This window comes from Halobellus captivus (genome assembly GCF_003697845.1).
In the GTDB taxonomy this organism is placed as follows: domain Archaea; phylum Halobacteriota; class Halobacteria; order Halobacteriales; family Haloferacaceae; genus Halorubrum; species Halorubrum glutamatedens.
Window position 1 is genome coordinate 57,137 of the sequence record NZ_RDQE01000004.1, and the last position, 109,444, is coordinate 166,580.

A 109,444-nucleotide genomic window follows, 5' to 3' on the forward strand; every position below is an offset into this window, starting at 1 on the left:
ACCGGAACGGGTCGACGTACGCGGTCGACGCCCGCGAGCTGGTCGGCCACGAACTGACCGAGGAGGTGCCCGACCGCGACCTGCAGTCGAGCCTGGGAGCGTTCGGCGGGTAGGTGAGCAGGTGTGGCAGGGGTGTGGTACGGTCCGAATCTCGAACGTCGCTCCGGCCGGCACCGCGCCTCATTCCTCCCCAGCCTCGGCGGACGCGCCGGCGCGGGCACGGCCGCGCCGGCCCGCCACCTCCCTCGCGGGCTCCTCGCGCCCCGTCGGGGCGCTCGGAGGCGCGCCGACCGTGCGAGATGCGCTCGAAGCGGGCACCTTGGCGAGCGAGCGACGACATCGAGAGCGACGACGTGACCGTCACGTCCCGATCCCGTTGACGGTTATGAACCGCCGGACGGCAAGGTACGCGACGGCGGCGAGGGCGGCGTAGACGACGACCGTCAGCGTCGTCGCCGGGTCGGCGCTGTCGATCGCGAGCCGCGCGACCGCGTTCGTCGGGCCGCCCGCCACCGCGGTCGCGCCGCCGAAGAGCACGAGGACGGCGACCGAGTAGAGGAACTGCGCGGCCCGACGGTCGGGCGCGGCGGCCGCGATCGCCGCGGCGACCCCGACGACCAGCGTCGTCAGCGCGGTCATCAACGCGAGGATCGTCGGGACGTTGGCGACGGGCGTTCCGTTGAGTTCGAGCAGTACCAGCCAGAGCAGGGCCTGTCCGGGCGCGATCGCGACCGCCGCGAGCGCCTTGCCGTCGACGATCTCGCCGATCGTCACGGGCGCGACCCGCAGGAGCTCGAGCGTCCCCCGATCGACCTCCTCCGTTATCGAGTCGACGACGAGCGACCCCGAGATGAACACGGGCAGGAACACCAACACCGGGATCAACACCGTGTACGTGAACGTGAAGTACGGGCTGGTGCCGGTCGAGTCGGGCAGGGGAAGCGGGGACCGGGTCAGCGAGTCTGCACGCTCGACGCGCTCGGTTCGCTCGTAGGCCCGGAGGAGATTCCGTAGCTGGACGACGATCACCGTGGTCTCGACGGTGGCGTCGGGCGCGGTCACAGCCACCGATATCCCGCCCCCGTCGTCGCGCGTCGCCATCGCGACGGCGTCGGCGGCGTTGCGGTCGAAGGCGGCCCGGGCCGCGGACGGGTCCTCGTAGCGCGTCACCGACGCGCCGGGCACCTCCGCGGCCGCACGTTCGAGCCCCTCGACCGCGTCGCCGGCGGCCGCCACCTCGATCTCCGCGCCGTCGAGCGCGCCGGGGTCGTACATCGAGACGAGCCCGACGACGAGAAAGGAGGAGAACGCCGCGATGAACAGCTGGATCGCGATCGCGAGCAGGATCGTCTTCTCCGCGCGGAGCCCCGCGATCTCCCGCCGTGCCACGGTGAGTCGGCTACCCATGGAGGCTCACCACCCCGAAGTTGTACGCGGCGTGAAGCAGCGTCGCGGCCGCGAGCGCGAGGACGTACTTCGTCCGATCCCGGCTCGCGCCGACCGCCGACAGCGACGCGGTGACCCCGTGGAGCGCGAGCGGTGCGAGGAAGAGCCCGACGAGGACGGGCGGCGGGAGGTCGGAGAGGCCGGCGACGGAGCCGAAGGCGGCCCGGCCGACGTACAGCTCCGTGAGCCCGACCGCCTGGACGACGGCGGTCGCCTTCTCCGCGAGGAAGAAGCCGGTCCCGGAGGCGAGCCCGACGGCGACGGCGACCCGGTCGGTCCGGGCGAACACGCCCCGCTCGAACCCGGCGTAGAGGTGGACGCTCTTGGCGACCTCCTCGACGAACGCGATGACGACGAGCAGGACGGGGATCGAGACGGTGACGGGCAGCGCGAAGAGGACCGCGACCGCGAGCAGCTCCGCGACGAAGACGAAGGGGATCGTACACGCGGCCAGGAACGCGACCGCGACGAGCCCCCGAACCCGCCCCGGGATCCGGGCCGCGATCCCCGTCGGCGGCGACTCGCGGACGCCATCGCCGACCGCCGAGAGCCGGACCGCGAGGGCGTCGAGGAACTTGCGGGTCACCGGCTTCTGGGTGAACAGGTCCTCCTCGCGGTACACGCCGAGCCCGAGCCCGAAGCAGAGAGCCGCGGTGGCCGCGGTCGGTCCCGTCGCGAACAGGAACTCGCCGACGGACACCGACTCGTTCTGGAGGTCGAAGACGACGAGCGTGAGCGGCGAGATCAACGCGACGGGCGTCACGTTCGTGAATATCGCCGGGACGAACGCGTAGGAGGTGAGGAGGACGCTCACCGCGACCGTGACGAAGGTGAGCTCCTTGAACGACCGCGCGAACACCGCGCCGACGAAGGTGGCGCCGAGGAACGTCGCCGCGATGGGCAACACCGCGAGCACGGAGATCGCTCCGCCGCCGACGACGAGCGCGATCAGGGAGGTGACCGCGACCGCGACCGCGACGTACGGGAGCGTCTTGCCCGCGACGATCTCCGTCGGCGACAGCGGCGTGACGAGGAGCGGCTCGCCCCGCCGGTTGGTCCGCTCGTCGAGGACCGAGGAGCCGTACGCCTGCGTGAGGAAGTTCATCGGCACGAGGAACGCGAACGCCAACACGAGCGACGCGAACGGGAAGGGCGGCGTGATCGACCCGGGAGACCCGGTCAAGTCCGCGCCGAACGCGCCGCCGCCGATCGAGGGGACGGCGAGTCCGCCCGACCCGTCATCGGTGCCGAAGGGCCACCAGCCGTCGTTGCCATCGTCGTCGGTGTTACCGCCGCTGTCACCGCTGTCAGCGTTGCCATCGCCGGCGACGTCACCGCCGCCGTCATCCCCATCACTCCCGCCATCACCGGATCCGCTTCCGTCCACGGTATCGGCGTCCGAGGAACCACCGCCGCCGTCATCGCCTCCGTCGGATCCGGTGTCGTCGGTTCCGCCGCCGTCTCCACCGTCGTCAGTCCCCGAGGTCCCGCCGAACGCTTCCCCGTCGTCGAGCGTCGAGCCGCGGCTCACGTACCGGAGCGTGACGGTCACCGGGAAGGCCGCGGTCCCGTTCGGCTCCGCCGCCATCAGCCGCTCGTTGTGGGCCTCGACCGCCTCCTCGAACGACGCGGCGGCCGCCTCCCCCTTCCGTGTGTCGACCGCGCGAACGACCACGCCGACCGGTTCGCTCCCGCCGTCGGCTCGGACCTCCCGAACGAGTAGGTCCGCCGTCGATCCGAGCGTCGCCTCCTCGGCCGGCACGGCGGTCAGGGCGGGTTCGGCCTCGACCGCGTCCGCGTACGGCGAGCCCGGATCGACGCCCACCCGATAGACGTCCCGGTCCACGTCGAGTCCGACGGCACCGGTGGCCGCGCCCACGCCGAGGACGCCGCCCGCGACGACCAGGAGCGCGAGCGCGGTCAGAAGCGTGCGTCGGTCGACGCCGCCCGTCGCCCGCGATGCCTCCCACCTGGCGACCCGAAGAACGCGTCGGGATCGACGGGTGACCTCCCGGGCCCGACGGCTCGTACGGTCGATCACTCGGCTCCCTCGCTCGTCGCCGTCTCCGCCCGTTTCTCACGGTCTCCGTCGCGATTCCAGCCTTCGGACGTGTCTCCGTCCGCGTCGGGACCGGACCCGCCTCCCCGCCGACGCCCCGGCATCGGTCGCCCCACGAGGTCGAGGAACACGTCCTCGAGGCTCGGTTCCCGGGTGCGGATGTCGACGACGGTTCCGCCGGCGTCGGACGCCGCCGTCCGCACCCGATCGACCGCGTCCATCGACGGGACGACCGTGCGGTAGCGGTCGCCGACCTCCTCGGCGGTTCCGATGTCGGCTGCCTCGGCGTCACCGACGTCGATTTCGGCTTCGTTCGCGCCGGCCTCCGGTTCCACGTCGGTGTACACGTGGTACGTCGTCTCGCCGTGTCGCTCGCGGATCTCGTCGACGGTGCCGCGGGCGACGATCCGTCCCTCGTTCATGATGACGACGCGGTCACAGACCGATTCGACGTGATACAGGTTGTGCGCGGAGAACACGACGGTCTTGCCCGCCGCCCGCAACTCGCGAGTGAACTCCAGGACGGAGTTCGTCGTCACCGGGTCGAGCCCGGAGGCGGGCTCGTCGTACACCAACACGTCGGGGTCGTTCACCAGCGAGCGCGCGATGGCGACCTTCCGTTTCATCCCCTTCGAGACGTCCCCGAGCCGGCGGTCGCGGTGGTCGAGGTCCAGTCGGTCGAGCGCTCGATCGATCCGCTCGTCGGCGACGGATCGAGGGACTTCGTAGAGGTCGGCGAAGAAGCGGAGGTAGGAGGTCGCCGTCATCTCCTCGTACAGCGGCGACTCCTCGGGGAGAAAGCCGAGGTGGTGCCGCATCGCCGGCTCGGTGGAGTCGTATCCCGCGACGCGCGCCTCGCCGGCGGTGGGCTCGATCAGCCCAGCGAGGGTCTTCAGCGTCGTCGTCTTGCCCGCGCCGTTCGGACCCACGATCCCGAACACCTCGCCCTCCTCGACCGCGAAGGTGCTGTCGACGACGGCCGAGAAGTCGCCGTACGTCTTCTCGAGGCCCGCGACCTCTATCATGGGCTCGGGTCCGGCGGGGGCCGGGTTAAACCCACGCCCGCGGGTATCAACCGCGAGAACGTCCCGGCAGCTCTCCGACCGGGTACTGCTCTCGGTCGTCCGATCAGTCGTCCGCCCAGGCGTCGCCGTGTGCCCGGTAGCCGTCGAACTCGCCGCGGTCGATCTCCCGTTCGATCTCGCGTTTCGTCTCGCGGTCCAACTCTAGGAGGTGACACAGCGGGTGACCCGGTGCGGCGACCGGGTTCTCGAGCGCGCCGAGGATCAGTCCGTCGAAGGGCGCGCGAACGACGCGCTCCTCGGTCTTGAAGTGGTTCGTCACGGTACAGATCGGGTCGTCCTCGTGGACGAGCGGGTACGGCCCCCACTCCATGTCGACGAGACCGCCCGTGTCCGCCCGGATCCAGCGTTTGGTGGTGTCGGCGGCCGTCGACTCGTACCACCCCGGCCAGTGGACCGGCTCGTTCGGGAGCACGCCGTACTCGGCGAGCACGCTCTCGACGCCCTCCAGCGCCTTCTCGATCAGGACCGGCTGGAACCGGTGGGCGCGTCCCATCTCGACGGTGACGGTCGGGATGCCGTCCGCGGTCGCGACCGACCGGAGCGACCCCGCGTCGCCCGTGCCGTAGAGGACCACGTTGGTCGCGAACGCGCGGGCGAGTCGCTCGACGCCCGGGTCCTCGAGGTCGGCGCGGGCGTGATAGATCGTCGTTCGATTCCGGGTCGACGTGTGGAAATCGAGCCCGAGGTCACACGGGGCGACGAACCGGCGGTAGATCTCGTTGGCCATCCGTTCCGTCGTGTTCGATCCCGCCCGGCCGGGGAACGACCGGTTCATGTCCTGGTCGTAGATCGGCGTGTATCGCTGTTGGGCCTCGAACGCGGGGACGTTACACGCGTGGAGACAGACCAGCGTTCCGTGAAGCTCGCTCGGGTCGTACCGGTCGGCGACCTCCTGAACGACCTTGACGCCGTTGAGCTCGTCGCCGTGGATCCCGGCGCTGAAGAAGACGTTCGGGCCGCCCCCTTCCCCGTTGATCACGGTGATCGGCACCCGGATCGGGTCGCCGAGGTAGCTCTCGCCGACCTCGTAGCGAACGTGTCGTTTCTCCCCGGGCGCGACCTCGGCGTCGTAGCGGAACGGCTCCGGTTCGCGAGACGGTTCGCTCATGCGGGCCCGTCACGCGACGGCGGTAAAACCCCTCGGCCGATGACTGCTCGGGCGAGCGATCGGCGGTACCCTTACGGTACCCCTTCGAGAACGGATGCCGTATGACCGAGGGAGACGGGAAATCCGGGGGTTCCGGGGTCGACCGCGATCCCGTGACCGAGGACGACCCCGTGGCCGATCCCGCGGTCGCTCCCGACCCCGCAGCGGGTCCCGAGACTGATGACGTTCCCGAGACCGATGGCGATCCCGCGGCAGACATCGACCCCGCAGTCGCCGCCACCGCCCGCGAGGAGCTGCGGACGACGTTCACCTACCAGGTCGAGCGGCTCCGCGAGATCGACACCAAGGCCATCGAGATCCTCAAGGCCAACCTCGTGCTCATCGGGATCGTCGTCACCGGCGGCTCGATCGTCGTCCAGACCGAGTTCGACCTCGGCGGGTTCCTCAACCCATTCACGCTGGCCGGCGGGGTCCTCCTCCTCGTCTCCACGGGACTGGCGGCAGTCACGTACACCGCCTCGGACCTCCGCGGCGGGTTGGACATCGCCGACGTCGACGCCGTGATCGCGGCCGAAGGGGCGGGTCCCGGTGGCGACACGAGCGACCGCGACCCCGGATTCGACGAGCGACTGCTCCGCAGCTACGCCGAGTGGATCGACTACAACGCCCGAGTGACCGCGGTCAACGACCTGCTCGCGACGGTGACCGTCCTCCTGGTCTTCCTCGCTTTCGTCTACGTCGTCGCCGGCGTCGCGGTCGGGGCGGCCGGGCTCTCGGCGGCGGCATCGTGGCTCTCGTTCGCCGCCCTGACGGTCGTCGGCGGCTGGTTCACCTGGCTAGCCGCGCACATGGGCCACCTCGGTCCGGAGACGAGACATTCGGCGGCGTCCTTCGAGGGCGTCCAGCTCTCGAAGGGAGCCGACCGGACGGAGGCGTGGACGTCGCTCCGGGCGATGCTCGGAAGCGCACCGTCGGCGGAATCGTCGCCGGTGGAGACATCCGTGGTGGAGTCACCTGGATCGAGCGACGAAAACGAAGGTGAGGAGGGCGGAGGCGGGGAGAACGGAGGAGAGAGCGGAGGCGGGAAGGACGGCGCGGAGAGCGGAGACGCGGAACGCCGCGAGAGGTAGCTACTCCTCCTCTTCCTCCGCTTCGACCGGTCCTCGACCTCGCTCCCAGACGGCCCTCGCCGAGGTGTCGTTCGGGGCGGTGTGTGAGACGTCCTTCATCGTGTCGCGGTCGGCGTCAGTCATCGTGGGACCGGATAGCGCGAATCCACGTATTAACGCTTCGGCGGGGTAGATAACGAGACCTAATATTGTATAAGGTTCCGTGCGGTGGCTCAGTTTCCGTAGCCTCGTTCGAAGGGGTCGATCTCCTCGGAGCCGGGTTCCTCCTCGTCTCGGGTGAACCCGGGGCCGCCGGTCGCGAGTTCGAAGACGAGTCCGTCGGGGTCGCTGAAGTAGATGCTCTTGAAGTAGGTCCGGTCCTTCACCTCGCTCACGTTGACGTCCTGCTCGCGGAGGTGTGACTGCCACTCGCGGAGGGTCTCCTCGTCTTCGACGCCGAACGCGAAGTGGTGACTCGCGCCGGGACCGGGATTGCCCCTGGAGTCGGGATACTCGAAGTACGTGACGTTCGTGCCGGGTTCTCCCTCCGGCGTCGGCGAGAAGTAGTAGTGGGGCGTCCCCGGATCGTCGTAGTTCTGGGTCCGCTTGACCGTGTGCCAGCCGAGGACGTCCTCGTAGAACGCGACGGTCTCGTCCATGTCGGTACAGATGTTCGTCACGTGGTGTAGTCCGGTGGTCGGTGGCGCGTCTCCCATAGCCGAACGTGAACGTCCACGGTGAAAGGCGTTGGCAGGAAGGTATCGGATCCGCGAACCAAGGGACGATCGATCGGATCGAAGCGAACTGACCTGGAACGGTTCGAGTCGAGCGGACCTAGAAGAAGCCGATCTCGAGCGCGTACGGCCACGCGGTCCCGCCGACGGCGAGCAGCGCGAGCGACGCGCCGGCACCGTAGAGGTTCTTCAGGAAACCCGTCATCTCGTTCTGGCGTTCCTCGGGGTCGTCCACCGACCAGAAGTCGTGCATCGTCACGGCGGAAACGAGGAGGAAGACGGCGAGGCCGCCGGCGGCGACGACGGGATACACCCCGGTCGCGATGCCGAGCCCGCCGAGCACTAACAGGAGCCCGGAGGCGATCACCGAGAAGCGCGGGGCCGGCAGGCCCTTGAACTCGGCGTAGCCGGCCATCGCGTCGACGTCCATGAAGTGGTTGAGGCCCATGAACGCGAGGGTCGCGCCGAACAGCAGACGACCGAGCAGGAACAGTTCGCCGGCGAACGGCGTGTCGATCTGGAGCGGTAGCGTCGTGATTTCAGCTATCATCGTGTAACTACGTGTACGAACGTAACCTATATATCGCTTCCCGGACAATTGGGTTAGTAGGTAACACCGATGTCATCACAGGACCTCGCGGGGGCTGACCCCACGTCGGCGGCGGAGCACGAGGACGAGACGATCGACACGCCCTGCCCGATCGTCGACTCGATCGAGCAGATCGGCTCGCAGTGGCGGCTCGTCGTCCTCTACGAGCTAGGGAACGGCGAGCGGCGGTTCAACGAACTCAAACGCGAGACCGACGCGAACGCCCGTACCCTCTCGCGAGTGCTCGACGACCTCCAGGAGTCCGGGTTCGTCGACCGCCGGATGGAGGAGGACGCGCCCGTCGCGACCTACTACAGTCTCACCGACAAGGGCGAGTCGCTCGCGCCCGTCTTCGAGGAGATCGACGAGTGGGCCCACGAGTGGCTCGCCGAGTGTAACGCGTAGTCCCTCCCCGATCCACCGCGTCCCCACCCTGTCCCCATCGCGTCTCCACCCAGTCCGATCCCCTTATATTCCTATTAACACCTCTCGCATCATCCGAGTGACTATACGAAGTCTTGAAGTAGGGTTTCCATTTATACAGAGATAAGATGGCGAAGTCCAACAAGTTCACCGTCGTTTCCGAGCAGAACGATCACGATCACGCCGCAGTACGTGCACATCCACGCAACGAGACGTACCACATCGTCGACTACGCCGACGGGACCGCCCGCGACCGCGTCGCCGACCTCCCGGCCGGCTCCGTCGTCCGGATGGAACTCTCGCGTGCGGGCCGCCGGAGCAACGTCTGGTGTGCCGAGTCGGTTCACGTCGCGGAGACCGACGGCGGCGTCGACGCCGAGAAACTCGAGAGCTGAACGGTCGAGAACGGGCCGACATCGGTCGGTCAGATCCGGTCACTGACCGCCGACGTTCCTCCTTTCCGGCTTCGCCGGACCCGCGGTCGAGATCCGTTTCTCGACGCGTTTCCGCGGCGAGTCCCTATTCGTCGGGTGTGAGTCGGGGATTCGTCACGGCGCCGATCGACGCCGAGGAGAAATCGCGGCCGTACTTCGCGAGCACCCCGCCCTCGTAGGGAGGCTCCGGGGCCTCCCAGCCCTCCGCGCGCGCTTCGAGCTCCTCCTCGGAGAGGTCGACCGTCAGGTCGCGGTTCGGGATGTCGACCGTGACCCGGTCGCCGTCCTCGAGGAAACCGATCGGGCCGCCGACCGCCGCCTCCGGGGCGACGTGGCCGATCATCGGGCCGCGCGTCGCGCCCGAGAATCGACCGTCGGTGAGCAGCGCCACGTCCTCCTCGTGGCCCGCGCCGACGACGGCGGCGGTCACGCCGAGCATCTCGCGCATGCCGGGGCCGCCCGTCGGCCCCTCGTTCCGGATGACGATGACGTCGCCGGACTCGATCTCGCCGGACTGGACGTACTCCATGGCGTCCTCCTCGTTCTCGAAGATCCGCGCCGGTCCCTCGTGGTAGAAGGCGTCGTCGCCGGTCACCTTGAGGACTGCGCCGTCGGGCGCGAGGTTCCCGTCCAGGATCTTGATCGCGCCCTCCGCCTCCTTGGGGTCGTCGACGGAGTAGAGGAAGTCGGCCTCGATCTCGTCGTCGTCGGGGAGTTCGCCGTCCTCCTCGAGCGCTTCGAGTTCCTCCTCGACCGTGCGGCCGGTCACGGTCATCGCGTCGCCGTGGATCAGGTCGGCCTCCAGCAGGCGACGGATCACGACCGGGACGCCGCCGATCTCGTGGAGGTCGTTCATCACGCGCGAGCCGCCGGGCTGGAGGTCCGCGATCTTCGGCGTCCGCTTCGAGATCTCGTCGAAGTCCTCGATCGAGAGGTCGACGTCGGCCTCCGCGGCGAGCGCGAGCAGGTGGAGGACCGCGTTCGTCGACCCGCCCATCGCGGTCTGGATCGCGATGGCGTTCTCGAAGGACTTCCGCGAGAGGATATCGGAGGGGCGGCGGTCGTTCTCGATGCAGTCCATGACGAGCTCGCCGGCCTCCGCGGCCACCTCGTAGCGCTCCTCGTCCTCGGCGGGCGGGGAGGCGGACCCGAGCGGCGCGAGCCCGAGCGCCTCCGAGATCGACGCCATCGTGTTGGCGGTGAACATCCCGCCGCACGAGCCCGCGCCGGGGCAGGCGTGTCGCTCGAGGTCGTCGAGCTCCTCGCCGCTCATGTCGCCCTCGGCGTACGCGCCGACGCCCTCGAACACCTGGACGATCGTCACGTCGCGACCGTCGTGCTGGCCGGGCATGATCGAGCCGCCGTAGAGGAAGACGCTGGGGAGGTCCGTCCGGATCGCCGCCATCATCATCCCCGGCAGGTTCTTGTCACAGCCCGCGACCGTCACGAGCGCGTCCATCCGCTCGCCGAAGGAGACGAGCTCGACGGAGTCGGCTATCACCTCCCGGGAGATCAGGCTCGCCTTCATTCCCTCCGTCCCCATCGAGATGGCGTCCGAGATGGTGACCGTCCCGAACTCGATGGGCATCCCGCCGGCGGCGTCGATCCCGTCGAGGGCGGCGTCGGCCACGTCGTCGAGGTGGACGTTACACGGCGTGATGTCGGCCGCGGGGTTCGGCACCCCCACGATCGGCGAGGAGAGGTCCTCGTCGTCGAACCCCATCGCGCGGAACATCGACCGATGGGGGGCCCGGTCGGCACCCTCCGTCACGTCCCGGCTCCGGAGGTCCTCGTCCTTCTCGCCCGCGAATCGGTCCGAATCGCCCTCGCGCCCGCGGGAGCGTTCCTCCTCGTCGGGCCGCGGCTGCTGTTCGCTCATGGTTGACCGTGTCGCTCGGGGGTCTTAAACGAACTCACCCGAACAAGTCCGTCCGGAAACGAGTCGTCAGGACCCGCGCCACTTGTGGCCGCACTCGACGCAGGTGAACAGCCGGACCTCGTAGGAGCCGCCCGGCTTCGGCATCATCGCGTAGTAGGCCTGACCGCTGTCGCAGTCGTCCGCCGGACAGGGCTCCTGCATCGTCTCCGTGGAGCCTTGGGTCGCGTCGGCCACGGCGGGTGCCCCGTCGTCCCGCTGTCCGTCCCGGGTCGCCATCGCCGCTTCCGCTTGCGGGTCCCGCGGCTCCTCGTTCTCACAGGAGCGGCACACCCACGTCTCGCCCTCCGTGTGCATCATCGAACCACACTCGTCGCAGAATTGCATGCTACGTGGGAGTACACGGGTGCCGGATAAATGTGTTAACCTCCGACCCGTCGTGGGTCTCGGAACCGGAAAAACATCGAAGACTCGAAGAACCCTTCACGAGTCGCTCCCGTCCGTCTCCGAGCCGCCGGTCTCCAACTCGCCGCCCTCCCGCTCCCATTCGGTCAGGCTCCCCTCGTAAAAGGCGATCTCCGGGTAGTCGAGCGCGCGGAGGACGGTGTAGGTGTGGCTGATCCGGCGCGCGGTGTTACAGTAGAGGACCACGCGATCGTCGGGGTCGATCCCGCGTGCTCCCAACAGCTCCCGCAGCTCCGCCTCCGGCCGAACCGTTCGGGCGTCGGTGTCGACGAGCTCGCGCCAGTCCAGCCGGACCGCGCCGGGGATGTGGCCCTCCTCGTACTCCCACTCCTCGCGGGTGTCGACGATCGTCGCGTCGGGGTCGTCGACCGCGGCAGCCATCGTCTCGCGGTCGATGAGGGGACCGTCGGTCCGGAACTCGGCGGGACACGGGTCGTCGGGGGCGTCGTCGGGCTCCTCGTCGGCTCCGTCCGGCGCGTCGGTCGTCGTCGGTTGCGAGCGGTTCCAGACCGAGTAGTCGCCGTCGAGCAGGTGGAGCCTCGCGGGGTCGTGGCCGTACAGCTCGGCGGTGACGAGGAAGCGCGCCGCGAAGACGCCGTGGGTGTCGTCGTACGCGACGACCTCGTCGTCGGGGGCGATCCCGGCCGACTCGGCGATACCGGCGAAGACGTCCGCGCCGGGTAACATGCCGGCCTCGGCCGCCCCGTGTTCCTCGGCGCGGAACGTGTCGAACGGGACGTTCACTGCCCCGGGGACGTGGCCGATACCCTCGTACTCCCAGGCGTCGCGGACGTCGACCACGGCGACGTTCGGGGCGTCGAGCCGCTCGGCGAGCCAGTCGACGTCAACGATCCGGTCGTTCATGTCTCGTCGTTCGGAGCCGTCGGTTTAACCCCTCCCTTCCGGGCGATCGCTTCCGCGCTCGGGTCCAACGGGAAGATGTTGCCGCGATCGGCGAGGAGCGGCCGAGTGTGCCGTGAGGGTGGGGGATATAGGGGGTCGACCCGTACGGGAAGTCGTAATGAGCGATTCCGATTACGCGAACGACGTGCTCGTCTCGGCCGACTGGGTCGAGGAGCGACTCGACGAGTTCGAGAGCGACGACTCCGACCTCCGACTGGTGGAGGTCGACGTCGACACCGAGGCGTACGACGAGAGCCACGCACCCGGAGCGATCGGCTTCAACTGGGAGACCGACCTCCAGGACCAGACCACTCGTGACATCCTCGAGAAGGAGGACTTCGAGGCGCTGCTCGGCGATCACGGCGTCACCGAGGACTCGACGGTCGTGCTGTACGGCGACAACGCCAACTGGTTCGCGGCGTACACCTATTGGCAGTTCAAGTACTACGGTCACGACGACGTGAAGCTGCTCGACGGCGGCCGCGAGTACTGGCTCGAGAACGACTACCCGACGACCGACGAGGTCCCCGAGTACTCCGCGGTGGAGTACGAGGCGTCCGGTCCGCGCGAGTCCATCCGCGCGTACCGCGAGGACGTGGAGAACGCGATCGACCGCGGGCTTCCGCTCGTGGACGTTCGCTCGCCCGAGGAGTTCAGCGGCGAGGTCCTCGCCCCGCCCGGACTCAACGAGACCGCCCAGCGCGGCGGCCACATCCCCGGCGCGCGGAACGTCTCCTGGTCCGTCGTCACGAACGACGACGGGACGTTCAAGACGGCCGACGAGCTGCAGGAGATCTACGCGGAGTACGACATCGACGGCGACGAGACGACCGTCGCCTACTGCCGGATCGGCGAGCGCTCCTCGGTCGCGTGGTTCGCGCTCCACGAACTGCTCGGGTACGAGGACACCGTCAACTACGACGGCTCCTGGACCGAGTGGGGTAATCTGGTCGGCGCACCGATAGAGAAGGGCGAAGTCGACGACTGAACGAAGTGAAGGAGTCGGTCTCGAAACGTCGAACGGGGAGCGAAGCGACCGCGAATCCGTTCTTTCGACGCCGACCGTCGCATACAACTACCCGGGGACGGTACCGATGTGCATGACTCCAGAGGAGTTCATCGAGGCCGTCCGCGACGACAACGAGACCGCCCTCTCGCGGCTCGGCTCGTCGAAGTCGCTGTTCGCGGACACGGCGGGCGAGATGGAGCCGGAGGCGGTGCTCGCCGCCGCGGCGACCGCCGAACACCACGCGGCCGAGACGTACGAGTCGTGGGCGGAAACGGAGACGGGCGAGGTCGCCGAGGCGTTCGCGGAGACGGCCCGGGAGGAGCGAGGACACTACGAGATCGTCGCCGGCGAACTCGACGACCACGATCCCGGCGAGACGCCGGCGATCCAGTCGTACCTCCGCGGGCTCGACGACGCCGTCGAGCGGCTCGGCGGCTTCGTCGGGCGGACGCTCGCCGCCGAGAAGTCGAAGACGCAGGTGACGGGCTTCTTCGTCGGCAACGCGGACCCGCAGACCGCGGGCCTGTTCCGGTCGATGGGCGACGATCTGGACGCGCAACTGGAGCGGGCGACCGACCTGCTCACGGCCGAGTGTGGCGACGACGAGGCGGCGTGGGAACGCGCCCGAGAAGCCGCAAGCGGCGCGATCGAGGCGGCCTACGAGGAGTACACCGAGCGGCTCGAGTCGATGGGCGTCAACCCGAAGCCGGTCTGCTAGGTTCGGAACGGCGGGAGTCGCACGGTGCGGAGAACGGCTGGCGCGGATCAGCACGCCTTTTTCCGGCGGCCACCGAGGACGTCGCATGGAGACCAGCAGTCGGGGCGACGCGGAACGCGGCGGCTCGGAGCGGGCCGGCGTCGCGCTCTTCGTCGACGGCCCGAACGTGTTGCGCGCGGAGTTCGACGTCGACCTCGACGACGTTCGCGAGGCGGCGGAGGCCGAAGGACGGCTCGTGACGACGCGGCTCTACCTGGACGAACACGCCACGCCCGGGCTGATCCAGGCGGCGGAGGCGCGCGGGTTCGAGGTCGTCGTGACGAGCGGGGACGTGGACGTGAAACTCGCCGTCGACGCCGCCCGGTTCGCCGCGGAGGAGCGGATGGCGACGCTCGCGATCGCCTCGCGCGACACCGACTTCAAGCCGGTGCTCGAGACGGCAAACGGGTACGGCATCCGGACGTTGGCGATCGCACCCGGAGAGTTCGGCCGCTCTGACGCCCTCCGCAACGCCGCCAGCGACTCGGTGACGCTCGACGGGGACGTCCGAGACGAGGTCGACGGTGGGGAAAGCACCGGGTCGAACGGCACGGACGGAGGCGACGAGGGAAACGGGACCCGTGGTGGCGCTGACGACGGAAGCGACCGCCACGAGGACTGACCCGTCGCGCCTCTCTTCGAGCACTGATCCGTCGCGTTCTCCTCAAAGACTCCCCGTTTCCGCCTCCTCGGCGTCGGCTATCGATCGTTTCGGGACCGGCGGTCCGCCCGAGCCCGCCAGCCGTCCCGCACGCGGCCGACGAGGATCGCGCCGGTCCCGCTGACGAGCGAGACGGCGGCGACGATCCCGACGCCGGCCGGCACGACCCCGAACCGGGCGACCGCCGTGTCGACTCCGAGTTGGAGATAACCGAGATACGGCACCGCGAACAGCGCCTTGGCGTGGATGAACTCCTCGTGGACGATCGGCGCGATCCCGGCGCTCTGGTCGTACTCGCCGTTGGCGTCGCCGTACGTCACGTACCCGTCGTAGGGAGCCGGACAGGCCGCGATGTCGGCGCAGTCGGCGCCCGCGAGCAGATCGGGGTCGGCCCGGTCCGTCCAGTCCTCCCCCGCAGTCACGCGGAACGCGACCCGATGGAGTATCGGCTGGCGCGGGTCGACCGGGGAGGTGTAGACGACGACGTCCCCCGCGCCGCCCAGGCGCGTCGGCGGGTCCGGGGAGTCGCTGCCGGCGATATCGTCCCAGGGGAACCGGTCCGTCGCGGTGACGACGACGAGGTCGCCCCGCTCGACGGACGGCTCCATGCTCCCGCTCTCGACGGCGACGAGCGGGGGCCACACGCCGCCGACCGTCACGAGGAGGAGGGCGACGACGAGGACGGCGGCGGGCCCGAACCGCTCTCTCGGACGGCGGATCACGTGTCGTCGGGGGGCTGGATCGGACTTGAGGTTGTCGGCGGGGACCCCTTCGATGACAAGACATTAGGTTCGCCCCGGAGTGGTGCCGGTATGAGCGAACGGACCCCTCCGCTCCACGGCGTTCACGAGACGCGCGGCGCGACGTTCACCGACTTCGGCGGGTGGCAGATGCCCGTCGAGTTCGACTCGATCCGCGAGGAGCACGCCGCCGTTCGCGAGGCGGTCGGCGCGTTCGACGTCTCCCACATGGGCGAGATCGAGGTGTCGGGTCCGGACGCGACGACGCTGATGAACCGACTGACGACGAACGACGTGACGGCCCTGGAGCCGGGCGACTCCCAGTACGCCGCGATCACCAACGAGGAAGGGGTCATGCTCGACGACACGGTCGTCTACCGGCTCCCCGACGGCGTCGAGGCCGGAAGCGCGACCGAGTCGCTGTCGGGGCTCGACGACGCCACCGACGGCGACCTGGACGCGACGAGCGGCGAGCCGGCGTACCTCCTCGTCCCGAACGCCGGTCACGACGGGGAGGCGATGGACCGATGGGTCGACTACCGCGACGGGAACGACCTCGACGCCGCGGTCTCGAACACGACCGCCGACTGGGCGATGTTCGCGATCCAGGGGCCGGAGGCGGTCGACGCGATGGACGACGCGGCCGCGTCCCCGGAAGCGGTCACTGGACTGTCGAAGTTCCAGGCAACGCTTGCGACGATCGGCGGCGTCGCGAGCTGGGTCGCCCGTACCGGCTACACCGGCGAGGACGGCTTCGAGGTGATGTGCCCCGCGGCGGACGCCGAGACGGTCTGGTCGGCGTTCGACGTCCAGCCGTGTGGGCTCGGCGCGCGCGACACTCTCCGGATGGAAATGGGATTCCTGCTGTCGGGGCAGGACTTCGACCCCGACGAGGAGCCGCGGACCCCGTACGAGGCGGGGATCGGGTTCGTCGTCGACCTCGACACCGAGTTCGTCGGCCGCGACGCGCTGGCGACCCAGCGGGCCGACGGGGGACCGGCCGAGGAGTTCACCGGCGTCAAACTGCTCGAGCGCGGGGTTCCACGAAGCGGCTACGCCGTCACCGACGGCGACCTGGCTCGGATCGGCCACCTCACCTCCGGGACGATGAGCCCGACGCTCGGCGAGCCGATCGGCCTGGGCTACCTCGACGAGGAGTACGCGGAGCCGGGGACCGAGGTGAGCGTCGTCGTTCGCGGCGACGAGAAGCGTGCGGAGGTCGTCACCCCGCCCTTCCTCGACCGGTAGAGCCGAACGCGGGCCTCGTCGCGGACCCGAAGTCGGGAGGCGACGACGCCGTCACGCCCCGACACGCTTAACTCCGAAACCCGTCGAACGTGGAGTAATGAGTACCGACGCGCCGAGCGACGCGGAGTCCGGGTCCGACGCCGACGCAGGGTCCGAGGCGTTCGCGGACGCCTGCGAGCACCTCGTCGACCGGATCCTCGCGGGCGACGTCGACCGCGAGAACCTCGAGTCCGCGAAGCTCGACGCCTGCTCGGAGTTCTCCTCGCCGAAGGTGCCGAAGAACACCGAGATACTCGACCACGCCCCGGCCGAGGCGCGCGACGACGTGATCGAGGTGGTGCGCCGCAAGCCCGTCCGGACCGCTTCGGGCGTCTCGCCCGTGGCGATCATGACCTCGCCGAAGCTGTGTCCCCACGGGAAGTGCCTCTACTGTCCGGGCGGGCCGGCCTCCGAGTTCTCCTCGGCGCAGTCGTACACGGGCCACGAGCCCGCCGCGGCCCGCGGCGAGCAGAACGACTACGACCCGTACGGACAGGTCACCCTACGGCTCGAGCAGCTCCGCAAGATCGGCCACCCGGTCGACAAGGTGGAACTCATCCTGATGGGCGGGACGATGACGGCGCGCTCACACGACTACCAGGAGTGGTTCGTGAAGCGGGCGCTTCAGGCGATGAACGACTACGACCTCGAGAAGGAGCCCGAACCGGCCGAAGGCGAGTCGTTCGCGCCCGATCCGGAGGAGACCGAGTTCGAATACCTCGAGGACGTGATCGCCGAGAACGAGACGAACGAGATCCGTAACATCGGGACGACCTTCGAGACCAAGCCCGACTGGTGTGACCCCGAACAGATCGACCGCATGCTCGATCTGGGCGGGACGAAGGTCGAGGTCGGCGTCCAGACCACCTACGAGCGGATCAACCGCGAGATGCACCGCGGGCACGGCAACGAGGCGTCGCGGAACGCCAACCGTCGTCTGCGGGACGCCGCGTTCAAGGTCGGTTTCCACATGATGCCCGGCCAGCCCGGGATGACGAGGGAGATGTGTATCGAGGACTTCCGCCAGCTGTTCGAGAACCCGGAGTGGCGGCCGGATTACCTGAAAATATACCCGACCCTCGTCGTCGGCGGGACGCGGGTGTACGACCGCTGGCGCCGCGACGAGTACGAGCCGCTCTCGAACGAGGAGGCGGCCGACGTCGTCGCCGAGGTCATGGACCTCATTCCGAAGTACACGCGGCTCCAGCGGGTGCAACGCGACATCCCGGCCGACTTCATCGAGGGGGGCGTCTGGAAGTCGAACCTCCGCCAGCTCGCGGACCAGCGCGCCGAGGAGAGGGGGATCGTCCAGCGCGACATCCGCGCCCGGGAGGTCGGCCACAACGACGCCGACCCGGATCCGGACGACATCGAGCTCTCGGTCACGACCTACGGGGCGGGCGGCGGGATGGAACACTTCATCGCCTTCGAGGACCCCGTCCGAGACCTGCTGGTCGGGTTCTGTCGTCTGCGGTTCCCCTCCTTCGCGCCCGAGCAACCCGGCGCGCCCGGCACCGAGGACGACGCGGTCCGGCGGGAGCTCGAGGACGCCGCCCTGATCCGCGAGCTCCACGTGTACGGCAGCGAGGTCGCCCTCGGCGGCGACGGGGACTGGCAGCATCAGGGGTACGGCCGGAAGCTCATCGAACGCGCCGAGGAACTCGCCCGCGAGGCCGGCTACCGGAAGGCGGCCGTCATCTCGGGGATCGGCGCGCGCGAGTACTACCGGAAGGAGCTGGGGTACCACCAGGACGGGCCGTACGTTTCGAAGCGGCTGTGACGTCCTCCTCGCGGCGAACGCGAGGCCTTCTCCTCGATCCTCCGTAACAAACCGTGGGACTCCCCCCCTCGAAGAGAGCCGTGTTCGATCGAGCGCGGGATCCACTGGGGGAGCGGAGCAGAAACGTATCGAACGTTACAATTCCGGACGAGTGACCGATCTCTACGGTTGGAAATCGACGAAAATCGAGTTTTAGGCCGTACGAAAAGTGTTTGTATATTGATAAAATATAAGTGGATGCGGCTCGTAGCTACGGTCGTCATGAGCACGCAAAAGGAGACGCGACAGCGCGCCGGCACCGTCGAGGAGAACGCACTCAGGCTCGAGACCGAGAAGGCCGAACAGATCATCGAGGCGCTGAACTCGGACCTCGCGGACGCGTACGTCCTCTATCATCAGCTCCACAAGCACCACTGGAACGTCGAGGGGGCGGAGTTCCTCGACATCCACGTCTTCCTCCAGGAGGTGTACGAGGACGTCGAGGCGGCGGCCGACGAGCTGGCCGAGCGGCTCCAGGCCCTCGGCGGGGTACCGCATGCCAGCATGACCACGCTCGCGGAGCACGCGACCGTCGAACCTGAGGACGAGGACGTCTACGACGTCCGGACCTCACTCGCGAACGACCTCGAGATGATGGGCGACATCATCGAGAGCTACCGCCAGCACGTCGAACTCGCGGAGGGGCTCGGCGACTACGCCACCGGCGAGATGCTTCGCGAACAGCTCGAGGACATCGAGGAGCACGCCCACCACGTCGAACACTACCTCGAGGACGACAGCCTGGTCGTCGAGTCCGCGACGAACTGACGTCGACCCTCGGATCCGACTCGCCGCGTCGAACCTCACCGAACGTCGGGCGCGGTGTCGTCGGTTCGCCCGGGCAGCTCCACTTCTATCTCCAGTTTCGGTTCCCCCGTTCCCTCGAAGTCGATCTCGAGCTCGACGGGTTCCCCGAACGCGAAGGGCAGCTCCCATTCGTCCGTCGCGAGCCGGAGCTCGGCACCCTCTCCGAGTTTCTCGCCCAACTCCACCAGGAACGTTCCGGCCTCGCTCGCGTCGAGCCGGTACTCGCGTTCGAAGTTTCGACCCGAACGGACGAGCGTCGGGGCCGACTCCGCGTCCGGCGACGGGTCGTCCGGGTCTTCGGACGCCGCCGCGGACGGGTCGTCGACCGCGGTCGACTCGTCGACTTCGGAAGCGTCGTCGAGGTCGGTCATCGGGATACCTCGACGGGGTCGTCGACGGCGATCCAGCCGTCCGTGTTCCCGGATTCGATGAACACCGATCGGCCGGGGCTGCCCTCACAGACCGTTAGATCGGGCTTTCGGTCCGGTTCGGGTTCACGCTCGGATCCGGGTCGGGGCTCGTTGCGGGACTGAGCTCCTGTCTGCATCGACTCCGTTTAGGCATACCTAAAACAAAAAGGATCCGGTCGACGACGAACGGGAACCGTCGACGCCGACTGCCGTCCCGAGGGTCGTTTCACTCCCGCGACGTCGAGAGGGTCGGCAGGTCGAGGGGGCCGTCCGCGTCGAGGCGGGCGTCCACGTCGGGCCGGCCGTTCCCGTCGACGAGCAGGTGAACGAGCCGGTCGGCGACCTCGGCGCTGAGCAGTCCGGCCATCTCCATGGCCTCGTGCTCGTGTGCGTCGAGGTCGAGGACGTCCCGGAAGAACCACGAGAGCGCGACGTACGTCCCGTGGAGGTCCGCCGCGCGCTCGAGACCGTCGTCCGTCAGGGTCGCGCCGCGGTACGCCTCGAGGTCGACGAGCCCGTCCGTCTCGAGCCGCTGAAGCATCTCCGTCGCCGCGGCCGGGGAGCGGTCGACCAACTCCGCGATCCGGCCCGAGGGGATCGGCGGCGACGATCGATGCTCCGCGATGTACAACGCGAGGAGGTACCGCGCCGTCCGCGTCACGGCCGCTCACTCCCTCGTGAGCCTCGTATCGGGCAGCATGGGTCGACTTCGAGCGACATCGGATCCCCCGACACACGGATTAGGCCAACCTAAACACACAAAACGGTTCCGATTTTTAGGCCCGCCGAAACCCTTCTCGAGTCACCGGAGACCGCCCGGATCGTCGTTCGCACCGCGGTACCGACCCTCAACGGGGATTTTTGCCGGCTCGTGTCCTGGCACCGGACATGAGCGACGACGCCGGTTCGGATCCGAACGCCGACCCGTCTCCCGCCTCGGACGTCGATCGGTCCTCCGCCCCCGACGCCTTCGGCCGGGCGATCCGCGACCATCACCGCGGCGAACGGACCGAACCCCTCCTCCACTCGGACGGAGCGGAGACGACGGAGCATCCGATCGAGTCGTTCTACTTCACGCCGTTCGACCCGTCCGTGGGGACGAACGCCTGGCTCGTCTCCCACCTCCAGGGGCCCCTCCTCGACGTCGGAGCCGGCACGGGTCGCCACGCGCTGTACTTCCAGGACCGGTTCGAGACTGTCGCGACCGAACCGAGTCCGGCGCTCGTGGAGACGATGCGCGAACGCGGCGTCGCGGACGCCCGCGAGCGGGACATGTTCGACCTCCGGGACGACTTCGAGCGTGACCGGTTCGGCTCCGTGCTGTTGAACGGGACCCACCTCGGGCTCGTCGGGTCGATGCGGGGGCTCTCGGCGTTCCTCGACGACCTCGCGTTCGTGACCCGACCGGACGGGACCGCCGTCGTCGACTGTTACGACCCGGAGCATCCGGCCACGGCCGAGGTGATCGGGTATCGGGAGGACCCGACCCCCGGGCTCGCCCACCGCGTGATGTTCTTCGAGTACGAGGGGGAGCGCGATCCCGTCCTCCAGCTCCGGCTGTTCAGCCCGGACCGGCTGCGGGAGGCCGCGGTCGGAACCGGGTGGACGGTCGTCGACGTCGCCCGCGGCGACGACGGCTACCACTACCGGGCGGCGCTCTCGAAACGGTAGTAGTCTCGAGGAGTCAGTAGTCGACGTACACGAGGACGAACGCCACGACGAGGGCGCTCACCGCCGCGATCCCGAGGAATCCCTCGTCGAAGTAGCCGCGGTCGGCGATCCCGCCGAAGGCCACCGGGCTCAACGCCCCGAGCATGACGTAGACCGTGCGCAACGCGCCGAGCTTCGTCCCCCGCGAGCCGTCCGGGAGCCGGTCGGTCAGGTTGGAGATGACGACGGTCTCGTAGCCGAGGATGGCGCTCGCGAGCACCGTGAGCATGACGAACGACGGGAGTCCGCTCGCGAACGGGAGCGCGGCGAGCGTCAGGGCGGTCACGCCCATCATGACCGCCAGGGGATACCGAACGCCGACGCGGTCGTACGCCCGCCCCGCGACCGGCTTGACGAGGCTGCCGAGCGCGAAGAAGAACCCGAACAGGACGGTCGCCGTCGTCGACGGCAGCCCCTTCACGTCGATCAGGTACGTCGGGTAGAAGCCGATGAACGCCTGGACGACCGTCGCCCACAGGACGAGCAGGACGATCGAGTGACGGACGACCGGTCGCCGGAACAGCGGCGCGAGATCGCCGACCGAGAACGCCTCGCGGATCGGGACGGTGTCGACGGAGCCGGACGGGATCGTGAGCCACAACGCGACCGCCGCGACGACGAAGAACGGTATCACGAACCCGAACCCGTACTGCCAGGCGACCGAGCCCGCGAGGAACCCCGCCGCCGGCGGCATCACCGCGTTTCCCACGTCGCCCGCTGCCATCGTCACCCCGGTCGCCGTGCCGAGCCGGTCCGGATAGATGTCCTTGAGGACGGTGAACCGGGAGACGCCGTACGTCGCCGTAGCGAGGCCGAAGAGCGCGGTTCCGACGAAGAGCACCGGCGGCGACTCGGCGATCACGACGAGCGCGAGCATCGCGGCAGCGAGGAGCGAGCTCGCGACCAACACCGGTCGCTCGCCCGCCCAGTCGGCGAGCATCCCGCCCGGGAGCTGTCCGACCCCGTAGGCGAGCCACAACACGGTCAACAGGAGGCCGGCAGTCGTGAGCGTGAGCCCGTAGGTCGACCGGATCGACGGGAGAAGCGCCGGGTAGATCATCCGAGTACTGATCGAGAGGAACCACCCGAACGCGACGGCCGCAAGCGCCCTTCCGCGACCGTCGCCCAGGAGATCCACGATCGTCCGTTTCGGAGCGGAGACGTAGCGCACGAGGCGAGCCATCCACTCGATCCACCGGCTTCCGGGGCTTGAACCTTCCATTCCCTGAAAGGATCGCCGGAGAGCGTGATCGCACGTCGGACCGCGAAGGGAAGGGTGAACGCGCTCCAGTCGCCGGCGCGTCTCGACCTCACCACGTCGTCAGCGCGTCGCGACCGTGGTCGTGGACGAGGATCCCGAGGAACGCGAGGACGCCCGTGACCGCGAACGCGCCGCCGACGTGGAACACCGAGGCCATGCTCACCTCGACCATCAGCCAGCCGGCGATGAGCGGCCCCGCGACCGAGCCGGGCCGCCAGACGAGTTCGCGGATGCCGAAACTGGACGCGACGCCGCCCTCGTCCGTCCCCTCGTCCGCGAAGAGCGCCATGCTCGCCGGCTCGCGGAAGGAGTCCGCGACGCCGAGCAGTCCCGAGAACGCGACGAGCGGGAGGTACGCCGGCGGCAACTCGCCGAGGAACGGAAGCGTCACGTCGGTCCCGAGCGTCGTCCCGAGCCCCGGTGCGAAGGGAATGGAGATCGCGACCAGCCCGTAGGCCCCGCCGCCGGCGAAGACGAAGAGCGATCGACCGTACCCGTCCGAGAGTCGACCGGTGAAGAGTTGGCCCACCATGTTCGTCGCCTTCTCGATCGTGACGGTGACCGCGACCGCGGTCGCGCCCACGGCGAGCCCGCCGGAGGCCATCGCGGTCCCGGCGTAGATCGGGACCCACGTCCGGACCATCGTCACGGCGAAGGCGTACTGTGCGCGAAAGGCCGTGATAGAGACGATCTTCCGGTTGACCGCGAGGTCGGTGAAGGGGAACCCCTCGACGCGGGTGGGATCGGCGTCGAGGACGCCCCAGACGACCGCCCACGCGAGGACCATGAGTACGGTGATCACGGTGAAGATGGGACCGAAGCCGACGGCGTCGTAGATCGCGCCCGCCGACAGCGATCCGACGATGGACGCCGCGAACGAGGCCGCGTTCGCCTTCCCGATCTTGTCGGCGCGGGTTCCCACGTCGGCGATCTGGCCGACGATCGAGAGCGACATCAGCGACGCACCCGTGACCGCGACCCCCTGGAGCGCGCGGATCAGGACGAACGATCCCGAGGAGTCGACGATCGGGAACAGCGCGTACACCGCCGCGCCGACCGCGAGGACGACGAGGAGGACGCGCCGCTTGTCGAAGCGGTCGCCGGCCCACGCGAGCGGCACCACGGCGACGGTCTGCGCCAGGGTGAAGCCGGTCGTGTACATCCCGATGATGAACCCGGCCGAGACCGTCACTCCGAGCACGGTCGTCGCCTGCGGGTCGAGCGTGTTGATGTACGTCGGCAGGAGCGTCAACAGCGTGATGAAGCCGAACCCCTCCGCGAACCGCGTGAGGTACAGCGCCCAGAACTGCGACCGGTGGTCGGCGTTGCTCACACCTCTACGCCGATCACGGGTTCAAAAGGGGTTACGGTTCGCGGCGGAACGCGCCGGGGTTTTTGCCGCTGGACCGCCTCGGGTCGGACATGGGAGATCCCGCCTGTGACCGTCGGTTCTGTCCGGAGTGTGACCTCCCGGTCTCGCGTGCCGACGACGTCTGTCCGGGCTGTGGCGCGCCGATCGGTTCCGAGGGAGAGTGAGCGTCGGCGGAGGCGTGAGGGACCGTCGGGAGCTACTCGGGCATCGGCTCGTAGACGACCGCCTCGTACGGACGGAGGTCGATGGCGTCGGCACCGGTCGCGAGCGTGGCCGGCGGGTCCGGGTAGTTCCCGTACAGGAGCTCCGGGTCCCGATTCGTCGCCGCCGACCCCGTATCTCCGCCGGTCCACGGCGGTTCGAACGTCGCGCCCTCGTCGGACCAGGCGAGCGCGACGACGACGCGCCGGTCGCCGAGCGTCCGCTCGTAGGCGAAGAGCCGCCCGTCGTCCGGCGAGAGGGGTTCGTAGTCGCCGTACATCAGGACGTCGCGTTCGTGTCGGAGGTCGATCAGCTCCCGGTAGTGTGCCCACACGGAATCGGGGTCCGCCCGCGCGGACGCGACGTCGACTTCGGCACCGCGCGAGCTCGGATCGATCCACGGGTCACCCTCGGTGAACCCGCCGTTCGGGCCGTCCGTCCACGGCATCGGCACGCGACCGTGGTCGCGGCTCCGGTAGTTCACGACGCCGCGCACCTCGTCGAACGAGTCGATCGCCCCCTCCGCGAGGAGCGCGTCGACCTTCCCGCGGATCCAGGGGTCGTCGACCTCGGAGAGGTCGTCGAACGCGGCGTTGGTCGCGCCGAGCTCCGCCCCTTGGTAGACGAACGGGGTTCCCCGCATCGTCAACAGGAACGTCGCGATCAGCGTCGCCGACGCGTGCCGGTACGCCTCGTCGCCGAACCGCGAGACCGCCCGCGGGAGGTCGTGGTTCGACAGCGTGAGCGGGTCCCAGCCCACGTCCGCGAGCCGCTCCTGTCGCCGATCGATCATGGCCTTCAGCTCGCGGAGGTCCCACTCGCCCCAGTCGTCGGCGTCGAGCCGACCGCTCGCGGCGTCGCCGAGCTCGAGGTGGTCGAACTGGAAGATCATGTCGACGCCGACGGCGTCGTCGGCGAGGTACGAGGTCGCCTGCTCCAGCGACGTGGCCCCCATCTCCGCGGCGGTGACGGCGTCGCGATCCGCGATCGTTTCCGCACACAGCTCGCCGAGGTACGCGGAGAGCCGCGGGCCGTGCGTGAACCGCTCGATGCCCGTGACCGCGTTCGCGGGGTCGCCGTCGGGGTAGCCGTCCGCCTTCGAGAGGTGGCTGGCCGCGTCGAGTCGGAAACCGTCGACCCCGCGGTCGAGCCAGAACTCCGCGACCGACGTCATCGCCTCGCGCACGGCCGGGTTCCGCCAGTTGAGGTCGGGCTGTGCGGGGTCGAAGATGCTCAGGTACCACGCCTCCCGCCGGTCGTCGTACGTCCACGCCGACCCGCCGAACAGCGACTCCCAGTTGTTCGGCGGCTCGTCGGGTGCGCCCTCCACCCAGTGGTAGAACTCCTCGTAGCCGTCCTCCTCCCGGCGCGACCGCTGAAACCACTCGTGTTCCTTCGAGGTGTGGTTCACGACCAGGTCCATGATCAGCCGGACGTCGTGGCGGTGGAGCGCCTCCAGCAGCTCCTCCCAGTCGGCCATCGTCCCGAACTGCGGGTCTATCGCCCGGTAGTCGCTGATATCGTACCCGTTGTCGGCCATCGGCGACTCGTAGACGGGACACAGCCAGACGCCGTCGACGCCGAGGTCGTCGAGGTAGTCGACGCGCTCCGTGATCCCGGGCAGGTCGCCGACGCCGTCGCCGTCGCTGTCGTCGAAGCTCTTCGGATAGATCTGATAGATCACCGCCTCCTTCCACCACTCGCGGTCGGCCACTCCGGCGTCGCTCGTCCCGTGTTCCTCGGTGTCGCTCATCTCGTGTACACGTCACGAAGGGGTCACCTAACGGTAGCGGAAGACGAAACCCCGAGCCGTGGGCCCGCCACCGGGAACCCTAGAACGTGTCCGTGAACTTGTCGCGCCGGAAGAGGTCGATCTCCTGGGCCGTCGATCCGGGGCGCGTCGCCGCGAACGCGACCGCCTCCGCGACCTCCTCGGGCTCGGTGACGCTGCCGGGTTCGAATCGCTCCTCGAAGGGCTCGCCCTCCTCGCTGCCGAACTCGGTGCGGACCTCGGAGGGGTTGACCACGGAGACGGCCACGTCGTCGTCGCCGACCTGCGCGGCGACGCTGTGGGCGAACCCCCGAACCCACCACTTGCTCGCGGCGTAGACGGGATTGAACGAACGCGGGAACCTCCCGGCGAAGCTCCCGACGACGACGAGCGTCCCCGCGGCCTCCCGCAGGTGCGGCAGCGCCTCGCGGGTGAGGAAGAACGTCCCGTCCACGTTGGTCTCCTGCATCGTGAAGTACTCCTCGTCGGTCATCGTCTCCACGTCGTCGCCGCGGCCCACTCCGGCGTTGGCGACGACGACGTCGAGTCCGCCGAACCGGTCGACCGCCGCCTCGACCGCCGCCGCCGAGGTCTCCCGCTCGCGGACGTCGCCGTCGACGACGACCGCCTCGACGCCGTACTCCGCCTCGACGGCCTCGGCGATCCCCTCGAGTCGCTTTCGTCGCCGCGCCAGCAACGCGAGGTCCGCGCCGCGGGACGCGAGGGCGTGGGCGGTCGCCTCGCCGATCCCGGAGCTCGCGCCCGTGATCAGGGCGGCTTCGTCGTCGAGTGCGGTGTCCGGTGTCGAAGCGTCCGGCGTCAAATCTCCCGCCGTCGATGTGTCGTCCGCAGTCATGGGTACGGACGACACGTCGCACGGCGGGGACATAACGGTCGGGTGTGGTAACCGACCTCGTCAGGTGGCTTCGGATTCCTTCGGTCCGTACCGGGTCGGCTTCGGATTCCGTTCGGTGGCTTCGAGTTCCTTCGAGACCCCTCCCGGGGAGGCTTGCGCGGGTCGCCATATTCAAACCGTCACCCCGCGACGTGTCGGTATGGACGCCGAGCGCGAGGTACTCGACGTGTTGGCGCGGAACGCTCGCGAGGACATCGAGGACATCGCGGCCCAGACGGGCCTCGACGCGGACGCGGTGGAGGACGCCATCGCGTCGCTGGAGGCGGACGGCGTGGTTCACGGCTACCAGGCCGTCGTCGACTGGGACCGCACGGAGGTCGGGAAGATCCGTGCGATCGTCGAGATCAACGTGGAGCTCGACCGCGAGACCGGCTACGAGCAGGTCGCCGACCGGATCGCGAAGTTCCCCGCGGTCGACGCGTTACATCTCGTCTCGGGCGACTACGACTTCGCCGTCGAGGTGCTCGGCGGGTCGATGCAGGACGTCTCGCGGTTCATCTCCGAGCAGGTCGCGCCGATGCCGGAGGTCACCCAGACGGTCACCCACTACATCATGGAGACGTACAAGGACGGCGGGGTCCGCTTCGCCGACGGCGACGACGACGACCGGCTCTCCGTCTCGCCATGAGGACGGCCGACCGCGCTCGCGACCTTCCCGAGTCCGGCATCCGGAAGTTCTTCGAACTGGCGGAGGCGCGCGACGACGTCATCTCGCTCGGCGTCGGCGAGCCCGACTTCTCCGCGCCGTGGGCCGCCCGCAACGCCGCGATCGACGGGCTCGAACGCGGTCGGACCTCCTACACCGCCAACCGCGGAACGGCGGAGCTCCGGGAGGCGATCGCGACCCACCACGAGGGGTACGACCAGTCGTACGACCCCGGCGACGAGGTCCTCGTGACGACGGGCGCGAGCGAGGCGGTCGACCTGGCGTTCCGGACGCTCGTCGACCCCGGCGACGTCGTGGCGATCCACGAGCCGACCTACATCTCCTACGCTCCGGGCGTCGAACTCGCGGGCGGGGAGCCACTGTCGGTGCCGACGCGCGCCGCGGACGACTTCGCGCTCACCCGCGAGCGACTGGCGGCGGCCGGCGCCGAGGAGGCCGACCTGCTCGTCCTCTGTTACCCGAACAACCCGACCGGCGCGACCATGACGGACGCGGGGCTCGCCGAGGTGGCGGCGTTCTGCCGCGAGCACGACCTCCGGGTCGTCGCCGACGAGATATACTCGGCGCTCACCTACGGAGCCGACCACGCGTCGATCGCGACCCAGCCGGGGATGCGCGAGCGCACGGTCGTCGTCAACGGCTTCTCGAAGGCGTACGCGATGACGGGACTCCGGCTCGGCTACGCGCTCGGACCGGCGGACGCCATCGACGCGATGAACCGGATCCACCAGTACACCATGCTCTCGGCGCCGACGACGGCCCAGATAGCCGCCCTAGAGGCGCTCCGGAGCTGCGACGACGAGGTCCGCGAGATGGTCGACGAGTACAACCGTCGCCGCCGGCTCGTCGTCTCGCGGTTCAACGGGATGGGTCTCGACACGTTCGAGCCCGGCGGGGCGTTCTACGCGTTCCCCGAGTGCGGCGGCGACGACGAGGCCTTCGCCGAGGAGCTGTTGGAGGCACAGGGCGTCGCGGTCGTGCCCGGATCGGTCTTCGGCGCGGGCGGCGAGGGGCACCTTCGGGTGTCGTACGCGACCTCGATGCGCGAGTTGAAGGAGGCCACCGACCGGATCGCGACGTTCGTCGAGGGGCGGGACTGACGGCGACGTTCATCGATCCTCATTGGTACTCACCCACAAGATTGAATAGTTGACACGATAATCGGACAGCAGGTGTTCGCTCGTGTCCACCGTGATCGGTCCGATAACCGAGGAAGCGCTCGGATTGGCTCTCGCCGGGGTCGGAGGAGTTCTCGGCGTCTACCTCGTGATCTGGGGAGTCAACGGATTGAGGCGGACGGTCGCGGTGTGGGCGAGCGATCCGATCCCGGTCGGCGAGGCGGGTCTCGCCGACGGGACGATCGAGGTCGAGGGAACCGCCGAGCCGCTGTCCGGAACCCTCCGGTCGCCGTACGACGACGCCGAGTGTCTGGCGTACAGCTACTCGAAGAAACGGAAGGAACGCGAGAAGAACGAGGACGGCGAGTACGAGACGGAGTGGCGGACGCTCGACTCGGGAGGCGACTCGATCCCGTTTCTGGTCTCCGACGACACCGGCTCGATCCCGGTCGATCCCGCCGCCGCGACCCTCGGGTTGGACACCGAGTACAACAGCCGAAGGGGGGACATCAAAAGGACCGAAAGCCGCATCGACCCCGGTGACGGCGTCCACGTGATCGGACAGAAGGTCCCCGCCGTCGAGGCCGACGCCGACCTCGGCGACGCGCGGGCGTACATCGGCGACGGCGAGGAGACCCCGACGTTCCGGGTCACGAACGGGGGCGAACTGGAGACCGTCGCGCGGATGTTCGGTCGGTCCGCGGGGAGCATCGCGCTCGGCGCGGTCCTCATCGGCGTGTTCGGATACGCGTTCCTCACGGAGTTCCCCGGGATCGCCGCCGCGATCGGCGTGACCGTCTGACCCCGAGTTCAGACCCCGACGACGGCGACTCAGACCTGCTTTCGACGGAGCGCGACCGCGGAGACCACGCCGGCGAGCGCGACCCACGCGAGCAGCGACGCGGGGAGGACCGCGGTCGAGAGCCCGCTCCCCTCGAGCGCGGCCGCGAGGCCGGCGCTCGCCGCGTCGGTGGGCGCGAGCGCGAGCAGGCGATACGTCGCCACCGGGTTCGAGACGACCATGGCGGCGACGAGATCGCCGGCTCCCTCGAACGCCGAAAGCACGCCGAGCGCGAGCAGGTCGTGGACCAGCGCGGTCCACACCCAGACGAGCAGCGCGCCGGCGAGCGCGAACGTCGAGGTGGGCGCGAGCGCGGAGATCGCCACGCCGACCCCGAGGAGCGCGACCGCGACCGCGACCGTCGCGGCCAGGAACCACGCGAACGTCGGCCACCCCGCCGCCCCGAACTCCCGTAACAGGAGCAGTCCCGGGACGCCGAACCCGAGGACGACGGCGCTCGCGAGGACGGCCGCGCGCCCGGCGAGGATCCCGAGCGCGGTCTCCGCGCGCGAGACGGGCAGCGTCAGGAGCACGCCCAGTCGCCCGCGCTCGGCCGCGCCGACGATCGCGCCGTGGCCGAACGCCAGCGCCGCGAGCGGCACGAGGAACGTCGCCAGCTCGACGTAGCTCGCGACCACGGGGTCGTATCCGCTCGGCGCGACGCTCGACCCGCTGAACGTCGCCAGCAGGACGGCGAAGACCGCGAGCAGGACCGTCAGTCCGAGTGCCCAGCCGCGCCGGACCGTCAGCCGTGCCTCGCGGCGCGCGAGCCGGAGGACGACCCCCGGACGGGGCAGGCCGCCGAGGAGACGGGCGAGGACCGATGCGTCCGCGGCGGTCTCGCCCGTCGCCGTCGAGTCGGCCACGGACTCGGCCGTGCTCGTGCCCGCCTTCGCGTCGTCGACGGCGACCCCGCCGTCCGGGATCCCCCCGTCCGGCCCGTCGCGGGCGTCCCCCCCGCGGCGCTCAGGCATCGCGACCACCTCGGGTGAGCGAGACGAACGCCCCCTCGAGTCCGTCCTCGTGGCCCTCGGCGAGCTCGTCGGGCGTTCCCTCCGCGAGGAGCCGGCCGTCGTCGACGACCCCGACCCGGTCACAGACCCGTTCGACCTCCCGGAGCGCGTGCGACGCCAGGAGGACGGTGGCGTTCGTCCCGTCGCGGACGCGGGTCAGGACCTCCCGGAGCGCGGCCACGCCGTTCGGGTCGAGCCCCGCGGTCGGCTCGTCGAGGAGGAGCACCGACGGGTTCGCCAACAGGGCGGCAGCCAGTCCGAGCCGGCGGCGCATTCCCTTCGAGTATCCCCCGATCGGGCGGTCGATCGCGTCGGCGAGCCCGACGGTCGCGGCCGCGCCCTCGATGCGCTCGACCACGTCCGCGGGTCCGGACCCGACCCCGCGGACGTCGGCGTGGAACGCGAGCGTCTCCCGGCCCGTCTCGCCGGGCGGGAAGCCGGGTCGCTCCGGGAGGAAGCCGATCTCCTCGCGGACCCGCCAGCCCGCCGCCGCGGCGTCGCGGCCGCCGACGACGACGCGGCCCGCGTCGGGCCGCTCGTGGCCGGCGACCAGCCGGAACAGGGTGGACTTTCCCGCGCCGTTGGTGCCGACGAGGCCGTACGCGTCGCCGGGCTCGACCGTGAAGTCGACCCCGGCGAGGGCCTCGAGGTCGCCGTACCGTCTATGGACGTCGTGGATGTCGATTCGCATGGTCAGTGGTGTTCGTCTCCGGGGTCGTCGTCGTACTCCACGGTCGGGTCGACGGCCGCGGCGTACGGGCGATACGGCTCGACGTCGTGGGAGGGGGACGCGAGCGGCCGGTGGTCGACGATCCCCGCGGTCTCGACGACCGGGAACCGGCTCTCGACCAGCCGGATCGCGTCGAAGGCGGGGCCGTTCGCGAAGACGGCGGCGGTCGGGTGCTCCTGGACGAGCCGCTCCGCCGCGCCCGCCGGCCGGTGTCTGGCGTCGCCGACGCCGTCGCCGTCGCTGTCGGCCACGCGGGCGTCCGACCAGTAGTTCCCGCCGTCCGTTTCGTTCCACGCCAGCAGCTCTCGGGTCGTCGTCAGGACCTGCTCGTCGTTGCCGACGAAGTCGTTGCCGACGACCGCGGTCCCCTGGGTGTCGGCGCTGTGGTGGACGCCGACCCCGTTCGCGTACACGAGGTTGTCCCGCAGCTCGTTGTTCTGGGCGTTGTAGAGGAAGACGCCGTTCCCGTTGGCGACGAGGTCGTTCCCGCGGACGACGCTGTCCTCTATCTCCTTGAGCAGGATCCCGTGGCCGCTCTTCCCGCGGTTCGCGACTGCGGTGTTGTTCACGGCCTCGACGCCCTCGCTCACCATGAGCGCGTAGCCCACGTCGTTGTCGGCGGCGACGTTGTCCGCGAGGCGGTTGTCGTCGGAGTACATGTAGTGGACGCCGTACCGCAGGTCCCACAGGGTGTTCCCGGTCGTCTCGACCTCCGAGGCCCACGAGAAGTAGATCCCGTCGCGGACGCCCGTGATCTCGTTGTTCCGGATCTCGCTGCCGGTCGTCTCCCAGAGGTTGATCCCGTTGCCGCGATCGACGAACCGCGCGTCCGCGGTGCCCTCGATCCGCGAGTCGCGGACGGTCACCTCGTCCGCACCGTTCACCCAGACGCCGAACGCGACGTCGGAGAGGTACAGGTCCGCCAGCGTCGCTCCGTCGGCGCGCTCCGCCAGGAAGACGCCCGCGTCCTCCGACTCGAGGTCCCCGCCGGAGTCGTGGAGCCGGATCCCCTCGACGGTGACGTTCTCCGCGCGGACCGCGATCACGGTGTCCTCGCCGCCGCCGTCGACCATCGCGACGTCAGGCCCCGCGCCGCGGAGGGTCACGTCCCGCGTGTCGACGACGACGGTCTCCTCGGGCTCGAAGACGCCCGCGACCTCGACGACGTCGCCCGGCTCCGTGGCGTCGACGGCGGCAGCCAGGTCGTCGTAGGTTCCGACCGCCTCGCCCGAGCCGTCGCCCGCGGACCCGTCGCTCACGACCGTCGCGGCCCCCGGCTCCGTCGGCGGGTCGGGGTCATACGTCGGGTTCTCGACGGCGGGATCGTCCGCCGCGTTCGGCGCGTCCGCCGCGCCCAGTGCGTCCGTCGCGCCCGCCGATCCGCCGTCGGTCGTCCCCCCGCCGACGGTCGCGGTCGCGACCACGCCGCCGATGACGAGCGCGGAGACGACCGCGGCCGCGAGCAACACCGCACGGGCCGGGACGAGCCGACCGAGCGGGGGAAGGCGGGACATGGACTCACACCTCCGTTCCGGACCGATCGGCGGTCGGGGTCGGTTCGTCGTCCTCCGCTGGTCGATCGCGAGCGGGGTCGTCCCCGTCGTCGACGTCGGGGGCGTCCCCCGATATCCGTTCGCGGATCGCCCCGAACGCCTCGCCGATCGTGACTTTCGAGTCGCGCAACAGGAACGCGACCACGAGCAGGAGGAACCCGAATCCCGCCAGGTAGCCGCCGGGACCGAACCACGCGACGCCGCTGATGTTGGCGATCTGGTAGCCCCCCAGGAGCGGCGGCGTGAACTCGGCGACGCCGACGACCGGCGCGTCCTCTCCGAGCGCGTGGCCGGCCTGGTGGAGCCGGTACTGGACGATCGCGAACGTGCCGACGAAGGCGACCGTGGCCCCGATCAGCTGTCCGAACAATCCGAGCCGGAGCTTCCGCTCGGTCGGCGCGACCGCGACGAACACCCCCGCGGCCGCCACCGCGAGGAACACCACCGGCCCCAGGATCCACTCCGGCGCGGCGATCGCCTCGGGGTGGACCGCGTAGTTCGGCTCGACGAACACCGGATCGGGGTAGTAGAACCCGACGTAGTGGTTGAGCGCCTGGACCTCGGCGTAGTCGCCGCCGAGCCGCGGGTACGCGTACATCGTGACCAGCAGGCCCTCCGGGTACTGGGGCGCTTCGAAGGCGATCCGCCAGACGGGCACCGCGAGCGCGACGACGAACATGGCCGCCGCCGTCACGGGCAGGGCCCGTCTGAGCTCTCTCAGTCGGTCGAGTGGGGGTGTCATGGCGTGTGTTCCGGGGTGGTAGGGTGGGATCGGCCGCGTTCAGCGGCCCGGCGGTTCGTCGCTCGGTGCCTCAGTCCCGCGGTTCCACGAGGATCCGCGAGCGCATCTCGAGGTGGAGCGCGCTACAGAAGTACGCGCAGTACGCCCAGTACACGCCGGGTTCGTCCGCCGTGAACGTCACCTCGCGGGTGTCCTGGGGCGCCAACGCGAGGTTGACGTCGTACTCCGGGATCGCCAGCGAGTGGATCACGTCGCTCGTGGTCTCGACGTTGGAGATCCGGATCGTCACCTCGTCGCCCTCGCGGACGGTGACCTCGGGGAACGCGTACTCGTTGCGGCGCGCCCACATCTCGATCTCGACGGTGCTCTCGTCGATCCGCTCGAAGGACTCCTCCCCCTCGGGAACGAAGTCGAGGTCGTAGTCGTCGGGGCCCCACGTCTTCGCGGGCTCGATCTTGTCCTTGTGGACGATGCTGGCGTCGTGCGGCTCGGGGTACGAGGGCTTGTCCTTGACCAGTTCCATCCCGGCGTCGTCGTCGCCGATGTGGAACAGCTGGTCGTTCTCGGGGTGGATCGGCCCGACCGGGAGGAACCGGTCCTTCGACAGCTTGTTCAGCGAGACGAGGTAGTCGCCCTGCGGCGACGCCGTGTACGACTCGCTCGCGATGAGGTGGCCGGGGTTGTAGTGGACGTCGTGTTTCTCGACTATCGGCTCCTCGGAGCCGGCCTCGGCCTCGACGGCCGCCTCGTAGTCCCACTTGACGACCTGCGAGTCGATGAACAGCGTCGTGTACGCGTGGCCGCGGTCGTCGTAGGCGGTGTGGAGCGGTCCCATCCCGACGCGGGGCTGGCCGAGGATCGCGTCCGCCGGGTCGTCGACCTCCGCGATCTCCTCGACGCCGATGACCGTACAGGTCGGGTCGAGCTTGCCGGAGGCGATCGCGTAGCTCCCGTCCGGCGTCACGCTGACCCCGTGCGGGCTCTTCGGCGTCGGGACGTACCGGACGATCGGACGGTCGCCCTCGTTGAGCGAGCTGTCCATGGTGCCGTCGACGACCGGCACGCCGCTTATCTCCTCGTACTCGCCGGCCTCGACGGCGTCCCAGATCGCGGGGATGTCGAACGCCTTCACGTAGTCGCGGTCCGCGCGGGTCATCTCCCCCTGGGTGACGCCCTCCTCGCTGTTGTAGCCGGTCGCGAAGAACCAGCGGCCCTCCTTGCCGCCGTCGCCGTTGTCCATGTTGCCGTCGACCTCGACCTGCCACTCGACGTCCATCGTCTCGGGGTCGATGGCGGTGAGGACGGAGCCGTAGGCGTCGGGGTCGTCGACGTCGCGGCCGTCGTTCGGCATCGGCACGCGGAACTCCCCGACGCCGAAGACGAGCTGGGTGTCCGGCAGCTGCATACACGCCCCGTGGACGGCCTGCGAGTTCGGGACGTTCGTGATCGCGTCCGTCTCGAAGTACTCCAGGTCGACGCGGGCCATCCGCCCGTTCGCCTTGTCGTTGACGAACAGCCAGCGGCCGTCGTAGTCGTTGTCGGTCTGAGAGACGCGGGGGTGGTGGGTGTCGCCCCACGTGTAGCCGCCGCCCTCCTCCTCGAGCAGCTCGGTCGTCCTCGCGTCGTGGCCGAACCCCCGCGCGCTCTCGGCCTGGAACACGGGGATCCGCATGAGTTCGCGCATCGACGGGAGCCCGACGACGCGGATCTCGCCGGTGTGACCGCCGCTGAGGAAGCCGTAGTACTCGTCGTGTTCGCCCGGCGGGACGCTGTGCTCGCCGCTGGCGCCGGACGAGCCGTCCCCGCCGTTCCCCTCGTCCGAGAGGACGCTCGTACAGCCCGCGAGACCGGTCATCGCGCCCACCGCGGCCCCGGCCTTCATGAAGTCGCGGCGGCCGAGCTCCAGCCGCGGAAGGTCGAGACTGGGGCGGCGGGCGGCGGCGGCGTCGGTCCCCTCCGCGGTCGCGGCGATGTCGCGCTCGTGGTCGGTGATCAGGTGCTCGACGGTGCGGCCGTCGACGATCTCGGGGCCGTCGTCGACCGCCTCGTCGTCGGCGGGTCCCTCCTCGGTTGCGGAGGCGGTCCCCGCCGCGTCGTCGCGGTGTTCGTCGGCCCGTGCCTCCCGGTCGTCGGTCGGATTCGGATCAGTAGTCATCGTGTCGTGGTCGGGCGTCGGGGGCGTCGGCGTCTCCGCCGTCGCCGCCGCCGCGTTCCGTTCGGACCGCGCGGGCGAGTCGCTCCGCCGCCGGCTCGCCGAGGACGGCCCGTAACTCCTCGGCGAACGCCGGGACGAGCCGGTCGCGAGCCGCCTCGACGTCGAAGCGGTACCGGTGGCGCGTCCTCCCGCGGTGCGTCTCGGCGTCGCGCTCGACGAGCCCCTTCTCTACCAGGCGATCGACCGTCCGCTTGACGGTCGTGTACGCGACCTCGTCGCCGCGGCTCCGCACCGCGTCGAGCAGGTCGCGGGCCGTGAGGGGCGCGTCGGCGCGCCGCAGGACCGAGAGGACCTCGCGTTCCCGCGGTCCGAGCTGTGTCCACTGGGTCATGGTTGCCGGAGCCGAACGGCGTCGTTCGACCCCGCTAGTGATCACTACGGTCGAATCTCCCCCAAGTCTCCCGCCGAACTGTTCGGAGGTTTAAGTACCCTACCCGTCCGCGAACAACTGCGAGAAGAGCGACGCCGTCACGAGCCGGAGGTGTTCGGAAACGGTCGACTTCGCGACGTCGAGCTCGTCGGCGAGGTCCGCGGCCGACGCGCCGCCCGGCTCGAAGTAGCCGCGTTCGGCCGCGAGAGCCGCGACCTCGGCCTGGCGGTCGGTCACGCCGGTGAGGTCGACGGGAACGACGTCACACCGCTCGTCGTCGGGACGGCGGTCGACGAGGAGCCGGCGAAGCTCGACGTCGAGGCCGGCGTCCTCGAAGCCGTCGACGACAGCCTCGAGCTCCTCGTGTCCGCTCAGGACGAACGAGACCAGCAGGTCGCCGTCCGCCATCCGCGTTTCGCGCGGCGAGACCGGAAAGTCCGCGAACGCCGCGGTGAGACCGCCACACGAGCAGCCGGCGCAGGTCCCGTCGGCGACGGCGTCCGCGTCGATCCCGTCACCACCGATCCCGCCGCCCGCGTTCGGACCGCTTCCGTCGTTGCCGGGCGCGATCGTTCCGTCGACGGCGGTAGCCCCGTCGGCGGACGACGTCGTTCCGCCGGTCGACGCGTCCACGGCGATTCCCCCGTCGGTTGCCGGGCGCGCGTGCTCGACCCCGTCGTGATCGATCGCGTATCGACCGTGTGCACGCCCGCCGAACTCGACGAACTCCAGGACGGACGGCGGGTCGTCGGGCGGATCGGACGCGACGAACTCGACCGTGTCGTCGACGGGGTCGACCCGGACGTCCTCCACCTCGGTCGACGCCGAGAGCGTCGCCACGGGACAGCTGTCGCAGGCCGACACCGCGAGTTGAACGTGGATCCCGTCGGTCATGGTGGTCGAGGGTACGCTCCCCGCACTCAAATAACGAGGACGGGGTTCCTACGCGGTGAAAACCCGCTCGTTCCAGTCGCTCGCTCGTGAGGGCCAACTTTCGATCGCGAGGGCCGACGATCGTTTCCGGCTGGCGTGGGCTTTTGACCCGGCGGCGAGACGTGTCGGTATGCCACCGATCGACCTCGGACTCGGGCTCGGAACCTCCGGTCTCGACGACCCCGCGGAGTGTACGGAAAGCGTCGTGACCGCGCTCGAGGCCGGCTACCGCCACGTCGACACCGCACAGATGTACGACAACGAGGCCGCGGTCGGCGAGGGGATCGCGGCTGCCGACGTCGACCGCGACGAGGTCGTCGTCGCCACCAAGATACACCCGACGAACCTCGCGCCCGACGACGTCCGCGAGACGGCCCGCGAGAGCCTCGACCGGCTCGGGCTCGACCGCGTCGACCTGTTGTACGTCCACTGGCCCACGAAGGCGTACGACGCGGAGGCGACCCTGCCGGTCTTCGACGAGCTCCGCGCCGAGGGCGTGACCGACCACGTCGCGGTCTCCAACTTCACGCCCGACCTCCTCCGGGAGGCTCGAGCGATCCTCGACTCGCCGATCGCGGCCCACCAGGTGGAGTGTCACCCGCGGTTCCAGCAGCCCGAACTCCGCGAGTTGGCCACCGAGTTCGACCACCACCTCGTCGGCTACTCGCCGCTCGCCCAGGGTGAGTTGCTCGACGACCCGACCCTCGGGGCGGTCGCCGACCGCAACGACGCCTCGCCGGCGGTCGTCGCGCTGGCGTGGGCGCTCGCACGCGACGTGGTCCCGATCCCGAAGGCGACGGGCGACCACGTCACGGAGAACCTCGCCGCGCTCGACCTCGAACTGTCCGAGGAGGACCTCGACGCGATCGACGGACTGGCGGGCGGCGATCGGACGATCGATCCGGACGACGCCGCCTGGAACCGGAACTGACCGGGGGACCTCGGGAACGTCATTCAGACCGCCGTGAGCCGCGTTTCGAGCTCCGCGTCGATCCGCTCGACGAGGTCCGCCATCGGCTCGTCGAGATACGTCACCCACTGGTCGAGAAAGCCCGACCGCCCGAGAACGCGAACCACCCGATAGATCGGTCGTCGGTCCGCGAATCCCTCGGGGAGCCCGCCGGCGCGGTCGCGGTAGCCCGCGTACACCGCCTCGCCGAACCGTTCGGGGCCCTCGTAGTCGAAGCCGTTACAGAGCTGGTCGCGCGCGCGGACCAGATCGCGGGCGGGGTCGCCCACGTGGGACAGCTCCCAGTCGAGGAGCCCCACGCCGGGGTCGTCGCCAGCCCCGTCGTCCGTTCCGTCGCCCGCAACGCCGCCCGCCCGTCCCTCCTCCGCGAGGAACGCGTTTGGGGGCGCGACGTCGCCGTGGAGCAGCGCCGCGGGCGCGCCGTCGAGCCGCTCCCGGTTCGACTCGACGCAGTCGATGGCGGCGTCGAAGTGGCGGGCGAGCCGGTCGGTCGTGCCGATCTCGCGGGTGCGCTCGATCGTCGCGAGCAGCGTGTCGGTCCACGAGGCCGTCTCGACCTCGAGGCCAGGATCGATATCGTCCGGACCGCCGTCGTCGGGGGCGCCATCGACGGCTTCCCCGACGCCGACCCGTTCGCCGCGGCCGACGATCTCGCCGTGGCCCTCGAACCGCTCGGCGTGGAGGGTCGCGAGCGTCGCGCCGACCCGCCGGAGCAGCGTCTCCCGCCGCTCGTCGTCGGCCGCTTCGAGAACCTCGTGGAGATCGCGTCCCGGGGCGGGCGCGGTCGCGAGATAGGGGACGGCCGCGTCCGGGTCGGCGGCGAGGACCGCGGGAACCGGGATCTGCCGCCGAGCCGAGACGTACTCCAGGACCGCCCGTTCGCGGGCGATCCGGCTCCCGTCGCCCGCGATCGCGACCTTGAGGTACGCGCGGTCGCCGTCGACGAGGTCCACGCCGACGGTCTCGTTGCCGCCGTTCCAGGAGGGACCGACGCCGACGAGTCCCTCGACCCGACGGTCCGGAAAGGCAACGGCGAGAGCCGTCTCGACGGGGTCGTCCATGCCTCCGGTGGCCGGGCGACGAGAAAAAACGTTCCGCCCGTCGTTCGATCCGCGAAGTGGCGTCGGTTTCCCGGACCCTCGCAGCGACCGACAAGGTCATACGCCCTCCGCGACTTCCTCGTCCGATGACCGGATCGAACGGTGATCGCCCGGGCGACGATCACCCGAACGACGATCGACGGGTGACCTTCGAGACCGAGGGCGAGACGCTCCACGTCCGCGACGCGATCGAGGGGCAGCGGCTCTCGCTTCGGTTCGACCGGGAGCCGGAGCCGCGGCCCGCGATCACCGACCTGTTCGCGCTCCCCGTCGACCGGGCGGTGAGCTTCGACGCCGAGTCGTTCTCGATCCCGAAGTACTCGACGGTGAGCGTCCGCGAGTCCGGCGGCGAGTTCGTCGCCGAACTCAGCGAGGACCTCGCGCTGCCGCGCGGCGCCTACTGTTTCGACGTCGTCGGCGCCACGAAGGCGTTCGTCCGCGCGGTCGACGTCGAGGTATCGGCGACCGGAATGGCCGACGGCGGGGCCGTCGAGATCGAGTTCGATCGATCGACGACCGTGACCGTCGGCGGGCGGTCGCTTCACACCCGTCCGGAGGCGACGATGGTCGTTCCAGACGACCCGGAGGCGCTCATGACGGCGGTGTCGGCGCTCGGCTCGTCGATCGCCGAGGCGTCGCCGGAGCGGTCCTGGCCCACCCTCCGTGGATACCCACCCCGGATCAGCCGCGGGGGGGCACTCGAGATCCCGGACCACCTCGAGTCCCCGGACGCCGGCGTCGAGATCGCGGTGCCGCCGACGTACGCCGACGTCTATCGGATCGCGCCGCTGGCGTACTACCTCGGCGCGACCGTCGTGTCCGGTACGGATCCGGAGCTTCGGCTCGAGAGCGGGTACGTCGAGCCGCTGCCGAGCGAGGGTCCCGCGCTCGAACGCCGGGTCTCGGAGCTCCTCGGAACGACGCTGTTCTTGGACTCGCTGGCCCGAACCGAGGGGTACGTCCCCTCGGACCGATACGCGTACGAGCGGATCGGCGGAAAGCTGCCGTTTTACCCGCCGAACCTGGCCGACCGGCCGATGTCCGATCGCCTGATGGAGTACCTCGAGGTCGATCCGGAGACCGTCGAGCCGTGCCTCCCCGAGTGGCCGACGACCGCGGTCCTCCGGCCCGGACCGTCGGGGATGGAACTGCTCGGCCACCTCGCGCACCTGCTCGCGCCGATCCGGGTTCGCGGGTCGCCTGCGAAGACGAGCGTCGACGGCCGCGAGAATTTCCATGACGGAGGGGAGTCCGTCGGTTCCGGTTCACCGCCCGCGGCCGCGGTCTCGCCGGCGCTCACGGTCGCGGGCGGAACGCCGAGCCCGGACGACGCGCCGCTGCCGTCCGGCACCGCCGCGGCGAGCGTCGCCGCGTACGAGAACGAACTGGACCGATCCCGGCCGACGAAAGGCGACCTGTGCGTGTCGTTGATCGCGGACTCGGACGGGCGGGCCCGGGCGTTCGAGCGAGCCATGACGGAGCCGGGACCGCCCGACGGCGTCGATTCGTGGGAGATTCTCGTCCGGCCGACTCGCGAGGAGTTTCGCGATCGGCTCGCCGATCCGGACGTCGGTCTGTCGGCGTGTTCGCTTCCGATCGACGGAACCCGCGTCGCCTGTGCCGACGGCGTCGTGGACGTCGCGGCCCTCGAGCGCGTGCCGACCACGACCGTGTTCGAGCGCGCCGGGCGCGTCGCGCCGGCCCTGGCGTCGGTGGAGGCCGGATCGCTCGCGTCGCTCGCCGTCGACGGCACGCTCGACGCGGAACGGGTCCGCACGCTCGTCGGACTGCTGGCGACCGCGACGCCGCTCGCGGCGAGCGTCGCGATCGCGCGGGTTCGAGAGCACGCCGGGGTCCGTCTCGCCGGCGATCCGTCGGCGATCGCGGTCACGCCGGAGCGTGCGGGCGCTCAGGGGTTGGTTCGGGTTCGTTCGCGCTCGGAGACGGAACACGCGGTCACGTGGCGGTCGCTCCCGTCGGTCGAGGCGCGAGTCGGCACGGAGTACCATCCGCTCTTCGAGTGGGCGGACACCGTTCCGGAACTCATCGGCACGGAACGCGAGGCTCCACGACCGCTCTCGACCGCGGAGGTGCTCGACCTCGTCCCCGAGGCCGACAGCGTCGTCGACCTCAACGGCACGGTCGTCTTCGAGCGGGACGGACTCACCGCTGACGACGTCCGGCTGTCGGCCCGGCGGGCGCTCGCCGACCGGTCGGCGTCGTCCGGGGACGGGATCTCCGTCCGGTTCGACGGGGAGTGAGTCGAGGACGGCCGGGTCCGTGGACGTCCTCTCGAGGTCCGCGAACCCGACCGGGTGTTTTTGAATCCCGGCGACCAACCGTCATCCATGCCACAGATACACCTCGACGAGTCGACCGTCGAGCGGCTCGACGCGCTCCGGATCGACGACGAGGAATACGACGAGATCGTGAACGAACTCATCAACATCTACGAGGCCGAGGAACTGGCGCTGTTCCGCGGCAGCGACGTGGAGTGATCTCGACTCCGACCGTCGAACGCGCGGTTTAACCGTCCAGACCCACGATCGGATCGACATGAGCGGGTCCACGGAGGGCGACCTCACCAAGACGGGGATGTCGCTGAAACACGACCGAGAGTGGGACTACGAACTCGACCGGATCGTCGAGGCCATCGAGGAGCGGAACGCGAGCAAGGTCGGCCTTCAGTTCCCGGAGGGGCTCAAACGCCGCGGCCCGCAGGTCGCCGACGACCTCCGCGAGGTCGCCCCCGACGACGTGACGTTCATGCTGTCGGGCCAGCCGTGTTACGGCGCGTGCGACCTCGACACCTACCTGATGCGCCGGACGGACGTGTTCGTCCACTTCGGCCATACGCCGATGAAGGAGTCCGACAGCATCGTCTACGTGCCGCTGTTCTCCAACGTCGACCCCTTCCCGATCATGGAGGAGTCTCTCGCGGAGCTTCCGGACCCCGAGGAGGACCCCGACGTCGGGCTGGTGACGACCGCCCAGCACATGAACCGCTTCGAGGAGATGACCGACTGGCTCGAGGCGCGCGGCTACGAGGTCCACACCCGCCGAGGCGACGACCGGCTCACCAAGGAGGGGCAGGTGCTCGGCTGTAACTACGCCTCCGCGGACATCCCGGCCGACCGGGTACTGTACGTCGGCGGCGGGAAGTTCCACCCGGTCGGGCTCGCGATGGAACACCCCGAGAAGACCGTCGTCATCGCCGACCCCGTCAACAACGCCGTGTCGATCGCGGAACACGACCAGTTCCTGAAACAGCGGTACGCCTCGGTCCACAAGGCGATGGACGCCGAGAAGTGGGGCGTCATCTTCTGTACGAAGATCGGCCAGGGACGGTGGGAGACGGCACAGGAGATCGTCGAGAACAACGAGAACGCCTACCTCATCACGATGGACGAGGTCACCCCCGACCGCCTGCGGAACTTCGACATGGACGCGTTCGTCAACACCGGGTGTCCCCGGATCACGACCGACGACGGCCCGCGGTTCCACAAGCCCATGCTGACCCCCGGCGAGTACGAGGCCGCGATCGGCGAGCGGCCCCTCGACCAGATCGAGTTCGACACGTTCCACGACACCTGGTGAGCCGCTGGCGGTCGACCGACCCCCTACCGGAAGGACGGCGGGTCGTGGTCGTCGTCGAGGAAGTAGCTGTCCGAGTCGGGATCGAAGTACACTTGGAGTGCCCGTATCGACCCGACGAACGCGGCGAACGCCACGACACCGAACCCGACGAGGCCGTAGAGGAGGACGATAGCGAGGGACATCGGTGGGCGCTACGCGACGCTTTCACATACCGTTTCCGGCATATTTCTCGTCCCCGACGGCCCCCTCCACGTAGTCGACCGCCTTGCTCGGCGACCCGGCCGCTTCGACGCCCTCCACGTCGTGCGTGTCGATCCCCGCGACCGCCCGACCGTGTGCGAGCGCGAGCCCGATCTCCGAGAGAGTTCCGGGACCGCCGTTCACCGCGACCGCGGCGTCGCCGTTCATCACGACGAGCGCGTTGCGGGCGTGACCCAATCCGGTCGCGATGGGGATCGTGACGTACGGGTTCGCGTCCTCGCGGCGGTCGGTCGGCAGGATCCCGATCGTCTCGATGCTCGAGTCCTCGTCGCCGTCCTCGTCGTCCTCGTCCGCCTCGCGGGCTCCTCGACAGACCGCCTCCATCACACCGCCGAGGCCGCCGCAGACGACCGTGTGGCCGCGATCGGCGAGTTCAGCTCCCAACTCCTCCGCGACCGCCGCCGTCTCGGGCGGGATCGAACTCCCGCCGATGACGCTGACTCGCATACCTAGGAGTCTCCCACGGGGGCACAAAAACCGGAGGTTCCCCCGAGGCGACCGCCTCCGATATCACTTAGGGGTGTCGCGCCGATCGGCCGACGATGACCTCGATCGGCCTGATCGGCGTCGGCTACATCGGCAAGGGGTTCGTCGACCGCTTGCGTGACGCGGGATATCCCGTGACGGCGTTCGACGTCGACGACGACCAGGTGGCGTACGCGACCGATCGCGGCGCTCGCGCCGCGGGAAGTCCCGCCGAGGTCGCCCGGGAAACCGACGTGGTGGTCCTCGCACTGCCCGGCTCGCCCGAGGTCGAGGCGACGATGGAGGGCGCGGACGGGTTACTCGCGGAGTTCTCCCGGGGACAGCTCCTCGTCGACGCGTCGACGACCCACCCGGACACGTCGGTCGTCTGTGAGGAACTGTGTGCCGAGGCGGGAGCCGACTTCGTCGAGGCGACGATCACGGGCGGCTCGCCGCGGGAGGGATACCACGTCATGGCCGGAGGATCCCAACGGGCCTACGATCGAGCCGAGGAGGTTTTGGACGTGATCGCGGACGACCACGTCCGTATCGGGCGAGTCCCCGACGCGACGGTGTTCAAGCTCGGACTCCAGATGCGCTACGCCGGCCACCACGCGGTCGACGCCGAGGTCGTCGAGTTCGTCCGTGACAACGGGGTCGACCCGACGCCGTTCACTGATTTCCTCGAGTTCGACATGTACGAGGGGTACTTCACCGGCGAGTTCGGCCAGGCGATGGAAGGCCTCGGAACGCTGGCCATCTGGAACAAGGACCTCGGCTACGTCCGGGAGTTCGCCGACGAACGGGGCACCGCGCTCCCGTTGACCGGCGTGGTCCACGAGGCGTACAAGGCGACGTCGCGCCGGATCAGAGACGGGGAGGGCCACGCCTCGGCGCTCGTCACGTACTGGATGCTGCTCAACGACAGGGAGGGCGAGTTCGACCCGACGACGGAATGACCCGGCGACGGAGTGACCCGCTGAGACGGCTCCATGCTCCGACGCTTTGATCGTCGCTACGGGTCGTCCTCCCGTATCTCCACGTCGTGGACGCCGTCGCGGAGCGTCGCCCGTTCGATCTCGCGAAGCTCCTCCGCGGTCGCGTCCACCGTCGCGAAGTGGTTGCCGGCGAGTTCCCCCGCGGGGCTCTTGAAACACGTCGGCCCGCAGGGGAGGAGGATCTCCTGTTCGTTCCGATACCCCGGGTACAACAGGAGGTCACCGCGCGACGGGTAGACCGTGTGGTTCTCCCGGGGGATCTCCGGGAGGTCGATCTCGTCGATGTTTATCCAGGTGGCGATGCCGCTCCAGCGGACGTGCATGAGCTCCGACTCCAGCGGCAGGAACTCGCGGACCGCCGCGACCGATTCGGGCGCCCGGTCCTCGTGGAGCTCGGCCGTGAACGTCGTTCCGTCGATGTCAATCGTTATCATGGGTTGACCTCGTGTCGTGTGTGTCGGCGGCGGGCGAAGTGTTAACGATGTCGTCGGTGCGGGTATCGGTCGGTTCATCCGATGACGCAGGTTCATATCCCATATGGTTCGATTTTCCCGTCGAGAGAATGTGAATCAGGGATCTCTCGGAATCGAAATCGATACTGAGGTGAAACGTTTTTAAGCGTCGGGCGAGGACTGACGTTATGAGATACGATACCGTCGTCTTCGACAACGACGGTGTTCTCGTCGGCCGCACGCGCTTCGACGTGCTCCGGGAGGCTACCCGGGACGCGTTCGAGGAGTGCGGCGTCGACGACCCCGACCCCGACGACGTAGAGCGGATGACGATCGGCGCGACCCCCGGCAGCGTGGGGACCGTCTGTCAGACGTACGACCTCGATCCGGGGTCGTTCTGGCGGACGCGCGACGACGTGGTCTCGAGAGCCCAACAGCAGGAGGCCCGCGCGGGCCGGAAGACCCCCTACGACGACCTCGACACCCTCGAGGAGCTCGACGTGAAGATGGGGATCGTCTCCTCGAACCAGCAGGCGACCGTCGACTTCCTCGTCGACCACTTCGACGGCTTCGAGGAGTTCGGCGCGGCCTACGGCCGCGAGCCAACGATCCACAGCCTCCAGCTCCGGAAGCCGAACCCGCACTACCTCGAGCGGGCGCTCGGCGATCTGGACGCCGGCTCGGCGCTCTTCGTCGGCGACAACGAGTCCGACGTGAAGGCCGCGGAGAACGCCGGCGTCGACTCCGCGTTCATCCGCCGCCCGCACCGCCGCGACTGGGAACTCAACGTCTGGCCCACCTGGGAGATCGAGACGCTGGACGACCTCTTCGACGTCTGTGGCGTGTGACGGCCGGGAGGTCGTTACACCGACTCCGACCGGCCCGATAGACGCCGAGGACTGCCGGTCTCGACCCGCATGACCCGACGAACCTTCGGGACGCTCTGCGGGCTCGTCTTCCTGATCAACCTCGGACGCGTCGCGTTCGCGCCGCTCGTCCCGACGATCGGCTCGGAGTTCGGCGCGAGCCCCGCGGTCGTCGGCTCCGTCACGACGCTGGTGTGGCTGGGGTCGGCGCTCCCGCGGATCCCGGTCGGTTACCTCCTCACGCGAGTTCCGAGACACTACGTCGTGTTGGGATCCGGGCTCGTGCTCGCCGCCGCCGCGACCTTCACCGGCAGCGCCGAGTCCATCCGGGCGCTACGGATCGGCGCGCTCTCCATCGGGCTCGCCTCGGGGGCGTACTTCGTCGCGGCGGTTCCGCTCGTCGCCGAGCTCTTCCCGAGCGGACGCGGCCGGGCCATCGGGATCCACGGAGCCGCGAGCCAGCTCGCGGCCGTGATCGCTCCCGGCGTGGTGGTCGGAGTCCTTCTCGTCTCGGGCTGGGGCGACGTCTTCCGGCTGCTCGCGGTCGGGGCGCTCGCCGTCACCGCCGTCCTGTTCGTCGTGCTCCGACGGGACCCGCTTCCCGCGAGCGCGGGCGCCGACCGCGACTTCCGGTCTGCGCTCTCCCACTGGCGGGTCATCCTCCTCGTGATCGTCGTCGTGGCCGCCCCCGGATTCGTCTGGCAGGGCGTGTTCAACTTCTACGTCACGTACCTGACCGGGACCAAGGGACTCTCGACCCCGTTCGCGAACTCGCTTCTCACCGTCGTCTTCGCGGCCGGGCTGCCCGCGTTCTGGTTCGGCGGCCAGCTCGCCGACCGGCTCCCGCAGATCCCGTACCTCCTCGGGATCCTCGTCTCCTTCGCCGGATCGCTCCTCGGGCTCGTCGTAGCCGAATCCGCCGTGACGATCGTCGCCGCCACCGTCGCGATCGGCTTCGTGGCCCACGCGATGTTTCCCGCTGCCGATACGTTCCTGCTCGACTCGCTTCCCGCGGACAACCGTGCCAGCGCGTACGCCGTCTTCAGCGGGATCGCCCTGCTCTTCGAATCGACCGGCAGCGGCGCGCTCGGCGTCGCGGCCGAGCGAGCCGGGTTCGACGCCGCGTTCGTCGCCGGCGGGCTCGGCGTCCTCACGGTCGCGGTCGTGCTCGGGACCCTCCACGCCGGCAGGGGACTCCCCGGCGGACGCGGGACCGTCGGTCAGTAACTCACGACTGATCCCGTTGACCCCCTCCGTGGACTCCCGTAAACGGGAACGATCCGACGGCGATCCCCCGTGCTCGCTCTGAAGGTTTAACCGGGGTCGGGCGTAACCCGGGCGTAGTGACGAACGATCCGCCGTGGGCCGACGTCTTCGGCCACGAGGAACCGTACCCCGAGCAGGCGGACGGCATCGACGCCGCGATCGACGCCGCCGAGGACGGGGGGTTCCTCGCGCTCGAGGGCGCGTGTGGAACCGGCAAGACGATGCTGGCGCTGACCGCCGGGATCGACCGCGTCCGCGACCCCGACTCCGACTTCGAGCGCGTGTTCGTGCTCACCAGCGTCAAACAGCAGCTCCGCCAGTTCGAGACCGACCTCGACGCCGTCAACGCGAACCTCCCGGACGACTACGATCCCGTCTCCGGACTGACCCTCGTCGGCAAGGCGGACGTCTGTCCGTACGCTCGCGAGAACCGCGGCGGGATCGACCGCGGGAACGTCTACGAGCGTTGCGAGGGCCTCCGCGAACGCACCCGCAACCTCGTCGGCGAGGGCGGCGAGACGACGGCCGGAGCACTCGTGAGCGAGGCGCGGAGCCAGCAGGTCGGCCTGTTGGATTCGGGAGCCGGGTCCGTGAGCGGGGGAGCGACAGACGGCAGTGGGGAAGTCGACGACGGCGGAGCCGCCGACTACCTGACCGTCGACGGCGAGCCGACGCCGTATCCGCCGGACACCGAGACGTTCGGCGAGACGGAGTTCTGCCCGTTCTATGCGGGCTTTCTCGACGACATCCCCGAAGACGGCGGCGACCCGGCCGAGGCGGTCCCGTTCGACGTCACCGAGCTCGGCCACGTCGACGCCGACGAACTCGTCCGCCTCTCGGCGAGTCACGGTTCGTGTCCCCACTCGGTGATGGGCGCGCTCGTGCCCGAGGTCGAGGTCGTGATCGGGAACTACTACCACGCGTTCGACCCGACGACGACCGCGACGTTCACGGGCGCGCTCCTCGACGACGCGACGTTCGTCGTCTGTGACGAGGCACACATGCTCGAACCACGCGTACGGGACCTCGTCAGCGACGCGGTCGCCGACGCGAGCCTCAGGGACGCCGTCTCGGAGATCACCCGCGTCGTTCAGCCGCTCTCGTTCGAAGCCGAGGGCGCGGAGTCGGACGACGCCGCGCTCGTTCGCGGGGAACTCGAGGACGGCGACGTGACGCTCGAGGAGCTGGAGGCGGTGCGGGAGTTCTACGCGGACCTCCGGGCGGAGATCGACCGTCGGGTCACCGCCCACCTCGACCGCGAACGCCCCGACTGGCGCGCGTCGATGCGCGAGCTCGCCGACGACGAGATCCCGCTTCGGGACCCCGAGGATCCCGGCGAGGACGTGATCACGACGTGGGCGAGGGAGGCCGGCTACGGCGACCGCGTCTGGTCGCGCGCGCCCGCGGTCGGCGCGACCGTCAAGCGCGTCCTCGACTCGCTCTCCGAGGAGGACAAACGGCGCGCCGCTCCCGGCGTCGGGCGGACGCTGAACGCGTGGTACCGCGAGGGACACACGGACTTCTTCCGGGCGATCGACCTCGAGCGCACCCACGACGGGACCGCCCCGCCGGACTCCTGGCGGCGGGCGTACAACGGGAGCCTCGCGCTGTACAACTGCCTCCCGAGCGAACCGATCGGCGAGCGGCTCGGCGAGTTCGGCGGCGGGGTCGTGATGAGCGCGACGCTCGAGCCGATGGACGTGTTCCGGGAGGTGACGGGGCTCGACCACCTCGCGGAGCGGGGCCGGCCCGTCGTCGAACGGACGTACGGCCTCTCGTTCCCGCCGGAGAACCGCGCGAGCTTCGCCGTCGACGCGCCGAAGTTCACCCACGCCAACCGCGGCGCGCCCGGCGAGCGGACCGACGCTCGGCTCGCCCACCTCGACGCGGTCGAGACGGTCGCGCGCCGCGACGGCAACGTATTGGTCGGCGCGCCGAACTACGCCGAGGCGGCGTGGTTCGCCGACGAGCTCGACGCGCGCCTCGAGAAGCCGGTGCTCATCGACGAGTCCTCCGGCGACCGTGAGACCGAGTCGCTCAAGGACGCGTTCTTCGCGGGCGAGGGGAAGGTGCTCGTCACCAGCCTCCGCGGAACGCTCACCGAGGGAGTCGACTACCGCGGCGACCGGCTCTCCGCGGCGGTCGTCTGCGGCGTCCCCATCATCAACACCGCTCGACCCCGAACGCGAGCGGTGATCACGGCGTACGACCGTCGCTTCGAGTCGGGCTTCGAGACCGCGCTCACCGTTCCCGCCGTCCGGAAGGCTCGACAAGCGATCGGTAGGGTCATCCGAGGCCCAGACGAGCGCGGCGTTCGCGTCCTCCTCGACGCCCGATACGCTCGGGAGTCCTGGAACGCCGTCCGCGAGTACCTCCCGGAACACGAACGAGAGGAGTTCCAGCCGGTCAGCACGGACATGCTCTCCGTCGCCCTGGACGGGTTCGAAACCGGAGAATAAGGTGACGTTACCGGTCGACAATCGGCCCCTAACTACGTCGTCGGAGAACCGGGGAGACGTATGGAATCCGCCAGTCGATCCCGACTGTACCACGTCGTCTGCCGTGACTGCCCGCTGGAGCGAATCTTCGAATCCGCGGACGAGGCCGACGGGTTCGTGTCTCGACACGTGGCCGAGACCGACCACTCGATGGCCGCCGAGCGCGTCGACTGACGGGATAGCGAATCGTCGGAACGTCGTGGTCGTCGAAGGGCTTCGAACTTCGGACGGGACCGCGGGTCAGTTCTCCCGGCGAGCGAACGCGAGGTTGCCCGAGACGTTCTTGATGTAGGCGCGGACCGTGTCGCCCTCCTGTGCGCCGGGAACGAAGACGGTGTACTCGCCGCGCTCGGCGACGCCGTCGCCCTTGCGGCCGGTGCCGACGATCTCCAGCTCGTAGGTGTTGCCCTCCTCGATGGCCTCCTCCTGGCGCTGGGTGTTCGACGTCGTCTGCTTGGCGACCGGTCGGAACGCCCCGCAGGCCTCACACCGGAGCATCGGCGTCCGGTTCTCCGTCTCCAGTCGCGTGTCGGGCAGGCCGCACTCCGAGCAGGTGACGAACGACTCGATGTACGAGTCGATCGCCGCCTGGAAGTCACGCTCGCGGAAGTTCCCGCTGTAGCGTGCGCGGCCGTCCTCGTACTGGCCGGCCGTCCCGAGCTCCTGTTGGATCTTCGAGTGGACGTGCTCGGGGTCGCGGCTCAACGCGTCGGCGATCGCCGAGAGGTTCGTCAGTCGGGTGAACGCGCCGTCCTTCTGTGCTTCGGGGTCGGGAACCGACAGCCGCTCGTCGGATCCGTCGAAGTCCGGGACCGCGTCCATCGCGCGGTCGAGGCTCGATTCGTATTCCATACGGATACGAACGGCTGGCCGACGGAAATCGCTTCCGGGTTTCGAACGGGGCTCGCCGGTCCGCTCGCTCTCGATCCGCGTTCAAAGGACCGTCCGGAGCAGTCCGGCGACGAGGACACACACGAAGAGGTAGGCGAGGAGGACGAGGGCGTTCCGTTTGGGGGCGTTCGGCACCGCTCCCGGGAGGAGTTTCGGGATCGGGCGGAAGGGGACCGAACGGCTCTCGGAGCGGTGGTCCGGGTCCTCGTTCCTGTTCTCGTCGATCACGAGCGGATCGTCTCGCCTTCGGTTCTTAGCTATACACGGGTGTAACCGGCTTAAGAACCCGTTAACGTCTTATACACGCCGGATCGTGTCCGTGAGCTGTTCTGTCCGCTGTGCCACGCGGGATGAGTGCGTCGACAGGTACGTCCCGTAGGCGGTTACCCTCGGCTTTCGCGGAGTCTCCCGTTCCCACGGACGGCTCCCGCCGCGTCGGTCGTCTCGAAAGCCCGAACTCCAGGGGAGAGATCCACGAAAGTCGGTCGGCGTCGAAGCGTCGAGGAGAAGTAGCGGGAGGTAGATTTGAACTACCGATCTCCGGGTTATGAGCCCGGCGGAATCTCCTGGCTATCCCATCCCGCTATCGTGAACAAGCCGGGGTAAACTGTTAAGGGTTCTGATCCCGCCGCCCGTGTGCGGTTCGCTCCCGCACGATTTATAAACGAATGCGGGCCCTCGACGGCGCGGACGGGACCCTACTCCTCGCCGAGCAGACTGTCGACGAGCGCCTCGGGATCGAACCGCGTCAGATCGTCGTACCCCTGTCCGGTCCCCAGGAAGAGGATCGGCTTGCCGGTGACGTACGCGACGGAGATGGCCGCGCCGCCGGAGGAGTCGGCGTCCGCCTTCGTCAACACCGCCCCGTCGATCTCGGCGGCCTCGTTGAACTCCTTCGCACGGTTGACGGCGTCCTGTCCCGCGACCGCCTCGTCGACGAAGAGCGTCATGTCCGGGTCGACGACGCGGTCGATCTTCTCCAGTTGCGCCATCAGGTCGTCGCTCGTGTGGAGTCGACCGGCGGTGTCGCCGAGGACGACGTCGATGTCGTTCGCCTCGGCGTACTCGACGCCGTCGTAGATCACGGCTGCAGGATCGCCGCCCTGGTCGTGGGCGATCAGCTCGCGGTCCAGCCGCTCCGCGTGCTCCGCTATCTGCTCGTTCGCGCCCGCGCGGTAGGTGTCGCCGTTCGCCAGCACCGACGAGTAACCGCGCGCCTCGAGCCACTCCGAGAGCTTGGCGATGGTCGTCGTCTTGCCGACGCCGTTGACGCCGGTGAAGACGATCGTCAGCGGCTTTTCGGCCTCGGCGACGCGTTCCTCGAAGTCGAACTGTCCGACCGCGATCACGTCGAGGAGCGCGTCGTGGAGCGCCCGCTCGACGAGCTCGCCCGTCGTCTCGACCTGCTTGCGCGACTCGCCGAGCATCGTCTCGCGGACCGTCTCGAGGATCCGCTCGGCGACGCTCATCTCCACGTCGCTCTCCAGGAGAGCCATCTCGAGGTCCCAGAGCGGCTGTTCTAGGTCCTCCTCCTCGATGATGATCCGGCCCGTCGCGAACGCCTTCGCACGCTGGAAGGTGCTCGGCTCCGTCGATCCGTCACCCCCGTCGTCGGGCGACCCGGCCTCCGAGGCGTCGGCTGCATCGCCCGCCGAGGTGGCGTCGGCCGCCTGCGCGGGTCCGGTTTCGGCGTCGGCGGCCGTCGAGGATTCGGTCGGGTTGGCGGCGGAGTCGGACGCGGACTGCTCGCTGCCGTCGGCCGTCGTGTCCTCGCTTTCGGGGACTTCTTCATCCTCCGTGGACTCCTCTACGTCCTCACGGAAGCTGCTCAGCTTGTCCTTCAGTCCGTCGAACACGGTCCGTTACCTCACTCGTCGTCGGCCTGCCCTTGCATCTGCTGCATCTGCTGTTGTTGCATCTGCTGTTGCATCTGCTGGGCCTGCTGTTCGAGTTCCTGGCTCTCGTCTTCCAGATCGTCTATCTCCTCTTCGGTCTCCGCGATCCGGTCGTCGAGCGCGTCCTGTTTGCGCCGGAGGACGTCGACGGCGTCGTTCTGTGCCTGCTCGGCCGAGTAGTTGCCGCCGAGCGAGACGACGATCTCGTCGATGTCCTGGACCTCCGCGCGAACGTACGCGCCGCCGCCGAGCGGCACCTGGACCGTCGCGCCGGTCTCGAGGGTCTCGATGGCCTCGACGGCCTCGTCGATGTCGGCCTTCTCCTGGCGGTACTCCTCGACTTCCGTTTCGAGCGCTTCGAGCTCCTCGTCGAGGGCCTGAAGCTCCTGGGAGAGCTGCTGGAGCTGCTGTTGTCCGCCGCCCATCATGCCGCGGACACCTCCTCGATCTCGATCTGGGTGCGCTTTCGCCCGTGCTGGCTACCCACCTGCGTGTAGATGCGCTCGCGCGCGAGGTCCTCGTTCTCCGCCTCTACGTCCTTGCTGAACGGCTGGAATCCGTCCCTGCTCTGGAACCGTCCGCTCACGGTGTAAGTACTCATGTCCAGGCATCCGGCAGGGACAGGGAAGTATCTTCCTAAAAGCGGACGGCGGGACGGTATCGGAGGAAGGGACGAAAACGGGAGCGTGAGCGAATCTCTCGGCTATCAGTCGATGAATCCGAGCGTCTCCTCGATGCGTCCGAGTTCGGGACCTGTCGTGTCCTCGCCGACGACGTAGCCGTCGTCGCTCGCGATGAGTCCGGAGCCGACGAGCGGCGCGCCGTAGTTGACCGTCCCGAGGTCCGCTCGAACGTCGAGCGCCTCCTCGACGGCCTGTAGCTCAGATTCGCGGGATTTCGGGTGACAGAGGACGCCCGTGTCGTTCGCGACCGCGGCGGTGCCGACCGTCCGAACGTCCGCCAGATCGCCACGATCCACGGGCACGTCTAGCGTCCGTTTTATCGTCGTGATCGCCTCGCGCGGCAGGTCCGGGTGGACGTACGCGCCGTAGTCGTTGGCCAACACGACGTTGCCGGCGGCGTTGATCCGGCCGGGAAGCTCGGCTACCTCCCGGTCGGCGGCCTCAGCGATCCGGTCCTTCTCGCGGTCGGTGGCGCGTTCGGAGACGAGCACGCCGTTCTCGTTGCCGGCCGCGAGCGATCCGACGGTGTTGGAGCCGCCGACGGTGGTCGCGAGCACGTCGGCGTCGAGTTCCGCGCCGAGGTCGTCGGCGAGGTCGGCGTCGACGTCCGGCCTGACCAGGAGGAGGTCGTCGACGACGCGGGCGAAGACCCCCACGTACGACGAGCCGGTGAAGGTCGCCCGTAACACGTTACTCGGCGTGCTCGGCTTCGACGACCGGCTCGCCGTCCTCGACGAACCGGGCGGCGCGGACGCGGAGCTTGCTCGGCGGGTTCTGCCGGCCGTTCGCCCAGACGGCCTCGTTGACGGAGGCGTCGAGGATCACGTCGTCGCCGTCGACCGAGAAGTGCTTCGCGAGGTGTTCCCTGACGATCTTCACGGCGTAGTCGGCGCGCTGCTGGACGGGCTTCTCCTTGGCGTCGCGGAGCGGGACGGTGACGACGCGCTCCTCGAAATCACTCGTGCTCATTTACTCGTCGAGGTCGTTCCGGCGCCAGTTGCGCCGCTTGGGGTTGCGCGTGACGTTCATGTCGGTCTTCATCATGACCCACGCGGGGACGCGGGTGTTCTGGCGCTCCGCCTTCGCCAGACGCTTCTTTTTGGCCTTCGATTTGTCTCCCATAGTGGTCCACACTTCCGCCGGACCGCATAAAACCCCTTCCATACGGTCGCGTCGGCTCCGGCCTCGAACCGACTTTCGGCCGCCGATCCGTCGGCGATCGACCGTCGATCCGGTCACCAGTCGCGTTCCGCGAGCCCCGCGTAGAGGTCGCGACAGCGACCGAGCACGTCGATCGAGACGCTTTCCGTCTCCGTGTGTGCCTCCCCGGGTTCGGAGGGGCCACACACGAGACACTCCGTCCCGGCCTCCGAGAGCCACCCCGCGTCGGTCGCGTGCGGTTTGGTGACGTGTTCCGGCCGGTCGAGCCCGCGTTCCTCGTGAACCTCGCGTGCGACCGAGAGCGCCGCGTCCGCGAACGCGTCGTCGCCACAGCCCATCGGCGGGAGGTCCTGGTCGACGGTCCACTCGACGCCCGGGACGCTCTCGGCGCGAGCGAGGTCCGCCCGCTCGCCGGGAACGGTTCGCTCGTCGATCGTCACCTCACACCGGTCGGGGATAACGTTCCAGGTGTCGCCGCCGTGGAACATCGTGACGACGACCGATCCCGTCACGTCCTCGCCGAACACCGTCGTCTCGGGTGCGTCGAGGTCGCGGACGACGTCGACGGCGTCACAGGCTCGATAGATGGCGTTCTCGCCCGCGGCGGGCTCGGAGGCGTGCGCCGACGATCCCTCCGCAACGAGCGTCGAGGCCCGGCGGCCCTTATGCGCGACGGCGACGTCGGTCACGCCCGGCTTCGAGTAGTTCGTCGATCCCTCGGCGACGAGCGCGTGATCGGGGCGGAAGCCCTCGTCGATCGCGTGTCGTGCTCCCTCGCCGCCGGTTTCCTCGCCGACGAAGGAGGCGACCGCGAGCTCGCGGCCCGCGGGCGGGGTCGCGTCGCGGAACGCGAGCAGACAGGCCGCGACCGCGCCCTTCATGTCCGCCGTCCCGCGGCCGTGGATCCGACCGTCCCGGCGCTCGACCACGTACTCCCCGTCCGTCCCCTCGCCCGTCGTCTGTCGCTCCGCCGGCGGGACCACGTCGTGGTGACCGACGAGCGCGAACGTCTCCGAGTCCGGATCCGTTCCGGTTCCACGGTCGTGACCTCCTCCCGCCCGCTTGTACGCGATGACGTTGCCGGCGGCGTCGCGCTCGACGTCGGCGTCGGTCTCCGTTCGGAGCCACTCCTCGATGGCGTCGCCGGCGGCGGTCTCGTCCTCGTGGGAGGGGATCGAGACCAGCCGTTCGGTCAGGTCCGCGAGTTCGTCCATACTCGCCCGTCGGGAGTCGGGCACATAAATACGGCCGGGAGAGCCCGAGCCGACGCTCGACGGGTCTCGTGGCGGGCGGCGGGTCACGTGGTGAACGCCCGGGTCACGTGGTGAACAGTTCGGTGTCGTCGGGGACCGCGAACAGCCCCATCCTGACCCCGGCGTCGAGCCAGCCGTACCCGTACGAGTAGGACGCGAGCGCGTTGACGGGGTCCCCGTTCGCCCGGAAGTGGCGGCCGTCCTCGAGGTACGACTCCGCCATCTCGACGACGTCGGCGGCGGCGTCCCCGAGCGGCGTGTCCGCCGGCGGGCGAGGGTCCGCGGCGTCGAGCGCGTCGGCGAGCATCCGCTCGTATCGGTCCGTCTTCTCCTCGAGATCGGCGGCCATACCGTCCGATCGCCGGCGGCGGACAAAAGTCACCCACACTCCTCCGACGAGGACCGATCGTACGGGTGTGTTCCACGGGCGCTCGGCCGGTCGACCCACGACACGGAACTATACGGGTCTCCGACGCGTAGTCGGCGTCATGTCGACTGTCGACGTCGCAAGCTGGGAGTACGAGACGCTTCCGCCGCCGCGGGACGGGAGCGAATCTCCCGTGTGTAAGCGGCCACTACGGTCGGGGGAACCACCGTGACGGACGGAAGCGTCGGCGTGAAACGCTGGATCCTGTTGTACGGGAACCGAGTCCTCGTCGCCGCCGCGGCGACCGTCGTGGTGTTCGTCTCGTTCGTGGCGATCGTGTCCCGGCTCTCGCCGCCCTTCGTCGAAGGACTCGGAACGGGGGACCCCATCGATACGCTGTTCGGGACGATGATCACGGTCGTCGTGACCGGCACGACGCTCGTCGTCACCATCGGCCAGCTCGTGCTCACCCAGGAGAACGGTCCACTTGGCGACCAACGAGACCGAATGAGCAACTCGATGGACGTCCGGAAGTCCATGACCGATCTCGGCGGTTCCCCGCCGTCGACCGATCCCGCGACCTTCCTCGACGACCTCGTCGGGGTCGCGGCCGATCGAGCCGAGACGCTCGACGAGTCGATCGTCGGATCCGGGAACGATCCGCTCGGGGACGCGGTCGGGGAGCTCGCTGAGGCGGTTCTCCGGAACGCAGGGTCCGTGAGAGCGGACCTCTCCGGTGCGCGGTTCGGGTCGTTCGACGTCGTCTCCACCGTGCTCCGGTTCGATTACGGACGACTGCTCGCCCGGGTCGAGCGGGTCCGGGACGCACATGGAGGACGGCTCTCCGACCGGGAGCGCGAACTCCTCCGGGAGCTGGAGGACGCGCTGTCGCTCTTCGGTTCGGCGCGAGAACATATCAAAACGTTGTACTTCCAGTGGGCACTCATCGACCTCTCCCGGCAGATCCTCTACGCGGCCGTCCCCGCCCTGATCGTCGCGGGCGTCACCCTCTCCGTCGTCGAACCGGCGACGTTTCCGGGGCGGACGCTCGGGATCGGGAACGTCACTCTCGTCGTCGGAGCCGCGTTCGCGGTGACGCTCTCCCCCTTCATGCTGTTCGTCTCGTACGTCCTCCGGGTTCTCACGGTCGCGAAGCGGACGCTCGCCATCGAACCGCTGGTGTTGTCCCGGGAGTGATCCCGGTCGGCTCCGCGCGATCCGCTCCTCGGGGAGTGGCCCGAATGCCGACGTTTTATATCCTGGCTGATCGTGACCTCGGATATGAGCATCGGGAAGATCCTCAGCGGGGAAGAACTCACTATGCGGCGTGCGGGGATCATCATGGTCGCCTGGATCGCGTTCGTCTGCATCGTTTCGATCCTCCTCCTCCTCTTTACGGCCTTCAGAGTCTGAAACGTCGGACCGCTCCCTCCACGTTCTCATCCGACTCCGTGCCGGCGATCGCCGGGACGCGGTCTATTTGTGTCTCGCGCCCGTAACATTCCCATGAGCACCGGATCGGCGGCGTCGCTTCACACCGCCCCGCGATCGACCGTTTTTCAGGACCAGGGAGCGTTCAGAACCCGATTCAACTTCCCCGGCCGGCTCCGTCCCGACCACGAGGACCACGGGTACGGTCCGCTCTCGACCGTCGTCGAATCGTTCATGGACCCCGGCACGCTGATCCCGATGCACCAGCACCGGAACGAGGAGATCGTCTCGTGGGTGCCCGCGGGCGTGATGCGTCACGACGACCGCGGGGGAAACGAGCTCGTCACCGACGCCGACCACCTCATGGTCATGAACGCCGGCGAGGGGTTCTGGCACGAGGAGCGCACCCTCGCGGACGACCCGCCCCTGCGCATGCTTCAGATCTTCGTCCGGCCGCGAGAACTCGACCTCGCCTCGGGGATCCAGCACGAACCGCTCCCGGAGCCGGTCGCGGGCGAGTGGCGACACCTGTTCGGTCCCGAGGGCTCCGACGCCCCGCTGTCGGTTCGAAACCGGGTCCACCTCCACGACGTCCGACTCGAGGCGGGTCAACGCATCGAGCTCCCCGCAGAGGACGGCTGGGACACGTACTTCTACGTGTTCGACGGGACCGTCTCCGGCGGCGGCGAGACCCTCGAAGCGACCGAGAGCGGACTGCTCGTCGGCGACGGAGCCGAGCTCACGCTGGCGGCCGACGACGACGCGACCCTGGTCGCGTTCCGCATCGACCCTGACGCGCCGGTCACCCGGCAGGGCACGATCGGGCGGTAAGCGCCGGAGGAGTGTGGGCTCGTCGCTGCGGGATTTATCTCTCGGCGCGCCCGTTGAACAGGATCATCGCGACGCCGAAGGCGACTCCGCCGAACGCCCCAGTGACGATCGCGTCCGCCAACCGCCCGCCGGCGACGGCGAACTCGACGACGCTGGCGACGCCGACCCAGACGACGACGTTCGTGAGGAGGTAGCGTAGCGGTTCGGTCGGTTCGAGGCTGAGGAGTCGGCTCATCCGGAGAACTCCGTGTCGCTCACCCGGACCACGAGCGTCTCCTCGACGTCGCGGAGGTCGTACTCGGGGACCTCTCCCTGCGTCCGTCGCACGAAGAGCGGCTCGACCGGCTCGCCGTCGACGAGCCCGAACACCTTCAGCCGCTGGTCGGTCTCCTCGGGCGGCACCTCGCCGTCACGGACCTCGCGTGCGAGGTCGCGCGAGAGCCACTCGGTTCGGGAGACGGACGGCTCGAGGACGATCGCCTCGGCGACGAACCGGACGAGGTACCAGTCGAGGTCGTTGAGCAGCGACACCGCCGCACCGAGACTCACGGTGTCGACGGCGACGCTGTTCGTGAACGGCTCGACGATCTCGTAGGTCGCGAGCGCCTCCCGCGCCGTCTCGCGGGACAACAGCTCGTAACTCAGGCTCACGTCGGATTCCCCGAGGAGACACACCCGCGTCACGTTCGATGGCTCGCGGGGGCGTCCCAAATCGGTTGCGGTCGCCCGGCACAAGCGATTTATAGCTCTCCTCGAATTCTGGAGCCGTGTCGTCCCCGTTAGCGCGGATCCGACCGCAACACGCCGTCTACGGGCTGGGGCTGTTCTGCTTCGGACTCGGGACCGTTCACGCGCTCACGGAGGGCGAGGGGTTCGGGTCGGTCCTCGAGGGGTTCGTGATCAACTCGATCTCCGCCGTCGTTCTCGTCACCGGGTACGAGTTCCCGGACCGCCCGATATCCGGTGCCGGGAAGTGGCGGGCGGTGCGGCTGGGGTTCGGGGTGGCGGGAGCGTTCGCGCTGTTGGCGCTCGCCGTCTGGACCATCTGGGCGGTGGAGGGCGACCCGACCGAGTTCTCCTTTCTCCTCTCGTTCGCGACCGCCCTCGGTGCGATGGTCGGCGTCCGGGGCGGGATCCACGCGGTCGAGGCCGACGAGCGGCTCGAGGAGGCCGAGGACCTGAACAAACTGTTGACGATCAACCAGCGCGTCCTCCGACACAACCTCCGAAACGAGCTCTCGATCGCGCTCGGACACCTGGACAACGTCAAGGCCGCTGAACCCGGAGCGGACACGAGGGAGGACGTTCGAGTCATCCGGAAACACCTCGAGAGGCTGCTCGAGACGACCGATCGAACGCGGGAGATCGTGACGATATGGAACGCGGACCGGACCGCCGACCATCGGCTCACGGCGATGGTCGACGAACGGATCGCACGGGTTCGACGGAGGCATCCGGGCGTCGAGATCTCGACGCGGTTCGAGGCCGATCCCCGCGTCCGGTCACACCCCGGCCTTCCGGCGGCGGTCGAGGAGGCGCTGACGAACGCGATAGAGCACACGCCCCCCGACACGTCGGTCACGGTCACCGTCCGGACGGACCCGAACGGCTCGGCGGTCCTGGAGATCGCCGACACGGGAGAGGGGATCCCGCGATACGACGTCGACGCGATCGAGAGTCCGGTCGAGACGCCGCTCGTTCACACGCAGGGACTCGGCCTCTGGATACTCTACTGGACGCTCGAGACGTCCGACGGAACCCTTGAACTGGTCGAAAACGAGCCCACCGGAACGATCGTCAGGATGACGTTTCCGGCGGTCAGGGAGCACGCGTCAGGGATGTGACGGAGCGAGGATCGGGTCACGGGAGATCGCGAGGGAGCGAGGATCGAACCGGAACTCAGAACGTCGAGACGTCGCCGTCGATGACCCGGCGAGTTACGCCCGTCACGTCGGCGAGTTCGTCGTCGACGATGGCGACGACCTCGTCTTCGATCGCCGACAGCTCGACGTCGTCCTCGGTGACGATCTGCGCGTCGGCGACGTGGGGCTCGTCGATCGGCCGACCGATCTGCGAGAGAAGCCGGACCTGGAGGTCGCGGATCCCGTCGACTTCGTCGGTCACCGTCTCGGCGACGTGCGTCGACAGCAGGTTGTAGATCTTCCCGATGTGGTTGACGGGGTTCTTTCCGGAGGTTGCCTCCATCGACATCGGGCGGTTGGGTGTGATGAGCCCGTTCGCGCGGTTTCCTCGCCCGACCGAGCCGTCGTCGCCCTGCTCGGCGGAGGTACCGGTGACGGTGAGGTAGATCGACCCCTCCTCGTAGTCGTCGGCCGTGTTGACGTCGACGTTGATGTCGCGGTCGGTGTGACTCTCGGCGAGGTCGGTCACGAACTCGCGGACGTTCCCCACGGCGTCGTCGTACTCCTCGAGGTCGGCGATGTAGGCGTCCACCATCGCGGCCGCGACCGTGATGTCGATGCGATCGCCCTCGCGTTTGCCCATCACCTTCACGTCGGGGCCGAGTTCGGGGTGGTCGGCGTAGTAGGTCGTGTTGAGCTCGCGTTCGGTCTCGCGGACGATCGTCTCCGTCTCGGTCAACGGCGCGTGGCCGACGCCGAAGGAGGTGTCGTTGGCCATCGGGACCTCCTGGGTCTCCTCGCCGAAGACGTCCTGGAGGTCGCCGGAGCCCTCGCCGAGCCTGACGTCGACGACGATGTCCGTGCCGTACTCGAGCTCGGGAAGCGCCTCGCCGAGGTACTCGCGGGCGGCCGCGAGCGCGGTGGAGTCGACCGGGAGCTGTCGGCCCTCGTACTCCTTCGTGGCGCGGCCGACGATCAGGACGTAGATCGGCTCGACGACCTCGCCGCCGCCGAAGGCGGGGGCGGCTCGTCCCGCGACGAGCTGCGTCTCGTCGGTGTTGTAGTGGAGGACCTTCCCGACGCGGTCGAGGTAGAGCTGCGAGAGCGCTCGCGAGACCGACTCCGCGAGACCGTCACAGATCGAGTCCGGGTGTCCGATACCCTTCCGCTCGACGATCTCGACCTCCTGGTCCTCGACCGCCCGTCGGTCGAGGCGGCTGACTTGGATGTTCCGGCTCATGCCCACACCGTCGTTTCCCGGCAGCAGTATAACTTGCGGAAACCACTCGAACTCGAATAATGTTCTATAGTAATCCGAACGTCGCCCTTCGAAACCCGGCTATCGGACGGCCTCGTACGCGTCCGCCATCACCGAGATCGCCTCGCGGAGGTCCTCCTCGTCGGTCGCGTAGGAGATCCGCGCATGCCCCCGCCCGCCCTCCCCGAACGCCTCGCCGGGGACGACGATCACGTCGCGGTCGAGACACTCCTCGACGAACCCCTCCGGGACCCGCGGCATCGCGTAGAACGCCCCCTGCGGAACCGGACACTCGATGCCGGCGTCGGCGAACCCCTCGAGCAGGACATCCCGGCGACGCTCGAAGGAGTCCGTCATCTCCTCGACCACGTCGCGGTCGCCGCGTAGCGCGGCCTCCGCCGCGTACTGGGCGGGTGCCGAGGCGCACGCCTGCGCGTACTGGTGGACCCGAACCATCCGGTCGATCCGCTCCTCGGAGCCGTACACCCATCCCAGCCGCCAGCCGGTCATCGAGAACAGCTTCGAGGCGGAGTTGACGACGACGACGCTGTCGGTCTCGGCGAACTCCATCGGCGAGTAGTGCTCCCCGTCGAAGACGGTGTACTCGTACACCTCGTCGGAGAGACAGAGCACGTCGTGCTCGTCGGCGATCCGCGCGAACTCCCGAACGTCGGCCTCGGAGGAGACGGCCCCGGTCGGGTTGCCGGGCGAGTTGACGACGAACGCGGCGGTGTCGTCGGTGATCGCAGCCTCGACCGCGGCGGGGTCGAGCGTGAGGTCCTCCCGGAGGGACACCGGGACCGGCTCCCCGCCCGCCAGCTTCGTCAGCGCGTCGTACGAGACGAACCCCGGATCCGGGATGATCACCTCGTCACCGGCGCTCACGTGCGCTTCGAGGGCGATATGGAGCGCCTCGCTGCCGCCCGCGGTGGCGATCACGTTCGCGGGGTCGAGGTCGATCCCCTGGTCCGCGCGGTGTTTCTCGGCTATCGCCTCGCGGAGCGGGGCGATCCCCTTGTTCCCGGTGTAGGCGTCCGCCTTCCCCGCCTCGATGGCGTCGACCGCCGCCCGCCGGGCGTGCTCGGGCGTCGGGAAGTCCGGCTGGCCGATCCCCAGGTTGATCGCGTCGTCGCCGGCCGCCTCGAACACCTCGCGGATCCCGCTTATCGAGACCCGCTCGACCCTGTCGGAGAACTTCGGCATGGCGGACCGAGGGTCCCGCCCGGAGTTAGTTCTTGTCACGTGGGCCGCGGCTGCCGGGTTCGTCGACCGCCGCCACCACCGGTTCTCGACCGCCGCCACCGGTCCTCGACCACCGACAGTTCCTTGCCTTCCGCTCGTGATCGGCTCCCATGGACACGCTCGTCACCGACACGCTCCTGGTCACGATGGACCCGGACGCACCGGGCGCGACAGGCGACTTGGGGATCGTCAACGACGGCGCGGTCGGCTGGACCGACGGGGAGATCACCTACGTCGGCCCCGCGGACGGTGTCGATACCGGGGACGCGGAACGGAGCGTCGACGGCGGCGGCTGCCTCACGCTCCCGGGGCTCGTGAACGCCCACGTCCACGGCCACCACACCGTGCTCCGGGGGGCCGCACAGGACGTCCCCGAGATAGAGTGGATGACCCGCTCGCTGGGGCCGATATCCGCACACGCGACGTCCGAGGACGGGGTCGTCGGCGCGGAGCTCACCGCCATCGAGGCGCTCGCGTCCGGCACGACGACGATCGGCGAGTACGCCGCCGGCGTCGGCGAACTCGTGAGGGAGGTGTACCGCCCGCTGGGGCTCCGGGTCGTCGCCACCGAGACGATAAACGAGGTCCCCGAGGACCGCTCGGACGTCGGCCCCGACGAGCCCTATCCGTTCGACCGCGACGGGGGCGAAGCCGGGATGGCGCGCGCGGACGACCTCGTCTCCGAGTTCGACGACGATCCGCTCGTCGAGCCGGCGTACGGTCCGCAGGCGCTCGACATGGTCTCCCTCGACCTGCTCGAGACGATCACGGAACGAGCCCGGACGGAGGACCGAACCGTCCACATGCACGTCGCACAGGGCGACCGGGAGCGGAGACAGATCGCCGCCCGGTACGGCGAGGGTGAGACGACGGTCGGTGTCCTCGACCGCGAGGGCCTCCTCGGCGACCACCTGCTCGCGGCCCACCTCCACGGCGCGACCCCCGAGGAGCGCGGGCGGCTCGCCGACGCCGGCGTCCGGATGGTCGGCTGTCCCTCCTCGATCACCGCCATCGACGGGATCGTTCCGCCAGTCGTCGAGTACCTCGAACACGGGGGGTGCGTGGGGATCGGCACCGACCAGGCGCCCGGCCCCGGCGGCCACGACGCGCTCCGCGAGGCGCGCACGACGGCGATGCTCGCGAAGGCCGACCGGACCGATCCGACCGCACTCGACGCCAGCGGCGTCCTCGAACTGCTGACCGTCGGCGGCGCCCGAGCGCTCGGGATCGAGGATCGGGTGGGGTCGCTCTCGCCCGGAAAGCGGGCGGACGTGGTCGTCTGCGACCTGGATCGGCCGGGGATCGCTCCGACCGTCACGCAGCCGTTCCACACCGCGATCCCCAACCTCGTGTACGGCGGCGGCAGCGACGCCGTCAGGGACGTGTTCGTCGACGGCGTCCAGCTCGTCTCCGCGGGCGGGATCGTCGGCGTCGACGTCGACGCGGTCGTCGCGGAGGCGGTCGAGCGTGCCGAGCGAGTCTTCTCCGAGGCCGAGGCGGACTGGCGCGCCGCGGGGTCCGCGCTCGTCGACGCCGTCGACGAGGGGCGGCTCTGAAGGAGGGCCGATGTCGCGTTCGGGACGCTCCCGCCTCAGGGACGCCTGTCCCACACCGGCCGGTCGTCGACCCGCGCTCCACCGGCACCGGGTCCGCTCCCGGCGTCAGCCGCCTCGAACACCTCGCGTAGCGCCGGCAGGAACGCCTCGGCGTCGACGCGGTAGAGCGTCTCGTCGACGGCGCGGAGGCGGTAGTTCGGCCTACCGATCCCCATCGGAACCTTGATCGACTCGATCAGCCCACGCTCCTCGAGCGCGCGCCGCGCCGCCGAGAACGTCTGTTTCGGCGCGATCCCCAGGTCGTCCGCCCACTCGCGCACGTCCGAGAAGAGATGGTCGTGACGGGCCGCCAGCGCGACGAGCAGTGTCCGGTCGTCGAGTGCCTCGGATCGGGCGAGCGCCGTCGGGTCCGCGCCGAGCGTCGAGAGGACGACGCCCAGGTCGTCGGCGAACCGGTCGTCGAGCGCCTCACGGGCGGCGGAAAGCAGGCGGCTCCGTGGCGGCATTCCGATCGATGCCGGCTCGCTCGCCTCGAAACGTGCCTCGACGGCCTCCGAGGCGGCGGCCGCGCGGTCCGGATCGACCTCGGTCAGGAGCGCTCGGTCGGTCTCGGGCCCCGCGACGGCGTCGATTCGTCCGGAGCTCGCGAACAGCGTCCGGTCCGGTCGCGCGCCAGTTCCGGTTCGAAACGCGATCGCTCCCCGCGCGCAGGCCTCGGCCGCGGCGGTTCCGAGCACGAACGCGCGACCGAGCTCGTCGACGACCCCCGGCGAACACGCCACCCGCCAGCGGCCCTCCCCGTCCTCGTGGCGAGCCGAGAGCACCGCGGAGAGTAACTCGACGTCGACGCCGACGGCGACCACGTCCGCTCGTCCCTCGAGGGCGGCCTCGGCGTCGGCGACGATCGACATACCTCTCCTGGCGGTCGCGGCGGAAAGAAGGTTCCCCCGAGGATCGGCGACGAAGGGAAACGAGAGGACGAGGTCGGCAACGGCCGACGACGGTCAGGGCGCTCTGGCGATCACGAGGTAGCCGGTGTGACCGACGCCGCGAGTGGAGGGTCGAGAGCCGCGGTCGGAGAAGTCCATCTCGCGCTGGATGGTCTCCAGCGTCTCGATCTCCGCGAGTCCGGCCTCACGGGCGACCGTCACCGCCTCGCGGGTCCCCTCGACGAACGGCGAGTAGACGGCGACGAACCCGCCGGAGACGAGGAGGTCCGGTGCGTGAGCGACGACCGCGGGCGCGTCGCCGGTGTCGAGCGTGAGCACGTCGAAGGGAGGCTCCAGGACCGTCACGTCGTTCTCGTTTCCACCGTCGCTTCCGTCGTCTTCGTCGCTTCCGTCGTCCCCGTCGCTCCCGACGACGAGGGCATCGACTGCCTCGGCGAGGTCGCCGGTCCGGACCTCGACGCGGTCCTCAACGCCGGCGACGCGCATGTTCTCGCGTGCCACCTCCGCGAACTCGGGATCGATCTCGTAGGTGGTCACGTCCGCACCGATCCGACCCAGATGGGCCGCGAGGATCCCGGTCCCCGTGCCGGCGTCGAGGACGCGGTCGCCCGCGGAGACGCCGGTCAGCCCCAGCACGAGCCCGACGTCTCGCGGCATCATCGGCGCGCCGGTGCGCTCGAGGTGATCGAACAGGTCGGGGCCGCGAAGCTCGCGGACCTCGAACGGCGTCCCGAGGTGGCTCTCGACGGTGTCGCCGGCGGCGACGTCCTCCGGGACCTCCAGTACGCCGAGGTCGGTGCCGAACTCCTCGCCGGGCTCCAGGAGGTACTCGCGGTCCTCGTGAACCAGGAGGTACGCGGCGTCGGTCACTCGAGCTCGGCGATCGCGGCCGCGAGGTCGCCGTCGTGCGCTTCGAGCGTCTCGCGGGCCGTCGACTCGGGGACGCCCGCGCGCTCCGCGACGAGCGCCACGTCGTCATCGGGGATCCCGCCGGCGGCTCCTCCCTCCTCGTCGGCGTCGGCGGATTCGACCGCGCTCGCGCCGCCCGCGCCCGCGTCGGCCACTTCGTCGGGATCGCCGACGATCTGGTAGGTCTGTTGGCCCTGCGCGTCCATGCGGGTGACCTGGGGGTTCTCGAAGACGAGGTCGCCGTCGGCCGTCTCGACGACGACCCGCTCGGCGTCGAGCTCCTCGACGTCGATCCCCATCTGTTTCATCATCTGTTTCATCTTCCGCGGGTTCATGCCGCCTCCTCCGAACATGTCCCGGAGTTCGGCCGCATGGGACAAAAAGGGTGACGAAGGGCCCCGATGCCGGTTCCGTCTCTCCGGCTTACCCTGGCGAAACCCTCCGTCGAGTTCCCTCGGTAGCGTCCTCCGCCGACTCCCCCGCCGGCTTCTTCCCGATTTCCCCCGCCGGACTGCCTCCTCACGGGGTTTGATACGGGCCGAGATTCAGGGATCGGTATGTATCTCGCGGACCACACCTGGCCGGAACTCGGCGATCGACTCGAGGAGGCGTCCACCGCGATCGTGCCGCTCGGATCGACCGAACAACACGGACCGCACCTCCCGCTGGCGACCGACCACCTGATCGCGGAGGGCCTCGCGACCGCGGCCGCCGAGGAGACCGGGTTCGCACGGACGCCCACCGTCGACATCGGCGTCAGCCCGCACCATCGGCAGTTCCCGGGCACGCTCTGGGTCGACCCGCCGGAGTTCCGCGACTACGTCGAGAGCTTCACGCGAAACCTCGCGTACCACGGGATCGACCGCGTCGTCTACGTCAACGCCCACGGCGGCAACGTCGACCACCTCCGGGAGGTCGGCCGGCGGCTCCACCAGGACGGGACGATGTACGCGATCGAGTGGATGTGGGACGAGTCCATCCCGGAACTCGTCGACGAGCTGTTCGCACGGAACGGCCCTCACGCGGGACCGAAGGAGACCGCCATGATCACCCACCTCGCGCCCGACCTCGTCCACCCGGAGGAGTTCGAGGCCGCCCGCGACGGCGGGCTCGTCGACATCGACGACTCCGAGACGATGGTCCACGGCGCGCGCACCTTCTACGACGCGGTCGACAACTCGGCGAACGGCGCGTTCGGCGATCCGACGGACGTCACGCCCGAGAAGGCCGAACGACTGTTCGAGGCTGCCGCGGACCAGCTCGTCCAGCTGTTGGAGTGGCTCGACGCCCGCGAGTTCGAGTCGCTGATGCCGGATCCTCGGGTGCGATCGGCGGAGTAGAGACGGGCGGTAGTCGAGCGCTCACCGAGAGAGCGGCATCGAGAGCCGGTAGGCGGTCCAGAGCTGGGCGATCGTCACGACCGCGAACGCCGCGAGCGCGCCGCTCGTCCACAGGAGGGGGTCGATCGCGCCGACGACCGGGGCGCCGAGTTGGGCCGCAAGCACGAGACACAGCGTCACGACGCCGAGCAGCTGGTACAGCTCCGTCCAGGTGAAGCCGTAGCCGGCGACGACGGTCATGTAGCGTTCCACGTCGCGCACCCCCCGACACGCGCGCACCTCCTTGCGCGTGCGGTCGTACTCGACGACGCCGAGGTCGTGAAGCCGCGGCAGGTGCGTCTGGTGGAGGGAGGCGTACACGCTCTCGCGTACGCAACGCGGCGCGGGGTACTGCCCGGTCTCGTCGGCCGCGATGGCCTCCGAGAGCTCCCGAACCGAGATCTCCCCGCCGCGCGTCCGCAGCTCGCGGAGGGCGTTCTTCCGGCGGCTGTTCGAGAGCACGTCGTGGATGACGGTCTCGGGAAGGGAGTCGGATCGGATCTGTAGGGGAATGGGAAACACCTCGTCTGGACATCTGAACGACGACCGAGGGGATATGTATGCGTCGCGTACTGGTGTGACACGTGTTCGCAATATTTGCTCCGGTTCGAGCCCGACCCACGGTAGGCGGTCCCACGTGATCCGGTAGGGTCTCTCAATGGAAGCGGTAGGCACACCGATGCGGACGGTATGGCCCTCCATCCGACCCTTCTGGACGTACCTGTCGAACCCGCCAGATCGTCCGAATTCGGTCGAACGACCCGTTATGACCGTCGATGGTGGGGTTCGTGAGGGCGATGGTGGCGTTCGGATCCGACGTGTCGAGTCGTAACTATCCCCCCTTCCGCTAAGGGAGGGGTACTGGCCGAAGACGCCAGGGATAACCAATGGACGACAACAACGACTTCGGACTCTCGCGGCGGCAGATGCTCGGCGGCCTCGGCATGATCGGCGTGGCCTCCGCGGGTGCGGGACTCGGAACGACGGCGTACTTCAGCGACGAGGAGAGCTTCACGGACAACACGCTCACGGCGGGTTCGCTCGACCTCTTCGTCCACGTGGACTACTCGGAAGATCAGGGAAGCTTCGGGGGGTATCAGACCCCGGCTGGGACGTACATCCAAGGCGGCGTGATCGGCCAGACCGTCGATGAGGACGGGATCGAGCTGACCGAGGGCGAGGAACTCCAGATCGAAGTCGAGGACCTGAAGCCCGGCGATTCGGGCGAGGGCGAGTTCTGTTTCTCCATCGTCGACAATCCTGCGTATCTGTGGATGTGTGGCGAGTTGACCGCGAACGACGAGAACACCGTCACGGAGCCGGAGGCCGACGCCGACGGAGAGACCGACTCCGAGACGGATACCGAAATCGACGGCAACGGCGAGCTCGCCGACGCGATGCAGGTGACGGTCTCCTACTGTGCGCCCGACGGCGAGACAGGCGACACGATCGTCTCCGGTTCGCTGGCCGAGGTCATGGACGCGCTTTCCAACGGCGTCCCTCTGTCCGGTGACGGCGACGCCGACGCCCCGATCGCCAACCGTCCGCACTTCGACGGCGTCGACGCTCCGTTCGACGACGATGTACCGCAGATCGCCGACCAGTGCGTCTGCTTCACGTGGGAGGTTCCCGGCGAGGAGGTGGGTAACGAGATCCAGACCGACTCGGTCACCTTCGACTTCGAGTTCTACGCCGAACAGGCCCGCCACAACGACGGGACGAACAACCCGTGCGTCGAGAGCGTCGCGGGCGAAGGCTTCCCCGAACTCGAGGACACGGTGTGGCACGTTCGTGGTATCTACGGTGACGGCGGCGGTGCGGCCAACCGCGAAATGGACATTCGACTGCCTAACGACACGGTGCTCACGCCCGACACCAACGTCTCCTGGCCCAACGGCGAAGCCGTCCCGTTCGAACTCTCCATCGAGAACGACAACGCGAAGTGGATCATTGACGGGACGCAAGTGTCCGTCGCGCCTGCGCCGCTACCGACCGCGAACGCGGTCGTGGTCATGGCGAAGGCGTCAGCCGCGGATTCGAGCATTGAAGTCTCCGACGTCGCGTTCAATGGGACCTCGCCATCCGGCCCCGATGCCGTGTCTGCCGACGGAAACTCCCCTGGACAACAGAACATCACGCTGAACGGCGTCTCGTTCGGCGAGGGCGACGTGATCTCTGGAATGGTCGAAATGTCGTGGCCCACCGGATCGCCGCCAAATCGCGAGGGACTCGGCTTCCGGATCGACGTATAACCTGACAACCACGAGCGACGCTGTCGCTCATCCCACCGGACCCACGTGGCTGGCCGAAACGACGGTTCGACTCCGTCGGTGGGATTTCCCCCAGAGGGATGATACACAATGGATGACAATATCGGACTCTCACGGCGGCAGATTCTGGCCGGGCTCGGCGCGGTCGGCGTGGCTTCCGCGGGAGCAGGCCTCGGCACGACGGCGTACTTCAGCGACCAGGAATCGTTCGCGAACAACACGCTGACCGCGGGAGAGTTGGACCTCAAGGTCGACTGGCAACAGACCTACAACGGACCGATCCCGGGCACGGACGGCGGAGTCGGCGAACATCCCGTGAACGCCTACCCGGACACCGCGGTCGACGGCGAGAGCTACGGCGACGGACTCCAGGACCTCAACGGGATCCGATACTCCGGTGCGGGCGAGACGGAACCGGTGTTCAACGCGGCAGAGGTCCCCGCGTGTTGTGACTGCGAGGACGACGAGTACTACGTCACGTACGGCGGTGAGTCGTACTGTATCGAGGCACTCAGCGGAGGCGACCCTGAGGACGCCTACCAACAGATCGGCGTCCGGTCGGAGGAGACGGACTTCCAAGACGAATCCCGAAGCACCGTCTTCCTGTGGAAGGACGAGGACGACGGGGACGTCTACCTCTTCATCGTCAACGACCGGATCGATACGGAGACCGGAGGTACCGCGACCTACCGGATCGAGGGATCACCCGAGGCTCGCTGGGTGTCCAGCGACTGGGTCGTTCAGGACGACGATCCGAGTAGCGACGATTACTACGATGACCCGGACTCCTCCGATCAGGTCGCCGTCGGCAACTGGATCTGGAACGGTGAGAACACGGACGGCGGCGTCATCGGTCCGGTGAACAACAACGGGACACAGGGCGACTTCGCACTTCGTCTCACACCGGAGCTGAACCAGATGGCCGAGCTACATGAGAATAACGCGGGAAGCTATCCCGGCTGGTTCGATGATAACAACTGGGCCCCGCTGACCCGCCTGACGGTGCTCGACGGAGATGCCAGTAACGCGATCACGCTGGAGGACGGGATCGACGCGTCCGGCGAGAGCGTCGGCCAGATCACCATCCACAGCTCCTGCGGCATCGACAGCGGTGCGGAGTTGGATACTCCGGCCGTCTTCCGGAGTCAGAACTACCCCGATCAGGAACACTTGGTCGAGCTCGACGACGTCAAACCGGGGGACACGGGCGAGATAACCTTCTCGCTCCACCTGTGTGATAACCCCGGCTACGTCTGGTTCACGGCCGGCAACTTCTCGCAGGACGGCGGGAGGCTGACCGAGCCGGAAGAGGCGGCGATGGGAGACAGCGAGTCGGACGACGGAGAGCTCGCCGAGTACATCGACGTGACGCTCTGGTACGATGACGACTGTGACAACGTGTACGACGAGGACATTGAGACGCCGATCTTCGAGGGGACGCTCGCAGATCTGATGGACGAGCTCGGCGTCGTGGAGGGTGCCGACGGGGAGTCCGACGACTTCGCGGGTATGCTCCAGTTGGACGCCGATCCGGATGACGGCGGCGATGTCGAGTGTTTCCCCGCCCAGGAGGGCTTCTGCGTCGGCTTCGAGTGGGAGGTTCCGATAGAAGTCGGCAACGTCATCCAGGGGGATTCCGTCGGATTCGACCTCGGATTCTACACCGAACAGTGCCGCCACAACGACGGAAGCGGCCCGGACAACTGAAACGACATGAACCAGACGTCGGCGTAGCGGAACGCCGATACCTCACGTCGGCACACGGGCGGTCGGAACGACCGATCGCCCGGCGGCGGTTCGACTCCGCCGGTGGGGGTTCCCCTATGGGGGATGATACACAATGGACGACAAGAAAATCGGACTGTCGCGGCGAAAGATGCTTGCCGGTCTCGGCGCTGTCGGAGTTGCCTCCGCCGGAGCCGGTCTCGGGACGACGGCGTACTTCAGCGACGAGGAGAGCTTCGAGGGCAACACGCTCACCGCGGGCGAACTCGACCTCAAGATGGACTACCGCATGACGTACCGAGGAGGTTCCGGCCGCCTCGCGGAACTTCAACAGAACTACCCGAACGCCACGTTCGTCGACGAGGACATGGAACCGACCGACGATGACACCGGCGTCTACCTCCTCGATCAGGTCCCTAGTCCCGAGAACTACCCGGGAGCAGAAGACTGGGTCATCGGTGCAAACGGCATTTTCGACCCCGAAACCGGTGAAGGGGAGGGATTCCAGCGCGACGAGCTGATCGATGCGGGTGATCTCGATGAAGCACTCATCCGGATCGGTGACGTGAAACCGGGCGACTACGGCGAGGTCACGTTCAGTACGCACCTGTACGACAATCCCGGATACATGTGGATGGGTGGGATGCTCTCCAGTGAGAACCAGAACGGCTACACCGAACCTGAACTCGAAGCACTCGAGGAGATGGGGGATCCAACAGACGACCCTGACGGTGACGGCCAGCTCGCGGACTCGATCCGGGCGAAGATCTGGTACGACGACAACTGTGATAACATCCACCAAGGTGAGCGCGACGAGGAGACCGAAGGCGTCGATGTGATGCTCTCGATCGATAACTCCGGCTCCATGAATAGTGGTTCCGGAAGCAAGATGGAGCAGGCGAAGGAGGCAGCGTTGGAATTCGTCGAAAACCTCGGTCCGAACGACCGTGTCGGTCTCGTGACATTCGAATCGACCGGACAGCTTCGGCAGGGCCTCACGAGCACCCACTCGACAGTGGAGTCGTTCCTTCAGCCGGGGAATTCTGGGATCACGTCCGCCGGCCGCACCATGATGGACGCCGGCGTCGATCTGGCGGCTGACGAACTCAACGATAATGGCCGAAGTGGCGTCGACCAAGTCATCATTCTCCTTGGCGACGGCGAGCCGAACGAGTCGGATCGATCCGGTTCTGACGATGTTCAGAACGCGAAGGACGCCGCAACGGATGCGAAAAACGACGGCATTATCGTGTTCACGATCGGACTGGGAGTGCTCAATGGAAGCACCGCTCAGACAACGCTCATCGATATGGCGAGTTCGAGTAACGGTACCACGCTCTACTACGACTCACCGACTGGCTCGGATCTCGACGATATCTACTCGCAGATCTCCTCGGTCATCCTCACCGGCGAGGAGATCATCGCCGAAGGTACGCTACGTGAGGTAATGACCGCACTCGAAGCAGGCATCGAACTGGACGCGAACGTCCAGTCGGAGGAGCGCGTCTGTTTCACTAACTCCGTGACTCGTTGTTTCGGCTTCGAGTGGGAGCTCCCAACTGACGTCGGCAACGAGGTCCAGACCGACTCCGTGGAGTTCGCGATCGGCTTCGCCGCGGAACAGTGCCGCCACAATGACGGCGAAACGAACCCGTACGCCCCCGAAGACACCAACGAGACGAGCGACGGCAACATGACCAACGGAGGGAATACGACTGGAGACGTTCCCGTCTGATCACGCACCACGAGTTCTCTGGACTCGAGTTTCTCTCCCACTCGAAGCCCCTCTCATTTTAGGGCGGTCGAGACGGCGGTTCGACTCCGCCGGTGGGACTCCCGACGCGGACGCAACGCGGCCGACGACGGGACCCGGGCGGAAAGCCGTCCGATAGGCACCCCCTGCCATCGGTTCAATCACCCAATCAAGACGGTTCGGTGATCGAACCGTTCGGGTAGGGGGCCCATACATACGTACCGAGGAGGCGTGGAGGATACCGACGAACCGGCCGTTCGGAGCCGACGACGAGGACACGAATGACGAAACGAGACATACACCTAACCCGGCGGCAGGCGCTCGCGGGCGTCGGAGCCGTCGGCTTCGCGACGCTCGGGATGGCCGGCGGGCGATCGACGGGCACCCGGGACGAGACCGGCACCCGGAACGGCTATACCCGCTACACCTACGCACAGTCGGACGTCCCGACCAGGCTCCGGGTCGGCTGGCGCAGCAGATACAACGACGAACCGGTCCGTGAGAGCCCCTCCGACGACGTCACCGACGTCGACGGCTCCGTTCGGCTCATCGACCAGGGGAACGTCCTCCCGGGCGATAAAGGCTCGACGAGCGTCGGCCTGCGGATCGACGACCCGGGAGAGACGGTCTCCGATGGAGTCCGCGTGTGGATGAAGATCGACCCGGACATCGGAGGCGATCAAGCGAGCCAGGCGCTCGCCGAGCGGATCGAGGTCTCCGCCCGCTACGACGAGGGATTCCTCGGCGTCGGCGGCTGTGCCGGCGCGGAGAACCTCGACGACGTCGGAAACTTCGGCAGCGGGATCTTCTCCGGTACCCTCGTGGATCTCGACGACGACGACCTGACGGACGGGATCGAGGTCGACCCCGGAATCTTAGACAACGGGTGTCTGGAACCCGGAGAGAGCCGGTGTCTCGCGTTCAACTGGGCGTTCCCGGTCGGCGAGGGCGGCAACGCCGGGAAGGGCGGATCCGTCAACTTCGACGTGTCGTTCTACGCGGTCGACTGTGAGTGGGGCGGAAACCCGTTCACGGACCCGGTTCCGGAAGACGAGGGGGGATCACAATGAAAGACGACGTCGGCGGATCGGGCGGCGAACCGGCCGACCTCAGTCGTCGCCGTCTCCTCGCCGGACTCGGCGGGCTCGGCGCGATCGGGGCCGCGAGCGGCGCGGGCACGTTCGCGTACCTCTCGGACGAAGAGATGCTCCCGAACAACGCGATCGGTGCGGGCGAGGTCGAACTCGACGTGTCGTGCTCGGGCGACGGCGACTGCATCGTCTCGAACGGGATCGTGAACTTCACGCCCGACGGGCCGATCGATCGGGGCGACTCCGGGGACGTGACCTTCGAAGTCTCCGTCCGGACTAACCCTGCGCGGCTCTGGTTTGCGACCGAGTGTCCGCCGATCCCCGACCACCTCGGCGACGCGCTGGAGGTCGATCTCACTATCGACGGCAAGGTTTTCTCGGGATCGTTCTCGGAACTCCGACGGGAGTTCGTCAAGGGACACCGGATCGACGACTCGTGTCTCGATCCGAGCGATTCCATCGACGTCGAACTCGCCTGGGAGCTTCCGGACGACGCACCCGCTGCGGTGGCAGGGCAGACGACCGGCTTCGAGTTCCATCTCTACACCGAGCAGTGCCGGCACGTCTCCGAAGACGACGCGGTGAACCCCTTCTCGGGGTCCGGGTCGTGCGACGAGCCACCGGAGTGTGCGATCTGTGACGAGGACGACGAGGACGTGTATCGCTTCCTCGAGTTCAAGTACCTCGGGAGCGAGGCGGCATCCATCGTCGCACGAACCCAAGGGAAGGGAACGAACGGCGAGACCGCTTTCCACCAGGAAGAGAACGTCGATCCCGGCGAGACGTTCGTAGCCGACGGCGCGAACGTCAGTGGAAACTCGGGCGCACTGGGAGCCAACCTGTACCTCGACGACGGGAGCGACGGGCAACCACAGGGGTCACAGGGGAGCGGAAGCGGACGCCCGGCCGGAGTGAAGGTCCACACGAGTTGCTCGGTGGACCTCTTCGTCGGCCAGGAGTTCGATATCGACGGAACCGCACGGTACCGCCTCGTCGGCGGGGAGATCTTCGGAAAGGGGCCGATATGCGGCTCGGAGGACCTACAATGAATTCACCTATCACGCTCAGACAAATAGCCAACCTGCTCGGGATCGCCCTGTTGATCGCGGTCGTCGCCCCCTTCGTGGTGTACGCGATGCCGGCGGTCGTCGGGGCGGAGTACAGCTTCGTCGTCCTGACGGCGAGCATGACGCCCGCGATCGCCCCCGGCGACGTGGTGATCGTCGACGATCGCGACCCGGCGACCATCGCCGAGGGCGACGTGATCACCTTCGTCCGCGGCGACAGCGAAACGCCGGTGACCCACCGCGTCATCGGCGTGGAGACCGCCGGCGGGGGGGTCGCCTTCGAGACGAAAGGCGACGCCAACGAGGGGCCGGATTCCGGGCTCGTGCCCGCCGCGAACGTTCTCGGTGCGGTGGCGTTCACGATCCCGTACATCGGGTACGTGGTCCAGTTCACGGACTCCTCGACGGGCTTCGTCCTGCTCGTCGTCGTGCCGTTCGCCCTCCTCGCGCTCTCCGAGGTCTGGGACCTCTACCGCTCCCGGACCCGGGACGGCGAGGGCCCGGACGCGGTGAACGTGGACGAGGTGGACTCGGTCGACGTGGACGCGGAGGTGAATACGGATACGGCGGAAGCGGCGAGCGCGGAGAGCGAAGCGACGGACGCGGTCGCGGACGACTCCGCCGACGGCTCGGGATTCGTCGTGACGAACCGGACGGTGGAGGGGGCCGTCGGCGTTCTTCTGTTGTTCGTTCCGTACGCGGCGTACGTCGCGTACACGCTCCAGACCGCTCTCGCCATCGCGGTCGCGGTCGGCACCGGCATGACGCTTCTGATGGCGGTCGTGCTCCTCGTCACGGCCGGTGACGGGAGCGAGCCGTCCGATTCCGCATCCGACGCGGACGACGGCGACCACGGAGACGACGGCGACGCTATGGACGTGGAGCGGAACGACCGCGACGGAGAGGACGCCACGGTCGGAGAACGCGACCATACTGCCGGCGACGATCCCGAGGTCACTCACGGCCACGGCGACGATCCCGTCGACGAACCGAGAGGTACCGACGACGGAAATCCGATGGGGATCTTCGAGCGACCCGTGATCGCACCCGCCGCGGACGGTGGATCCGAGGCGGTCGACGGGAGCGTCGAGATCGCCGAGGAGGAGGGACGATGAATCACCCGGCGTCGGTGCTGATCGTCGCGTTCCTCGTGTTGCTCTCCGGGTTCGGCGGGGGATTCGGGACGCTCGCGGTGTTCTCCGACGAGGTCACCGTCCAAGGGAACTTCGCGAGCGTCGACGAGTTCGAGGAACTCGAATCCCAGGAGCGCGGTCTCCCAGTGAACGACTCGAACTCCGGGAACGAGACGGACGGAACCGACGACGAAGGGGACGTCAGCGAGGGCAAGGAGAAGGGTGCCGGCGACGGAAACGGAAAGGCCGTCGGTAAAAACGAGGGTGCGGGTGTCGGCCAAGGTATCGGGATCACCCAAACCTCCCTCAACGGCGGGGAGAACGGGACGCCGGAGGCCGAAGACGAGGACGGTTCCGAGACCGATGCCGAGGACGACGGATCGATGAACGGGACGGATCCCGGTCTGAATTCGACTCCCGACCAACCGACCGAGTCCGAAGACGGGACCGAGATCGACGACGAAAACGACGGGGACGTCGAGAACGACGATGAGACGACCGAAAACGACGGGGACGTCGGTGGAATCGATGGGACTGACGACGAAACGGACGACGACGGGACCGGAGAGGGGTCCTCCTCGGCGGGAGATACGGAGAACGACGAGGACGGCGAGGATGGAGAGAGCGACGAGAACGAGACCCGATCGGCTCCCGAAGGAGATGATGCCGAAGACGACGACACCGGAGACGATGAGAACGAAGGCGACGGGAATAGCGGAGATGACGCCGTAGATGCCAGTGGCGATGATATCGGAGACGGCGTAGAGGACGACGACGCTGGAGATGATGACGACGCCGGCGACGATGTCGATACTGATGACGATGACGCCGGAGACGACGACGCCGGAGACGACGACGTAGAGGGCGACGATGAGTGACCGCGCTGAAAGGCAGTACGTGCCAGACGGGGGACGAAACGGATCGCGGAAACGGAACGGGCGCCGTTCGTCCGAGCGGTCGCGACCCGGGGCGCGACCGTGGATCACGAAACGGCGCGTGCTCATCGCGTTGTTCGCCGTGCTCCTGTCGATCTTCGGCTACGGAGTGCTCCTCAGAGCCTGATCGATCCGCCGCGGTGCGGCCGCCGCCTCACTTCCCGAGAAGCGCCTCGAACTCCTTCCGTACCCGCTCCCGCCGACCGTCCAGCACGGCGAACCGCTCGCCACGACGACGCTCCAGCCAGCCGAGCAGGCGCGCGGCCCAGTCGAGCTTCCGTGCCTTCATCGGCCCGACGTCCGGGTCGTCGAAGTTCCAGCCCGGAAAGGTCAAGCGGCCGGCACCGACGTGGTCCGCCAGGAACGCGCCACGGTCGCCGTCCGTGAATCCGCCGAGGTTTCGAACCGGTCCGACGGGAGCGGCCTGCGTGGTCGACAGAGCGTGATCCGCTTCGAACCGTGGGAGCCACTCGCGGACTGCAGGCAGGTTGTCGCCGTGGGCGTGTGCCGCGACCGGCACGCCGCGGGAAGTCAACTCGACGGCCGTCTCCGGGTTCTTGTCGAGGTCGGTCACCAGACAGTCCACGTCGACGCCCGCCTCGAGGAGGACGTCCGCCGCCGTCGACGCGGCGACGACGACGTCGGCCTCGCGGGCGACGTGGATCTCCGCCTCCTCGTGGAGACACGGCGCGCCTCCCGCCACGGCGACGGTTCGACCGCTCCAGTCGTCGAACCGCGAGAGATCGAACGGCGTCGACAGCTCGGCCGCGACGTCGCGGGCGTGCTCGTCGGCGTCACGATCGAACCCGAAGTCGACCAGTATCGCCTCGTATACCGGCTCGAACGTCTCGAAGTTCACGGGATCACCTCGCCACCTCGACGGGACGGACGGCGCCGCCGCTGGCGGGGACGAATATGGTATGGGCCGAAGTGGCACAGAGTACCCCTACCCGCATGCCCCTTCGGCGTCCGGTTGGATCGTTGTCCACACGGCGGCATAAACTTTCTCTTACTTCTAGGTGTCGCCGATCGTCCGGAGAGCGGCATCGAGCGCGTTTGAAACGCCGGAAGCGGCCGATCGGGCCGTCGATAGCTCGGCGGCCGTGCCGACGAGGACGCCACGCCTTCGTTCCCCGTGAGCGTCGTCGCCGTCATCGCGCTCCCGGCCGACCGCGAAGGCGGCGTCGCACTCGGTCGCGGCCGCCTCGAGCGCGCCGACGGCCTCCGCCGACAGTCCCGACAGCTCGTACGTGTGAACGACCGCCGCGTCGGCGGCTTCCCGGGAACCCTCGCGGGAGGTTCCGAGCCGGTCGAGATGTCGCTCAGCCTCCCGGACCGTGGTCACGTCGAGCTCCTCGAGTTCCACCGTGCCGTCGCGGCGGGTGCGCTCTCGGGAGAACTCCTCGCCGATAAGCGCCGCGTCCCGGGTTTCTGCCACGTCGTGGGTGCGGATCACATGTGCGCCGCGCTCGACCGCCATCGAGGTGGCCGCGAGCGACACCGGGAGCGCCTCCTCGGTCGACCGGCCGGCGATCGTCTTGAGGAAGCTCTTGCGGTTGATCGAGACGAGAAGCGGCCGACCGTAGCCGCGGAACTCGCGGAGTCGACGGAACGTCTCGCGGTCGTCCTCGTGCGTCTTGGCCGCCGACCAACCGCCGAAGGCGGGGTCGAGGAGCGTCTTCTCCGTGAACCCGTTCCGCGAGAGTGCCTCGTAGATCTCATCCACGTCCTCGATCGCGCCCGGCCGCTCGAGGTCCGGCGGGGACGCCATCTTCGAGACGGCGGCATCGTGTTCGGCACACACCCGCGGCATCTCCGGATCGGCGAACCCGCAGACGTCGTTGACCATGTCGAACCCGCGCGAGAGGGCCGCGTCCGCGACCTCGTGGTACCGCGTCTCGATCGACCAGACCGCGTCGCCGGAGGTCGACTCGATCGTCTCGACGGCGGTGTCGAGCCGCTCCAGCTCCTCCTCGGCCGAGAGCACGTCGAGGTCCTTGTTGGCCGACTCGAGCCCGACGTCGACGACGTCCGCGCCCTCGTCGATCAGTTCCTCGTCGACGTAGCGGGCCGCCTCGCCCGGATCGTCGTACACGCTCGGGTCGTACGGCGACTCCGCGGAGACGTTCAACACGCCCATGATCCGGGGTGGATGATCGTCGCCGATCCCGAGGCCCGCGGCGTCCACGTTTCGCATACCGGATCGAGGGTCGCGACTCTTAAAGCGGACCCGGAACCGGCGGGCGAGGCGACGGACGATCCATCGCGCGGTGGCGTGCGCCGGTGAGCGCCCGCCACGGGCGCGAACCGCCCGCGCGAGGGAGGGCGAGGTGACCCGCCGGCGGTTCCGGCGGGTCACCGAGACCGAGGCTGGGGAGGGGTGAGGTGCGGGGCCGTGTGGTTCGGGTGGGATCCAAAGGGGCAGCCGGCTCGGTCCCGCCCGGATGACGCAAGCACCGCAGCGAGCACCGCGAGCGAGGAGCACAGCGAATCCCGGCGGGTCGAGCCGGCTGGGGCTTTGGAAACGGTCACCGCACCAGAGACGGGATCTGCCCCCAGAACCGACGGTACCGTTTTGTCAGTCTCCGCCGAACCACGACCGTATGACCGACTCGTCCCCGGTCGACCGCGCGAAGGCGAACGCGACCGAGATCGCCTCGACCGTGGTCACCGGCGTCTGGCTGGCCGCGCTCCTCCTCGATTTCGGCTGGTGGCTCCCGCTCATGCTGTTCGGCTACGTCGTGGTCGTCCCGGTCGTCTCGATGCTGTTCGACGAGGAGGAGGAGTCGGCGGACGAGGCCGACGAAATCAACGCGGACGCGCTCGATCGATTGCGGAGTCGATACGATAGGGGCGAGCTCACTGATGAACAATTCGAACGACTCGAGGACAAACTGCTCGAGACCGAGACGCCGGAGGACGCGGCGGAGTGGCGGAAACGGGGGCGAGAACGATCCCTCGACCGCGACCGCCCGTAAGGTCGGTACCGGAACCGCAGGCCCGGAAGGACGCGCTTTTATCCGCGCCGCGAGAACCCGTGGACATGGCGAAAGTGAGCATCGGCCTCCGCGGTTGGCGGTTCGACGAGGAGGAGATCATCTCCGAGGACGGGGAGTTGAAACCCCTCGACGAGATCCCCGAGGAGCCCAGAGAGCGGCTCGTCAGGCTCGTGGGGCTCGTCGAGGAGCCGTGTGACGTCTGTTATCTCGAGTACGGCGACGCCGAGGTTCACCGGTGTAAGGAGGCCGAGATCGTGTACGGCGAGCCGGGCGGGGAGGTCCTGCTCTGTCCCGAACACGAGCCCGACTTCATCTACTGGTTCCGCGAGGCCGGCGGCAGCGAGCACAAGGGCGAGCAGGCGTTCGGCGACCGCTTCCACGAGTGGGTCGCCGCCGGCAACGAGGCCCCCGACGGCTACGCGTCCGTCGAGCACGTCGAGGAGGACCCCGACGGGCTTCCCGACCTCCCCGACCAACACGAGGTCCAGAAGCGCCTCGAGGAGGACTTCGAGGGCGACCGGATCGACATCCGAGCGCTCGCCGGCGAGAAGTCGTCCGACGAGGGTGACGGCGACGGGACGGACGACCGACTCAGCGAGGAGGAACTCGCCGACGCCGACGTCGACCTCTCGACGGAGTATCCATCGAACCGATGAGCGAGGGAGACGTGAACGACGGAGAGGACGCGAGAGACGCGGACGACGCGGACGACGGAGGGGACGCGGGAGAGTCCGCCGGCAACTCGACGCGCCGCAAGCCGGTGGTGGTCGTCGTGGAGCCGGAGACGCCGGGCAACGTCGGCACCATCGCACGGGCGATGAAGAACTTCGGACTCTCGGACCTCAAGTTGGTCGACCCGCCGGAACTGGACGAGGACGGCGAGGCGTACGGCTTCGCCGGCCACGCCCGCGAGGACGTCCTGCCGAACGCCGACGAGGTGACCTTCGACGAGGTCGTCGAGAGCTACCACACCGTCGGCACCACCGCGATCACCGGGGAGGACGACCGGAGCCACGAGCGGTGGCCGTTCAAGACCCCGGTCGAGCTGCGGGAGTCGTTGGCCGACGTCGACGCGCCGACCGCGATCGTCTTCGGCCGGGAGGGCCGCGGACTCAACAACGACGAGCTCTCGCGGCTCGACGAGGTGTGTTCGATCCCCGCCGCCGACGACTACCCGGTGCTCAACCTCGGGCAGGCGGCGACGGTGATCCTGTACGAGCTCCGCGATCTCACCGTCGAGGAGACGCAGCTCCCGGACACCGCGGTCACCCGCGCGCCGGAGACCGACGTGGAGCGGCTCCACGAACTCTTCGGCGACTTCCTCGAGGCGACCGGCCAGCGCGAACACCGCCGCGAGAAGAACGCGCTGTTGTTGCGCCGGCTTCTCGGCCGCGCGCATCCGACCGAACGCGAGGTCCACTCGCTCCTCGGAACGGTTCGGAAGGCGACGACGAAGCTCGAACACGCCGACTACCTCGCGGCCAAACACGACGAGCCGGCCTACCCCCGCGAATGACCCGCATGAACGGAAGCGTCCTCCACGAGGACCTGGTGGCCGGCGTGCGGGACGTGATCCCGCTGATGCTCGGGATCGTTCCGTTCGCGCTCGTCGCCGGGATCGCCGCCGTCGACGCCGGGCTCACGCTGGCGGAGGCGGTCGGGCTGTCCGTGATCGTGTTCGCGGGCGCGTCCCAACTCGCCGCGATCGACCTCCTCGGGTCGAACGCGCCGCTCGCGGTCGTGATCGGCACCGCGGCCGTGATCAACCTCCGGATGGTGATGTACTCCGCGTCGATCGCGCCGCACTTCGCCGACTACGCCCGGCGGACGCGGGCCGCCCTCGCGTACCTGCTCACCGACCAGGCGTACGCGCTCTCGGTCGCCGAGTACGAACGGAACGACGGCCGCAGTCGATGGCACTACTACCTCGGGGCGGCAGCGTCGTTGTGGGTGGTCTGGCAGATCGGGACCGTCGTCGGCGTCGTCGTGGGTGCCGGCGTTCCCGACGCGTGGGGGCTCACGTTCGCGGTGCCGCTCGTGTTCCTCGCGCTCCTGGTTCCCGCGATGAAGGACCGGCCGACCACCGCGGCGGGTCTCGCCGGCGGCGCGGTCGCGGTCGCCGCCGCCGGGCTCCCCCTCAACCTCGGTCTCCTCGTCGGGGCCGTCTCGGGGATCGTCGTCGGGCTGTTGACGGAGGCCAGGGAGTGATGACGGGGATCTCAGATCTCGCCGGTCTCTCCGTGCTCTCCGCCCTTCCCGGCCTCGTCAGTTCCCCGCGCGTCTGGGTCGCGATCGTCGTCATCGGGATCGCCACGTACTCGTTTCGGCTCTCCTTCATCCACCTCTTCGGGCGGATCGACGAGGTCCCCGAACGGATCCGTCGCCCGCTCAAGTACGTGCCGCCGGCGGTGCTCGCGGCGCTCGTGTTCCCGGACCTGGTGACGGTCCGCCCCGGCGTCGTCGCGACGCTCGCCGACGAGCGGCTGATCGCCGGCGTCGCCGCGGGAGCCGTCGCCTGGCGCACCGAGAACGTGTTCGCGACCATCACGGTCGGCATGGTCGTCCTCTGGCTGTTCCGGTTCGTCGTCTTCGCGTGAACGTCGACGGTTCACCGTGAGAACCGCTCGGGATTCAGCCGAACGAACGCGAAGACGGCGACGCCGCAGACGGCCGCGAACCCGAGCGCGCTCCACACACTCACGAACCGACGAGCCGGCGGAACGGCGTACGACGCCGCGGCCGCGACCAGCAGCGCGTACCCGACCGCCGATCCGCCGAGGAGGACGGGCCGGAGGGCGGGACGACTCCAGAGGCGAACCCACGTCGCGATGCCCGCGATCACGCCGGCGACGACGCCGATCGGGAGCGCGACGATCGCCGAGAAGGCGATCCGGGCGGAAAGCAGTTCGGTGACGAGCACGGCGACGACGAGGAACGTCGTCAGCGCGGTTCCCGCCGCCGCAATCGGTCGACCGTTCATGACGGGCGATCCGCCGTGATCGCATATAAACTGACCTGCCGGACTGGCTACCGCTCGCGCTCCGTGAGACGGGTCGAACCCGTCGATTCCGACGCCTCACGGTCAGTGGCGTCGCGATCATCGCGAGCGCCCCGATCGGCGGACTCCTCGCCGACCTCGCGTTCCTTCGCATCGGCGATCCGCTGGGCCCCGTCGGCGACCGAATCGAGAACGGCGAACAGTCGGTAGGAGAGGTACGGGCCGATCGAGAGGCCGACGACGACGATGACGCCGAGCAGGACCTGCCCGACGATCAGGAGCGAATAGATGAAGACCAGGAGACTCACAGTGCCGAGAACCGCCCCGGAACGCGTACGCAGCGCTTCGGATGGGGAGAGCGGGTCGTGGACCATACCCGGAGCTACCGCGGCGGGTCACTTAAAAACTGAAGACGGGTGGAACGTCCGGCGACGGTCGTCGGATCAGTCGTCGGCGGGCGCCGCGGAGTCGCCGGCGGAGACGCCGGTACCGGGGCCGACCTCGATCCCGAGCTCGTCGAGCTTCTCGTCGGGGACGACGCCGTCGACCCAGCCGCGGTGCTCGTAGTACTCCTCCTTCATGAGGTCGAGCTCCGCGAGCTCGCCCTCGCTCGCGCCCTGGCCGGGGATCGCGTCGGGGTGTCCCTCCACGAACCGTCCGGGGAGGCTGTCGTCCTCGCCGTCGAAGCCGGCGAGGTTGTTGAAGTAGCGCTCGAGGTTGTAGATCCGCTCGCCGGCCTCGAACAGCTCGTCCTCGGTAACCTCGCGGCCGGTCATCCCGCTGTACTGGAGGACGTACTCCTCGATCCCCTCCGCGAACGCGTTGAACTTGCAGATGTCGAACGAGTCCGAGATCGCGTGGAGGTCCTGGAACGTGGCGGTGAGCTCGCCCTTGCCCTCCCACTCGTAGGGATCGACCTTCTCCGGGATCCCGAGGATCTCCGCCGCGGGCGTGTACCCGCGCAGGTGACACGCGCCGCGGTTCGAGGTGGCGAACGCGATCGCCATCCCCTTCATACAGCGCGGGTCGTACGCCGCGATGCTCTGGCCCTTGACCGAGAGCTTGTTGTCGTGTGCGTCCTTTCGCTCGCCGATCCGATCCGGACCCTCCGCGAGCAGGTCGCCGAGATCCGTCGAGCGGTTGCCGATCTCGTCGATGAGGTCGATCATCCGCTCCGAGTCGCCCCAGTCGATGCCGACGTCGAGTTTGCCCTGCTCGGTCATCTCCATCGCCATCGCCATCGTGTTGCCGACCTCGATCGTGTCGACGCCCACGTCGTTACAGCGCTCGAGCATCAAGGCGATCTCGTCGCGGTCGGTGTGTCCCGAGTTCGGGCCGAGCGCCCACGCGGACTCGTACTCGTACGACTCCGTGCGGACGTTCATGTCCTGGCCCTTGTGATGGAGCTGTACCTCGACCTCCTTCTTACACGCGACCGGACAGGAGTGACACGTCGGCTCGTCCACGAGGATGTTCTCGCGGACGTTCTCGCCGGAGACGCGCTCGGCGTCGACGTCGATCCCCTCGGTGCCGTTGTACGCCTCCGTGGAGGTGTACTTCGCGTTCTTCGTCGGCAGCCCGTCCATCTCCTCGGTCGCGTTCATCAGGACGTTGGTGCCGTACATCGAGAGCCCGCCCTCGTTGGGCGCGGTGACGTCCGACTCCCGGATGACCTCCATCGCCTGCTGGTAGCCCTTCTTGAACGTCTCCGGGTCCGCCGGCTTCGGCATGTCGGTGCCGCTCTTGACGACGACCGCCTTCACCTTTTTCGAGCCCATCACGGCGCCGGTACCGCCGCGGCCCGAGGCGCGGTCGTCCTCGTTCATCACGCAGGCGTAGCGGACGCCGTTCTCGCCGCCCTGTCCGATCGCCATCACCGAGAGGTTCTTGCCGACCGACCCCTCGACCTCCTCGCCGAGCTCGTCGATGGTGTCGTGGACGCCCTTGCCCCAGACGTGGGAGGCGTCGCGGACCTCCACGTCCCCGTCCTCGACGACGAGGTAGACGGGGTCGTCGCTCGCGCCGTCGAGCAGGATGCCGTCGAGTCCGGCCCACTTGAGCCGCGCGCCGGACCAGCCGCCGTGGTGTGAGTCGGTGACGGTCCCCGTCAGCGGGGACTTGGTCACCAGCGCGATCCGACCGCTCATCACGGTCTGGGTCCCGGTGAGCGGCCCGGTCATGAACGCCAGCCGGTTGTCCGGTCCCATCGGGTCGACGTCGGGGCCGGCGTCGAAGACGTACTTGACGCCCAGCCCGCGCGCGCCGATGTACTTCTCCGCGTCCTCGTCGTCGATCCCGCGGTACTCGACCGCTCCCTCGCCGAGATCGACCTGTGCAACTCGGTCTCTGTAGCCACCCATTTCAGTCATGTAATGCTCGTTCATTATAGACGGACCACAGCGTGTTAGGTCTTCACGTCTGGACGAAACCGATATCAATTACACCCATCCGAGACCTTCGAGGACCGCTCCGGGAACGAGAGAACGCACCGACTCGAACGGTTGTCCCGGAGCGGCGGTTCGTTCGCGGGAGAGACCGGGGGGTTCCGAACGTTCCCGCGGGCGGTTTCGCCGACGGATCGGCGCCACGAGCGGCGTGACGCCGATAGCCGCACGTCGCCCCGCTCGCCGAAGAGCTAACCGCCCTCCGTCGGAAGACGTCCCCGTGAGCGACTCGAACTGCGACGGACCGACGGAGGGCGAGCGCGTGTCGACCGCGGCGACCCTCCGGAAACGCTGGAGTCCCGCGGGCGCGTTCGCCGTCATCGTCCTCGTCGCATCGGTCGTCCCCGTTCCGGAGGCCGGTGGCGGCGGCGTCGTCGCCGTCTCGGTCTCCCCGACCGACCCGTTCCACCTCGTCGGCTACGCGGTGCTCGCCGCACTGGTGGCGCGTGTGACGGGCCGCGGCGGTCGCGGCCTCGTCGTCGCCGCCGCGGTCGCGGTGGGGTTCGGGTTCGGCGTGGAGCTCCTCCAGATCGGGATCCCGTGGCGGACGTTCGCGTGGCGCGACTCGTTCGTCAACGCGATCGGGGCGACCGGGGGGACCCTCGTGGTCTCCGCCCGGGCCGGTCGGGCCGCTCCGGAGGATCCGCCTCCGTGAAGAGTGGCTTATTTGAGGCGGGCGGATGACGCACCGCCACATGGTCCCCATCGAGTTGACGGTCGTCTCCGCGTTCGCCGCGGTGGTGCTTCTCGGCTGGTCGCCGCTACTGGCGGTCGAACGGCTCCGCGCGCTGTTCGTCTGGCCGACCCGAACCCTGCTCGCGAACTACCTCGTCGTCGGGGCGGTCGTGGTCGTCGGACAGGTCCTGTCGTACCTCGGCACGGTCCTCCTCGTCGCCGGAACCGGTCCGGTCGCGGGCGGGGAGGCGGCCGGGATCGTCGCCGGCGTCGTCGCCGCGAACCTCCTCGTACCGGGCGCGGCCGCGGTCGCCTGCCTCCGCCTCCTCCCCGCTCGCGGCACGTGGTCTCCCGGCGCCGGGTCCGGGCTCGACGGACGGATCGCGCTGGCGGTCGGCGTGGGTTGGTACGCCGTCGTCGCGTCCGCCGCGTTCGTCGTCTTCGCGCTCGGAGTCATGTTCGCCAATCTCCCCACGTGAGGGTTCTCCACGTGACGACTGACGATTCCTCGCGTGACGACACGGCTTTACGCGCGCGGCCGCTCTCCCCGACAATGAGCCAACCGAGCCCCGAAGCGTACGAGCAGGGGCGCGGCATGGACGCGCACAACGCCGTCATGCGCGACATCCGCGCCGAGCGCTCGGAGACGTACGACCCGACGCAGCCGACCCGGGTCTGGATCGACGAGGACAACACCCCGGACGGGGTGGTGAACTCGCTCACGATCATCCTGAACACCGGCGGCTGTCGCTGGGCCCGCGCCGGCGGCTGTACCATGTGTGGCTACGTCGCCGAGTCCGTCGAGGGCGGCAGCGTGAGCCACGAGGACCTCACCACCCAGATCGAGGCGTGTCTCGACCACGAGCGCGAGAACGCCGAGGAGCCCGCCGAGCTGATCAAGATCTACACCTCCGGGTCCTTCCTCGACGAGCGCGAGGTCCCCGCGAAGACCCGGCGAGCGATCGCCGAGACGTTCGCCGACCGCGACCGGATCGTCGTCGAGTCGCTGCCGGACTTCGTCGACCGCGGGAAGGTCGGCGACTTCGCCGAACACGGGATCGCGACCGACGTGGCCGTCGGACTGGAGACCGCGACCGACCGGGTCCGCCGCGACTGCGTGAACAAGTACTTCGACTTCGCCGACTTCGAGGACGCCTGTGGCGAGGCGGCGGCCGCGGACGCCACGTTCGACGCCGACGTGGGTGTCAAGGCGTACCTGCTCCTGAAGCCGCCGTTCCTCGCGGAGCCGGAGGCCGCCGCGGACATGGTCGACTCGATCCGGCGGTGTGCCGCCGTCGAGGGGTGTCACACCGTCTCGATGAACCCGACCAACGTCCAGCGGTACACCATGGTCGACGAGCTGTTCTTCGAGGGCGGCTACCGCCCGCCGTGGCTCTGGACCGTCGCGCACGTGCTCGAGGAGACCGCCGACGTCGACGCCATCGTCGTCTCCGATCCGGTCGGGCACGGCTCCGATCGGGGCGCACACAACTGCGGCGAGTGCGACGACCGGGTTCAGACCGCGATCAAGGACTTCGACCGCCGGCAGGACCCGAGCGTCTTCGATCAGGTCTCCTGCGAGTGTGAGGACACCTGGAAGGTCGTCATGGCGGAGGAGACGAGCTACAACATGCCGCTGGCGCGGTAGCGGTCACGAGTCGTCCGTCGGCGTCCGGGACGTCTCGGAGGACGATCCCTCGGTCGCGGAGGGTGATCCCGTGGTCGGGTCGGCCGCGTTCGCCGTCGGTTTCGCGTTCCGACGCACCCGCCGCCCGAGCAGGTGGACGAGTGCCGCGCCGACGAGCACCAGCGCGCCGGCGGCGGCGAATCCCAGCTCGTAGCTCGTCGCGGCGATCCGTCCCCCGATCACGCTCCCGATCGCTCCGGCGAGCGCGCTCAACGCGGCGTACACGCCGAGCGCCTCGCCGCGGACGGAGAGCGGCGCGAGCCGGGTCACGAGCGTCCCGGCGGTGACCGCGATCACCGCCCAGGTGAGCCCGATCAGCCCGAAGACGACGGCAATCCCGAGGTAGCCGAGCGCCGACACGCCGAGTGCCGCTCCGACGACGAAGACCAGCGGGAACGCGATCCCCCGTGCGGAGAGCCCCAGAACCTGGATCGACATCGGGTCGCGTCGACCGGAGACCTCCCCGACCCGCTCGAAGAAGACCGCCGAGGCGACGCTGCTGACCAGGTAGAGGGCGAACACGCCCTCCGAGCCGACGCCGACGTCGGTGAGGTACGCCGGCAGGGGCGCGAAGAAGGCGGCGAAGCCGGTGAAAAAGAGGGTGACCGCGCCGAAGTAGAGCGCGAGCGTCGGGGTGAACCGCTCGGCCAGCCGCCCGGGGTGGAGCCGCCGGAAGTCCGCGCGTCCGACCGCGAACGGGAACGTCGCCGCCCGGACGCTGAAACGGTTCGCCCGCCGGAGGGCCCGCTGGAGCCGTCGGGGCGAGACCTCGGTCGACTCGGCGTCGGCCGGGAGCCACCGGACCGAGGCGAGGAGTCCGACGCCCGCGAGGGCGGCGAGCGCGAGGAGCAGGCTCCCGATCCCGCTCGTCCCGCCGAGGCGTGCCGCGGCTCCGGTCCACACCGTGCCGAGCAGGAGCCCGAGCGCCCAGCCGATCCCCCCGTACTCGTTCAACTCGCCGATCCGCGCGCTCCACTCGTTCTCCGGCGCGCCGGCGACCGCGAGCAGGGTGACGACCGGCGTGGCGGCCGCGAACGCGAACCAGACGGCACCGTTGGCGACGATCACGGCGGGGATCGACTCGAGGAGGGGGAGGGGCGCGAGCGAGACGACGAGCAGCGCGAGCGCGCCGAGCACGAACACTCGCCGTCGCCCCGTGCGATCGGCGAGCCGACCGAAGACGAGCGCGCCGGGGACGCCGACGGCGGCGGCGACCGCGGCGAGCGTGCCGAGGGTGGCCGCCGATCCGCCGAGTTCGACGACGTACAGCGGGACGACGAGGGACGCACCCCCGAACGCCACCGATGCGAGCCCCCAGGCGTACAGCCACGACTTCGACATACGGACGACCACTCGCCCGCGGACACATAATACGGACGGAGAGGGGGACCGTCAACGGAGAGGGACCGTCGACGGAGAGGGACCGCCGGCGGATGGATGGGCCGTCCACGGACGACGATCCGGTCGCTCCGAGCGGGAAATTCAAGCCGAAGGGGGATCTACGGACCGTATGGTTCGAACGCGTACGGAGGACGCCCGTACAACCGAGGTGGACGGCGCCCGTCCCTGAGGTCGTCGGCGTGGACATCAGCGGCCGCCACGAGGAGGACGGCGAGTACCTGATGGTCGCGGCCGCGGTCCACGCCAGCGTCGGCTCCAGCCGGATCCGCTCGGTCGAGGGGATCGGGTTCGCCAGCGTGCGCGAGGGGCCGACCCTCGAGGCGACGGTCGACCTCGTCGCCGAGGCCGTCGGGAACCTCCCGGAGCCGCCGGGGTGTCCGATCGTCTCCGAACACGGCGAGTTCTACGAGGAGCCCGCCGACCGGATCGGATTGAGCTTCCAGCCCGACTTTAAATACGTCGAGAGCATAGGCGAACGCGAAACCGTGCAGGCCGCACATCACGCCGCGTACGCCGCCCGGGGGTTGCTCCTGTGAGGGGCGACGCCGGCGGGACGGGACGGACGGGGCCGACGGATCGAGGAGCCGACGGCGGGGCGACCGGCGACCGCCGGGCGATCGTCGCCAAGCGCGTCGACGCCGGCGACGCCGACCTGACCGAGATCACCCGGCTCGCGGAGGCCGCGGGATACGAGGTCGTCGGCGGACTCACCCAGACCCGCACCGAGGACGCCGCGTTCATGTTCGGGGAGGGAAAGGTCGCGGAGCTTCGCGACCTCGTCCGCGAGCGCGAGGCCGACTGCGTCGTGATCGACAACGACGTCGGACCGTACCAGACGTTCAACGTCGGCGGGAAGCTCCCCGAGGGCGTCGAGGTTATCGACCGGTTCACGCTCATCCTAGAGATCTTCGGCCAGCGCGCGAACACCCGGAAGGCGCAGCTCCAGGTCGAACTCGCCGAGCTGCGGTACGAGCTGCCGCGCGCGGAGGCGAAGGCCAGTCTGGCGAAACGCGACGAGCGCCCGGGGTTCATGGGGCTCGGCGAGTACGACGAGAGCGTCGAGCGCGACATCAAACGCCAGATCTCGGAGATCAGAGACGAGCTGGAATCGATCGCCGAGAAGGAGCAGGCCCGCCGCGAGCAGCGCCGCGACTCCGGGTTCGACCTCGTCGCGCTCGCGGGCTACACCAACGCGGGGAAGTCGACGCTGATGCGGCAGTTGGCCGCCGAGCTCGACGTCGACGAGAACGAGGACCGCCACCCGGACCTCGCGACGACCGCCGAGTCGGAGGACATGCTGTTCACCACGCTCGGGACGACGACCCGCCGGGCGGAGATGGACAAACGCGACGTGCTGCTCACGGACACGGTCGGGTTCATCGCGGACCTTCCCCACTGGCTCGTCGAGTCGTTCGAGTCGACGCTGGACTCGGTGTACCGCGCGGACCTCGTGTTGCTCGTAGTGGACGCGAGCGAGCCGGTGCCCGAGATGCGCGAGAAGCTCGTGACGAGCCACGACACGCTCTACGAGCGCAACGAGGCCCCCATCGTCACCGTCTTCAACAAGGTCGACCGGCTCGACCCCGGCGAGCTGGCGGACAAGCGCGCCGCGCTCTCGGGGCTCGCGCCGGACCCGGTCGCCGTCTCGGCGCGGACGGGCGCGGGCATCGCGGAGCTCCGCGACCGCGTGGAGGCCGAGCTCCCGGAGTGGGAGCGCGAGCGGCTGATGTTGCCCGTCTCCGACGACGCGATGAGCCTCGTCTCGTGGATCCACGACCACGCGCACGTCGACGAGGAGACCTACGCCGACGAGCAGGTCACGCTCGCCTTCGAGGCCAAGCCCTCCGTCGTGTCGCGCGCGCGCTCGAAGGCGGCGGAGCTGGCTCCGGCGAGCTCGACGTAGCCGCCGTCTCGATCGTTTAATATCCCGGAGGGCGATCGGACGGGTAATGGGAAACGCGGACCTGCGCGACCTCGCGTCGATACGGGAGGTCGCCTTCGAGGAGCTGGAGGGGAGCGTCGTCGCCGTCGACGCGCACAACTGGCTGTACCGGTACCTCACGACGACGGTGAAGTGGACGAACGACGACGCCTACACGACCGACGAGGGGGTCGAGGTCGCCAACCTGCTCGGGATCGTCCAGGGCCTCCCGAAGTTCTTCGAACACGACCTGACTCCCGTGATGGTGTTCGACGGCGAAGTGACCGACCTGAAGGCCGACGAGGTGGCGGAGCGCAGGGAGAAACGCGAACGGGCCGAGAGGCGGCAGGCGGCCGCGGCCGAGCGCGGCGACGCCGTCGAGGCCGCTCGTCTCTCCGCGCGGACGCAGCGGCTCACCGACACCATCCAGGAGACGACTCGCGAACTCCTCGACCTGCTCGACGTGCCGATCGTGGAGGCCCCCGCGGAGGGGGAGGCACAGTGTGCGCACATGGCCGCGACGGGGAGCGTCGACCACGCGGGCAGCGAGGACTACGACACCCTGCTCTTCGGCGCGCCGACGACGCTCCGCCAGCTGACGAGCAAGGGCGACCCGGAGCTGATGGACCTCGCGGCGACCCTCGAGACGCTCGAACTCGACCGCGAGGGACTCGTCGACGTCGCCATGCTGTGTGGCACCGACTTCAACGAGGGCGTTCGCGGTATCGGGCCGAAGACGGCGGTGTCGGCGGTGCGCGAGCACGGCGACCTGTGGGCCGTCCTCGAGGCACGCGACGCGTCGATCCCGAACGCGGAGACGGTTCGGGAGTTCTTCCTCGACCCGCCGGTCACGGACGTCGACTTCGACGGGACGATCGAACCCGACGTCGAGGCCGCGCGGGCGTACGTGGTGGACGAGTGGGGCGTCGACGGCGACGAGGTCGCTCGCGGGTTCGAGCGCATTCGGGAGTCGCAGGTCCAGACCGGCCTCGATCGGTGGACGTGAGGTCGGGACTCGTGCCCCCGTGACCGCCTCCGACGACCGTCCTTCGAGCCATGCCTCCGGCGGCCGCTGAACCCGCCACACCGCCGATCATGGTTCCCGTTGACATGTGTCATCCACGCGTCTGACGCCGCGGTAGGTTTACATTCGTTCCTCGACAATCATGGGGATATGAAGGTCCTGGTAGCCGGCGGAACCGGTTTCATCGGGTCGTACCTCTGTCGCGCGCTCGCCGAGGACGACCACGAGGTGACCGCGATGTCGCGGTCGCCCGCGGAGACGCCCGAGGGGGTCGACTCCGCCGTCGGCGACGTCACGGCGTACGACTCCGTCGCGCCCGCGGTCGAGGGTCACGACGCGGTGGTCAACCTGGTCGCGCTCTCGCCGCTCTTCGAGCCGAAGGGCGGCAACGTCATGCACGACCGGATCCACCGCGGCGGGACCGAGAACCTCGTCCGGGCGGCCGAGGAGGCCGGCACCGATCGGTTCCTTCAGATGAGCGCGCTCGGAGCCGACCCCGACGGCGACACCGCCTACATCCGGTCGAAGGGACAGGCCGAGGAGATCGTCCGCGGGAGCGACCTCGACTGGACGGTGTTCCGGCCCTCGGTCGTCTTCGGCGAGGGCGGCGAGTTCGTCTCCTTCACGAAGCGGCTCAAGGGGATGTTCGCGCCGGGCGTCCCCCTGTACCCGCTCCCCGGCGGCGGCAGGACGCGCTTCCAGCCGATCCACGTCGAGGACCTCGTTCCGATGCTCGCGGCCGCCCTGGAGTCCGACGAACACGTCGGCGAGGTCTACGAGGTGGGGGGTCCCGAGACGCTGACGCTGCGGGAGGTGACGAACCTCGTCTACGAGGCCGAACGCAAGGGCGTGCGGATCGTCCCGCTGCCGATGCCGCTGGCGCGGATCGGGCTCACGGTGCTCGGGGTCGTCCCCGGGTTCCCGATGGGCGGAGACCAGTACCGGTCGTTGAAGTTCGACAACACGACCGCCGACAACGACGCCGGCGCGTTCGGCGTCGACGAGTCGGAGATGACGACTCTCGGGGCGTATCTGGGGGTCGAGTGACCGTGGATCGCGCCCGAAACGTGGACGCCGGATCGGTGCCGATATCGCGGAGATCGACCGACCCGATCGGGGCGAACGCCGGGACGGACCGAGTGTGGATCTCAGGACTGGTAACGCCATCCGAAGGCTTATGGTCCACATCCCACTCTGGTCGTTTCAAAGGCGGAGGGAGTTCAATATGAAACTGGCAATGATCGGATTCGGACAGGCGGGTGGGAAAGTCGTCGACAAGTTCCTGGAGTACGACAAACGGACCGGCTCGGAGATCGTGCGCGCCGCCGCGGCGGTGAACACGGCCAAGGCCGACCTCATGGGACTCGAACACATCCCGGAGGGACAGCGCGTACTCATCGGCCAGTCCAGGGTGAAGGGCCACGGGGTCGGCGCGGACAACGAGCTCGGCGCGGAGATCGCCGAGGAGGACATCGACGAGGTACAGGGCGCGATCGACTCGATCCCGGTCCACGAGGTGGACGCGTTCCTCGTCGTGGCGGGACTCGGCGGCGGCACCGGCTCCGGGGGAGCGCCGGTGCTGGCCAAACACCTCAAGCGGATCTACACGGAGCCCGTCTACGGGCTCGGCGTGCTGCCGGGCAGCGACGAGGGCGGAATCTACACCCTGAACGCGGCCCGGTCGTTCCAGACGTTCGTCCGCGAGGTGGACAACCTGATGGTGTTCGACAACGACGCCTGGCGGAAGACGGGCGAGTCCGTCCAGGGCGGCTACGAGGAGATCAACGAGGAGATCGTCCGACGCTTCGGGATCCTGTTCGGCGCGGGGGAGATCCAGCAGGGCCAGGAGGTCGCCGAGAGCGTCGTCGACTCCTCGGAGATCATCAACACGCTCTCCGGCGGCGGCGTCTCCACGGTCGGCTACGCCGAGGAGGAGGTCGAGGAGCGAAGCTCCGGTGGCCTGCTCTCGCGGCTCCGCAACGACGACGGCGGCGACGAACTCGACAGCGCACACACCACCAACCGGATCACGAGCCTCGTCCGAAAGGCGGCGCTCGGTCGACTCACGCTCCCCTGTGAGATCGAGGGCGCGGAGCGGGCGCTGCTCGTGCTCGCGGGACCGCCGGAGTACCTCAACCGGAAGGGTATCGAGCGCGGCCGCAAGTGGCTCGAGGAGCAGACCGGCTCGATGGAGGTCCGCGGCGGCGACTATCCGTACCGCGGCGCGGGCTTCGTCGCCACCGTGATCCTGCTGGCGGGCGTCACGAACGTCCCCCGGATCAAGGAGCTCCAGGAGGTCGCCATCGAGGCACAGGACAACCTCGACGAGATCCGCGAGGAGAGCGACGAGAACCTCGACAGCCTCGTCAGCGACGACGGCGACGAGCTCGAGTCGCTGTTCTAGGCGGCCGTCGAATGGAGGTCCTCGTTCCTTTCTCCACCCATCGTCCGAAATCGCGGCTCGCCGACGCCCTCTCTCCCTCCGAGCGGGCCGCGTTCGCGCGGACCATGCTCGCCGACGTGCTGGCGGCGATCGACGACGCCGGCGGGACCCCGCGAGTTCTCGCGACCGACGAGATCGGTTCGATCGACGAGTTCGAGATGGGCGCCGGGATCGACCCGACCGCCCGCCCGACCCTCCCGATCGATCCGCCGGTCACCGTCGACGATCGACCGCTCAGCGACGCGGTGAACGCGATCCTCGAGGAGCGTCGACCCGGCGAGGAGGTCGAGGCGGTCGCCGTCGTGATGGCCGATCTCGCGCTCGCGACTCCCGAGGCGCTCGAGCGGCTGTTCGGCGGGGTCGACCAGGATGGTCGTGGTACGGAGACCGGTCCGGCCGACGTGACGATCGCCCCCGGCCGTGGCGGCGGCACCAACGCCCTCGTCGTCTCCCATCCGCGCTTCCGCGTCGACTACCACGGGGCGTCCTTCCTCGATCACCGTCGGATCGCGGCCGAGGTCGGTGCATCGGTCCGGACGGTCGACTCCCATCGGCTCGCGACGGACATCGACGAGCGCGCGGACCTCGCGGAGCTTCTGGTCCACGGGGACGGCGCGGCCGCGACGTGGCTCCGGGAGGCCGGGTTCACCCTCGTCGCCGACGGCGGGCGCGTCGGCGTCGTCCGCGAGTGAGCGCGGTGACCTCCCTCTACGGAGCCGCCGGCGAACTCAGGTGCGGATCCGCGACCGCGACGCTTTTTGAACTCGACCGCGGAGAACGGCTCGTGTTCGCGGACGCGGCGGAGTACGGGATCGACATCGACGTCGACGATCGGGCGGTCGAGCGGCTGCTCTCCGTGACCCCCGCCGACGTCGACACGGCGGAGGGGCTCACCTTCTCGCGGAACGTCTTCGTGCCGCTGACGACCGCCTGCCGGTACACCTGTACGTACTGTACCTACTACGACGTGCCGGGCGAGGCGTCGCTGCTCTCGCCCGAGGAGGTGAGAGAGCGGTGTCGGGTCGGCGCGGACGCGGGGTGTACGGAGGCGTTGTTCACCTTCGGCGACGAGCCGGACGACCGGTACACGCGTATCCACGAGCGGCTCGACGAGTGGGGGTTCGACTCGATCCACGACTACCTCTACCGGGCGTGTGAGATCGCCCTGGAGGAGGGACTGCTCCCGCACTCGAACCCGGGCGACCTCACGGAGGCGGCGTTTCGCGACCTGCGCGAGGTGAACGCCTCGATGGGCGTGATGCTGGAGACGACCGCCGACGTCGACGCCCACGGCGGAGGGCGACGAAAGACGCCCGGACAGCGGCTGAACACGATCCGCGCGGCGGGTCGTCAGGGCGTCCCGTTCACGACCGGGATCCTCGTCGGGATCGGCGAGGACTGGCGTGACCGCGCGGAGAGCCTGCTCGCGATCCGCGACCTCCACGAGCGATACGGCCACGTCCAGGAGGTGATCGTCCAGAACGTCGTCCCGAACGAGCGGTCGGACTTCGCGAAGCCCGACCTCGAGACGATGCGACGGGTCGTCGCGATGGCGCGGGCCGCGTTGCCGCCGGCGGTGTCGGTTCAGGTGCCGCCGAACCTCTCGCCGGCGGCGGAGCTCGTCGACTGCGGGATAGACGACCTCGGGGGCGTCTCGCCCGTGACCGACGACTACGTCAACCCCGCGTACGCGTGGCCCGACCTCGACGGCCTCCGATCGGTCGCCGACGCGGGCGGGATCCCCCTTCGCGAGCGACTCCCCACCTACGCCCGGTTCCTCCCGGCCGACCTCCGTCCCGCAGGCGTGGACTCGGCCGTGGAGCCGCAAAACCGCGAGACATGGCTCCCGCCGGCGGTCCGCGACCGGATCCGCGACGACGACGCACACGGTCGGCGGCTGAGGGGCGTCGCCCGCGGCGAGGGACCGCTCGACCCGCGGCCGGCACACGGCGACTGAGGCGAGGGATGGGCGGCGACCGAGCGCGGTGTCGAACGTAACGACCGAGCGGGAATAAACAACTGCGCTGCCAGTACCTTCTTTAAATATCACTCCGAACTGGTGGACGATGGTACCACTACAGTTCGGGTTGACTGGGATCGCGGCGACGGTCGCGGTGTTCTTATTCACCGTGTTCAAGTTCGTCGCCGGCTTCGTCGGCGTGTTGTTGCTCGGGAAGGTCCTCTTCGTGCCCGGCGTGGAGCGGACGATCGAGTCCCGGGGGTTGGACGAGGCCGTCAAGAGCCTCGGATCGAGCGTCGCGAACGCGGTCGTCTGGGTCGCGGCGATCGCGATCGGGTTCACGCTCGCCGGGTACGGCGCGTTCCTCTCGGCGTTCGCCGTCTTCGGCGGCGCGATCGCGCTGGCGGTCGGGTTCGCCGCCCAGGACCTGCTCGGGAACTTCGTCGCCGGGATCTTCATCCTGAAGGACAAGCCGTTCGAGGTCGGCGACTGGATCGAGTGGGAGGACAACGCGGGCCGCGTCGAGGACATCGACCTGCGGGTCTCGCGGGTGCGGACCTTCGACAACGAGCGGATCACGGTGCCGAACGGCGATCTCGCGAACAACGCGGTGACGAACCCGGTCGCCTACGAGACCCTCCGCCAGAAGTTCGTCTTCGGCATCGGCTACGATGACGACATCGCGCAGGCGACCGACATCATCGTCGAGAAGGCGGAGGCACACGAGGACATCCTCGACGATCCCGCGCCGTCGGTTCGGCTCGTCGAGCTCGGCGATTCCGACGTGGGGCTCCAGTCCCGCTGGTGGATCGCCGACCCCGACCGCGGCGACTTCGTCCGCGTGCGCTCGGAGTACGTCACCGAGGTGAAGGAGGCGTTCGACGAGGCCGGGATCGACATCCCGTACGTCCACCGGCAGCTCACCGGCAGCGTCGAGGTCATCGAGTCCGTCGCGGCCGACGAGTAGGACCGTCGCGGTCCCCGCTTCTCTCCTTCCCTGCGCGCGGCTTCCCGTTCTCCCGATCCGGCTCCCGTAACCGTTTTACTGCGACCACCGGAACGTACTACTCATGAATACGTCGTCGGATCCGTCGTCGTGGCGGACGTATCTCGTGACGGGGGCGGAGTACTCGGCGGGCAGGGAGACGCCGCGGATCGTCGCCGACGCGCTCACAGCCGGCGTCGACGTCGTCCAACTCCGCGAGAAGGCGACCGACGCGCGGAGGCGATATCACCTCGGGCTTCGACTCCGCGAGCTGACCGCGGAGGCGGGCGTGCCCCTGATCGTCAACGACCGGGTCGACCTCGCGGCGGCGGTCGACGCCGACGGCGTCCACCTCGGCCAGTCGGACCTGCCGATCGGGGTCGCCCGCGACCGTCTGGGTTCCGACGCGATCGTCGGGGCCTCGGCGTCGTCGGTCGCGGAGGCGACGGAGGCGGTCGACGCCGGCGCGGACTACCTCGGCGTCGGGGCCGTCTACGGGACGGACTCGAAGGACGTCTCCGGCGACCGTGACGGGATCGGTCCGGAGCGAGTCGGGACGGTCGCCGACGCGGTCGACGTGCCCGCCGTCGGGATCGGCGGCATCGACGCCGGAAACGCCGCCGCGGTCGTCGAGGCGGGCGCGAGCGGCGTGGCGGTCGTCTCCGCGATCACGGCCGCCGAGGACCCGCGTGCGGCGGCGGAGACGCTCCGGGAGGCAGTCACGTCGGGACTCGAGCGGCGAGCGGAGGAGGGGGAATCGTAGGAGGGGAAGCGTAGGGAGCGGAGGTTACGCGTTCCCGAGTCACCGCGTCGCCTGCTTCCACTCACGGAGCCCGATCCGGGAGCCGTTCAGGTCCTCGGCGGGGGCCTCCGTGGCCGCCCAGACGAAGAGCGGGGCGACGCTCTCCGGATCGCGGGCGCGCTCCATCCCCGTGAGGTCGGTGGCGACGAGTCCGGGGTCGACGACGCCGACGGTCGCGTCGACGTCGGCCGCAAAGCCGCGGGCGACCCCCTCCGCGGCCGCCTTCGAGACCGCGTACGCGCCCATTCCTTCGTTCGATTCGTGGGCGACGGAGCCGGAGGGGACGATCACCCGAGCGTCCTCGGCGAGGTGCGGGATCGCCTCGCGTATCGTGGCGAACGTGCCGCGCGCGTTCGTCCGCATGGTGTCATCGAACGCCCGGTAACTCACTCCGTCGGTCGGCACGTCGCCGGGGGTTCCGTGGAAGACGGCCGCGTTGGCGAGGACGACGTCGACGGGGCCGGCCTCGCGAGCGACGCGCTCGAAGAACCGCTCGAGGTCGAACTCGTCGCGGACGTCGACGCGGGCTCCCCACGCGGTTCCGGGGGACTTCACGGGGTCCACGGCGTCGTCTCCTTCGCCGGCGGCGGCACCCTCGCCCTCGCCCGTCGACTCCCCGTTCAGCTCCGCGACGGTCCGGTCGACGGCGCTCCCGTCGCGACCGGAGACGGCGACGAACGCGCCGGCCTCGACGAACGCCCTCGCCACCGCCCGCCCGATCCCGCTCGTTGCTCCGGTGATCGCGACCGTCTGATCCATCGGCGATCGATACGGGCGTCGACGACTTAGTGGTACCCACCGCGGCCGTCGTGGTGGTATTTATACCGATCCCGTCCAAGGATCGGATATGGACGCGGCCCCCGACATCGACGCCGTGGCCGGCGAGTCCGTCGTCGTGATCGGCGGCGGGTTCGGCGGCCTCTCGACGGCCTGTTACCTCGCCGACGCCGGCGCGGACGTCACCCTCCTCGAGAAGAACGAGCAGCTCGGCGGGCGCGCGAGCCGCCTCGAGGCCGACGGGTTCCGCTTCGACATGGGCCCGTCGTGGTACCTCATGCCCGACGTGTTCGAGCGCTTCTTCGGGCACTTCGACCGCTCGCCGGAGGAGTACTACACGCTCACGCACCTCGACCCGCACTACCGCGTGTTCTGGAAGGACGGCGACCGGGTCGACGTGCTCCCCGACATGGAGCACAACCGCGAGCTGTTCGAGGCGTACGAGCCCGGCGCGGGCGACGCGCTCGACGCGTACCTCGAGGAGGCCGAACGCACCTACGAGATCGGGATGGAACACTTCGTCTACGAGGACCGCCCCCGCCTCCGCGACTACGTCGACCGCGACGTGCTCCGGTACTCCTGGGGGCTCTCGCTGCTCGGCAAGATGCAGGGCCACGTCGAGGGGTACTTCGATCACCCCAAGCTCCAGCAGCTGATGCAGTACACGCTGGTCTTCCTCGGCGGGTCGCCGACCAACACGCCCGCGCTGTACAACCTGATGAGCCACGTCGACTTCAACATGGGCGTCTACTACCCCGACGGCGGGCTCGGCGCGGTCGTCGACGGGATCGTCGAGCTCGCCGAGGAGCTCGGCGTCGAGTTCGTCACCGACGCGGAGGTGACGGGTATCGAGGGGAGATACGGCGCGTTCGCGGTCGACACCGCCGGCGGCGACCGCTACCTCGCGGACGTCGTCGTCTCGAACGCGGACTACGCCCACACCGAACGGGAGCTGTTGCCCGAACGGAAGCGCCAGTACACCGAGGAGTACTGGGAGTCGCGGACGTACGCGCCCTCGGCGTTCCTCCTGTATCTCGGCGTCGAGGGCGACGTCGAGGAGCTGGCCCACCACACCCTGGTGTTGCCGACGCGGTGGGAGGAGCACTTCGCGCAGATCTTCGACGATCCGGCCTGGCCGGACGACCCCGCCTACTACCTCTGTGTCCCCTCGGAGACGGACGAGACGGTCGCCCCCGAAGGTCACAGCAACCTCTTCGCGCTCGTTCCCATCGCCCCGGGCCTGGAGGACACGCCGGAGCTGCGCGCCGAGTACCGCGACCTCGTGCTCGACGACATCGCCGAGAACACCGGCACGGAGCTTCGCGACCGGATCGTCTTCGAGGAGACGTTCTGCGTCGCGGACTTCGCGGACCGGTACAACAGCTACGACGGGAGCGCGCTCGGGCTCGCACACACGCTCCGACAGACGTCGCTGTTCCGGCCGCCACACCGCTCGTCGGCGGTCGACGGGCTCTACTTCACCGGCGCGACCACGACGCCCGGGATCGGCGTCCCGATGTGTCTGATAAGCGGGGGACTGACCGCGGAACGGGTCGCGGACACGATCTGAGGCCGTGACCGGACCCCACAGCGAGGAGGAGCGGTCCGCCGCCGACCACCTCCGCTACCTGGTCGTGCTCTCGCGGCCGCGCTTCTGGCTCTACCTCGCCGGCCCCGTCGCGGTCGGCGTCACCTACGGGATCGACGACCTCGGCGGGCTGTTCACCCCGACGACGGTCGCGCTCGCGGGCTACTTCCTCGTTCCGGCGAACGTCTTCCTCTACGGCGTCAACGACGTCTTCGACGCGGACGTCGACGAACACAACCCCAAGAAGGACGACCGGGAGGCACGGTGGCGGGGAAACCGGATCGCCCTGCTGGCGGTGGTCGTCGCCGCCGCCCTCGGAGTCGGAACGTTCGCGCTCACGCCGCGGGTCGCGTGGCCGTACCTCGCGGGGTTCTTCGTCCTCGCCGCGGGGTACAGCGCGCCGCCCCTGCGGTTCAAGACGATCCCGTTCGCGGACTCGGCCTCGAACGGGCTCTACGTCCTCCCCGGGGCCGCCGCGTACGCCACGGTCGCGGGGTCGAGCCCGCCGCTCGCCGCGCTTGCGGGCGCGTGGCTGTGGACGATGGGGATGCACACGTTCTCCGCGATCCCGGACATCGAGCCCGACCGCGAGGCGGGGATCCGGACGACCGCCACGCTGCTCGGAGAGCCGCGGACCTACGCGTACTGTCTCGCCTGCTGGGTCGTCGCCGCGGTCGCGTTCGCCGCGGTCGACGTTCGGCTCGGCACGCTGCTCGGCGTCTACCCCGTCTTCGTGACGTGGGTCGCGACCTCGTCGGTCGACGTCGACCGCGCCTACTGGTGGTTCCCCGCGCTCAACACCGTCGTCGGAACCCTGCTCGCGATGGGCGGGCTCTGGCGGGTCTATCCCGTCTGGGAGGCCCTCGGATGAGCGACGACGGCCCGTCGACGACGTCCGCCGGATCCCGTCAGGGGAGCTTCCGCGACCGCCTCCCGAACACCCGCGAGGGCGTCGAGGCCCTCGTCGACGGGCTCGTCCGCGAGAACCGCTTCACGATCGCCGTGCTCTTCCCGGCGATCGGCGCGGTCACGCTCGTCGGGAGCGCCGAGGGATGGGTCCCCGAGCCGTTCGCCTTTCATCCCTGGTTCGTGCTGTTCGGCGTGTGCGTGATGCGGTCCCCGCTCGTGGCCGGGGTCCTCCCGCTCCTCGACCGCCGAGCCGCAGGCTGGCTGGCCGTCCTCGTCTCGTACACCTACCTCATCGAGAGCGTCGGCGTTCGGACCGGCTGGCCGTACGGCAGCTTCGAGTACGCGATCGACCTCGGCCCGATGCTCGGCGGGGTGCCGCTCGCGCTCCCGGTGTTCTTCATCCCGCTCGTGGTCAACGCCTATCTGCTCTGCCTGCTGCTCCTCGGCGGACGGGCCTCGAACGGGTGGACCCGACTGCTCGCCGTGAGCGCGACCGTGGTCGCGATGGACGTGGTGTTGGATCCCGGCGCGGTCGCCGTCGGCTTCTGGACGTTCGGCGGCGGCGCGTTCTACGGGGTCCCGTTGTCGAACTACGCGGGGTGGGTGTTGTCGGCGGTCGTCGCGGTGGTCACGCTGGATCGGGCGTTCGACACGGACGCGGTCCGCGAGCGGCTGGCGACGTGCGAGTTCATGCTCGACGACATGGTGAGTTTCGTGATCCTCTGGGGCGGGATCAACGTCTGGTTCGGGAACTCCCTCCCCGCGCTCGTCGCGCTCGCGTTCGGACTCGGACTCCTCGGGACCGATCGGTTCGACGCCGGCCTCCTGCGTCCGTAGTCCGCCGGGAAGTGAGTGCGGCCGACCGCGGGTCCGACTCGAAACCCCTTATATACGGGGCGCCCGTCGTTCGGGTATGGAGACGAGCGTCGCCGACGAGGCGGGTCGCGAACGGGGGGGAGATGAGTAGCCTCGCGATCGAGTACGGGTCCCACGAGCGCGTTCGGGAACTGATCGACCGCCTGCGCTTCTGTGCGGAACACGTGAGCCTCGATTTCGACGGCTGGGAGGAGTCGCACGTGAAGGGGCCGGGACTGTACTTCGCGGTCGTCGCAGACCGCGAGTACGGGTCGTACGCGGACCCCATGGGCGACAACCGATGGCCGCGGGACCGCTGTCGGTCCGTCTTCGACGAGGAGGCGTTCGTCGAGACGACGGAGGCGGTGGCCCTCGAGGGGGACGGCGGCGTCGTCGTCGCGGTCGACGGCGAGATCGAGTCGCAGATGGTCCGGTTCCGTGACCTCGGGACCGGGAGCGACGAGGCCGACCTCACCGACGACGTCGCCTACGAGCCGTGGATGGGCTCGCGACACATGAGCGCGCTCGAGACGTCGGTCCGACCCGAGGTCGTCGCCACGGTCACCCTGAGCGAGGAGACGGGTCGCGTGAGCGTCTTCCGGGGCGGCGAGGCGAACTCGTCGACGCGGTCGGAGATCGGCGGTTCCTGGCGCGCGGAGTGAACTCCCGCGGGAGCCCGTACGGGACCCCGTCCGATGGGGATCCGACCCCATTCTTATCCCAGTCCCGCGCGAACGGTCGCACATGTACGACGACGTGCTGATTCCGACCGACGGCAGCGAGGCGGTCGACCGAGCGCTCGATCACGCGATCCCGTTGGCGAGCGACCACGGCGCGACCGTCCACGCGCTGTACGTCGTGGACCGTCGCGTGGCGAACGCGAGTTCCGGCGATCTCCACGACGAGGTCGTCAGCGACCTCGAATCACAGGGAGAGTCGGCCGTCGCCTCCGTCGCGGAGCGGGCCGAGGCAGCCGGCCTCGACGTCGAGACTCACGTGCGCCACGGCACGCCCGATACCGAGATCGTCGCGTACGCGGAAGCGGAGGGGATCGACGTGATCGTGATGAGTCCGGAGGGGAAGTCGCCGCGCGAACGGATCCGGTCGCTCGGGAGCGTCTCCGACCGCGTCACCGACGACGCGACGGTGCCCGTGTTCCTGATCAAGTAGCGCCGTCGCACGCGCGGTCGGCGTGGCCGTCGGTTTCACGGCTGTCGGCGGCCGGCCGTCGGTTTCACGGCCGACGGCGTCGGCGGTCCTCAACTTACTTGGACGCAGCCGGACAGGGTCCCGCATGGAACTCACCGTCCTCGGCAGCGGAAGCGCGATGCCGGTCCCCGAACGAGTCCAGGCGGGGTATCTCCTCGAGGACCACGGGGACGATACCGACAGGTCGCTGCTCGTCGACTGCGGAAGCGGCGTGCTGCATCGGCTCGCCGACACCGACACCGGGTACGAGGGCGTCTCGACCGTCCTGCTCACGCATCACCACCTCGACCACGTCGCCGCGCTGCTCCCACTCGTGAAGGCACGGTGGCTGGCCGGTGAGGAGCACCTGGAGGTCGTCGGCCCGACCGGGACCAAGGCGCTCGTCGACGGCCTGTTCGACGTCCACGACTACCTCGACGGGCGGATCGACGTCGCGATCCGGGAGGTCCCGGCGGGGCGGGCGTTCACCGCGGGCGGGTTCGACGTCGTCGGCCGCGACACGCGTCACTCGATGCCGGGTCTGGCGTATCGGTTCTCGCCGCCGAGCCGCGAGGGCGAGCCCGCCGAGGGGCCGCTCACGCTGTCCGGCGACTCCGAGGCGTTCGCGGGGCTCGCCCGGTTCGCGGACGGCAGCGACGTGCTCGTCCACGACTGCTCGTTTCCCGACGGAACCGACGTCTCGAACCATCCGACGCCCACGTCGCTCGGGGAGTCGCTCTCCGACGTCGACGTCGGGACGCTGCTGCTCTCACACCTGTATCCACACACCGGCGGCCGCGAGGCGGAGATGGCGGCGAGCGTCCGGGAAGCGGGCTTCGACGGCGACGTTCGGGTCGCCGCCGACGGACTCCGAGTCCGTATTCCGTGAGACTACTCGATAATACAACAAAGTTATAATCGCGCGGCGGGAGGCGGTCCCATGGCCTTCACGGACGACCTCCTTGACGCGGGGTCGACGATCTGGGCGGCACAGCTCGACCATCCGTTCGTTCGCGAATTGGCCGCCGGCGACCTCCCGGACGCGGCGTTCCGCCGGTGGCTCGAACAGGACTACCTGTACCTCTTCGAATACGCCAGAACGTACGCGGTCGCGGGCGCGAAGGCCCGCGAGGAGTCCGCGATGGCGACGCTGCTCGGCGGCGCGGACGCCGTGTTGAACGAGGAGCTCGACCTCCATCGGTCGTTCGCGAGCGAGTACGGGATCGGTGAAACCGGCCTCGAGGAGGCGACGAAGCTGCCGACCTGCGAGGCGTACACGAGCTTCCTCGTTCGAACCGCCTACGACCGGCCGGTTCCGGTCACGGTCGCGGCGTTGTTCCCGTGTATGCGGGGATATCTCGACGTGGCCGACTACATGGCGGAACTCGCCGACGAGGAACATCGGTACACGCCGTTCATCGAGACGTACACGGGAGCGGAGTTCCGGGCGGAGACCGCCTCGCTCCGTGAGATCGTCGACGACTACGCGGCGTCGTATCCCGGCCACCGGGACGCGATGCGCGAGGCGTTCCTGGCGAGCGCCCGGCTCGAACTCGCCTTCTGGGAGATGGCGTACGCGGGCGAGGAGTGGGGCGCACGCGCGTCGCCGGCTCCCGGAACCGAACGGGGTTGACGTAACTTCTCGAAGTTACGTTCCGGCCGTATCCACCCGGATGTTTAAACGTTCGTGCGGGTATCACACGGTATGGCCGAGCCGCTCGCGGACGATTTCGGACGGGAGGTGACGGGCGTGCGGATCTCGCTCACCGACCGGTGTAACTTCGACTGTATCTACTGTCACAACGAGGGCCTCGGCGACACGCGCGGACCGATGGAGCCGAGCCCGGACGAGATGAGCGCCGACGACGTGGTCCGCTTTCTGGAGGTCGTCGAGGGGTACGGCGTCGACTCGGTGAAGTTCACCGGCGGCGAGCCCATGCTCCGGCAGGACTTGGAGGAGATCATCGAACGCACCCCCGACTCGATGGAGGTGTCGATGACGACGAACGGGACCTTCCTCCCGGGGCGCGCCGAGGACCTGAAGGCGGCGGGGCTCGACCGCGTCAACGTCTCACAGGACGCGCTCGACCCCGACGACTTCGCCGAGGTGACGAAGTCTGGCGCGTACGAGCAGGTCCTCGAGGGCGTCCGAGCCGCCGTCGACGCCGGGCTCGACCCCGTGAAGCTCAACATGGTGGTGTTCACGCACACCGCGGGCTACGTCGAGGAGATGGTCGACCACGTCGCCGAAAACGAGGGGCTCCAGCTCCAGCTCATCGAGTACATGCCGGAGCTCACCGGCAAGCCCGAGTGGAACGTCGACATCGGGCGCGTCCACGACTGGCTCGCCGAGGAGGCGGATCGGGTCGAACACCGCGAGATGCACGACCGCAAGCGGTACTTCGTCGGCGAGGACGCGTCCGGCGAGGGCGGCGGGATGGTCGAGATCGTCGACCCCGTCGAGAACGAGGAGTTCTGTGCCAACTGCGGCCGCGTCCGCGTCACCCACGAGGGCTACCTGAAGGGCTGTCTCAACCGCAACGACGACCTCCGGTCAATGGGCGAGATGAGCCGCGAGGAGATCGCCGAGACGTTCGAGGCGGTCGTCGAGAACCGGGTCCCCTACTACGGCGAGTACCTGGTCGAGAACGACGAGGGCGAGTACGAGTTCAACGAGAAGTACCTCGGGACGCCCTCGACGGCCGACTGAGACTTTTTCGACAGAGATCGGTTCCGCCACGGATCGGTTCCGCCACGGATCGGTTCCGCCGCGAGACTGATGCGGTGGCGTGCGCCTGCGAGCGTCCGACAGGGCGCGAGCCAGCACGCGCGAGGGAGTCGGCCGCGACGAGGGCGACCGAAGGGAGCCCGACGGACGCGGCCGACGAGGCTGGGGAGGCATGAGGTGCGGAGCCGTTGCGGTGCGGTGTGGTTCGGGTGGGATTCAAAGGGGCAGTCGCGAGGGCGACGGCGCGCGACGCTTTCGTGAGCGAAGTGAACGAAAGTCAGGGAGTCGCAGCCGGCGAGCACTGCGAGCCGGACCGTCTCCCACGACAAGGACCGCAGGAGCGAACGAAGTGAGCGACGAGGACCACAGCGAGCGCACCGAGCCCTCGCGACTGGGGCTTTGGATGTGTTCTCCGTGATCACGTCTCCGACTCCGTACGGACGAGCGGCTGGGGCTTTAGAGACGGTCACTGCGCCGGCAACGACGCGTTTCGACCGAGGACTCACGAAGCCGACGACCCGTGAGCCGTACTCGTTCTCCTACATCGACGACGTAAGCCTACATCGACGACGTGATCCCGCCGTCGACGCGGAGGTTCTGGCCGGTGACGTAGCTCGATTCGTCCGAGAGTAGGTACGCGACCGCGTCGGCGATCTCCTCGGTCCGTGCGGGCCGCCCCATCGGGATCTCCGCTCTCGTCTCCTCGTCGACGTCGTAGCTGTCGACGAATCCGGGCTGGACCGTGTTCATGCGGATCCCGTCCGCCGCGTATCGGTCGGCGTAGAGCTTGGTGTAGCTCCCGAGGGCGGCCCGCAGCACCGACGACACGGGGAAGTCGCTCGACGGCTCGAACGCCGAGAACGTCGAGATGTTGACGATCGCCCCGCCTCCCCGTTCCTCCATGATCGGCGTGACGAGCCGCGCCATCCGGATCGTGTTCATCAACACGAGGTCCATTCCCTCGTACCACTCCTCGTCGGAGATCTCGATCAGGTCGCCCGAGGGCGGATGCCCGGTGTTGTTCACCACGGCGTCGACGCGGCCGTACCGCTCGTGGGTCGTCTCGACGAGCGCCGCGAGGTCGTCGGGATCGGTCACCGACCCTTCGAACCCGTCGCCGCCGAGGTCGTTGGCGACGTCGACCGCGCTGCCCGACGGCGACAGCAACACCGGCACGTACCCGTCGGCGCTCAGTCGCCGAGCGCAGGCCTCCCCGATGCCGCTTCCCGCCGCCGTCACGATCGCGACCCGAGTGTCGTCCATACGAGCGATCTCGGGAGGGTGGACATAATACCACCGGGGCACCTGGTTCGAAGACACCGGCCGCTCCGATCCTCATCCCTCCCGATGACGAGCACGACGGGATTCGAACTCGATGGCGAGACTCGCTTCGCTCGTCTCGCGTAGTTCGAATCCCTGTATCGCTACTGCTCGCTTCGCTCGCAGATAGCGAGCACGATGGGATTCGAACCCACGACCATCGGATTAGAAGTCCGACGCTCTATCCTGGCTGAGCTACGTGCCCTCGGATCGGTCATCCGGGCGGGCGGGTAAAAACCGTCGTGGTTCGTGCCGCCGCGCCCCGTGTGCGGACGCCAACGGCAAGCCTAAGTCCACGACACCGGTAGCCCCCGGTAATGAACGTCATCGGTACCGTCGGCCTCCCGGGAAGCGGCAAGGGTGAGGCGGCGAACGTCGCCGAGGCGGCCGGCGTCCCGGTCGTCGTCATGGGCGACGTGATCCGCGAGGAGTGTCGCGCTCGGGGCCTCGATCCGGCCGAACACCACGGACGGATGGCCGGCCTCCTCCGCGAGGAGGAGGGTGACGACGCCATCGCCGCCCGAACGATCCCGCGTATCCGCGAGGCAGCCGACGACGCCGAGGCGGAGACGGTCCTCGTCGACGGCCTCCGCTCCACCGTCGAACTCGAGGCCTTCCGCGAGGCCTTCGGCGACGAGTTCACGCTCGTGGCGATCCACGCCCCCTTCGAGCTTCGCGCCGAGCGGCTCGGCGAGCGCGGCCGCGACGACTCCGACTCCGACCTCGAGGCCCTCCGCGAGCGCGACGAGCGCGAGATCGACCTCGGGCTGGGCGAGACCCTCGAGCGCGCCGACGTCGAGATCGACAACACCGGGACGCTCGAGGCGTTCCGCGAGCGGGTCCGCGAGGTACTCGGCGTTGCGGCCGAGAGCGACCTCCACACAACCGGACCTGCCGACGCACAAGGGGGAGAGAGCCCGTGATATACAGCGTCGACGTCCGGATCGTCGCGCCGGTCAACGACACCGAGGTGACGGACCGGGTCGCCGACGCGGTCCGGAACGTGTTCCCCGACGCCGATCCGGTCCACGAGGACGGCCGCCTCGTCGCGGAGGCACACACCCTCGACGCGTTCTCCGACGTGCTCCACGAACAGGAGATCCTCGACACCGCGCGGCGGGTGTTCCTGCGAAACTCGACCGACGACGGCTTTTCGTTCGCTTTGAAGAAGCAGGCGGCCTTCGAGGGCGTCGTCAACTTCGCGGTGGGCGATCCGGACGAGCTCGGCGACATCGACGTCGACGTTCGCGTTCGCGAGCCGGACGTCGAGTCGTTCATCGACTACGTCGCACCCGAGACCGACGAGGGGCGGCCCGTCGACCCGGTTCGAGAGTACGGCGACCGGTTCGATCCCGAGAACGGGTACTGACGCACCGGCGACGCCCACAGACTCACGCCCGATCCGGTTCTCGGTTCCCCCTTCCTCTATTCGTCCGTGAGAAACGTCGCGGCCGCGCCGCCGAGCGCGCCGAAGCCGGCGGGGTAGACGAT

Annotated in this window: 119 protein-coding genes and 2 tRNA genes (2 of these 121 cut by a window edge); 63 read left to right on the forward strand and 58 right to left on the reverse strand. The window is 69.0% G+C overall.

The features are described from left to right. On the forward strand, positions 1-113 hold the 3' end of the coding sequence (locus tag EAO78_RS05670) for a DUF2797 domain-containing protein (protein ID WP_122104884.1). Its footprint begins 712 nt before the window's first position; 113 of the gene's 825 nt are visible here — the last part of the coding sequence; the start codon falls outside the window, past its left edge; it ends in the stop codon at positions 111-113. A 247-nt stretch (positions 114-360) separates the two neighbouring features. Here EAO78_RS05670 and EAO78_RS05675 read toward each other — a convergent pair whose 3' ends face one another. The 4 genes from EAO78_RS05675 to EAO78_RS05690 form a co-directional block, all read right to left on the reverse strand. Then, positions 361-1,407 (reverse strand): ABC transporter permease, encoded by a 1,047-nt coding sequence (locus EAO78_RS05675; protein ID WP_122104885.1) that lies wholly within the window; start codon positions 1,405-1,407, stop codon positions 361-363. Beyond that, positions 1,400-3,487, reverse strand: coding sequence for an ABC transporter permease (locus tag EAO78_RS05680; protein WP_122104886.1), 2,088 nt, complete (start codon positions 3,485-3,487; stop codon positions 1,400-1,402). Before EAO78_RS05680 ends, EAO78_RS05675 begins: the two co-directional genes overlap by 8 nt. Next, complete coding sequence (locus EAO78_RS05685) at positions 3,484-4,530, reverse strand: ABC transporter ATP-binding protein (RefSeq protein WP_122104887.1); 1,047 nt, start codon at positions 4,528-4,530, stop codon at positions 3,484-3,486. The genes EAO78_RS05680 and EAO78_RS05685 overlap by 4 nt, the downstream gene beginning before the upstream one ends. A 103-nt stretch (positions 4,531-4,633) precedes the next feature. Beyond that, on the reverse strand, positions 4,634-5,698 hold the full coding sequence (locus EAO78_RS05690) for a succinylglutamate desuccinylase/aspartoacylase family protein (RefSeq protein ID WP_122104888.1): 1,065 nt from the start codon (positions 5,696-5,698) through the stop codon (positions 4,634-4,636). 101 nt (positions 5,699-5,799) lie between these two features. On the opposite strand from EAO78_RS05690, the gene EAO78_RS05695 reads away from it, so the two are divergent. Further along, the gene (locus EAO78_RS05695; RefSeq protein WP_238987634.1) at positions 5,800-6,828 is read left to right on the forward strand and encodes a hypothetical protein; all 1,029 of its coding nucleotides are present in this window, start codon (positions 5,800-5,802) and stop codon (positions 6,826-6,828) included. On the opposite strand, the gene EAO78_RS18590 is transcribed toward EAO78_RS05695, so the two are convergent. The 3 genes from EAO78_RS18590 to EAO78_RS05705 form a co-directional block, all read right to left on the reverse strand. Then, positions 6,829-6,951, reverse strand: a complete 123-nt coding sequence (locus tag EAO78_RS18590) for a hypothetical protein (protein WP_275263145.1) — start codon at positions 6,949-6,951, stop codon at positions 6,829-6,831. It lies immediately after the preceding gene. 89 nt (positions 6,952-7,040) lie between these two features. Continuing rightward, a complete protein-coding gene (locus EAO78_RS05700; RefSeq protein ID WP_122104889.1) occupies positions 7,041-7,523 on the reverse strand; it encodes a VOC family protein in 483 nt (160 codons plus the stop codon). Between the two features lie 118 nt (positions 7,524-7,641). Further along, positions 7,642-8,091 (reverse strand): DoxX family protein, encoded by a 450-nt coding sequence (locus EAO78_RS05705; protein WP_122104890.1) that lies wholly within the window; start codon positions 8,089-8,091, stop codon positions 7,642-7,644. 69 nt (positions 8,092-8,160) lie between these two features. Here EAO78_RS05705 and EAO78_RS05710 point away from each other — a divergent pair, with 69 nt between their 5' ends. Together EAO78_RS05710 and EAO78_RS05715 are read left to right on the forward strand one after the other, a co-directional pair. Further along, positions 8,161-8,535 carry a winged helix-turn-helix transcriptional regulator gene (locus tag EAO78_RS05710; protein ID WP_122104891.1) on the forward strand — a complete coding sequence of 125 codons (375 nt, stop codon included), beginning with the start codon at positions 8,161-8,163 and terminating at the stop codon, positions 8,533-8,535. Between the two features lie 146 nt (positions 8,536-8,681). Further along, positions 8,682-8,948 carry a hypothetical protein gene (locus tag EAO78_RS05715; RefSeq protein ID WP_122104892.1) on the forward strand — a complete coding sequence of 89 codons (267 nt, stop codon included), beginning with the start codon at positions 8,682-8,684 and terminating at the stop codon, positions 8,946-8,948. 124 nt (positions 8,949-9,072) lie between these two features. On the opposite strand, the gene ilvD is transcribed toward EAO78_RS05715, so the two are convergent. The 3 genes from ilvD to EAO78_RS05730 form a co-directional block, all read right to left on the reverse strand. Continuing rightward, positions 9,073-10,866, reverse strand: coding sequence for a dihydroxy-acid dehydratase (ilvD, locus tag EAO78_RS05720; RefSeq protein ID WP_122104893.1), 1,794 nt, complete (start codon positions 10,864-10,866; stop codon positions 9,073-9,075). Positions 10,867-10,932: 66 nt separating this feature from the next. After that, positions 10,933-11,250: an RPA12/RPB9/RPC11 RNA polymerase family protein gene (locus EAO78_RS05725; RefSeq protein ID WP_122104894.1), complete on the reverse strand. Its 318-nt coding sequence runs from the start codon at positions 11,248-11,250 to the stop codon at positions 10,933-10,935. Positions 11,251-11,346: 96 nt separating this feature from the next. Next, positions 11,347-12,192, reverse strand: a complete 846-nt coding sequence (locus EAO78_RS05730; protein ID WP_122104895.1) for a sulfurtransferase — start codon at positions 12,190-12,192, stop codon at positions 11,347-11,349. 157 nt (positions 12,193-12,349) lie between these two features. Here EAO78_RS05730 and EAO78_RS05735 point away from each other — a divergent pair, with 157 nt between their 5' ends. The 3 genes from EAO78_RS05735 (at position 12,350) to EAO78_RS05745 (ending at position 14,619) form a co-directional block, all read left to right on the forward strand. Beyond that, positions 12,350-13,219, forward strand: a complete 870-nt coding sequence (locus EAO78_RS05735; protein WP_122104896.1) for a sulfurtransferase — start codon at positions 12,350-12,352, stop codon at positions 13,217-13,219. Between the two features lie 112 nt (positions 13,220-13,331). Further along, the gene (locus tag EAO78_RS05740) at positions 13,332-13,958 is read left to right on the forward strand and encodes a ferritin family protein (protein ID WP_122104897.1); all 627 of its coding nucleotides are present in this window, start codon (positions 13,332-13,334) and stop codon (positions 13,956-13,958) included. An 85-nt stretch (positions 13,959-14,043) separates the two neighbouring features. Beyond that, positions 14,044-14,619 carry an NYN domain-containing protein gene (locus EAO78_RS05745; protein ID WP_122104898.1) on the forward strand — a complete coding sequence of 192 codons (576 nt, stop codon included), beginning with the start codon at positions 14,044-14,046 and terminating at the stop codon, positions 14,617-14,619. A 77-nt stretch (positions 14,620-14,696) separates the two neighbouring features. Here the strand turns inward: EAO78_RS05745 and EAO78_RS05750 are convergent, their stop codons facing one another. After that, positions 14,697-15,380, reverse strand: coding sequence for a S26 family signal peptidase (locus tag EAO78_RS05750; RefSeq protein ID WP_122104899.1), 684 nt, complete (start codon positions 15,378-15,380; stop codon positions 14,697-14,699). A 90-nt stretch (positions 15,381-15,470) separates the two neighbouring features. Between EAO78_RS05750 and gcvT the strand changes: the two genes are divergently transcribed. The 3 genes from gcvT to dpsA all read left to right on the forward strand — a co-directional run bounded on the left by gcvT (position 15,471) and on the right by dpsA (position 19,272). Next, positions 15,471-16,646, forward strand: coding sequence for a glycine cleavage system aminomethyltransferase GcvT (gene gcvT / locus EAO78_RS05755; protein ID WP_122104900.1), 1,176 nt, complete (start codon positions 15,471-15,473; stop codon positions 16,644-16,646). Positions 16,647-16,743: 97 nt separating this feature from the next. Beyond that, positions 16,744-18,465 carry a tRNA uridine(34) 5-carboxymethylaminomethyl modification radical SAM/GNAT enzyme Elp3 gene (locus tag EAO78_RS05760; protein ID WP_122104901.1) on the forward strand — a complete coding sequence of 574 codons (1,722 nt, stop codon included), beginning with the start codon at positions 16,744-16,746 and terminating at the stop codon, positions 18,463-18,465. Positions 18,466-18,726: 261 nt separating this feature from the next. Beyond that, positions 18,727-19,272 (forward strand): DNA starvation/stationary phase protection protein DpsA, encoded by a 546-nt coding sequence (dpsA, locus tag EAO78_RS05765; protein WP_122105095.1) that lies wholly within the window; start codon positions 18,727-18,729, stop codon positions 19,270-19,272. A gap of 35 nt (positions 19,273-19,307) precedes the next feature. On the opposite strand, the gene EAO78_RS05770 is transcribed toward dpsA, so the two are convergent. The 3 genes from EAO78_RS05770 to EAO78_RS05780 all read right to left on the reverse strand — a co-directional run bounded on the left by EAO78_RS05770 (position 19,308) and on the right by EAO78_RS05780 (position 20,382). Then, entirely contained in the window at positions 19,308-19,682 is a 375-nt protein-coding gene (locus EAO78_RS05770; RefSeq protein WP_122104902.1) for an amphi-Trp domain-containing protein, read from the reverse strand. Next, positions 19,679-19,858, reverse strand: coding sequence for a hypothetical protein (locus tag EAO78_RS05775; RefSeq protein WP_122104903.1), 180 nt, complete (start codon positions 19,856-19,858; stop codon positions 19,679-19,681). Before EAO78_RS05775 ends, EAO78_RS05770 begins: the two co-directional genes overlap by 4 nt. A gap of 89 nt (positions 19,859-19,947) precedes the next feature. Next, on the reverse strand, positions 19,948-20,382 hold the full coding sequence (locus EAO78_RS05780; protein ID WP_122104904.1) for a metal-dependent transcriptional regulator: 435 nt from the start codon (positions 20,380-20,382) through the stop codon (positions 19,948-19,950). 227 nt (positions 20,383-20,609) lie between these two features. On the opposite strand from EAO78_RS05780, the gene EAO78_RS05785 reads away from it, so the two are divergent. Continuing rightward, positions 20,610-21,392 (forward strand): class I SAM-dependent methyltransferase, encoded by a 783-nt coding sequence (locus EAO78_RS05785; RefSeq protein ID WP_122104905.1) that lies wholly within the window; start codon positions 20,610-20,612, stop codon positions 21,390-21,392. Positions 21,393-21,405: 13 nt separating this feature from the next. Here the strand turns inward: EAO78_RS05785 and EAO78_RS05790 are convergent, their stop codons facing one another. From EAO78_RS05790 to EAO78_RS05805, 4 genes are all read right to left on the reverse strand, one after another. Further along, entirely contained in the window at positions 21,406-22,614 is a 1,209-nt protein-coding gene (locus EAO78_RS05790) for an MFS transporter (protein ID WP_203227836.1), read from the reverse strand. A gap of 127 nt (positions 22,615-22,741) precedes the next feature. Then, on the reverse strand, positions 22,742-24,025 hold the full coding sequence (locus EAO78_RS05795) for an MFS transporter (protein ID WP_122104906.1): 1,284 nt from the start codon (positions 24,023-24,025) through the stop codon (positions 22,742-22,744). Positions 24,026-24,260: 235 nt separating this feature from the next. Next, entirely contained in the window at positions 24,261-26,018 is a 1,758-nt protein-coding gene (locus EAO78_RS05800) for a glycoside hydrolase family 13 protein (RefSeq protein WP_122104907.1), read from the reverse strand. A 79-nt stretch (positions 26,019-26,097) separates the two neighbouring features. Continuing rightward, on the reverse strand, positions 26,098-26,892 hold the full coding sequence (locus tag EAO78_RS05805; protein ID WP_122104908.1) for an SDR family oxidoreductase: 795 nt from the start codon (positions 26,890-26,892) through the stop codon (positions 26,098-26,100). A gap of 199 nt (positions 26,893-27,091) precedes the next feature. On the opposite strand from EAO78_RS05805, the gene EAO78_RS05810 reads away from it, so the two are divergent. The 3 genes from EAO78_RS05810 (at position 27,092) to EAO78_RS05820 (ending at position 29,539) form a co-directional block, all read left to right on the forward strand. Continuing rightward, positions 27,092-27,580 carry an Lrp/AsnC family transcriptional regulator gene (locus tag EAO78_RS05810; RefSeq protein WP_122104909.1) on the forward strand — a complete coding sequence of 163 codons (489 nt, stop codon included), beginning with the start codon at positions 27,092-27,094 and terminating at the stop codon, positions 27,578-27,580. Then, a complete protein-coding gene (locus EAO78_RS05815; RefSeq protein WP_122104910.1) occupies positions 27,577-28,719 on the forward strand; it encodes a pyridoxal phosphate-dependent aminotransferase in 1,143 nt (380 codons plus the stop codon). Before EAO78_RS05810 ends, EAO78_RS05815 begins: the two co-directional genes overlap by 4 nt. A gap of 82 nt (positions 28,720-28,801) precedes the next feature. After that, positions 28,802-29,539, forward strand: coding sequence for a GIDE domain-containing protein (locus tag EAO78_RS05820; RefSeq protein ID WP_122104911.1), 738 nt, complete (start codon positions 28,802-28,804; stop codon positions 29,537-29,539). A 29-nt stretch (positions 29,540-29,568) separates the two neighbouring features. Here EAO78_RS05820 and EAO78_RS05825 read toward each other — a convergent pair whose 3' ends face one another. From EAO78_RS05825 to EAO78_RS05855, 7 genes are all read right to left on the reverse strand, one after another. After that, positions 29,569-30,552, reverse strand: a complete 984-nt coding sequence (locus tag EAO78_RS05825) for an ABC transporter permease (RefSeq protein ID WP_122104912.1) — start codon at positions 30,550-30,552, stop codon at positions 29,569-29,571. Further along, positions 30,545-31,282: an ABC transporter ATP-binding protein gene (locus EAO78_RS05830; RefSeq protein WP_122104913.1), complete on the reverse strand. Its 738-nt coding sequence runs from the start codon at positions 31,280-31,282 to the stop codon at positions 30,545-30,547. The genes EAO78_RS05825 and EAO78_RS05830 overlap by 8 nt, the downstream gene beginning before the upstream one ends. A gap of 2 nt (positions 31,283-31,284) precedes the next feature. Further along, a complete protein-coding gene (gene nosD, locus EAO78_RS05835) occupies positions 31,285-32,835 on the reverse strand; it encodes a nitrous oxide reductase family maturation protein NosD (RefSeq protein ID WP_122104914.1) in 1,551 nt (516 codons plus the stop codon). Positions 32,836-32,839: 4 nt separating this feature from the next. Then, the gene (locus tag EAO78_RS05840) at positions 32,840-33,616 is read right to left on the reverse strand and encodes a hypothetical protein (protein WP_238987635.1); all 777 of its coding nucleotides are present in this window, start codon (positions 33,614-33,616) and stop codon (positions 32,840-32,842) included. Positions 33,617-33,686: 70 nt separating this feature from the next. Then, positions 33,687-35,771: a TAT-dependent nitrous-oxide reductase gene (gene nosZ, locus EAO78_RS05845; protein ID WP_122104915.1), complete on the reverse strand. Its 2,085-nt coding sequence runs from the start codon at positions 35,769-35,771 to the stop codon at positions 33,687-33,689. Beyond that, positions 35,761-36,162: a BlaI/MecI/CopY family transcriptional regulator gene (locus EAO78_RS05850; RefSeq protein WP_122104916.1), complete on the reverse strand. Its 402-nt coding sequence runs from the start codon at positions 36,160-36,162 to the stop codon at positions 35,761-35,763. The genes nosZ and EAO78_RS05850 overlap by 11 nt, the downstream gene beginning before the upstream one ends. Positions 36,163-36,261: 99 nt before the next feature. Then, complete coding sequence (locus tag EAO78_RS05855; RefSeq protein WP_122104917.1) at positions 36,262-37,095, reverse strand: helix-turn-helix domain-containing protein; 834 nt, start codon at positions 37,093-37,095, stop codon at positions 36,262-36,264. 169 nt (positions 37,096-37,264) lie between these two features. Between EAO78_RS05855 and EAO78_RS05860 the strand changes: the two genes are divergently transcribed. Beyond that, positions 37,265-38,065 (forward strand): aldo/keto reductase, encoded by an 801-nt coding sequence (locus EAO78_RS05860; RefSeq protein ID WP_122104918.1) that lies wholly within the window; start codon positions 37,265-37,267, stop codon positions 38,063-38,065. 23 nt (positions 38,066-38,088) lie between these two features. Here the strand turns inward: EAO78_RS05860 and EAO78_RS05865 are convergent, their stop codons facing one another. Beyond that, the gene (locus EAO78_RS05865; protein WP_122104919.1) at positions 38,089-39,165 is read right to left on the reverse strand and encodes a phosphotransferase family protein; all 1,077 of its coding nucleotides are present in this window, start codon (positions 39,163-39,165) and stop codon (positions 38,089-38,091) included. A gap of 125 nt (positions 39,166-39,290) precedes the next feature. Between EAO78_RS05865 and EAO78_RS05870 the strand changes: the two genes are divergently transcribed. The 3 genes from EAO78_RS05870 to dph2 all read left to right on the forward strand — a co-directional run bounded on the left by EAO78_RS05870 (position 39,291) and on the right by dph2 (position 42,801). Then, positions 39,291-41,465, forward strand: a complete 2,175-nt coding sequence (locus EAO78_RS05870; RefSeq protein WP_122104920.1) for a hypothetical protein — start codon at positions 39,291-39,293, stop codon at positions 41,463-41,465. Between the two features lie 87 nt (positions 41,466-41,552). Next, complete coding sequence (locus EAO78_RS18095; protein WP_203227837.1) at positions 41,553-41,702, forward strand: DUF7557 family protein; 150 nt, start codon at positions 41,553-41,555, stop codon at positions 41,700-41,702. 58 nt (positions 41,703-41,760) lie between these two features. Beyond that, on the forward strand, positions 41,761-42,801 hold the full coding sequence (dph2, locus tag EAO78_RS05875; RefSeq protein WP_122104921.1) for a diphthamide biosynthesis enzyme Dph2: 1,041 nt from the start codon (positions 41,761-41,763) through the stop codon (positions 42,799-42,801). Positions 42,802-42,824: 23 nt separating this feature from the next. Here dph2 and EAO78_RS18100 read toward each other — a convergent pair whose 3' ends face one another. Both EAO78_RS18100 and EAO78_RS05880 read right to left on the reverse strand, forming a co-directional pair. Next, on the reverse strand, positions 42,825-42,983 hold the full coding sequence (locus EAO78_RS18100) for a hypothetical protein (protein WP_203227838.1): 159 nt from the start codon (positions 42,981-42,983) through the stop codon (positions 42,825-42,827). A gap of 22 nt (positions 42,984-43,005) precedes the next feature. Then, complete coding sequence (locus EAO78_RS05880) at positions 43,006-43,509, reverse strand: SLOG cluster 4 domain-containing protein (RefSeq protein WP_122104922.1); 504 nt, start codon at positions 43,507-43,509, stop codon at positions 43,006-43,008. 95 nt (positions 43,510-43,604) lie between these two features. On the opposite strand from EAO78_RS05880, the gene EAO78_RS05885 reads away from it, so the two are divergent. Beyond that, positions 43,605-44,486 carry an NAD(P)-dependent oxidoreductase gene (locus tag EAO78_RS05885; RefSeq protein ID WP_122104923.1) on the forward strand — a complete coding sequence of 294 codons (882 nt, stop codon included), beginning with the start codon at positions 43,605-43,607 and terminating at the stop codon, positions 44,484-44,486. A 56-nt stretch (positions 44,487-44,542) separates the two neighbouring features. Here the strand turns inward: EAO78_RS05885 and EAO78_RS05890 are convergent, their stop codons facing one another. Continuing rightward, positions 44,543-44,959: a DUF3830 family protein gene (locus tag EAO78_RS05890; protein ID WP_122104924.1), complete on the reverse strand. Its 417-nt coding sequence runs from the start codon at positions 44,957-44,959 to the stop codon at positions 44,543-44,545. 206 nt (positions 44,960-45,165) lie between these two features. Between EAO78_RS05890 and EAO78_RS05895 the strand changes: the two genes are divergently transcribed. The 4 genes from EAO78_RS05895 to EAO78_RS18105 all read left to right on the forward strand — a co-directional run bounded on the left by EAO78_RS05895 (position 45,166) and on the right by EAO78_RS18105 (position 49,781). After that, a complete protein-coding gene (locus EAO78_RS05895; RefSeq protein ID WP_122104925.1) occupies positions 45,166-45,825 on the forward strand; it encodes an HAD family hydrolase in 660 nt (219 codons plus the stop codon). 69 nt (positions 45,826-45,894) lie between these two features. Next, on the forward strand, positions 45,895-47,070 hold the full coding sequence (locus tag EAO78_RS05900) for an MFS transporter (RefSeq protein ID WP_122104926.1): 1,176 nt from the start codon (positions 45,895-45,897) through the stop codon (positions 47,068-47,070). Positions 47,071-47,186: 116 nt separating this feature from the next. Beyond that, complete coding sequence (locus EAO78_RS05905) at positions 47,187-49,568, forward strand: ATP-dependent DNA helicase (RefSeq protein ID WP_122104927.1); 2,382 nt, start codon at positions 47,187-47,189, stop codon at positions 49,566-49,568. A gap of 60 nt (positions 49,569-49,628) precedes the next feature. Next, on the forward strand, positions 49,629-49,781 hold the full coding sequence (locus EAO78_RS18105; protein ID WP_203227839.1) for a hypothetical protein: 153 nt from the start codon (positions 49,629-49,631) through the stop codon (positions 49,779-49,781). A gap of 66 nt (positions 49,782-49,847) precedes the next feature. On the opposite strand, the gene EAO78_RS05910 is transcribed toward EAO78_RS18105, so the two are convergent. The 11 genes from EAO78_RS05910 to EAO78_RS05960 all read right to left on the reverse strand — a co-directional run bounded on the left by EAO78_RS05910 (position 49,848) and on the right by EAO78_RS05960 (position 55,839). Continuing rightward, positions 49,848-50,459, reverse strand: coding sequence for a translation initiation factor IF-2 subunit beta (locus tag EAO78_RS05910; RefSeq protein ID WP_122104928.1), 612 nt, complete (start codon positions 50,457-50,459; stop codon positions 49,848-49,850). Between the two features lie 81 nt (positions 50,460-50,540). Then, positions 50,541-50,726, reverse strand: a complete 186-nt coding sequence (locus tag EAO78_RS05915; RefSeq protein ID WP_122104929.1) for a hypothetical protein — start codon at positions 50,724-50,726, stop codon at positions 50,541-50,543. A gap of 282 nt (positions 50,727-51,008) precedes the next feature. Then, positions 51,009-51,083 (reverse strand) — tRNA-Met (locus tag EAO78_RS05920). Positions 51,084-51,196: 113 nt separating this feature from the next. Next, positions 51,197-52,354 carry a signal recognition particle-docking protein FtsY gene (gene ftsY / locus EAO78_RS05925; protein ID WP_122104930.1) on the reverse strand — a complete coding sequence of 386 codons (1,158 nt, stop codon included), beginning with the start codon at positions 52,352-52,354 and terminating at the stop codon, positions 51,197-51,199. An 11-nt stretch (positions 52,355-52,365) separates the two neighbouring features. Beyond that, positions 52,366-52,818 (reverse strand): prefoldin subunit alpha, encoded by a 453-nt coding sequence (gene pfdA / locus EAO78_RS05930; protein WP_122104931.1) that lies wholly within the window; start codon positions 52,816-52,818, stop codon positions 52,366-52,368. Then, a complete protein-coding gene (gene rpl18a / locus EAO78_RS05935; RefSeq protein WP_122104932.1) occupies positions 52,818-52,994 on the reverse strand; it encodes a 50S ribosomal protein L18Ae in 177 nt (58 codons plus the stop codon). The genes pfdA and rpl18a overlap by 1 nt, the downstream gene beginning before the upstream one ends. Positions 52,995-53,099: 105 nt before the next feature. Then, positions 53,100-53,765, reverse strand: coding sequence for a translation initiation factor IF-6 (locus EAO78_RS05940; RefSeq protein WP_122104933.1), 666 nt, complete (start codon positions 53,763-53,765; stop codon positions 53,100-53,102). Position 53,766: 1 nt separating this feature from the next. Further along, complete coding sequence (locus EAO78_RS05945; RefSeq protein ID WP_122104934.1) at positions 53,767-54,045, reverse strand: 50S ribosomal protein L31e; 279 nt, start codon at positions 54,043-54,045, stop codon at positions 53,767-53,769. Further along, positions 54,046-54,198 (reverse strand): 50S ribosomal protein L39e, encoded by a 153-nt coding sequence (locus EAO78_RS05950; protein WP_023498294.1) that lies wholly within the window; start codon positions 54,196-54,198, stop codon positions 54,046-54,048. It lies immediately after the preceding gene. A gap of 113 nt (positions 54,199-54,311) precedes the next feature. Beyond that, positions 54,312-55,451 (reverse strand): M20 family metallopeptidase, encoded by a 1,140-nt coding sequence (locus EAO78_RS05955; protein WP_122104935.1) that lies wholly within the window; start codon positions 55,449-55,451, stop codon positions 54,312-54,314. Positions 55,452-55,554: 103 nt separating this feature from the next. Continuing rightward, positions 55,555-55,839: a DUF357 domain-containing protein gene (locus EAO78_RS05960; RefSeq protein WP_122104936.1), complete on the reverse strand. Its 285-nt coding sequence runs from the start codon at positions 55,837-55,839 to the stop codon at positions 55,555-55,557. 246 nt (positions 55,840-56,085) lie between these two features. Here EAO78_RS05960 and EAO78_RS05965 point away from each other — a divergent pair, with 246 nt between their 5' ends. The 3 genes from EAO78_RS05965 to EAO78_RS05970 all read left to right on the forward strand — a co-directional run bounded on the left by EAO78_RS05965 (position 56,086) and on the right by EAO78_RS05970 (position 58,119). After that, positions 56,086-57,054 carry a hypothetical protein gene (locus EAO78_RS05965; RefSeq protein WP_122104937.1) on the forward strand — a complete coding sequence of 323 codons (969 nt, stop codon included), beginning with the start codon at positions 56,086-56,088 and terminating at the stop codon, positions 57,052-57,054. Positions 57,055-57,138: 84 nt separating this feature from the next. Continuing rightward, positions 57,139-57,270, forward strand: coding sequence for a hypothetical protein (locus EAO78_RS18595; RefSeq protein WP_275263146.1), 132 nt, complete (start codon positions 57,139-57,141; stop codon positions 57,268-57,270). Positions 57,271-57,363: 93 nt separating this feature from the next. Next, the gene (locus EAO78_RS05970) at positions 57,364-58,119 is read left to right on the forward strand and encodes a pirin family protein (RefSeq protein WP_122104938.1); all 756 of its coding nucleotides are present in this window, start codon (positions 57,364-57,366) and stop codon (positions 58,117-58,119) included. A 34-nt stretch (positions 58,120-58,153) separates the two neighbouring features. Here EAO78_RS05970 and EAO78_RS05975 read toward each other — a convergent pair whose 3' ends face one another. Beyond that, positions 58,154-58,354 (reverse strand): hypothetical protein, encoded by a 201-nt coding sequence (locus EAO78_RS05975; RefSeq protein ID WP_122104939.1) that lies wholly within the window; start codon positions 58,352-58,354, stop codon positions 58,154-58,156. Beyond that, positions 58,351-58,803 carry a DUF5804 family protein gene (locus EAO78_RS05980; protein ID WP_122104940.1) on the reverse strand — a complete coding sequence of 151 codons (453 nt, stop codon included), beginning with the start codon at positions 58,801-58,803 and terminating at the stop codon, positions 58,351-58,353. Before EAO78_RS05980 ends, EAO78_RS05975 begins: the two co-directional genes overlap by 4 nt. A gap of 83 nt (positions 58,804-58,886) precedes the next feature. Between EAO78_RS05980 and EAO78_RS05985 the strand changes: the two genes are divergently transcribed. After that, positions 58,887-59,963, forward strand: a complete 1,077-nt coding sequence (locus EAO78_RS05985; RefSeq protein ID WP_122104941.1) for a sensor histidine kinase — start codon at positions 58,887-58,889, stop codon at positions 59,961-59,963. A gap of 55 nt (positions 59,964-60,018) precedes the next feature. On the opposite strand, the gene EAO78_RS05990 is transcribed toward EAO78_RS05985, so the two are convergent. Continuing rightward, positions 60,019-61,221 (reverse strand): methionine adenosyltransferase, encoded by a 1,203-nt coding sequence (locus EAO78_RS05990; protein WP_122104942.1) that lies wholly within the window; start codon positions 61,219-61,221, stop codon positions 60,019-60,021. Between the two features lie 99 nt (positions 61,222-61,320). After that, the gene (locus tag EAO78_RS05995; protein ID WP_122104943.1) at positions 61,321-62,442 is read right to left on the reverse strand and encodes a pyridoxal phosphate-dependent aminotransferase; all 1,122 of its coding nucleotides are present in this window, start codon (positions 62,440-62,442) and stop codon (positions 61,321-61,323) included. Between the two features lie 149 nt (positions 62,443-62,591). Here EAO78_RS05995 and EAO78_RS06000 point away from each other — a divergent pair, with 149 nt between their 5' ends. Further along, positions 62,592-64,037 carry an amidohydrolase family protein gene (locus tag EAO78_RS06000; RefSeq protein ID WP_122104944.1) on the forward strand — a complete coding sequence of 482 codons (1,446 nt, stop codon included), beginning with the start codon at positions 62,592-62,594 and terminating at the stop codon, positions 64,035-64,037. Between the two features lie 35 nt (positions 64,038-64,072). Here the strand turns inward: EAO78_RS06000 and EAO78_RS06005 are convergent, their stop codons facing one another. From EAO78_RS06005 to EAO78_RS06015, 3 genes are all read right to left on the reverse strand, one after another. Further along, positions 64,073-64,948 carry a transcriptional regulator TbsP domain-containing protein gene (locus EAO78_RS06005; protein ID WP_122104945.1) on the reverse strand — a complete coding sequence of 292 codons (876 nt, stop codon included), beginning with the start codon at positions 64,946-64,948 and terminating at the stop codon, positions 64,073-64,075. Between the two features lie 93 nt (positions 64,949-65,041). Next, positions 65,042-65,857 (reverse strand): methyltransferase domain-containing protein, encoded by an 816-nt coding sequence (locus EAO78_RS06010; RefSeq protein WP_122104946.1) that lies wholly within the window; start codon positions 65,855-65,857, stop codon positions 65,042-65,044. Beyond that, complete coding sequence (locus EAO78_RS06015) at positions 65,854-66,249, reverse strand: nascent polypeptide-associated complex protein (RefSeq protein ID WP_122104947.1); 396 nt, start codon at positions 66,247-66,249, stop codon at positions 65,854-65,856. Before EAO78_RS06015 ends, EAO78_RS06010 begins: the two co-directional genes overlap by 4 nt. Before the next feature lie 204 nt (positions 66,250-66,453). Here EAO78_RS06015 and EAO78_RS06020 point away from each other — a divergent pair, with 204 nt between their 5' ends. Beyond that, positions 66,454-67,236, forward strand: a complete 783-nt coding sequence (locus EAO78_RS06020; protein ID WP_122104948.1) for a creatininase family protein — start codon at positions 66,454-66,456, stop codon at positions 67,234-67,236. Between the two features lie 21 nt (positions 67,237-67,257). Here the strand turns inward: EAO78_RS06020 and EAO78_RS06025 are convergent, their stop codons facing one another. Beyond that, positions 67,258-67,797, reverse strand: a complete 540-nt coding sequence (locus EAO78_RS06025) for a DUF7344 domain-containing protein (RefSeq protein ID WP_238987636.1) — start codon at positions 67,795-67,797, stop codon at positions 67,258-67,260. 365 nt (positions 67,798-68,162) lie between these two features. Between EAO78_RS06025 and EAO78_RS06030 the strand changes: the two genes are divergently transcribed. The 7 genes from EAO78_RS06030 (at position 68,163) to EAO78_RS06060 (ending at position 77,192) form a co-directional block, all read left to right on the forward strand. Next, entirely contained in the window at positions 68,163-69,527 is a 1,365-nt protein-coding gene (locus tag EAO78_RS06030; protein ID WP_122104949.1) for a choice-of-anchor W domain-containing protein, read from the forward strand. A 108-nt stretch (positions 69,528-69,635) separates the two neighbouring features. Then, complete coding sequence (locus tag EAO78_RS18410; RefSeq protein ID WP_238987637.1) at positions 69,636-71,252, forward strand: SipW-dependent-type signal peptide-containing protein; 1,617 nt, start codon at positions 69,636-69,638, stop codon at positions 71,250-71,252. A gap of 133 nt (positions 71,253-71,385) precedes the next feature. Further along, positions 71,386-73,005, forward strand: a complete 1,620-nt coding sequence (locus EAO78_RS17865; protein WP_162498052.1) for a vWA domain-containing protein — start codon at positions 71,386-71,388, stop codon at positions 73,003-73,005. Between the two features lie 299 nt (positions 73,006-73,304). Further along, on the forward strand, positions 73,305-74,093 hold the full coding sequence (locus EAO78_RS06045) for a hypothetical protein (RefSeq protein WP_122104950.1): 789 nt from the start codon (positions 73,305-73,307) through the stop codon (positions 74,091-74,093). After that, the gene (locus EAO78_RS06050) at positions 74,090-75,163 is read left to right on the forward strand and encodes a SipW-dependent-type signal peptide-containing protein (RefSeq protein ID WP_122104951.1); all 1,074 of its coding nucleotides are present in this window, start codon (positions 74,090-74,092) and stop codon (positions 75,161-75,163) included. Before EAO78_RS06045 ends, EAO78_RS06050 begins: the two co-directional genes overlap by 4 nt. After that, the gene (locus tag EAO78_RS06055) at positions 75,160-76,296 is read left to right on the forward strand and encodes a signal peptidase I (protein ID WP_122104952.1); all 1,137 of its coding nucleotides are present in this window, start codon (positions 75,160-75,162) and stop codon (positions 76,294-76,296) included. The genes EAO78_RS06050 and EAO78_RS06055 overlap by 4 nt, the downstream gene beginning before the upstream one ends. Continuing rightward, a complete protein-coding gene (locus EAO78_RS06060; protein WP_122104953.1) occupies positions 76,293-77,192 on the forward strand; it encodes a hypothetical protein in 900 nt (299 codons plus the stop codon). The genes EAO78_RS06055 and EAO78_RS06060 overlap by 4 nt, the downstream gene beginning before the upstream one ends. A 211-nt stretch (positions 77,193-77,403) precedes the next feature. Here EAO78_RS06060 and EAO78_RS06065 read toward each other — a convergent pair whose 3' ends face one another. Both EAO78_RS06065 and folP read right to left on the reverse strand, forming a co-directional pair. Next, positions 77,404-78,108, reverse strand: coding sequence for a 6-hydroxymethylpterin diphosphokinase MptE-like protein (locus tag EAO78_RS06065; RefSeq protein ID WP_122104954.1), 705 nt, complete (start codon positions 78,106-78,108; stop codon positions 77,404-77,406). A 156-nt stretch (positions 78,109-78,264) separates the two neighbouring features. Next, a complete protein-coding gene (gene folP / locus EAO78_RS06070; RefSeq protein ID WP_122104955.1) occupies positions 78,265-79,446 on the reverse strand; it encodes a dihydropteroate synthase in 1,182 nt (393 codons plus the stop codon). Between the two features lie 406 nt (positions 79,447-79,852). Between folP and EAO78_RS06075 the strand changes: the two genes are divergently transcribed. From EAO78_RS06075 to EAO78_RS06095, 5 genes are all read left to right on the forward strand, one after another. Further along, entirely contained in the window at positions 79,853-80,227 is a 375-nt protein-coding gene (locus EAO78_RS06075; protein WP_122104956.1) for an SHOCT domain-containing protein, read from the forward strand. 65 nt (positions 80,228-80,292) lie between these two features. Beyond that, positions 80,293-80,904: a hypothetical protein gene (locus EAO78_RS06080; RefSeq protein WP_122104957.1), complete on the forward strand. Its 612-nt coding sequence runs from the start codon at positions 80,293-80,295 to the stop codon at positions 80,902-80,904. Then, positions 80,901-81,764 (forward strand): RNA methyltransferase, encoded by an 864-nt coding sequence (locus EAO78_RS06085; RefSeq protein WP_122104958.1) that lies wholly within the window; start codon positions 80,901-80,903, stop codon positions 81,762-81,764. Before EAO78_RS06080 ends, EAO78_RS06085 begins: the two co-directional genes overlap by 4 nt. 5 nt (positions 81,765-81,769) lie before the next feature. Further along, positions 81,770-82,456 (forward strand): AzlC family ABC transporter permease, encoded by a 687-nt coding sequence (locus tag EAO78_RS06090; RefSeq protein WP_122105098.1) that lies wholly within the window; start codon positions 81,770-81,772, stop codon positions 82,454-82,456. Continuing rightward, positions 82,456-82,845 (forward strand): AzlD domain-containing protein, encoded by a 390-nt coding sequence (locus tag EAO78_RS06095; protein WP_122104959.1) that lies wholly within the window; start codon positions 82,456-82,458, stop codon positions 82,843-82,845. Before EAO78_RS06090 ends, EAO78_RS06095 begins: the two co-directional genes overlap by 1 nt. 11 nt (positions 82,846-82,856) lie before the next feature. Here the strand turns inward: EAO78_RS06095 and EAO78_RS06100 are convergent, their stop codons facing one another. The 3 genes from EAO78_RS06100 to EAO78_RS06110 form a co-directional block, all read right to left on the reverse strand. Then, positions 82,857-83,228, reverse strand: a complete 372-nt coding sequence (locus EAO78_RS06100; protein WP_122104960.1) for a hypothetical protein — start codon at positions 83,226-83,228, stop codon at positions 82,857-82,859. 47 nt (positions 83,229-83,275) lie between these two features. Continuing rightward, on the reverse strand, positions 83,276-83,620 hold the full coding sequence (locus EAO78_RS06105; protein ID WP_122104961.1) for a hypothetical protein: 345 nt from the start codon (positions 83,618-83,620) through the stop codon (positions 83,276-83,278). A gap of 69 nt (positions 83,621-83,689) precedes the next feature. Further along, positions 83,690-85,615 (reverse strand): aldehyde ferredoxin oxidoreductase family protein, encoded by a 1,926-nt coding sequence (locus EAO78_RS06110; RefSeq protein WP_122105099.1) that lies wholly within the window; start codon positions 85,613-85,615, stop codon positions 83,690-83,692. A gap of 295 nt (positions 85,616-85,910) precedes the next feature. On the opposite strand from EAO78_RS06110, the gene EAO78_RS06115 reads away from it, so the two are divergent. The 3 genes from EAO78_RS06115 to EAO78_RS06125 all read left to right on the forward strand — a co-directional run bounded on the left by EAO78_RS06115 (position 85,911) and on the right by EAO78_RS06125 (position 88,013). Beyond that, on the forward strand, positions 85,911-86,345 hold the full coding sequence (locus tag EAO78_RS06115; RefSeq protein ID WP_122104962.1) for a VanZ family protein: 435 nt from the start codon (positions 85,911-85,913) through the stop codon (positions 86,343-86,345). 40 nt (positions 86,346-86,385) lie between these two features. Further along, entirely contained in the window at positions 86,386-86,844 is a 459-nt protein-coding gene (locus EAO78_RS06120; protein WP_122104963.1) for a hypothetical protein, read from the forward strand. A 74-nt stretch (positions 86,845-86,918) separates the two neighbouring features. Next, positions 86,919-88,013: an archaeosine biosynthesis radical SAM protein RaSEA gene (locus EAO78_RS06125; RefSeq protein ID WP_122104964.1), complete on the forward strand. Its 1,095-nt coding sequence runs from the start codon at positions 86,919-86,921 to the stop codon at positions 88,011-88,013. Positions 88,014-88,016: 3 nt separating this feature from the next. Here EAO78_RS06125 and EAO78_RS06130 read toward each other — a convergent pair whose 3' ends face one another. Further along, positions 88,017-89,393, reverse strand: coding sequence for an MFS transporter (locus EAO78_RS06130; protein ID WP_122104965.1), 1,377 nt, complete (start codon positions 89,391-89,393; stop codon positions 88,017-88,019). Positions 89,394-89,632: 239 nt separating this feature from the next. Between EAO78_RS06130 and EAO78_RS06135 the strand changes: the two genes are divergently transcribed. The 9 genes from EAO78_RS06135 (at position 89,633) to thiE (ending at position 98,549) form a co-directional block, all read left to right on the forward strand. Further along, entirely contained in the window at positions 89,633-89,989 is a 357-nt protein-coding gene (locus tag EAO78_RS06135; protein ID WP_122105100.1) for a DUF2209 family protein, read from the forward strand. Continuing rightward, positions 89,986-91,356: a GTPase HflX gene (gene hflX / locus EAO78_RS06140; protein WP_122104966.1), complete on the forward strand. Its 1,371-nt coding sequence runs from the start codon at positions 89,986-89,988 to the stop codon at positions 91,354-91,356. Before EAO78_RS06135 ends, hflX begins: the two co-directional genes overlap by 4 nt. A 46-nt stretch (positions 91,357-91,402) precedes the next feature. After that, positions 91,403-92,380, forward strand: coding sequence for a flap endonuclease-1 (fen, locus tag EAO78_RS06145; RefSeq protein WP_122104967.1), 978 nt, complete (start codon positions 91,403-91,405; stop codon positions 92,378-92,380). 168 nt (positions 92,381-92,548) lie between these two features. After that, positions 92,549-93,445, forward strand: coding sequence for a complex I NDUFA9 subunit family protein (locus EAO78_RS06150; RefSeq protein ID WP_122104968.1), 897 nt, complete (start codon positions 92,549-92,551; stop codon positions 93,443-93,445). Positions 93,446-93,623: 178 nt separating this feature from the next. Next, on the forward strand, positions 93,624-94,802 hold the full coding sequence (locus tag EAO78_RS06155; RefSeq protein ID WP_203227840.1) for a tubulin/FtsZ family protein: 1,179 nt from the start codon (positions 93,624-93,626) through the stop codon (positions 94,800-94,802). Between the two features lie 11 nt (positions 94,803-94,813). Further along, the gene (gene cofC, locus EAO78_RS06160; protein ID WP_122104970.1) at positions 94,814-95,533 is read left to right on the forward strand and encodes a 2-phospho-L-lactate guanylyltransferase; all 720 of its coding nucleotides are present in this window, start codon (positions 94,814-94,816) and stop codon (positions 95,531-95,533) included. A gap of 92 nt (positions 95,534-95,625) precedes the next feature. Further along, positions 95,626-96,798: a 7,8-didemethyl-8-hydroxy-5-deazariboflavin synthase subunit CofG gene (cofG, locus tag EAO78_RS06165; protein ID WP_122105101.1), complete on the forward strand. Its 1,173-nt coding sequence runs from the start codon at positions 95,626-95,628 to the stop codon at positions 96,796-96,798. A gap of 109 nt (positions 96,799-96,907) precedes the next feature. Continuing rightward, positions 96,908-97,768 carry a mechanosensitive ion channel family protein gene (locus tag EAO78_RS06170; RefSeq protein ID WP_122104971.1) on the forward strand — a complete coding sequence of 287 codons (861 nt, stop codon included), beginning with the start codon at positions 96,908-96,910 and terminating at the stop codon, positions 97,766-97,768. Between the two features lie 103 nt (positions 97,769-97,871). Next, the gene (gene thiE / locus EAO78_RS06175; RefSeq protein ID WP_122104972.1) at positions 97,872-98,549 is read left to right on the forward strand and encodes a thiamine phosphate synthase; all 678 of its coding nucleotides are present in this window, start codon (positions 97,872-97,874) and stop codon (positions 98,547-98,549) included. 39 nt (positions 98,550-98,588) lie between these two features. Here the strand turns inward: thiE and EAO78_RS06180 are convergent, their stop codons facing one another. Further along, positions 98,589-99,347, reverse strand: a complete 759-nt coding sequence (locus EAO78_RS06180; RefSeq protein ID WP_122104973.1) for an SDR family NAD(P)-dependent oxidoreductase — start codon at positions 99,345-99,347, stop codon at positions 98,589-98,591. Positions 99,348-99,435: 88 nt separating this feature from the next. On the opposite strand from EAO78_RS06180, the gene EAO78_RS06185 reads away from it, so the two are divergent. The 8 genes from EAO78_RS06185 (at position 99,436) to moaA (ending at position 106,615) form a co-directional block, all read left to right on the forward strand. After that, a complete protein-coding gene (locus EAO78_RS06185) occupies positions 99,436-100,935 on the forward strand; it encodes a phytoene desaturase family protein (RefSeq protein WP_122104974.1) in 1,500 nt (499 codons plus the stop codon). 4 nt (positions 100,936-100,939) lie between these two features. After that, entirely contained in the window at positions 100,940-101,824 is an 885-nt protein-coding gene (locus EAO78_RS06190) for a prenyltransferase (protein ID WP_122104975.1), read from the forward strand. Continuing rightward, the gene (cruF, locus tag EAO78_RS06195; RefSeq protein ID WP_122104976.1) at positions 101,821-102,699 is read left to right on the forward strand and encodes a bisanhydrobacterioruberin hydratase; all 879 of its coding nucleotides are present in this window, start codon (positions 101,821-101,823) and stop codon (positions 102,697-102,699) included. Before EAO78_RS06190 ends, cruF begins: the two co-directional genes overlap by 4 nt. 122 nt (positions 102,700-102,821) lie before the next feature. Continuing rightward, complete coding sequence (locus EAO78_RS06200) at positions 102,822-103,379, forward strand: diadenylate cyclase (RefSeq protein ID WP_122104977.1); 558 nt, start codon at positions 102,822-102,824, stop codon at positions 103,377-103,379. Between the two features lie 82 nt (positions 103,380-103,461). Further along, a complete protein-coding gene (locus EAO78_RS06205; RefSeq protein WP_122104978.1) occupies positions 103,462-103,887 on the forward strand; it encodes a universal stress protein in 426 nt (141 codons plus the stop codon). Between the two features lie 124 nt (positions 103,888-104,011). Further along, positions 104,012-104,794 (forward strand): MBL fold metallo-hydrolase, encoded by a 783-nt coding sequence (locus EAO78_RS06210; protein WP_122104979.1) that lies wholly within the window; start codon positions 104,012-104,014, stop codon positions 104,792-104,794. 51 nt (positions 104,795-104,845) lie between these two features. Then, on the forward strand, positions 104,846-105,538 hold the full coding sequence (gene tenA / locus EAO78_RS06215) for a thiaminase II (RefSeq protein WP_122104980.1): 693 nt from the start codon (positions 104,846-104,848) through the stop codon (positions 105,536-105,538). 72 nt (positions 105,539-105,610) lie between these two features. Continuing rightward, entirely contained in the window at positions 105,611-106,615 is a 1,005-nt protein-coding gene (moaA, locus tag EAO78_RS06220; RefSeq protein WP_122104981.1) for a GTP 3',8-cyclase MoaA, read from the forward strand. A 576-nt stretch (positions 106,616-107,191) separates the two neighbouring features. Here moaA and EAO78_RS06225 read toward each other — a convergent pair. After that, a complete protein-coding gene (locus EAO78_RS06225) occupies positions 107,192-107,896 on the reverse strand; it encodes an SDR family oxidoreductase (RefSeq protein WP_122104982.1) in 705 nt (234 codons plus the stop codon). A 187-nt stretch (positions 107,897-108,083) separates the two neighbouring features. Continuing rightward, positions 108,084-108,158 (reverse strand) — tRNA-Arg (locus EAO78_RS06230). 112 nt (positions 108,159-108,270) lie between these two features. On the opposite strand from EAO78_RS06230, the gene EAO78_RS06235 reads away from it, so the two are divergent. Then, on the forward strand, positions 108,271-108,876 hold the full coding sequence (locus tag EAO78_RS06235; protein WP_122104983.1) for an AAA family ATPase: 606 nt from the start codon (positions 108,271-108,273) through the stop codon (positions 108,874-108,876). After that, on the forward strand, positions 108,873-109,322 hold the full coding sequence (locus EAO78_RS06240; protein WP_122104984.1) for an RNA-binding domain-containing protein: 450 nt from the start codon (positions 108,873-108,875) through the stop codon (positions 109,320-109,322). The genes EAO78_RS06235 and EAO78_RS06240 overlap by 4 nt, the downstream gene beginning before the upstream one ends. Before the next feature lie 56 nt (positions 109,323-109,378). On the opposite strand, the gene EAO78_RS06245 is transcribed toward EAO78_RS06240, so the two are convergent. Continuing rightward, a protein-coding gene (locus tag EAO78_RS06245; RefSeq protein WP_122104985.1) for a transporter crosses the window boundary here: on the reverse strand, positions 109,379-109,444 show its 3' portion. Its footprint extends 516 nt past the window's final position; only the last 66 of its 582 coding nucleotides appear in the window; its start codon lies off the right edge, out of view; its stop codon occupies positions 109,379-109,381.

Coding starts and splice junctions, on each gene's coding strand:
- EAO78_RS05675 (WP_122104885.1), bottom strand. CDS start 1,407: ATGGGTAGCCGACTCACCGTGGCACGGCGGGAGATCGCGGGGCTCCGC.
- EAO78_RS05685 (WP_122104887.1), bottom strand. CDS start 4,530: ATGATAGAGGTCGCGGGCCTCGAGAAGACGTACGGCGACTTCTCGGCC.
- EAO78_RS05690 (WP_122104888.1), bottom strand. CDS start 5,698: ATGAGCGAACCGTCTCGCGAACCGGAGCCGTTCCGCTACGACGCCGAG.
- EAO78_RS05695 (WP_238987634.1), top strand. CDS start 5,800: ATGACCGAGGGAGACGGGAAATCCGGGGGTTCCGGGGTCGACCGCGAT.
- EAO78_RS18590 (WP_275263145.1), bottom strand. CDS start 6,951: ATGACTGACGCCGACCGCGACACGATGAAGGACGTCTCACACACCGCC.
- EAO78_RS05700 (WP_122104889.1), bottom strand. CDS start 7,523: ATGGGAGACGCGCCACCGACCACCGGACTACACCACGTGACGAACATC.
- EAO78_RS05705 (WP_122104890.1), bottom strand. CDS start 8,091: ATGATAGCTGAAATCACGACGCTACCGCTCCAGATCGACACGCCGTTC.
- EAO78_RS05710 (WP_122104891.1), top strand. CDS start 8,161: ATGTCATCACAGGACCTCGCGGGGGCTGACCCCACGTCGGCGGCGGAG.
- EAO78_RS05715 (WP_122104892.1), top strand. CDS start 8,682: ATGGCGAAGTCCAACAAGTTCACCGTCGTTTCCGAGCAGAACGATCAC.
- ilvD (WP_122104893.1), bottom strand. CDS start 10,866: ATGAGCGAACAGCAGCCGCGGCCCGACGAGGAGGAACGCTCCCGCGGG.
- EAO78_RS05725 (WP_122104894.1), bottom strand. CDS start 11,250: ATGCAATTCTGCGACGAGTGTGGTTCGATGATGCACACGGAGGGCGAG.
- EAO78_RS05730 (WP_122104895.1), bottom strand. CDS start 12,192: ATGAACGACCGGATCGTTGACGTCGACTGGCTCGCCGAGCGGCTCGAC.
- EAO78_RS05735 (WP_122104896.1), top strand. CDS start 12,350: ATGAGCGATTCCGATTACGCGAACGACGTGCTCGTCTCGGCCGACTGG.
- EAO78_RS05740 (WP_122104897.1), top strand. CDS start 13,332: ATGACTCCAGAGGAGTTCATCGAGGCCGTCCGCGACGACAACGAGACC.
- EAO78_RS05745 (WP_122104898.1), top strand. CDS start 14,044: ATGGAGACCAGCAGTCGGGGCGACGCGGAACGCGGCGGCTCGGAGCGG.
- gcvT (WP_122104900.1), top strand. CDS start 15,471: ATGAGCGAACGGACCCCTCCGCTCCACGGCGTTCACGAGACGCGCGGC.
- EAO78_RS05760 (WP_122104901.1), top strand. CDS start 16,744: ATGAGTACCGACGCGCCGAGCGACGCGGAGTCCGGGTCCGACGCCGAC.
- dpsA (WP_122105095.1), top strand. CDS start 18,727: ATGAGCACGCAAAAGGAGACGCGACAGCGCGCCGGCACCGTCGAGGAG.
- EAO78_RS05770 (WP_122104902.1), bottom strand. CDS start 19,682: ATGACCGACCTCGACGACGCTTCCGAAGTCGACGAGTCGACCGCGGTC.
- EAO78_RS05775 (WP_122104903.1), bottom strand. CDS start 19,858: ATGCAGACAGGAGCTCAGTCCCGCAACGAGCCCCGACCCGGATCCGAG.
- EAO78_RS05785 (WP_122104905.1), top strand. CDS start 20,610: ATGAGCGACGACGCCGGTTCGGATCCGAACGCCGACCCGTCTCCCGCC.
- EAO78_RS05790 (WP_203227836.1), bottom strand. CDS start 22,614: ATGGCTCGCCTCGTGCGCTACGTCTCCGCTCCGAAACGGACGATCGTG.
- EAO78_RS05800 (WP_122104907.1), bottom strand. CDS start 26,018: ATGAGCGACACCGAGGAACACGGGACGAGCGACGCCGGAGTGGCCGAC.
- EAO78_RS05805 (WP_122104908.1), bottom strand. CDS start 26,892: ATGACTGCGGACGACACATCGACGGCGGGAGATTTGACGCCGGACGCT.
- EAO78_RS05810 (WP_122104909.1), top strand. CDS start 27,092: ATGGACGCCGAGCGCGAGGTACTCGACGTGTTGGCGCGGAACGCTCGC.
- EAO78_RS05815 (WP_122104910.1), top strand. CDS start 27,577: ATGAGGACGGCCGACCGCGCTCGCGACCTTCCCGAGTCCGGCATCCGG.
- EAO78_RS05825 (WP_122104912.1), bottom strand. CDS start 30,552: ATGCCTGAGCGCCGCGGGGGGGACGCCCGCGACGGGCCGGACGGGGGG.
- EAO78_RS05830 (WP_122104913.1), bottom strand. CDS start 31,282: ATGCGAATCGACATCCACGACGTCCATAGACGGTACGGCGACCTCGAG.
- nosD (WP_122104914.1), bottom strand. CDS start 32,835: ATGTCCCGCCTTCCCCCGCTCGGTCGGCTCGTCCCGGCCCGTGCGGTG.
- EAO78_RS05840 (WP_238987635.1), bottom strand. CDS start 33,616: ATGACACCCCCACTCGACCGACTGAGAGAGCTCAGACGGGCCCTGCCC.
- nosZ (WP_122104915.1), bottom strand. CDS start 35,771: ATGACTACTGATCCGAATCCGACCGACGACCGGGAGGCACGGGCCGAC.
- EAO78_RS05850 (WP_122104916.1), bottom strand. CDS start 36,162: ATGACCCAGTGGACACAGCTCGGACCGCGGGAACGCGAGGTCCTCTCG.
- EAO78_RS05855 (WP_122104917.1), bottom strand. CDS start 37,095: ATGACCGACGGGATCCACGTTCAACTCGCGGTGTCGGCCTGCGACAGC.
- EAO78_RS05860 (WP_122104918.1), top strand. CDS start 37,265: ATGCCACCGATCGACCTCGGACTCGGGCTCGGAACCTCCGGTCTCGAC.
- EAO78_RS05865 (WP_122104919.1), bottom strand. CDS start 39,165: ATGGACGACCCCGTCGAGACGGCTCTCGCCGTTGCCTTTCCGGACCGT.
- EAO78_RS05870 (WP_122104920.1), top strand. CDS start 39,291: ATGACCGGATCGAACGGTGATCGCCCGGGCGACGATCACCCGAACGAC.
- EAO78_RS18095 (WP_203227837.1), top strand. CDS start 41,553: ATGCCACAGATACACCTCGACGAGTCGACCGTCGAGCGGCTCGACGCG.
- dph2 (WP_122104921.1), top strand. CDS start 41,761: ATGAGCGGGTCCACGGAGGGCGACCTCACCAAGACGGGGATGTCGCTG.
- EAO78_RS18100 (WP_203227838.1), bottom strand. CDS start 42,983: ATGTCCCTCGCTATCGTCCTCCTCTACGGCCTCGTCGGGTTCGGTGTC.
- EAO78_RS05880 (WP_122104922.1), bottom strand. CDS start 43,509: ATGCGAGTCAGCGTCATCGGCGGGAGTTCGATCCCGCCCGAGACGGCG.
- EAO78_RS05885 (WP_122104923.1), top strand. CDS start 43,605: ATGACCTCGATCGGCCTGATCGGCGTCGGCTACATCGGCAAGGGGTTC.
- EAO78_RS05890 (WP_122104924.1), bottom strand. CDS start 44,959: ATGATAACGATTGACATCGACGGAACGACGTTCACGGCCGAGCTCCAC.
- EAO78_RS05895 (WP_122104925.1), top strand. CDS start 45,166: ATGAGATACGATACCGTCGTCTTCGACAACGACGGTGTTCTCGTCGGC.
- EAO78_RS05900 (WP_122104926.1), top strand. CDS start 45,895: ATGACCCGACGAACCTTCGGGACGCTCTGCGGGCTCGTCTTCCTGATC.
- EAO78_RS18105 (WP_203227839.1), top strand. CDS start 49,629: ATGGAATCCGCCAGTCGATCCCGACTGTACCACGTCGTCTGCCGTGAC.
- EAO78_RS05910 (WP_122104928.1), bottom strand. CDS start 50,459: ATGGAATACGAATCGAGCCTCGACCGCGCGATGGACGCGGTCCCGGAC.
- pfdA (WP_122104931.1), bottom strand. CDS start 52,818: ATGGGCGGCGGACAACAGCAGCTCCAGCAGCTCTCCCAGGAGCTTCAG.
- rpl18a (WP_122104932.1), bottom strand. CDS start 52,994: ATGAGTACTTACACCGTGAGCGGACGGTTCCAGAGCAGGGACGGATTC.
- EAO78_RS05945 (WP_122104934.1), bottom strand. CDS start 54,045: ATGAGCACGAGTGATTTCGAGGAGCGCGTCGTCACCGTCCCGCTCCGC.
- EAO78_RS05950 (WP_023498294.1), bottom strand. CDS start 54,198: ATGGGAGACAAATCGAAGGCCAAAAAGAAGCGTCTGGCGAAGGCGGAG.
- EAO78_RS05955 (WP_122104935.1), bottom strand. CDS start 55,451: ATGGACGAACTCGCGGACCTGACCGAACGGCTGGTCTCGATCCCCTCC.
- EAO78_RS05960 (WP_122104936.1), bottom strand. CDS start 55,839: ATGGCCGCCGATCTCGAGGAGAAGACGGACCGATACGAGCGGATGCTC.
- EAO78_RS18595 (WP_275263146.1), top strand. CDS start 57,139: ATGAGCATCGGGAAGATCCTCAGCGGGGAAGAACTCACTATGCGGCGT.
- EAO78_RS05970 (WP_122104938.1), top strand. CDS start 57,364: ATGAGCACCGGATCGGCGGCGTCGCTTCACACCGCCCCGCGATCGACC.
- EAO78_RS05975 (WP_122104939.1), bottom strand. CDS start 58,354: ATGAGCCGACTCCTCAGCCTCGAACCGACCGAACCGCTACGCTACCTC.
- EAO78_RS05990 (WP_122104942.1), bottom strand. CDS start 61,221: ATGAGCCGGAACATCCAAGTCAGCCGCCTCGACCGACGGGCGGTCGAG.
- EAO78_RS05995 (WP_122104943.1), bottom strand. CDS start 62,442: ATGCCGAAGTTCTCCGACAGGGTCGAGCGGGTCTCGATAAGCGGGATC.
- EAO78_RS06000 (WP_122104944.1), top strand. CDS start 62,592: ATGGACACGCTCGTCACCGACACGCTCCTGGTCACGATGGACCCGGAC.
- EAO78_RS06005 (WP_122104945.1), bottom strand. CDS start 64,948: ATGTCGATCGTCGCCGACGCCGAGGCCGCCCTCGAGGGACGAGCGGAC.
- EAO78_RS06015 (WP_122104947.1), bottom strand. CDS start 66,249: ATGTTCGGAGGAGGCGGCATGAACCCGCGGAAGATGAAACAGATGATG.
- EAO78_RS06020 (WP_122104948.1), top strand. CDS start 66,454: ATGTATCTCGCGGACCACACCTGGCCGGAACTCGGCGATCGACTCGAG.
- EAO78_RS06030 (WP_122104949.1), top strand. CDS start 68,163: ATGGACGACAACAACGACTTCGGACTCTCGCGGCGGCAGATGCTCGGC.
- EAO78_RS18410 (WP_238987637.1), top strand. CDS start 69,636: ATGGATGACAATATCGGACTCTCACGGCGGCAGATTCTGGCCGGGCTC.
- EAO78_RS17865 (WP_162498052.1), top strand. CDS start 71,386: ATGGACGACAAGAAAATCGGACTGTCGCGGCGAAAGATGCTTGCCGGT.
- EAO78_RS06045 (WP_122104950.1), top strand. CDS start 73,305: ATGACGAAACGAGACATACACCTAACCCGGCGGCAGGCGCTCGCGGGC.
- EAO78_RS06050 (WP_122104951.1), top strand. CDS start 74,090: ATGAAAGACGACGTCGGCGGATCGGGCGGCGAACCGGCCGACCTCAGT.
- EAO78_RS06055 (WP_122104952.1), top strand. CDS start 75,160: ATGAATTCACCTATCACGCTCAGACAAATAGCCAACCTGCTCGGGATC.
- EAO78_RS06060 (WP_122104953.1), top strand. CDS start 76,293: ATGAATCACCCGGCGTCGGTGCTGATCGTCGCGTTCCTCGTGTTGCTC.
- folP (WP_122104955.1), bottom strand. CDS start 79,446: ATGCGAAACGTGGACGCCGCGGGCCTCGGGATCGGCGACGATCATCCA.
- EAO78_RS06075 (WP_122104956.1), top strand. CDS start 79,853: ATGACCGACTCGTCCCCGGTCGACCGCGCGAAGGCGAACGCGACCGAG.
- EAO78_RS06080 (WP_122104957.1), top strand. CDS start 80,293: ATGGCGAAAGTGAGCATCGGCCTCCGCGGTTGGCGGTTCGACGAGGAG.
- EAO78_RS06085 (WP_122104958.1), top strand. CDS start 80,901: ATGAGCGAGGGAGACGTGAACGACGGAGAGGACGCGAGAGACGCGGAC.
- EAO78_RS06090 (WP_122105098.1), top strand. CDS start 81,770: ATGAACGGAAGCGTCCTCCACGAGGACCTGGTGGCCGGCGTGCGGGAC.
- EAO78_RS06095 (WP_122104959.1), top strand. CDS start 82,456: ATGACGGGGATCTCAGATCTCGCCGGTCTCTCCGTGCTCTCCGCCCTT.
- EAO78_RS06100 (WP_122104960.1), bottom strand. CDS start 83,228: ATGAACGGTCGACCGATTGCGGCGGCGGGAACCGCGCTGACGACGTTC.
- EAO78_RS06105 (WP_122104961.1), bottom strand. CDS start 83,620: ATGGTCCACGACCCGCTCTCCCCATCCGAAGCGCTGCGTACGCGTTCC.
- EAO78_RS06110 (WP_122105099.1), bottom strand. CDS start 85,615: ATGACTGAAATGGGTGGCTACAGAGACCGAGTTGCACAGGTCGATCTC.
- EAO78_RS06120 (WP_122104963.1), top strand. CDS start 86,386: ATGGTCCCCATCGAGTTGACGGTCGTCTCCGCGTTCGCCGCGGTGGTG.
- EAO78_RS06125 (WP_122104964.1), top strand. CDS start 86,919: ATGAGCCAACCGAGCCCCGAAGCGTACGAGCAGGGGCGCGGCATGGAC.
- EAO78_RS06130 (WP_122104965.1), bottom strand. CDS start 89,393: ATGTCGAAGTCGTGGCTGTACGCCTGGGGGCTCGCATCGGTGGCGTTC.
- fen (WP_122104967.1), top strand. CDS start 91,403: ATGGGAAACGCGGACCTGCGCGACCTCGCGTCGATACGGGAGGTCGCC.
- EAO78_RS06150 (WP_122104968.1), top strand. CDS start 92,549: ATGAAGGTCCTGGTAGCCGGCGGAACCGGTTTCATCGGGTCGTACCTC.
- EAO78_RS06155 (WP_203227840.1), top strand. CDS start 93,624: ATGAAACTGGCAATGATCGGATTCGGACAGGCGGGTGGGAAAGTCGTC.
- cofC (WP_122104970.1), top strand. CDS start 94,814: ATGGAGGTCCTCGTTCCTTTCTCCACCCATCGTCCGAAATCGCGGCTC.
- EAO78_RS06170 (WP_122104971.1), top strand. CDS start 96,908: ATGGTACCACTACAGTTCGGGTTGACTGGGATCGCGGCGACGGTCGCG.
- thiE (WP_122104972.1), top strand. CDS start 97,872: ATGAATACGTCGTCGGATCCGTCGTCGTGGCGGACGTATCTCGTGACG.
- EAO78_RS06180 (WP_122104973.1), bottom strand. CDS start 99,347: ATGGATCAGACGGTCGCGATCACCGGAGCAACGAGCGGGATCGGGCGG.
- EAO78_RS06185 (WP_122104974.1), top strand. CDS start 99,436: ATGGACGCGGCCCCCGACATCGACGCCGTGGCCGGCGAGTCCGTCGTC.
- cruF (WP_122104976.1), top strand. CDS start 101,821: ATGAGCGACGACGGCCCGTCGACGACGTCCGCCGGATCCCGTCAGGGG.
- EAO78_RS06200 (WP_122104977.1), top strand. CDS start 102,822: ATGAGTAGCCTCGCGATCGAGTACGGGTCCCACGAGCGCGTTCGGGAA.
- EAO78_RS06205 (WP_122104978.1), top strand. CDS start 103,462: ATGTACGACGACGTGCTGATTCCGACCGACGGCAGCGAGGCGGTCGAC.
- EAO78_RS06210 (WP_122104979.1), top strand. CDS start 104,012: ATGGAACTCACCGTCCTCGGCAGCGGAAGCGCGATGCCGGTCCCCGAA.
- tenA (WP_122104980.1), top strand. CDS start 104,846: ATGGCCTTCACGGACGACCTCCTTGACGCGGGGTCGACGATCTGGGCG.
- moaA (WP_122104981.1), top strand. CDS start 105,611: ATGGCCGAGCCGCTCGCGGACGATTTCGGACGGGAGGTGACGGGCGTG.
- EAO78_RS06225 (WP_122104982.1), bottom strand. CDS start 107,896: ATGGACGACACTCGGGTCGCGATCGTGACGGCGGCGGGAAGCGGCATC.
- EAO78_RS06235 (WP_122104983.1), top strand. CDS start 108,271: ATGAACGTCATCGGTACCGTCGGCCTCCCGGGAAGCGGCAAGGGTGAG.